This is a genomic window from Candidatus Accumulibacter contiguus (genome assembly GCF_012940005.1).
GTDB classification, from domain to species: domain Bacteria; phylum Pseudomonadota; class Gammaproteobacteria; order Burkholderiales; family Rhodocyclaceae; genus Accumulibacter; species Accumulibacter contiguus.
In genome coordinates this window covers 1-115,343 of record NZ_SPMX01000025.1, presented here as the reverse complement: position 1 = coordinate 115,343, position 115,343 = coordinate 1, and the positions used below count along the sequence as shown (strand labels likewise).

Below are 115,343 nucleotides of genomic sequence, written 5' to 3'. Positions count from 1 at the left end.
AAACCGGGCTCGCCTGCTGTTCGAAGTGATCGCAGCCGTCAGTGGCGTCTGGGGCAGCGACCGGGTCGGCCTGCGCCTTTCGCCGCTCAACAGCTACAACAGCATGATCGACAGCGACCCGATCGGACTCGCCACCTGGCTTGCCGAACGGCTCAACGATTTCGCCCTCGCCTACCTGCACGTGATGCGCGCCGACTTCTTCCGGCAGCAGAGCGGTGACGTACTGACGCCGGTGCGGGCGAACTACCAGGGGGCGCTGATCGGCAACATGGGCTACACCGCCAGCGAAGCGGCGCAGGCCATTGGCGAAGGAAGGCTCGACGCGGTTGCCTTTGGCACCGGCTTCCTCGCCAATCCCGATCTGCCGGCACGAATCCAGGCCGGCGCAGCGCTGAACAAGCCCAATCCGGGGACGTTCTATACGCCGGGACCGGAAGGCTACACCGACTATCCGGCGATGACCGCCTGATCCCTGGCACCATGAACAACCTCTTCGCCAACATCCCTCGCGACCTCCCCGAAGAACTCTGCGAAACCCTGGCCCGGAGTGACGCCGTCCACATCGAACGTATCGTCTCCCGAGGCCATGTCTCGCCGGAACAATTCTGGTATGACCAGGAGCGCAACGAATGGGTGCTGCTTGTGCAAGGTGCCGCTCGCCTGGCTTTCGCCGACGGTCATGAAGTCCGCCTGGGCCCGGGCGACTGGCTGCTGATCCCGGCACACCAGAAGCACCGGGTGGCGTGGACGGATCCGCAGGCGGAGACGGTCTGGCTGGCAGTGCATTACGCTCGCCAGTGACATGCTGCCCGGACAATCGCCGAGTTCCTGAACCGTCACCACATCACCCCAGTGAAGAACGAAAGCGTACCCCGAGCCGGCGCAGCGTTCTTTCTGCGGCCAGCACGCCGCGGTACTGTGCCTCCTCAAACAGCGAAAAGCCGCTGACGTCGGCGTGTGCGAAGCGCAGGCGTTCGCCGTCGATGGCGAATTGCTGGCGCGCCGCACCAGTGATCAGACCGGGCAAGGGGCGGGCCATGGCATGACCATTGCGAAAGACATCCAGGCGAGTCGTCAGTTGCCGGATGTCAGGATGCGGCTGTTCGAGTTCGGCGAGGATCTGTTCGGCCCAGATCTCGCGTGGCGTGTCGCGCAGCGCTTCTCGGCCCTGTTGCGGGCTCATGTCGTCGAAGGCCCGGTAGCAGGTGAACACCGTTGCCCCCGGTCGCAGGCGCATCTGCTGGTGCGTCGCCACCACATAACCCAGGCTGGCAGCGCCGTAGAGGACGTTGTCCCAGGCCGGTGCTGCGCCGGCACGGTCGTCGGGGAAGCGCGACAAGGTCAGGTTGGCGACCAGCCAGGGCGCGTAGCTGTAGCTGCGAGCGGCGGCCTGCAACGCGGGCTGTCCGGCGAAGACCTGGGGAACGAGAAACAAGGGCGCGGCCCAGATCAGTTGTTCGGCGAGCAGGCGCAGCGTTTGGTCTTCGCCTGGCAAGTACAGATCGACGGCGATCGGGCGGCCGCGCGCAGCGGTAGCGACATGGAAGACCAGCGCACGCGTCAGCAAGCGCTCGCCAACGCGCGCCCGGATCGAGCGCAGCATGCCGGCCACCAGCCAGGCGTTGCCTGCCGGTGCGGTGAGCACGGTTTCGCTGCCTGCGTTCTGCGCCTCGCCGTCGCGACACGCAAAATAGTGGATGCCGGCCCAGGCCGAAACCGCCGCGCTGCCGGTTCCATAGTCATCGCGGCAGGCGTAGTTGACGTACCAGTGCAGATGCGGTGAATCGAAACCCTGCGCGAGCAGCCAGTCGCGCATGCTGATCCGGTCGAGCGCCAGCAGCTCGGGAGCGCGGCTCGACAGCGCCATCGGCAAGGCGAAGGCACGTCGCCCGAGGCCATCGCGGCGGAGTCTGAAATCCTCCATCAATTCGCCGAACTGCTGATACTGGTGGCGCTCGGCGGCACTGACCCCGGTCTGTGGCAGCAGGCCTTCCTGCCAGCGGCCGTGACGATAGAGTCGCTCCTGCGGCGTCGCACACAGGTAGCGCTCGTCATAGACCGGCTGCACGGCGCGCGGATCGCCCTGCAGCACACCCAGCTCGGCGAGCAACTCGCGCACCGCTGTCGCCTCGCGTGTCGGCAGTGGCAGGTAATGCGCGCCCCAGGGATAAGCGCTGACGGCGTTGCTCCCGGCGCGCGAATTGCCGCCAGCTTCGCTCTCGAGTTCAACGATCAGGAAATCGGCGAAGCCCGATTGGGCAAGTTTCCAGCCGGCGGCGAGTCCGCCGATACCAGCGCCGACGATCAGCACCGGTACCTGCCTGGTCTCGCCGGGCGGAGCGAAGTTCCGCTCACGCAGCCGATGGCCGAGGTCGAGCGAAGCCCCGAGCAGATCGCCAGGCGGCAAGGGAACTGGTGCGCTGCTGCAGCCGGCGAGCGAAACTGCACCAGTTGCGGCAACTGCAGTGAGGAAATCGCGTCGATCCATCAGCGGATCACCTGCCGCCACTCGTGCTCGAAGTAGCGGACCAGCACCTGGTTGTTGAGCCGGTTCACCTCGGCCTCGACGCGCGCCATGTCCTTGGGAAAGAGAAACAGTGCCGGCGTCGTCTCGGGGCTCAGGAAGCGGGTGTCGACGGCATAGGACTGCGGCGGCCGATAGTCGCGGCGACCGGCGAGCACGAAACCCCATTCCCCGAACGACGGCACCAGGGCGTGGTAGGGGGTGGCGATCAGGCCGACGCTCTCCAGCGTCGTGACGACGCACCAGAAGGATTGTCGGGCGTAGAGTGGCGAGGTGGACTGGACAACCATCAAGCCCCCTCCCGCCAGGTGCTTTTCGAGCAGGCGGTAGAAAGCGGCGCTGTAGAGTTTGCCGATCGCAAAGTTCGACGGATCGGGAAAATCGACGACGACGAAATCGAATAGATCGTCGTTTTCCTCGAGCCACTGCAGCCCGTCGGCATTGACTACCTGCACCTTCGGTGAGTGCAGCGCGTCCTGATTGAGTTTGCGCAGGGGCGGCGCGCTGGCGAAGAGGCGCGTCATCGCCGGGTCGAGGTCGACCAGCGTCACCGACTCGATTTGCGGGTACTTGAGGATCTCGCGCAGGGCCAGCCCGTCACCGCCGCCCAGCACCAGCACGCGGCCTGCTGCCGGCAGCGTGGCCAGCCCCGGATGGACCAGTGCCTCGTGATAGCGGTACTCGTCGCGCGAACTGAACTGCAGGTTGTTGTTGAGATGGAGGCGCAAATCATCCTTCCAGCGGGTGACGACGATGCGCTGATACGGCGTGTTCTCGGCATGCACGATTTCATCGGCGTAGAGATGCGCTTCAGCCAGTGAAGTCAGTTCGCCCGCCGCGGCAAATGCCGCGAGCAGCGCCAGCAGCGACACACCGCCCTGCACGCGCAGCCAGCCGGCGTTCTGCAGTTGCTGGCGAAACAGCCAGCACGCCCAGAGCGCCACCGCGACGTTGAGCAGACCGAACAACAGGCCGCTGCGCATCAACCCGAGATGCGGCACCAGCAGACACGGGAAAGAGAATCGAAACGGCAAGCGCGCCGAGGTAATCGAAGGTCAGCACCTGCGAGACGAGATCCTTGAATACCAGGTCGCGCTTGAGGATGCGCATGATCAGCGGAATTTCCAGCCCGACCAGCACGCCGATGGCGACCACCACCAGATACAGCGCCAGCCTGAACGGCGCCGACGACCAGGCGAAGATGAAGAACAGCGCCGCCGCCGAGAAGCCGCCGAGAATGCCGACCAGCAACTCGACCTGAATGAAGCGCGCCACCAGATGTTTTTCGATGTAGCGCGACAGCCACGAACCGATTCCCATGGCGAACAGGTAGGTCCCGATGACCGTCGAGAACTGGGTGATCGAGTCGCCGAGCAGATAACTCGCCAGCGCCCCGGCGATCAACTCGTAAGCCAGCCCACAGGAAGCGACTATGAAAACGGAAAAGAGCAGCGCATGGTTCATCATCGGGACGGGTCAGCGATTCACAGGCAATCGGGCAAGGCGCCCGCGGGCCATTCTATTCCGAAAAGCGCAGCCTGCCGCCAGGCACAGGAGGTCTGCCGACTGGCGAGCAGGCAGCCACTTGCCTGGCCAAGCCGCAGCGTAGCTCGCCAGCCCCGAATTGCGCTACCATGCGCTCGACAGGCAAGCCAGAGAAGTCCTTGCCGGGCGAATCATGGATCACGCTTGCAGCCCCCCCGGAAAACCCTGGATTTGGATGACCATATTGATGAACCCCAACGAACCCGAAATGGCCCGTCCTGTACTGGCGGTGCTTTTCCTCTGTGCGCTGATCGCCGCTTCGGTCTGGATCCTGCGCCCGTTTCTGCCGGCACTGATCTGGGCAACAATGGTCGTCATCGCCACCTGGCCCCTGCTGCTGCGGGTGCAGCAACGTCTTGGCAATCGCCGCGCCCCGGCAGTGATCGCCATGACCCTCCTGGTCCTGCTGGTTCTGGTCGTTCCTCTGTCACTGGCGATTGCCACCCTCGTCGACAATGCCGACCGGATCGTGGAATGGGGAAAAGACCTGACCGAGTTCAAACTTCCGTTGCTACCCGCATGGGTCAGTGATCTGCCGCTGGTCGGCGCACGTGCCGAGGAGGCCTGGGCGCAGCTTGCGGCCGTCGGAACGGCAGAACTCACCGCCAAGGCGGCACCCTACGCGGGCAACCTGACCAAGTGGTTCGTCAGCGAGGTGGGCAACTTCGGACTGGTTTTCGTGCAGTTTCTGCTCACCGTCGCGCTGTCTGCGATCCTCTATGCCTCTGGCGAGAGCTTCGCTGCCGGCGTACGGCGTTTCGGCCACCGTCTCGGCGGTGCGCGCGGCGAGAGCGCGGTGGTGCTAGCCGGTCAGGCGATTCGCGCCGTGGCCCTCGGAGTCGGCATTACCGCATTCGTACAGTCGATCCTTGGCGGCATCGGCCTGGCCATCGCCGGCCTGCCGTTCGTCCCCGTCCTGACCGCACTGATGTTCATGTGCTGCATCGCGCAGCTTGGACCGGGGCTGGTTCTCGCACCCGCCGTTTTCTGGTTGTACTGGAGTGACAGCAGCGGCTGGGGCACTTTTCTTCTCGTCTGGGCGATTTTCGTCGGCACCATGGACAACTTCCTGCGTCCGCTCCTGATCCGGCAAGGCGCCGACCTCCCCTTGCTGCTGATCCTCGCCGGCGTCATCGGCGGCATGCTGGCCTTTGGACTGGTCGGCATCTTCGTCGGCCCGGTCGTTCTGGCCGTCGCCTATACCCTGCTGGAAGCGTGGATCAACGAGCTGCCGACCGAAACGGGAGTGGAAGAGGATTAGAGACTGACCGGTGCCCGCGCAGCGCCCGCCCGCATGCCGGCGCAGGAACGGGGGCAGTGCGACATGTTAAGATCTCCCATCTCTTTTCGGTCCGATCGGTATTTGCCATGTTTTCTGGAATCATTGCCGCTGTTGGCCAGATCACCCACATCACCCCGCGTGATGACGGCGCCGCAACCGTCCGGCTGACGGTCGACGCCGGCCCGCTCGGACTGGATGATGTCGGGATCGGCGATTCGATCGCCTGCAGCGGCGTCTGCCTGACGGTGGTCGACAAACAGGACAACTGTTTTTTTGTCGATGTCTCGCCCGAATCGCTGGCGTGTACCGTTGGTCTCGCGGCACCTGGACCGGTCAACCTGGAAAAGGCGCTGCGTCTGGCTGATCGCCTGGGTGGGCATCTCGTCTCCGGCCACGTCGACGGCGTTGGCGAGGTGCTGCGTTTCGATCCGGTCGGCGACAATCGCCTGCTTGAAATCCGTGCGCCGGAAAATCTCGCCAGATACATTGCACGCAAGGGCTCGATCAGCGTCGATGGGGTCAGCCTGACGACCAACTCGGTCGACGGTGCGGCCTTCAGCATCAACCTGATCCCGCACACGCTTGCATCGACCACCCTTGGATGCCTGCAAACCGGCAGCCGGGTCAATCTCGAAATCGACCTGATCGCGCGCTATTGTGAACGCCTCATTGGCGTGTCCGATACTGTCAAATAGGTGTGCAGTGATTTTAATCTGTATATCGTACAATTGACGGTAAAGTAAAAATCACATAGCAGAGACGTTGTTTTACATAAAAATAATATTTATCTATTGTCATTATGTCATCATCGCCTGAAAAAAATTCCCAAACTCATGGCCGATAAATTCGCTGCCATCACGGCACTCACCGATGAGTTCTGCGCTAGGCAGCTTAACGAAGAATATCGGCAAGTGATCCATCACGTCGTCGGCGCTCTGGCCAGGAAGCGACCCTCGCCATTGTCAAGAGGCACGGAGAATGTCTGGGCGGCCGCTGCGGTCCTGGCGGTCGGGCGCATCAATTTTCTCGATGACTCATCTCAAACGCCGCATTGCAAGTCAAGAGCCATCTGTGAGTTTTTCGGCGTAGCCGGAAGCACCGGGCAGAACAAATCAAAGGAAATCCGGGATCTGCTGAAGATGAGTCCGATGTCTCCTGAATGGAACTTGCCCAGCCGACTCGCTGACAACCCCTTGGTCTGGTTGCTGCAGGTCAACGGGTTCACGGTCGATATACGCGAAATGCCTCTCGAAGTACAGCAGATGGCTTTCGAGAAAGGTCTGATTCCATTTATCCCACCCAGGCGAGAGTCTTCAGGCGAGAAATGACCGAACTTGAGCAAACCCCACACCCATCACCGCTCGCGCAATCAATAACAAGGGATGGATCAAGCGCCAGTCAGTGGCCAGCGCGGTCGCACCGCGAAAGCGCCGGGCGGTTTGCTGGAGATTCCCGCCTGGAGCCGCAAGGCTCCGGCCAGCGCGATCATCGCGCCGTTGTCGGTACAGAATTCCAGTTCCGGGTAGAAAACGGCGATCCTCGCCTTCGCTGCATGGGCGTCGAGCTGGCGCCGCAGTTCGCGGTTGGCACCGACGCCACCAGCGACCACCAGTTGCTGCAGACCGCTGACAGTTACCGCGCGCAGCGCCTTGCTGACCAGGACTTCGACAATCGCATCCTGGAATCCCCGCGCAATATCCGCCCGCTGCTGATCACTGATCGTCGCCAACTCGCGCACCTTCACCAGCACTGCGGTTTTCAGACCGCTGAAACTGAAGTCGAGGTCAGGGGAGTGCAGCATCGGGCGTGGCAGCTTGACCTGACCGGGCCGACCCGTATCGGCCAGTGCAGCCAGTGCCGGGCCGCCAGGGTAGCCGAGACCGAGCAGTTTGGCGGTCTTGTCGAAAGCTTCGCCGGCGGCGTCATCGAGGGTTTCACCCAGCAACTCGTATTCCCCGACGCCGGTCACCCGCATCAACTGGCTATGGCCACCCGAAACGAGCAGGGCAACAAAGGGAAAACGCGGCGGCTTGCTCGACAACAAGGGCGACAGTAGATGGCCTTCGAGGTGATGCACCGGCACGGTCGGGACTCCGAGCGCTGTCGCCAGCGCTTCGGCAAAAGCCGCCCCAACCAGCAGGGCTCCCGCCAGGCCTGGCCCCTGCGTGTAGGCAACGGCGTCGAGCCCCGCCAGCGAACAGCCGCTGTCGGCCAGCACCTGGCGCAGCAGTGGTACGAGTCGTCGGATATGATCGCGCGACGCGAGTTCCGGCACCACCCCGCCGTAGTCGGCGTGCATGCACACCTGCGAGTGCAGGGCGTGCGCAAGCAGAGCGCCGCCAGCATCGGTGCTGTACAGCGCCATACCCGTTTCATCGCAGGAGGATTCGATGCCAAGAACCAGCATTGGCAGCATTCTACTCCAGTCGGTGTGCTATCTTCTCGCCATCGACACCCGCAGGGAAACACCCCATGGCCAACCCCGCTTCTGCGCCAACTGCCACCCACACGGTACGCGGCGCCTGCCCACACGATTGCCCGGATACCTGCGCGCTCGACGTCACGGTCAGCGAGGGCCGCGTGCTCAAGGTCGCCGGTGCTGCCGATCACCCACCGACGGCCGGCGTGTTGTGTACCAAGGTCGCTTTCTACCCCGAACGTATCTACCATCCCGAGCGCCTGCTGCACCCGGCGCGCCGGATCGGTGCCAAGGGTCCGGGAGCAAGATTCGAGCGCATCTCCTGGGATGAGGCGCTGGCCACGATTGCCGATCGCTTCCGCCGCATCGCCGCCGCAGACGGCGCCGAGGCAATCGTTCCCTACAGCTATGCCGGCAACTCCGGCATGCTCGGCTATGCTTCGATGGACCGCCGCTTCTTCCACCGTCTCGGTGCCTCGCAACTCGACCGAACGATCTGCGCCAGCGCCGGCGCGATGGGTTACCGGGCAACGATCGGCGCCAGCGTCGGTTTCGACGCCGAAAACGTTGTCGATGCGCGCCTGATCATTCTTTGGGGAACCAACAGTGTCGTCTCCAACCTGCACTTCTGGCGCCTGGCGCAGGAGGCAAAGCGGCGCGGTGCGCGCCTGATTGCCATCGACCCCTGCCGCACCACCACCGCCGACAAGTGCGACCAGCACATCGCGTTGCTGCCGGGAACCGACAGCGCCCTGGCGCTCGGACTGATGCACGTACTGATTCGCGACGATCTGCTCGACCACGATTACCTTGCTCGCTATACGCTCGGCTTCGAAGCGCTCAAGCAACGCGTGCTGGAATACCCGCCGCAGCGGGTCGCGGCGATCTGCGGCATCAGCACTCAGGAGATTGAAAACCTCGCGCATGCTTACGGCAGCACCCGACCAGCAGCGATTCGGACCAATTACGGCATCAACCGCAGCGCCGGCGGCGGCATGGCGCTGCGCAGCGTCGCCTGCCTGCCGGCGCTCACCGGTGCCTGGCGAGACGCAGCGGGTGGCGTGCTGCTGTCCAGTTCCGGCAATTACCCGGTCGATACCGCCGCCCTCGAACGACCGGACCTGATGCCGACGCCGGCACCGCGAACGGTCAACATGAGCACCATTGGCCATGAGCTGCTGCGCGCGCAACCGCCGATCAAGGCGCTGTTCGTGTACAACAGCAATCCGCTCGCGGTTGCTCCACAGTCGGCCGAGGTGGAACGTGGCCTGGCCCGCAACGACCTGTTCACCGTCGTTCATGACCTTTTCCAGACCGATACCGCCGACTACGCCGACCTCCTGCTGCCGGCCACCAGCCACATGGAACAGCTCGACATCCACAAGTCTTACGGGCACCTGCACCTGCAGGTCAACCTGCCGGCGATCGTGCCGCTCGCTGAAGCGCTGCCGAACACCGAACTGTTCCGCCGCCTGGCCCGGCAAATGGGCTTCAGCGAAGCCTGTTTTGCCGACAGCGACGAAGACCTGTGCCGCCAGGCTTTCGACTGGAGCGATCCGCGCCTTGCCGGGCTTTCCTGGGAAAGGCTGAAGGCCGAAGGTCACGCCCGCCTCAATCTGCCACTTGGCGAAGCTCCGTTCGCAGCGGGCGGGTTCCCGACACCTTCCGGAAAATGCGAATTTTTCAGCGAGATGCTCGCCAGTGCAGGGCTCGACCCGCTGCCGACTTTCATCGAACCGCACGAATGGCGGCAAAGTCCGCTGGCAGCGCAATTTCCGCTGGCGCTGATCACACCGCCGGCGCGCAACTTTCTCAATACCAGCTTTGCCAACTCGCCACGCTTTCTGGCGCAGGAAAAGTCGCCCGCGCTCCACATCCATCCGGTCGACGCCGCGGCACGCGGCATTGCCAACGACAACCCGCTGCGCATCCATAACCAGCGTGGCGAATTCCGCGCCCGCGCCGTCGTCAGCGACCGCATCCGTCCGGGCGTCGCCATGGCCACCTCGATCTGGTGGCGCAAGCTCTCGCCAGACGGACGCAACTGCAACGAAGTCACCAGCCAGGCGCTGACCGAGATGGGCGGCGGGGCGACGTTCTACGACTGCCTGGTCGAAGTCGAACGGGTGGTGTAGCCGCGTGACCGGGAATGATTGACGGCCACCGCTCTGCTCGGAGAAACTCTCGGAAGTGCCCTTCCATCCTCCCGCCGAAACGCGTCGTCGAGGTCATGGAGATCAAGGAAATGGGCAAAACCCTGGCGCTGCGGCGCTGGATACTTGGAGGTGCAACATGCGCGTTTTTCAGATTCAGGATGATTGGGGGATGGCCAACCTCAAACTCGCCGATCGCCCGCAACCCCAGCCCGGAGCGGGACAGGTGCTGCTGCGGATGCTCGCCTCGTCGCTGAATTTCCGCGACCTGGTCGTTCCCGAGCGCGGATATGGCAGCTTTACCGGGACACTGCCGCTGATCCCGCTGTCCGACGGCGTCGGCGAGGTCGTTGCGGTGGGCCCCGGAGTCACCCGCGTGGCGGTCGGCGACCGCGTCTGCCCGACCTTTTTCCAGGGCTGGATCGCCGGCGAACCGGATCTTCCCCGCATGACCGGGTCTCTCGGTGGCCCGATCGATGGCACCATGGCGGAGTTCATGTGCCTGTCCGAGCAGGGTGTGGTCAAGGTGCCCGCATACCTCAGCGACGTCGAAGCCGCGACGCTACCCTGCGCGGCCTTGACTGCCTGGAGTGCGCTGGCCACGCATGGCACGGTCAAGCCCGGCGAACAGGTACTGATCCAGGGCTCCGGCGGTGTGGCGCTGTTCGCTCTGGCGTTTGCCAGGATTGCCGGCGCACGGGTCACCGTGATCTCGTCGAGCGACGAGAAGATCGAGCGGCTCAAGGCGCTCGGTGCCGACGCGACGATCAACTACCGGACGACTCCCGAATGGTCGAAACCGGCGCGTGCGCTCACCGATGGTCGCGGCTTCGACCACATCGTCGAGCTTGGCGGCGAGAAAACCCTACCACAGTCGCTGCGCTGCATTCGTCCCGGCGGCACCCTGTCGATGATCGGTGTGCTCTCGGGCTCCTCATTGGCGACACCGCTCGGCCTGATCATCACCCGGCAGGTGCGGCTGCAGGGCATCACCGTCGGCCATCGCGACGGTTTCGAGGCGATGCTGCGGGCGCTCGAGCAGCACCGCGTGCCGGTGATCGTCGACCGGGTTTTCGAATTTCCGGCGCTCAAGGAAGCGCTGGCGTACCTGAAGAGCGGCGCACAGTTCGGCAAGATCTGCATCCGCCATTGAGCGATCCTCCTACAGCGCGCTCGTTCGCTAGCGGCTACGCTACTCGCCCAGATCATCGAGCTTGATCGGCTTGCTGCGTGGACCGATGTGGCGTGGCAGCAGCAGCGACAACAGGCCGGCAAGCACCACAAAGACTGTCGACGCCCACAGACAGGCAATCAAGCCCTTGCTTGGCCCGCTCTGCAGCCCCCACTGATAGAGCGCGCCTGAAAGAACCGTTCCCGCCAGGCGGCCGGATGCGTTGGCCATGTAGTAGAAACCGACGCTCATCGCCACCTTGTCGCTATCGGTGTACGCCAGAATCAGATAGGAATGCACCGCCGAGTTCAGCGCAAAAACGGCGCCAAAGAGAATCAGGCCGGCAACCACGACGGTGCTCGGCGCCAGCCCGGCGCTCAGTCCCAGAGCGATGCCCGCCGGCAGCGTCGCGAGGACGAAAGCGAGAATGGTTGCCGTCCGTCCATCGGGTTCGTGCTGCTCCTCGACGCGGCTGCGCAGCAGGCCGGGAGTCGCCGCCTGGACGATGCCATAACCGATCACCCAGACCGCAAGAAAGCCGCCGGACTGCCAGAAGGTCCAGCCGAGCACGCTCGACAGAAAGACCGGCAGACCGACAACGAACCAGACGTCGCGCGCGCCGAAGAGGAAGATGCGTGCTGCGGCCAGCTTGTTGACTGCGCTGTTGCGCGAGAACATCTGCCCGAACTTTGCTTTCTTGTTGGCCTGACCGAGGCCACCGCGCATCAGCAACGCGGCCAGGATCAGCGTGCTTCCCACCAGTGCGACGAGCAGCTTGAGTGCGGTCTGGAAATCGAGCAGGGTCAGCAGCAGACCCCCAAGAAAAAAGCCGACCCCTTTCAACGCGTTCTTCGACCCGGTCAGAATCGAGACCCAACGGTAGAGCGTTGCCGATGCACCTTCGGGAACGATCAGCTTGACCGCGCTCTTCGAACTCATCTTGGTCATGTCCTTGGCGATTCCGCTCAAAGCCTGCGAGACCATGACGTATACGACCACCAGCCAGCCCTGTGGCGCGAAGGCGAGCATCGACAGCGCCACGAGTTGCGTGCCCAGCCCGATGAACAAGGTCGTCTTGAGGCCGAAGCGGGCGCCGATGTAGCCACCAAAGAGATTGGTCAGGATGCCGAAGACTTCATAGAAGATGAACAGCGACGCGACGGCAAAAGGCGTGTAACCAAGGCTGTAGAAGTAGAACAGCACCAGCATGCGGGTGGCGCCATCGGTGACGGTGTCGGACCAGTAGGCTGCGGTCACCAGGATGTAGTTGCGCAGGCCGGCACGTGCAGCGGGACTTCTGGCTGCGGATGGATCGTTCATCGTTGTCCTCGAGAGGGGTGACCGTGCTTCGAGACCATCTCCTGCCAGGCGGTGACGGCCCCGATCGGCACGGAATCCATGGGCATGTGCTTACAGCGAAGCGGCCAGCTTGCGTGCCAGCTCGACGTAACGATTGGCGTAGCCCCACTCGTTGTCGTACCAGGCGTAGATCTTGACCATCGTGCCGTTGATCACCAGGGTGTGCGCCGCATCGACAATCGACGAGCGCGGATCGCCGCGGTAGTCCATGGAAACCAGTGGCCTTTCCTCATAGCCGAGAATTCCCTTCAATGCTCCCTCGGCCGCCGCCTTGAGCAGACCATTGACCTCCTCGACGCTCGTCGGGCGTTGCATCTCGAAAACGCAGTCGGTGATCGACGCATTGAGCAGTGGCACGCGCACCGCGTGGCCGTCGAGCTTGCCCTTCAGTTCCGGGAAGATCAGCGCGATCGCGGTCGCCGAGCCGGTCGTCGTCGGCACCAGCGACAGGCTCGAAGCCCGCGCGCGCCGCAGATCCTTGTGCATCTGGTCGTGCACGCTCTGGGTGTTGGTCGAACTGTGAATGGTCGTGATCATGCCGTGCGCAATGCCGATCGCTTCATGCACGACCTTGACCACTGGCGCCAGACAGTTGGTGGTGCACGAGGCCGCGGTAACGATGTGGTCGCGGGCCGGGTCGTAGCGCTGGTCATTGACGCCCATGACGATGTTCAGCGTGTCCCCACCCTTGACCGGTGCGGCGACGATCACTTTCTTCACGCCGGCCGCCAGATAGGGCGACAGTTCCTCGACCGTACGCCACTTGCCGCTGGCTTCGAGAACGATGTCCACCCCGGCGTCGCGCCATGATCCGCCGGCGACATCTCTGGCGGTGCTGTAGGGGATCGATTTTCCATCGATCAGCATCCGCCCGTTGCTGCTCCCGACATCGTGCCGCCAGCGGCCATGGACCGAATCGAATTCAAGAAGGTGCGCTGCCGACTCCACCGGCCCGTTCGCTTCATTGATATGCACGAACTCCAGTTCCGGGTAGTCCCACGCCGCGCGCAGCGCCAACCTGCCGATACGACCGAAACCATTGATGCCGACCTTGACAGTCATTTCTCGTTCCTCCGAAGGGTGAATGGTGCCCGGCTGGAAACCAGCGAGCCGACGATTTGGGCACCGCAAGCGATACCGGCTTGCGAAACATTTTTATATTGATAGAATGCTCGAAATAAGTAAACCCCTTCCCGGTTCTCCCATGCGTGTTGCCACGAAAAAACCCTCTGTTCTTGATCTCTACTATAGCCATGAGCCCCAACCATCCATGACCAATCCCACCATGAACGCCCATCCCCATGATTTCCTGCCGCTGAACTCGCAAGGCGCAGGCCTGATTCTGACCCCTTGCCCAGGAAGCAAGGGGGTGGAGCCAGGCGCTGCGCTCGTGCAGCTGAAAGCGGCCGGAGCGGACGCAGTGATCACACTGATGCCGGACGCCGAAATGACGAGCAATGCGGTGTCGAACATGGCCGACCTCTGTTCACGAATCGGCCTGCAATGGTTTCATCTTCCGATCGAAGATGAGCACGCGCCAGAGGAAGAATTTGCCGTCGCCTGGTCGGCGCTGCGACAGGCCGTGCATCAACTGCTGGACGCCGACAAGAGAGTCGTGATCCATTGCAAGGGAGGTTCCGGTCGTACTGGCCTGATGGCAGCTCAAATCCTGGTCGAACGCGGCTGGTCGGTAGATGAAGCCACGGCGGTTGTCAAAGGAATGCGGCCGAATGCCCTGAGCCTGGTGGTGCATCAGGATTATCTGGCCCGCTTACCGGCCTGCTTGCCAGGCGATTCAGACGCGGTTTGAGCAAGGCGACATGGATCAATCCTTAAGTGACCGTCCAGCCAGTTCGTCGATGTAGGCCAGATGTTGTGGCAGGCAGATTCGCTGGAGGTCATAGCGGTCGATGATCGTCTGCCGGGCGCGTTGCCTTAGCCGAGCAAAATCACCGGGGAACTCAAGAGCCTGGGCCACTTGCTCGGCAATTTGCTGCGGTGAGAAAAAATCGACCAGCAGTCCATTGTCCCCATGCGTGATCACTTCTTCCACCGGTGGCGTCCTGGACCCCAGCACCAGGCAACCGGCGCTCATGGCTTCGAGCATCGACCAGGAGAGAACAAAGGGGTAGGTCAGGTAGACGTGAACCGCCGAGATTTGCAGCAAGCCGATGAACACCGGGTAAGGAATCGTACCGACGAAATCAAGACGCCGGAAGTCTATGTCGCCCCTCACTTCCTCGATAAACTGCTCACGGTAGGTCGTTCCCTGGACTGGCCGACTGCCGTAACTGACTCCATCACCACCGACGATCAGGATATGGGCTTTCGGACGCCGGCGCTGGATTTCAGGGATGGCGCGGATGAAACTGTGACATCCTCGGTAGGGTTCGAGGTTGCGATTGACGAAGGTGATGACTTCATCGTCAGAACGCAGAGTGCGGGCCTTTTCCTGAAGAGTGATCTGGGTGTCGGTCTTTGGGGCGATCGCTGCCGTATCCAGGCCTTCATGGATGACGCGGATTTTGTGTTGAAAGCTCGCGGGGTGGGTGGATTTCTGCCATGCCGTCGGTGAAACTCCGGCATCGCATTGTTCGAGGTTCATCAGGTTGGCGAAGTTCTTTGCCAGCAAGCGTGGCGCCTCGTCCGGATTGTCGGGAAACTCCGGGTCAAAGCCGACATCGGCGCCATGGACGTGGTAGTAGAACTCGAAGTAATTCAGCAGCGGGATCTGCGGCCAGACTTCCTTGATGAACAGCGCTTCTCCCCAGCCCGGGTGGGCACAGATGAGGTCCGGGTGATAGCCTTGCTCGCGCAATCGTTTCGCCGCCTTGAAGCAGGCTTCGCCGCGAATCACCTTGGTTTCCGTTTCCTGCACCCACGCATGAATGTTGGGTGTATTGCCTCGCTTTGGACCGTAACGGATCACACGAACACCGGCGGGAACCGGGTTGGTCTCGATGCACAGCGCCGTAACTTCATCTCCCCTTGCCACCAGAGCTGCGGCAATGTGTTTGTACTGACCCGGAAAGTTCTGATGGATGAGGAGAATCTTCATGGCTTGTACTGATGGGACTGGCCAGCATGGGTATGCAGCGAGCGAATGGTCGATTAGTCGATTGGTTTAGCCGAGTCCACCAAAATTGAGCGTTTCGTGCTTGTTCAAGTAGTCCAGGGTAAGTTCTTTGCCGGCGGAAGGAATTCGGGCGGCAGCGCTGGCATGGGCTTCGGCCAGCTCGCCGAGAACAGGCAACTGCTGCATCGACAGCAACTGGCAATAGGCGATGACCAGGGCACCGGCTTTGGCGACTTCATGAAGGGCTTCGGCGGGCAACTGATTCAGAATGGCCTCGTCAATCTGAAAGAGTCCGCCAATCGGCTGGTCACCAGCCCCTGTCTTGACAGTAATTGGCCAGGCTTTGATCAGGTGGTGTTTCTTCAGTACCGTACAGGCCCTGACGGTGATCTGCCGATTGTTCTCGATCTGGGTCAGAAAGTTGAGGACGCCTTGAATCGCTGGCGAGGGTTTGCCTTCATCATCGAAAAAGGGTTCGCCTTCACTGCCGTCGCCAAGGAGTCCCGAATCTTCATCGATGCACAGTACCTGCTGACCGTCATCCCTGCTGGCGAGGCAGAAGGGATAGCTACGCAAGATGGCCGGGATATATTTTCCTGCCCAACGGCCGTCGGGTGCGGCAAATAGATTCTTGCCTGTTGCCAAACCCAGAACGGCGACAGGAACGAAGGTTTCATTCTGCTCGACAAAGGCAATCGGCAGACTCAACAGCGCACGCGGCAGTTCGCCTGCAGTCAGTGGAACAATTGCCTCATGGGCAGCGAAAGCATAACTCGAAATGCGCTGCCAGCGCTTGCTGGCGTGGCGTTCGGTGGAAATGACGTGGAAGTTGGGCATGGGCATCCTTCGGGTGGCATTTTCTGACCAATGGTATTCTGAAGCAGGGATACTCGCCGACCGCCTGGAGGCTGCGGAAACAGCGGGTCTGAATACGGGAGAACATCAAGAGACCCCCCGCTACAACTGGTCGGCGGCAATCGGTCTGCCGGTCAGATAGCCCTGGATCAGCTGGAAACCCATGTCGCGGCAGACCTGCGCTTCCGCCTCGAGCTCGATGCCTTCGGCCAGCGGCACTGAGCCCAGGTTCAGCACCAGTTTGACGAGATCGCTGATCACCCGGCGTTTGCGTTCGCTGGCCAGGTGAATGTCGTGCAGCAGACCCATGTCGAATTTCACGAAGTGCGCAGGCGCTTCGCCCAGTTCGTTCAGGCGGGCCTGTCCTGCCCCGAAATCGTCGTAGGCAAAACGCACACCGATGTCGCGCAGAAAAGCGCCTAATTCACGTAAACGCAGCGGGTCGGTGACTGCGGTTTCATGGATTTCGACAACCAGTTGCAGTTCCGGCATCTGCTGGCGCAGGACAGTTAGCGAAGCAAAAAACGGCTTGCTGAAAGTCTCCTTGGGGTGGGTGTTGATAAACAGGGGGAATTTGCGCAGGCGCGGAGCCATCGAGGTGATCGCGAATTTGCGAAAGGCCACGCTGAGATCAAGCTCGCGGTTCAGCGCTGTTGCCAATTGGAACAGGCGGATGGGGCTACCGGACAGTTGCGGATGATTTGCTCGCCCGAGCAACTCGTAGGCGAAGATTTTCCCACTGTTCGCATCGACGATGGGCTGGGCGGCGCCGGAAATGCCCTGGCCGTTGAGCAGGTCGAGAAACTCGCCCTCATTGGCGACGAAGAGTTCCGACAGGTTCGTGCCCATCGGCATCAACAGGGTTCGCGAGTCGGTCGAGGGCATGAAGCGCGACTGATCAGGCTGATGCCGGCCGAGACGAAACTCTGCCGTAAAGAAATGAATGATGTCGTTTTCCCGCAGCAGGCACGAGCCATCGATGCGCTGTCGATTGACGAAGGTGCCGTTGGTGCTGTTCAGATCGGTCAGGCGCAGTTGCGCGCTGATGTCGTCGTCGAACATGGCGTGTTTCCGGCTGAGGCCCGGTGTCGCCAGTACCAGATCGTTCTCCTGGCCACGACCGATCCGGAAAGGCAGGTCAACGATGTCGTATTTCAAACGGGATCCATCGGCAGCGATGGATTCCAGAAACCAATGACTGCTCTTCACAGGAAGCTCCAGAGACGATCCGCTTGCAGGCCATGGCCTCTTGCCATGATTCTTGCCATGATATGTGGTCAGTGCGCCGAACTTCTCCCGCAGTTCTCTGGCGGGTAGCGCGCAAGTCGCTGGCCTGCCGCCTGCAGGGGGGACACTTGGATGGCGCACGTACGAGTATGCCCAGCCATCTCAGCTGCTGTCAATCTCGCTGCATCCGGCTATGTGCCGGAAGTCGCACATTGCTGCTCTATTCAGTTATGATGTGTGGACGAGTAAGAATGGCAAACGGGACGAAAGCCCCGGACGCAAAGCTGCAGGCCCTAACCCGAAGTCCGGGAGGGTGGCTGGGTTGCCTGATACCGGGATCTTCGTCTCGGCATGCGATATCCGCAGCCGTCCAAGTCTTGCATCCGAGAGTAACCGCATGCCTGGCCCTTTCGATTCGAGGCCGTGTTTCTCTGCGCCCGATCGACCGCAGCCTGGCGCTGAAGTAGCACGCAGGAGGAACTCATGCAAGACCGATCATCAAGAATACTTCCCCTGGGCACTGGCCCACTGTTTCTTGCCGCCGTCGCCGCTGGCCTGCTGTTCTGGAAGAGTGAGGCATCGCTGGCCGTCGACCTGATCCTGACACTGGCTCTGCTGGTGCTCGCCACTGGCGTCTCTTATTGGGAGCGCCGTTCGATCCGGGCTGCTGTCGATCGCCTGCTTGCCGAGCGCGCAGAGACCGGCGCGGCGCCGCCGGCCATCGCCCCCTATACCACCAGCCTGCATCAGGTAGCCGCCGCTTCACTGACCCGCTGGGCCACGCATGTCGCCATCGCACGCCAACAAACCGAGAATGCGGGCAACGCATTGACCAGTGACTTCGCGGCCATTCTGAACCAGTTGGGCGTTATGCTCGATACCCGCGACCGTGAAGCAGCGGAAGGTGTGGTCGCGGTGATCGAACGTTCGCGCAGTGAACTGGCAGCGATGCTGGGCTACCTCAAGGACGCTTTCGACGCCCAGAAACCAATGCTCCGTGAATTCGAGAGCCTGGCGGAAGTGAGCGCCGATCTCAAGCGCATGGCCGGCGGGGTCGCCGAGATCGCCAAACAGACCAATCTGCTGGCACTCAACGCGGCGATCGAAGCGGCGCGGGCCGGCGAGACCGGGCGGGGTTTTGCCGTCGTTGCCGATGAAGTACGCAAGCTCTCGGACCAGTCGGGATCGCTTGCCAAGCAGATCCGGGACAAAGTCGAGACGGTCAACGTGGCGACCGGGTCAGCGCTGCTTTCCGCCGGTCAAATGTCACGCCAGAACGAATCGCTGATGGCCAGTTCGGAAGTGACCATGGCCGCCGTACTGGAACGTTTCAGCAGCGTCGTGCAAGGACTCAGCGATTCGTCGCAGCACATGGCCGAAGGCAGCCAGAGCGTCCGCGAGAAGGTCGAAGCGGTACTCGTGCATCTGCAATTCCAGGATCGCATGAGCCAGATTCTGAGCGCGGTCTGCCAGGATATCGAGCGTCTTCTGGCGCGCACACGTGCAGAAGAGGCGCGCATCGCAGGCGGCGAGACGCCGGAACCTTTCGACGTGCAGAAGTGGATTGCTCAACTCGAACAAACTTACACCACGCTCGAACAGCACGATGCGCAGCACCCGGCTGCACAGGGGCAGGTGGCGGCGAGCGAAATCACCTTTTTCTAACCTGGACAATGGGAGATTGACATGGGCAAGACCATCCTGGTCGTCGACGATTCCGCTTCGATGCGGCAGGTCGTCAGCATGGCGCTCAAGGGCGGCGGCTTTGAGGTGATCGAGGCCTGCGACGGCAAGGACGCGCTGGCCAAACTGATGGGGCAGAAAGTGCATCTGGTGATCAGCGATGTCAATATGCCCAACATGGATGGCATCACCTTTGTCCGGGAAATGAAAAAGAACGCCGCCTACCGCTTCGTTCCGGTGATCATGCTGACCACCGAAGGCAATGAGGAAAAGAAGAAGGCCGGCCAGGAGGCCGGCGCCAAGGCCTGGGTGGTCAAGCCTTTCCAGCCCCAGCAGATGCTGGCGGCGGTTTCCAGACTGTTGATGATGTGAGGCGACGATGAGCATCGTCATCGAGAGCAGCGGGCAGACGGCGCGGCTGACTCTGGACGGGGAGTTGACCATCTATGAGGTCGCCGAAATCAAGGCCGGGCTGGCGGACGTCATGCGCGCTGCCGACGAAATCGAGATCGACCTGGGCGGCATCGCCGAGATCGATACGGCCGGTCTGCAACTGATGCTGATCGCCAAACGCAATCCGGGCAAGCGTGTGCGCTTCGTCAATCATCCGCCGTGCGTTCTGCGCCTGATCGATCTGGCCAATCTCGGTGGCCTGCTGGGAGATCCCTTGTTCATTTCGGCGACGGAATCGGCAAGGAAGGTGCCGTGAACGACGCCGCCCAGGACCTTGCGCAGGCACTCGGAACCTTCATGGAAGAGGCCAGGGAACTCCTCGCCGAAATGGAGGCGATCCTGCTGCGTGCAGAGGACGGCAGCGGCCAGGAAGACGACATGAACGCCCTTTTTCGCTGCGCACATACCATCAAGGGTTCCGGCGGCCTGTTCGGTCTTGACGAGGTGGTGCGTTTCGCGCACGTCGTCGAGAACGTCCTCGATCGCCTGCGCAACGGCAAACTGCAATTCGACAGCGATCTGATCAGTCTGCTGCTCGCATGCCAGGACCACATCGCCAACCTGATTGCCGCGATCGCCGAGAACACCGAGGTTCCGGTCGCGCGTAGCGACCAATTGCTGTCACGCCTGCAGGCCGTTCTCGGAACTGGCGGCGGCGCTGTCGTGGCGCCGCCCGCGGCCGAACCGCATTCCTCCGAAGCCGGGATCGGTGCCGGCGACGGTGGCGCGATGGGCTCTGACCACTGGCATATCTCGCTGCGCCCGGGCAGACAGGTGTTGCAGGACGGCATGGATCCGCTGGCCTTCATCAATTACCTCTCCCAGTACGGCAAGCTGCTGCATGTTGAAACGATCGTCGACGCCGTACCGGAGTTTGCCGCCGCAGACCCCGAGATCTGCTATCTGGGCTTCGAAGTGGCCCTGGCGAGCCGTGCCAGCAAGGCAGAGATCGAAGGCGTCTTCGATTTCATCCGGGAGGGCTCGCAGATCGTCATCGTGCCGCCGCAGAGCCAGATTTCTGCCTACCTCGCGCTGATCGAATCCCACCATCAGGATGCCGAGCGCATCGGCGAGATGCTCGTGGCCTGTGGTTCGGTGACCGCCAACGAACTGGCAGAGGCGCTGGCGGTGCAGAAACAGCAGGAGCCACATGCCCGTATCGGCGAGATCCTGGTCGAACAGGGAGCGGTGCCGCCGCAGGTCGTCGAGGCCGCCGCGGACCAGCAGAAGCGCGTCGAGGAAAAGCGCAGCGGCGAAGCCCGGATCGTCAAGGTTCCTTCCGATCGGCTCGACGCACTGATCGACCGGGTCGGCGAATTGGTCATCGCCGGCGTCGGGACACATCTGCAGATCAGCCGTATCCAGCGGCCCGATATTCAGGAATCGGCGGAAGTGCTGCTATCTCTCGTCCAGGACATTCGTGACATGACCCTGCGCTTGCGCATGGTCGCCATCGGCGAGGTTTTCTCCCGCTTTCCGCGTGTCGTTCGCGACGTTTCCAGGGAACTGGGCAAGGATATCGAGTTGCGTGTCCGGGGTGCCGAATCCGAACTCGACAAGTCGATGGTCGACAAGATCGGCGACCCCTTGATGCATCTGGTGCGCAACTCGATCGACCATGGCATCGAGCCGGCCGAAACGCGCATGGCGCGTGGCAAGCCCGCACGCGGCACGGTCGAACTGCGTGCCTATCACGAGTCCGGCAGCATCAATATCGAAGTCAGTGACGATGGCGGCGGCCTCGATCGTGATCGCATCCTGAGGAAGGCGATCGAGAATGGCATGGTCGCTCCGGACGCCCATCTTTCCGATCAGGAGGTCTATCGGCTGATTCTCGCACCCGGGTTTTCGACGGCAGCAAAAGTGACCAGCCTCTCCGGCCGCGGGGTCGGGATGGATGTCGTGCGCAGCAATATCGAGGCCTTGCGCGGCACGCTCGACATCGAATCGGTGCCAGGACAAGGCACGACCATGCGCCTTTGTCTGCCGCTGACGCTGGCGATCATCGACGGCTTTCACGTCGGCGTCGGCAGTTCGCACTTCATCATCCCGCTCGACATGGTCGTCGAGTGCATCGAACTACCGCCGGATGTCGGCGATCGGGGATACCTCGAACTGCGTGAGCAGGCGCTGCCCTTCGTTCGCCTGCGCGAGCTTTTCGATGAACAGGGGCCACGGCACCCTCGACCGCGCGTCATTGTCGTCCGTTACGGCAGCCGACAGGCGGGTCTGGTCGTCGATCGCATCCATGGCAAGTGCCAGACGGTGATCAAGCCGCTCGGTCCCTTGTTTGCCGAAACACCGGCGGTGTCGGGCTGCACGATCATCGGCAACGGCGAGGTCGGCATGATCCTCGACGTGCAGGCACTGGTACGGCTTTGCGCAGGCGCTGGCCACGGCAAGCATGCGAAGAATTGATCGACGGCACCGGCACGGCTCGTTTCCGGCGGCAGCAAACGCCTGCGGGCATCATTTCTTGTCCAATTATTCAGAATGTCGAGGTGAAAGATGAACTGGTTACGGTCGATGAAGGTGAGCACACGCAACCTGCTCTGGGGAGGTCTCACGGCGATTGGCCTGTTGCTCTTCTGCACGGTGTCGCTGGTTTCGATTCGCGACAACATGCTCGAAGACCGCAAGCAGCGAATCAAGAGCCTGATCGAGGCTGGGAGCGGGGTTCTCGAGCACTATCATCAACTGTCGGCTACCGGCAAGCTCACCGACAAGGAGGCCAGGGACACCGCACTTGATGCCCTGCGCTACATGCGCTACGAAGGAGGTAACTATCTGTTCGTCTTCGATCCTGAAGGACTCTTCTACCTGATGCCGGCCACCCGCGACTTCGAGGGAACCAACAAGATCGATCTCAAGGATGCCAATGGCAAATACCTGATCCGGGAACTGATCAGCGTCGCCAAGGCTGGAGGCGGTTATGTCGCATACGACTTCCCCAAACCGGGCACGCAGGCCGCTTCGCCCAAGATCGGTCATGCGGTGCTGTTTGCGCCATGGAATCTGGTGATCGGCACCGGCATCTACATTGACGATGTCGATGTCGTCTTCCGCCGCGTCCTGATCCAGTTGGTATCGATTTCACTGGCCTTGCTGGCGCTATTGACGGCCATGGGTTGGGCGATCTCGCGTTCGATTTCGGGCCCGCTGAATACGGTCGTCGAAGTATCCGGCCGCATGGCAGCAGGCGATTTCGACTTCAAGCTCGACACCACCGGGCGAGATGAAGCCGGGGCCGTGTTTCGTGCCGTGATGATGGTCAAGGATGCAGTGCACGCGATGATCGGCGATGCCGGCGCGCTGTCGACCGCAGCGGCGAAAGGCCGGCTGGAGACGCGTGTCGATGCAGCCAGGCACCAGGGCGAATATCGCAACATCATCGAAGGACTCAACCGCACGATGGACGCAGTGGTGGATCCGATCAACGACGTCAAGCGGGTCATGGCGGCGGTTGAACGGGGCGATCTCGGCCAGAGCATCGACGCCGAATATCAGGGTGACTTTGGCGCCCTGCAGGCCAGCGTGAATAACACGCTGGCCAAACTGTCGGCGACGATCGCGCAGGTGAACACCTCGGCTGGCGAACTCTCGAACGCCTCGACGCAGGTATCGGCCACCTCGCAGCTTCTTTCGCAAGCCACCTCGGAGCAGGCGGCAAGCCTCGAACAGACGACCTCGGCGATGGAGCAGATGTCGGCGTCGATTGCGCAGAACACCGACAACGCCAAGACCACCGACGCGATCGCGCGCCAATCGGCGGCAGACGCGCTGGCTGGCGGCGAAGCCGTTCGTTCGACGGTCGCGGCGATGAAATCGATCGCCGGCAAGATCTCGATCATCGACGACATTGCCTACCGCACCGATCTGCTGGCGCTGAATGCGGCGATCGAAGCGGCACGAGCCGGCGAACATGGCAAGGGTTTTGCCGTCGTCGCGGCCGAGGTCAGGAAACTGGCCGAACGCAGCCAGATCGCCGCGCAGGAGATTGGCGAACTGGCAAGCAGCAGCGTCGAAACCGCCGAACGTGCCGGCAGCCTGTTCGAGACCATGCTGCCGTCGATTCGCAAGACGGCTGATCTGGTGGGCGAGATCACCGCCGCATCGGAAGAACAGACGACCGGCGCCGACCAGATCAGTCAGGCGATGGCGCAGTTGAACACCGTCACGCAGCAGAACGCCGCGACCGCCGAAGAACTCTCGGCCACGGCCGAAGAGATGAACGCCCAGGCCGAAAACCTCAACGAGTTGATGGCGCAGTTCACGCTTGCCGGCAACGACCAGGCCATGCCGGCGCGCCCCGGCCGGACCGCCAAACCGGGCAAGGCGAAACGCGAGTCTGCGGCAAATCACCCGCTGAAAGACTACGAACGATTCTGAGGGATGCGCCATGAGCACAGAACTGTTGGCAGCCAGCCGGCACGTGGCCGGCAGAGCGGCCGGTCCGGATGTCGGCGACACCTCGCTGTATCTCGCCTTCCGCCTGGCTGATGACGTATATGCCATCGATATCCTGCGCATCCGGGAAATCATTGAGTACAGCGTGCCCACCGGCGTGCCGATGATGCCGCGCTCGGTCCGTGGCGTCATCAACCTGCGCGGCGCGGTGGTGCCGGTGATCGACCTCGCGGTTCGCTTCGGTCGCACGGCCACCGGCGTGGGTAAACGCACTTGCATCGTCATCGTCGAAACGGAACATGCGGGAGCGCTGTACACCCTGGGATTGATCGTCGATGGCGTCAACGCGGTGATGGAGATTGCTGCCGGGAGCATCGAACCCGCCCCGGCTTTCGGTACACGCGTCAACGCCGACTTCATCGCCGGAATGGCACGCGTCAATGGCCGCTTCGTGATCATTCTCGACATCGCGCGTGTCCTGTCGATCGACGAAATGGTGTCGATCACCCCGCCGATGATTGAAACTTAATGTCTATCTGAAACGTGAGGCGCTGATGGCACGAGAAATCAAGGTCATGGTCGTCGACGACTCGGCCGTGGTACGCCGGGTCATGAGCACCATCCTCGACCGCGATCCCGGGATCCGCGTCATCGCCACGGCCCACGATCCGATCTTCGCGATCGAAAAAAATGCGCCGCGACTGGCCTGACGTGCTGACGCTCGACATCGAAATGCCGCGCATGGACGGCATCACCTTTCTCGGCCAACTGATGGCGGAACGACCGACGCCGGTGCTGATCTGCTCATCGCTGACCACCGTCGGGGCGGAAACGACCCTGCAGGCCCTGGCAGCCGGGGCCGTTGCGATCATCAGCAAGCCCGGCCTCGGCGTCGGGAGTTTTCTTGAGGATTCGAGCGACAACCTGATCGCTGCCGTCAAAGCTGCCGCGCGTGCCAATATGGGAGCCGTGCAGCGTGGCGTCCGCACGGCGGTACGCAGTCCGGCAAGGCCGCGTCTGGCGATGGCACAGACAACCGAGCGCCTGGTCGCCATCGGCACGTCCACCGGCGGAACGGTCGCCCTGGAAGCCCTGCTGACCGAACTGCCGCGCGTCTCGCCGGGAATCGTCATCGTTCAGCACATGCCGGAGATGTTTACCGCCGCTTTTGCCGCACGCCTTGATGGCCTCTGTGAAATCTCGGTGCAGGAAGCGAGGAATGGGCAGCGAGTCCTGCCCGGTCTGGCACTGATTGCACCCGGCGGCAAGCACATGCAACTGACGCGCAGCGGCGCGCAATACCTGGTCGAGGTGAAGGATGGACCACCGGTCAATCGCCATCGCCCGTCGGTCGATGTGCTGTTTCGATCGGTTGCCAAGTATGCCGGCAACAATGCCATGGGTGTGATCATGACCGGCATGGGCGATGACGGCGCGCGCGGACTCAAGGAGATGCACGATGCCGGCGCTTATACGCTGGCACAGGACGAGGCGACTTGTATCGTTTACGGCATGCCGAGGGAAGCGGTCAAACGGGGCGCGGTCGATCGCAGCTTGCCGCTTGCTGCGCTGGCAACGGCGATCATGAGCGGTCCTCCCGCTTCGCGATCTGGAATGGCTGGGTTGTAGGAGGTGATCCACTTCTGACGTAAACTAAGCGGTCGAACCAACGGAAAGCCACGCCATGCCCCGCACCACTCTGAAGCTGCCCAACAAAAAGCCTGCTGCTGCCGTCGGCGACACCCGGGCAGCCACCCGCAAACCGATTCGCGGTAGCTCCCAGACAGCAAAGCACACCAGCGCGCGGCGTGCCGACAGCCAATCGCCAGTACCGGCTGCGCCAAGCGGCAAGCCCGGTCAGAGAAACACCAGCCCGGCACGTTTCCGCAACGAACTCCCGAGGGAAGCGGCCAGCCCGGTCGAGCAATTCACAGCCGCGTTTCCGACGAGGCAGGAAAGCACAGTGCCAGCCCCGGAACCTCGCGGCACAACCACCGATAGCCAGGCAGCCAGCCCGGCCCGGCCCAGCCAACAGGCGAAGAAGACCTATCCGCAACGCGGCATAGCCCGCAGCACTGGCGCGCGCGCCTTTCCCCCGGCGCCGCAGCGCGCCAGCCGTGACGCACCGGCACTCGGCGAGAGAGTCTCCCCGGCAGTCGCAGCAGAAGCGCAGGTGCAACGACCGGCAGAAGCGCCGGCTGCCACGCCGGCAGTGACCTCCAGCACGCCACGCGGCTTGGCAAAGGAATCGCCGCGGCTGGCAAAACTGGTCAGCGAAATCGCCGCGTGCTCCCGCCGCGAAGCTGACGAATGGATCGAGAACGGCTGGGTCAGCGTAGACGGCGAGGTCATCACCCGCCTCGGCGCACGCGTCAACCCGAAGGCAAAGATCAGGATCCAGGACGCAGCGAAAAAGCACCCCAGCGAAAGTGTCACGATCCTGTTCAACAAGCCGTGCCACCCGGTCGCTGCCGAGGACGATCATGCCGTCGCACTGATCCGTCCCGACAAGCACTGGGCAGAAGACAGCAGCACCTTCCGTTTCCAGGCCACGCATCTGCGCGGCCTGGCGCTGGCCGGCAAACTCGATGCCGACGAGGGCGGCATGCTGGTGTTCACTCAGGAAGGCAGTGTCGCACGCCGCCTGACAGGAGGTGATGCAAGACTCGAGAAGGAATACCACGTCCGCGTCGAGGGCGAGTTGTCGGCGGATGGTCTGGAGCGGCTCAGACATGGCCTGTCGCTGGACAAGGTCAAACTGCTGCGCGCACAGGTCTCGTGGCTGAGCGAGCAACAACTGCGTTTCGTTCTGCACGAAAACAGAAAGCGGCAGATTCAGGGCATGTGCGAACAGGTCGGTTTGCGCGTCACCGAAATCAAACGCGTGCGTATCGGCAGCGTCTCACTCGGCAAGCTGGCTGCCGGACAATGGCGTTATCTGCGCGCCGACGAGCGTTTCTGAAAAAAGGCCCAGCCCATGCTTGAGCCCTTGCCACAAGACCTTGCAGGCTGGCTGGCCTTTGTCAGCAGAACGGAATTGCCGATTCTGCGCCAGACGGCGCGCCGTCTCGACCAGGCACGGCAACAGATCGACCAGGTCAGCGGTCGCGACATCACCAACATCGTTTTGCAGGATCCGCTGTTGGCCATCCGTGTGCTGGCCTATATTCAGGACGTTGGTCACGGCCACCTGCACAGTGACATCACGAACATTGCCAGCGCAGTGATGATGCTTGGCGTCGACCCTTTCTTCCGGATGTTCGAGCAAGCACTCACCCTCGAAACGATGTTGCAAGGTCAGCGGCAAGCCCTGCTGGGCGTCCTGCAGGTGATCCTGCGGATGCAGCGTGCAGCGCACTATGCACACGACTGGGCATTCGCGCGGCACGACATGAACGTCGAGGAAGTCGCTCTCGCCGCGCTGCTGCACGACCTGGCGGAGATTCTGCTGTGGTGTTTTGCTCCGGATCTGGCGATCGAGATTCGCTCCCGACTGCAGGCCGACCGCAGGCTGCACAGCGCCAATGTCCAACAGGAAGTGCTCGGAGTCAAGCTGGCCGATCTGCAGCTGGCCCTCTGCCGCGCCTGGCACCTGCCCGTGCTGCTGACCACCCTGATGGGCGGCGACAGCGCCCATCTGCCAAGGGTCCAGAACGTGCAGCTGGCGGTCAAGCTTGCCCGCCACTCGACTGATGGCTGGAATAATCCAGCGATCCCGGATGACCTCACTGCCATCCAGAGTCTGCTGCACATCAGCCGCGACACCTTGCTCGACCGCCTGCAGCTACCGCCGGAAGTCCTGCCCAGGTTTCTCCTTGCAGGTGGTGAGCGGGAAGATCACCAAACTAACGGTCATGACTTCTCCAGGCACCCCCGATGATGAAAATCATGATTCCGACGAGCTACTAGGAGGGGTTGTTCTGGCCGACAGCCGTCGCGGCGACGTCCTGGATCAGTTGCAGATCGTTGTCTTGTGCGAAGTGCAGGACGAAGCGATAGGCCATGGGCTCCACTTCGTACAATCGGCCATTTACGAAAACGGCTTTCTCGCCTTTGTAGTTTATTGGAGAAACGTAGGGCGAATAGCGCATCTTCTTTTCGGCGCCAAAAGCCGAGAGAACACCGCAAAGTCTTTCGGCCCAGTCGCTGGGGCGGAACCGCTTGCCTGCGATGGTAAGACCGACGATGATGAAAGAGGAGTGTGACGAAGTGGTCATATCTCGATGGTAGGGTGGCGAGGTGAACCGCGAATTACTCTCTTGGATGGTCGTTTTGCGCCTGCCGACAGAGTCGACGCCACGATTCTAACAGAAAGACGCTAGCCTTGCCGGGTCTTGCCGGCCGTTCAACCGGCAAACCGCTGATTTCTTGCGGCGGACGGGGCAAAATGCGTATCATCGCGCACCGGTGAAAACGACCGGTTTTGATCCCCGATTCTCCAGCCTGAACTCACGGCGGTTTTCTACGCTCACTGGTCCGAGTAAGCAATGATTGCTGATTTTCCCTTCCGCCTGCTCGCCATACTGGTTCTTGCCGTTCTCTCCGCCGGTTCGACGCCGGCAGGGGCAGTGGCGTCGGCTCAAGTGACCATTGACCTCGGGGCCGGCCCCGTCAACACCTTCACTCCGGCTGTCGCTCTCGGCGCCGGTGTGGACGGGCACGCGCGCGGCGACGCGAGCGCCATTTATCGCCCCGCCACCTTGCGCGCCATGCGCTCGGTCGGTCTGCGTCCGCTGACTTACCGCCTGCGCACCGAACTCGGTATCGAGGCCTGGCACTGGAATCCGCGCGGCCACTGGAGTGACCGCAAGAACGCCCAAGGTTACTGGACCTCCAACGATCACCCTGGCGCTCCGATCCTGACCTCCTTTGGTTACCGGCTGCCACGGCGAGGAAATACCATCGACCAGGCCGAAGACAATGGTTATTCGCGACTGGCTGACGGCGACCCCGATACCTTCTGGAAGAGCAACCCCTATCTGGATCGCCGCTACACGGGAGAGGACCGGCACCCGCAATGGCTGATCGCTGATCTGGGACAGAAAATACCGGTGAATGCGATCCGTATCTCCTGGGGGATACCGTATGCCGTGCGCTATTCGGTGCAGTACTGGGATGGCGAAGACCAGGACCTTCCGGATGGGTATCCCGAGGGTCAATGGCGAACCTTTCCCGAAGGTATGGTGACCGCAGGTGGTGGCGGTGACGGAATTCTGCGCCTGGCACCCGATGCACGGCCGGCACGTTACCTGCGGGTGTTGCTCGAAGCATCATCGGCGTCGGCCCCACCGGGAGCCAGCGACCCGCGCGATGCTCTCGGCTACGCGGTCCGCGAGGTGTCCATCGGCACCTTGGGTGCCGATGGCGAGTTGCGGGATGCCGTCCGCCATGCCGCCAGCCGCAAGCAGCAGACCCACTTTTTCGTTTCATCCACCGACCCATGGCACCGTGCGACCGACCTGGACCCCGACGTCGAGCAGGCCGGCATTGACCGGGTGTTCGCCAGCGGGCTGACGCATGGCTTGCCGATGCTGGTTCCCGTCGGGGTGCTCTACGATACGCCGGACAACGCCGCCGCCCTGCTGCGCTATCTGAAGCGGCGCGGCTATCCGCTGCGCGGCATCGAACTCGGCGAGGAACCGGATGGCCAGTACATTGCTCCGGAGGACTATGGGGCCTTGTATCTGCAAGCGGTGGACGCGCTGCGTGCGGTCGATGCGGCAGTACCGCTCGGTGGGCCATCCTTCCAGTCCTTGTGGGATGAGCCAATGATGGCCTGGGCCGGCACTTCGGTTGCTCCCGACCGGCCGTGGCTGGCCCGCTTGCTGAGCTATCTGCAGGCGCGTGGGCGAGCGGACGATCTGGGATTCCTGTCGTTCGAGTGGTACCCGTTCGACGACGTCTGCGCGCCGGTGGCGCCGTACTTGCAGCAGGCGCCGGCGCGGCTCGCCGAGGCCATGGCGAACCTCTACCAGCAGGGTCTGCCGCGCTCGACGCCGCTGTTGATCACCGAGTACGGCTACTCGGCCTTTGCCACGCAGGCGGAAGTCGACCTGGCCGGCGCCCTGTTCAACGCCGACGTGGTCGGCACCTTCCTGACCCAGGGTGGCAGTGCTGCCTATCTGTACGGTTACGAACCCAGCCCCCTCGATCGGGAACCGCAGGTTGATTGTGAGACCTGGGGCAACAATACCCTGTTCGTCTCCGACCAGAAGCGAAACATCCTGGCGCGTACCGCCACCTATCACGGTGCCAGGCTGCTGGCACGGCAATGGGCCGGGAACCCGACCCAGGCGCACTGGCTCTATCCCGCACGAGTGGATGGCGAAAGCACCGATACGCCACCCTTGAGCGCTTATGCACTGCAGCGCCCCGACGGGCTCTGGGCGGTGCTGCTGGTCAACAAGGACCCGACGCAACCGTGGTCGGTCGCGCTGCGCTTCGCCGGACCGGAGCCGGATGCGGTCGCGTGGCTGCAAGGCCCGGCCGACCTGTTCCAGTTTTCCGCTGCCCAGTACCAATGGCGGGCGCAAGGCAAGCACGGTCGCCCGCGCCGCAGTCGGCCTCCCGAGCACCGCGTGCTGCGCGCGCATGCCCCACTAGAACTGCAATTGCCGCCCTGGTCCCTGACGGTGATCCGCAGTGGGGGGCCGCCCGCCCGGCCAGATACGCCCGTGCGCGTGCGTTGATGTGAAACCAGGCCAACCTTTCCAGAAAGCGACCATTCCAGAATGTCTCTGCCATTACCCGGTGATTCTCCAGCAACTGCAGTGACCAACGGCGTGTCCGGCAAGCCGGTCTTCTTCGATCCCGCCCACAAGCGCTGGCCGCGTTTGCGGGCGGGAGTGACGCTGCTCGGCCTGACGCTGTCTTTGTTGCTGGTCATGCTCGTCCTGAGCATTCTCGCCAGTCCGGTACTGCCGTCGCTGCATCTGCCAAGCGTCAGTTTTCTGCCGCAAGGCGCCCACGCCCTGCCGGCCGTACCCACGCTCTCCCCCGAGCGTCCCTTGACCCGCCGTGAGCGCACCTTGCGTAGTGAGCAGATCAGGCTGGAGCGCGCGCGCGCGGCCAGCCTGCAACAATGGCTGGTGCAGCCCCACAAGCCGGGCCTGCTGCCGAACCGGCAAACGCTGGCCATCGGCTTTTTCGTCAACTGGGACGACGCCAGCATGAGTTCGCTCAAGCAGAACCTCGACAGCCTGGACACGGTGATCGCCGAATGGCTGCACCTGGCGGACGAGGACGGTTCGCTGCGCGAAAATGATCCGACGCGCACGGCGCAAGTGGCTGCGTACATCCGCAGCCGTCGTCCCGAGGCGTCGATCGTGCCGCTGGTCAACAACTGGAACGGTCATGAATGGGAGGGCGTCAAACTGGCGCGGATGCTGGCCAAACCGGCGGCACGGGCGCGCACCATCGCACAACTGACCGCCTATGTCGAGAGTCATCACTTTGACGGGATCAGCATCGACTTCGAGAATATTCCGCCCAGGGCGCAGCCCGATTTTCAGCGCTTCATGGCCGAACTGTACGCCGCAATGCACCCAAGAAACCTGTCGGTTTCGGTGAATGTGCCGGCCAACGACGCCGCTTTCGATTACCGCAGATTGGTGCCGCACGCGGACCACCTGATTCTCATGGCCTACGACGAGCACTGGAATGACAGTGGGCCGGGTCCGATTTCCAGCCTGCCCTGGTTCGCCTCGGTGCTGCGTCAGCGACAGCGCGACATTCCCCTCGACAAGATGATCGTGGCCATCGGCAATTACGCTTACGACTGGCAGAAGGGTCGCCCCACCGAGGAACGGACCTTCGAGGAGGCGGTCCTGGTCGCCAAGGAATCCGAAGGCAGGATCCGGCTCGATCCGGTCTCGCTCAACCCGACCTTCGAGTACGCCGACGACAACGACCGCATTCACCAGGTGTGGATGCTCGATGCAGTAACCGCGTTCAACCAGTTGGTCGTCATCCGTTCGGTACAGCCGCGCGGCGTCGCCCTGTGGCGGCTGGGCAGCGAAGACCCGGCGCTGTGGCAGGTGTTCGGCAAACCGGGCGCACTGGATGCGGCGCACGCCGCCCAACTGGGCGACATTCGCTTTCCCTACGGGGTGGACTACGAGGGCAAGGGCGAGGTGCTCGAAATCACCGCCCAACCACAGGCGGGCAGTCGGGAAATCGTCTTCGACCCGAAACGCGGACTGATCAGCGCCGAGCACTTCACGGCCTTTCCTTCCCCCTACGTCATCACCCGCCATGGCGGTGCCGAACGCAAGGTCGCGCTGACCTTCGACGATGGCCCCGACCCCCTGTACACGCCGCAAATCCTCGATGCCCTGCGGCAGGCGGGGGTACCGGGGACCTTCTTCATCATCGGCATCAATGGTCAGATGCATCCGGAATTGCTGCGCCGGGAAGTCGATGAAGGCCACGAAATTGGCAATCACACCTTCACCCATCCCAATATCTCGGCCATCTCTGCCACCCAGTTTCAGCTTGAACTGTCGGCAACCAAGCATCTGCTGGCCAGCACGGTGGGCCGGCATTCGCTGTTGTTTCGCCCCCCTTATGCGGTCGACGCCGAGCCGGAAACCATCGAGCAGGTGCGCCCGATCGAACTTGCGGCTGCCCAGGGTTATCTCGTGGTGGGCATGCAGATCGATCCGGACGACTGGAAGCGGCCAGGGGTGGACGAGATCGTCCGGAGAACGGTCGAGGAAGCCGAGCGTGGCGAAGGCAACATGATCCTGCTGCACGATTCCGGCGGCGACCGCAGCCAGACGATCCAGGCCATCCCCCGAATCGTCGAGGAATTGCAGAAACGGGGTTTCCGCTTTGTCAGCGTCTCCGAACTGCTCGGACGCAGCCGCGACGAAGTGATGCCGCTGCTACCACCCGACAGCGAGTGGCGGACCTGGTTGGACGGATTAGCCTTCGGTGTACTCAACTGGTCCGCGGCGACCATCCACTGGCTGTTCCTGCTGGGTATCGTGCTGGGTATCGCGCGCTTGCTGTTCGTTGGCGCGCTCGCCCTGTATCAGCGCTGGCAGCAGCGCCACGAAGTCTTCGATCCGGCGTATTCGCCGACGGTCGCGGTGGTGATCCCGGCGTACAACGAGGAAAGGGTGATCGTGCAGACGATCGCCTCATTGCTGGCTTGCGATCATTCCCGGCAATTCGAGGTCATCGTCGTCGATGACGGTTCCAGCGACGCCACTTATCCTGTGGCGCGCGCGGCTTTTGCCGACGATCCGCGCGTACGGGTGATCACCAAAGCCAATGGTGGCAAGCCGGCGGCGCTTACCCTGGGCATGGCGCAGACCGATGCGGAGATCGTGGTGGCCCTCGATGCCGACACCTTGTTCACCCGCGACACGATTGCCAAACTGGTCCGCCATTTCGTCGATCCAGCAGTCGGTGCAGTCGCCGGTAACACCAAGGTCGGCAACCGGATCAATCTGCTGACCCGCTGGCAGGCGCTGGAGTACATCACCAGCCAGAATCTCGACCGGCGCGCCTTCGATGTCCTCAACTGCATCACCGTAGTGCCTGGCGCGGTAGGGGCCTGGCGGCGCGAACTGGTCGAACGGGTGGGTGGCTTTACCGATGTGACCCTGGCGGAAGACGCCGACCTGACGCTGGCGATTCGCAAGCTCGGTTATGCCATCGTTTATGAGGACGAGGCGGTAGCGCTGACCGAGGCCCCCGATACGGTGCGCGGCTTCATCCGCCAGCGCTACCGCTGGATGTACGGCACCATGCAGGCGACATGGAAACACCGCGATGTGTTGTTCCGTCGGCGCTACGGCGCGCTGGGTTTTATCGCCCTGCCGAATGTGATCCTCTTTCAGGTCCTCTTCCCGCTGATCTCGCCGATCATGGACCTGCAGTTGATCGGCTCGCTCGGGGTGGCAACGTTCAATCACTGGCAGCACCCGGATGAGTATTCTCCCGACGCCTTGTGGCGGGTACTGTTCTACTACGCGCTGTTCGTGACGGTAGATTATCTGGCGGCGATTCTGGCTTTCGCGATGGAGCGCAAAGAGAGCTGGTGGCTGCTGATCTGGCTGTTCTGGCAGCGATTTTTTTACCGTCAGTTGATGTACTACGTGGCCATCAAGAGCACCCTGACCTCACTGCGCGGCGTACTCGTGGGCTGGGGCAAGATCGACCGCAAGGCGACGGTGCAGGCGGCGACTTGATCGGCTGCATGTTCAGGGTGCAGGCGAACGTTCCGGCCTGGCGGGCAAGAGACGCGTGGCCGCGAGACCGGACAATACGATCAAGCCGATCGCCAGCCAGGACCATGCATCGTGCGCCTCATGCCAGAGGAGCATGCCGAACAGACTGGCAAAAATGACCGTACTATAAGCCAGGGTGGCTGCCAGCAATGGCTTCGCGCCAGCATAGGCGCGGGTCATCGCCAACTGGGCAGCAGTGGCGAAAGCCGCCACGCCGAACAGCAGCGATCCGCTTTGCAGCTCGATCGGATGAATCTCGGAAAATAGCAGCCCGAAACTGCTGCACACCGACGAGACCAATGAAAAATAGAACACCGTGCGGCTCTCCGGCTCGCCACGCGCACCGAGTTCGCGGACACTGAAATAGGCCATGCCGGCGAGCCCCCCTGAGCCCAGGCCAATCAGGCCGCCGAGCAGTTGGTCGGCGTGCAGGCTGGGTTTGAGCAGCAGGCCGACACCCACCAGCCCGAGTAGCAGGGCGCCGAAGATGCCGGCGCTCAGGCGCTGGCCGGCGAGCGCCAGGTAGATGGCGAGAAAGATCGCCGAAGTGTAGTTGAGCGTCACCGCGGTCGCCAGTGGTAGCAGAGTGATCGCCCAGAAGTAGGCGAGCAGCGCCGAGAAGCCGACGAGGCCGCGGCTGATCTGCCAGCGCCAGTGCGGCGTCGCCAGCGACACACCGCGCAGACGAACCAGCGCATACATCAGGATCAGCGAGAGGAGGCTGCGGTAGAAAACGATCTCCACGGCAGAATGGGTGGCCGCAGCCAGCTTGACGCATACTCCCATGCAGGCGAAGAAAAGGCTGGCCAGGATCATCCAGAGGGATTGCATGCCAAGGCTTCGCAAGACAGGAAGCCACGGATTCTACCCCAAGCTTGCCGCAGCGGGCGTTTTCGCCAGAATGGAGCACGCTTTCGATCTTGACCACGCTTGACTGGACTGCATATACTGCCTGTCGGCGGCATCGGATTTCCCATTGGTTCCAGGGGGTAATGGTGGTCAAGACGATCTTGGTGCGTTGGGCACTGCTCTCGTTGCTGTGGACGCTGATCCTGACGTCGCTTCCTGCGGGCGTCGCGGCGACAAAAGGGCCGGTCCTGATTGGTCTCGATGCAGAGTTTTCCTGGCCAGGAAGTACCTCGGCGCAGGCGATCGAACAGGGCATCCTGATCGCCATCGACGAAATCAACCGCAGCGGCGGCGTTCTCGGGGGGCGACCGCTCGAGCTGATCAAGAAGGATAACGGGACAGTCCCCGCGCGCAGTATCCGCAACCTCAGGGAACTCGCCCAGGTATCGGACCTGGTGGCCGTGTTCTGTGGTCGATTCAGCCCGACCGTGATCGAGGCGCTGGAGACCGTGCACGCCTTGCCGCTGCTTCTTCTGGACCCCTGGGCCGCCGCCGACCTCATCACCGACAACGGCTTTTCGCCCAACTATGTTTTCCGGCTGTCCCTTCGCGACAGCCATGCCATGCCCGCCTTGCTCCAGTACGGCAGCAGCAAGGGGATCAAAACTTTCGGAATGATGGCCCTCAACACGACCTGGGGGCGAAGCAATCTGGCTGCGGCGGAACATTATGCGGCGAAGGCTCGACCACAGCTCAAACTGGTCGGCGTCCGTTGGTTCAACTGGCAGGATCAGAGCCTGCTGGACAAGTACCTCGACCTCAAGCGCCTGGGAGCCAAGGCCATCCTGCTGGTGGCGAACGACCGCGAAGCGACGATCCTGCTGAAGGAAATGGCGAGCCTGCCGAAAGCCGATCGGCTTCCCGTCTTGTCCCATTGGGGGGTGTCGGGTGGGCAGATGTCCGAGACTGCGGGCTCGGTGTTGCCCGAGGTGGACTTCGTCATGGTTCAGACCTACAGTTTCATCGGCGATGAGCGGCCGCGCACGCGCCAGGTTCTGGCTGCTGCAAACCGTCTTTTCGGCTTTGCCGATGCGCGTGCCATTGCTTCACCGACGGGGCTCGCCCATGCCTACGATCTGACCCACATTCTGGCTCGAGCGATCAACCAGGCCGGGACGACCGATCGGCTGGCGGTAAGGCAGGCGCTCGAAGAGGTGCGCGACTACGATGGACTGATCAAGCCTTATCGTCGCCCCTTTGCTGCCGGGCGCCACGATGCGCTGAGCGAATCCGACGTGATCATGACCCGTTATGCACCGGATGGTGCCATCGTCCCGGTTGCGCGCGGGCGTCGTTAGCCGGCGAATGCGGCAACCGTGAACTTCCTGTCGAGGCTGCGCGAACGCGCCCAGGCAAGCCTCGCTGTGCGCCTGGCGCTGTTGATGGGGGCGCTGGCATCGGCGGCTGCGATCTTTCTGGCCGCACTGTCCTTCCTGGTTTCCCAGCGCCTGATCGCCGAAAACGCCCGGATTGCCTTTGACTTCCAGACTGAAGTCGTCGCGCGGCAGATTGAATCCGAGGTGCGCGCGCTCGATCGAATGCTCAAGGCGATGGCCGCCAACGCGTTCATCAGCAACGGCCTGGTCGATTCTCTGGGCCGCGATCAATACCTGATTCCTTACTTGCGCGATCAGACCGTTCCAGGCGCTTGGGATGGCGAGCTGTGGCTCGTTGATTTCGAGGGCAAGCCGATCGCCGCCAATGCCCCTGACTTGCACTTCGATCATCAGGACTCTGGCGCCCTGGGGGCCGCGCTGGCGGGGGGGCATGCCCAGGTAGAGCTGGCTCATCAGGAGCAGCTGTTGTATGTCGCGCCCGTCGTGTTTCCGCCGACGGGAAGCATCGAAGGCGCCGTGGTCGCCGTACTCAAGTACGGATCGCTCCTCAGCGATGCCGGCGTGCTCATGGGACAAGGGGGCTGCCTGATGCTGCGGATGGGGGAACGCGAGATACCGATTCCCGCGGGATGTCGCAGTGGTACGGACTCGCCCATGCCCTCCAGGCGTCTGGATCTCCCCGAGAGTTTTCGGCCTCTGCATGCCGAACTGCAGCTCTACACCGATTCCGCGACGGTTTCTGTCGCCACGCGTTACCTGATTGCCGGCTACTTGCTGGTCGGCGGAGCGTCGTGCTACTGGTTCTACTGGTCAGCAAGCGGGTGTCGGGACGCATCGTCGAGCCGCTGGCAAGCCTGAGCGAAACGGCGGACAGCATCGTCAGTCTGCAGCGGCTCGATCTGCGGGCGCCGGAGGTTGGCGCTGACGAGCCCGCACGCCTGGCCAAGTCGTTCAACAAGATGCTCGATAGTCTCCAGCTCGCGCAGGCGCACCTGATCGACGATATCGCTCGTCGAGAACAGATCGAAGAAGCGCTGCGCCGGAGCAACCGGCAATTGCGGATGATCAGCGACTGCAATCAGGTACTGATCCGCAGCTCTGACGAAAGCGAATTGGTCAACACGGTCTGCCGGATCATCGTTGAAGTCGGCGGCTACCATATGGCCCATGTGGTTTACTCCGAGGGTGACAAGGCCCGTACGCTTCCTCCGGTGGTAGCACACTCCAGTCGCAAAGAGGGTCTTCTCGACGAGTGGAACATCGATTCGGCGGACAGTGAGCGTGCGGGCGGAGTTCATGAGAAAGTCATTTACAGCGGCCAACCCTGCGTGATCCAGGATATTGGCAGTGATCCGAGCTTCGCGCCCGGATCTGTGGCCGTTGGCGAACGCGGCTATGCCGCGCTGTGTGCGTTACCGCTGCTGGCCCAATCCAGAACACTCGGCGCCTTGAGCATCTACTCGGCAACAGCGCATGCCTTCGATCGCGATGAAGTCGTTCTGTTGAGTGAACTGGCCGGCGATCTGGCTTTTGGCATCGCGGTGCTGCGCGTGCGGGTCGAGCGTGACCAGGCCGACAAGGCACTTCGCGAGAGCGAGTTTGTTCTCAGACGATCGCAGGAAGTCGGTGGCCTGGGTTCCTATTATTTCGACGTACACACAGGTACCTGGATCAGTTCGGAGAAGCTCGACCAGATCTTCGGCATTGACGGTTCCTTCCCGAAGACCGTCGCAGGCTGGATCGACCTGGTACACCCGGAAGACAGAAAGGAGATGCTCGAGCATCTCGGCGACCACGTCCTCGCCAAGGGCAATCGCTTCGACCGGCAATACCGTATCCTCCGCCACAGCGACGGCCAGGAGCGCTGGATGCATGGGCTCGGGGAACTCGAATTCGATGAGCACGGTGTGGCGATCAAGATGATCGGTACGATCCAGGACATTACCGCGAGCAAGCAGGTGGATCAGGCACTGCTGGAGAGCGAGCACAAATACCGCGAACTCGTCGAGAACGCCAACATCATCATCGTGCGCCTGAATGCGCAGGGGGTGATCACCTTCATCAACGAGTTCGGCCTGAAGTTCTTTGGCTACCCGGAGGAAGAACTGCTGGGCCAGCATGTGGTCGGGACGATCGTCCCGCCGTGCACCGAAGACGGGACCGATCTGCGGGCGATCGTCCAGGAACTCGTTCGTGACCCTGGGCAGTTCGCACATCACAGCAACCAGAACATGTGCCGCAACGGCGAGCGGGTGTGGATTGCCTGGACCAACAAGGCGATCTGCGATGCTCAAGGCCAGGTGCAGGAAATCTTCAGTGTCGGATTGGACATCACCGAGCGTAGACGCGCCGAGGCTGCATTGCGGGAAAGCGAAGAACGCTTTGCCAAGGCCTTCCACCTGAGTCCGGCGCCGATGTGCATTTCGGAAATCGGAAGCAGCCGCTTCATCGACGTCAACGTGAAATTCGAGCGCATGCTGGACTATGGTCGCGAAGAATTGATCGGGCATACTGCCAAGGAACTCGGGGTCTGGGTCGATCCGGGAGCGCGCGAACGGATGATCGAGAAACTTCGCAGGGATGGCTTTTTCCCGGAAACACCCATGCGTTTCCGGAACAGGACGGGTGATATCCGAGAGGCACTCTATGCAGCGGAAACCTTGCGTCTTGGCGAGGAAAAGGTATTGTTGTCACTGATCTTCGATGTCACCGAGCGCAAGCGTGCCGAGGAGGAGTTGCAGCGGCACCGTGATCATCTCGAGGAACTGGTCGCAGAGCGAACGGCCGAGTTGCGACGGGCGATGATGCAACTCGTCCAGTCGGAAAAGCTGGCAGCACTCGGCCATCTGGTCGCCGGCGTTGCGCACGAACTGAACACTCCCCTGGGCAACACGCGCCTCATCGCCAGTCTGCTCGCCACGCAATTGCGCGAATTCGCCGCCGCTTTCGCCACCAGCACGCTGCGCCGATCGCAAATGGACGAGTTTCTATCCCGGGGTCGCGAAGCCGTCGACCTCCTGGAGCGCAACAGCGCTCGTGCCGCTGATCTGATCGGGCACTTCAAGCAGGTTGCAGTAGACCAGAGCAGCACCCGTCGGCGCTCGTTCGATCTGCACCAGATCATCGAGGAGATGCTGGTCACCCTGCGGTTGACCTTCAAGCACACACAGCACCGGATCGAAGTGGACATCCCGGACGGGCTGGCAATGGACAGTTACCCTGGGCCACTCGAGCAAGTCATTGCCAACCTGGTTGCCAACTCGCTGACACACGGCTTTGTGGGCATCGATCAGGGGCGTATCGAACTGCATGCACAGGCCCTGGGCGAGAAGCAGGTGCTCTTTCGCTATCTCGACAATGGCGTGGGGATCACCACCGACACGCTCAACCGCATCTTCGAACCGTTTTTTACCACTCGCCTGGGGCAGGGTGGCAGCGGCCTGGGCTTATATATCGTCTACAACCTGGTGACCGGCGTTCTCGGCGGGACGATCGAGGTCGCCAGTTCGCCCGCTTGCGGGGCAAGCTTTACGCTGACCCTGCCCCTGACCGCCCCGGAGCGTACGACGCCTGCGTGACCGGCGATGGCGCTACGCTCATTGCGGCAACTTCACCTGCAAATCCTGTGGCCAGGGTAGCGTGGCTTCGAGACGAACGTAGGCCACTCCAGGGAGCCCGGTCTTGACCTGCGTCCGGTATTTCCGGAGCAGTTCGGGATCAATCTGCGCCTTGCTCCGGAACACCAACTTCCGACGCTCGCTCGTGGTCTCGACCGCCTTGGGGGTGAATTGCGCCGTGCTGTCGACAAACGACACCTTCGCGGGGATCACATATTGCGGCACGGCATCGAGAACCAGTCTGACCTCGGAGCCAATCGCCAGCTTGCCGGCGACGCTCTCGGGCAGGAAGAAAGTCATACCGACATCGCTCAAGTCGACGATGGTCAGCAGTTTTCCGCCAGCAGGCAGCACTTCTCCCGGCTCTGCCGTTCGGTACTGGACCCGGCCAGCGCGTGGCGACCTGAGGGTGGCATCGGCCATGTCGGCCTTGATTTTCTCTGTGGCCGCGATGGCCGCTTCGATCGATGACTCGGACTCGCTCACCTGCGATTCGTAAGCTGCAATCGCCGGCTGTGTCTCCAGCGCTGGCGATTGAGCGGCGGCGATCGCTGCCTGTGCTTCGGCCACTTTCGATCGGGCTGCGTCCAGGCTGGCCCTGGCGATCTCCAGTTTGGTCTTGTCGCCTTGCAGCCGCTGGGCGGTAATGAAACCCTTGGCCACCAGTTCTTCGGAGCGCTGCAACTCGCTCTCGGCAAAGGCGACTTCACTCTCGGACTGGGCAACTGCAGCCAGAGCAGTGGTTTTTGCCTGACGTCTTTGTTCGACCAGCGCGATCGCACCGGCCTTGGCATCGAGCTTTTGCGAGGCGATTGATGCGGAACTTGCACTCTCTGCCTGCTTCACCTTCGCCTGCAACTGATGGAGTTCAGCTTCCAGCGTCTGCGTGTCCATGCGGGCGACGATCTGCCCTGCCTCGACAAAGTCGCCTTCCCTGCACAGGATCTCCTTGACACGCCCGGCAGACCTGGTCGCGATGTCGATTTCGGTGGACTCGATGCGCCCGTTTCCGGCCACGAAACCTGCGGGCAACGCCGCCGGCCTGGATTGCTGCCAGGCATAGAGTCCCGAGAGAATGGCGAGAACAGCAATGACAAGGAAAAAAACGATGCGACGTGTATTGGTACTCATGACCCGATATTCCTGATACGGTCGAGGCTTGCACCCTGGCATGGCGGTCGGAACAAGCGCCATTGTAACTCGCTGGCGATCGACGACCCCGGCCGTCCGCCTGTCGAGCCCAGCAGACGAGAGGCTGGTTCCAGAGATTCTCGGCGCCGGCGGGATACAATTCGTGCGTCGCTGACGCGACCTGCGCTGTGAACGAGCGGGCTGCGTTTGTACGGTGGATTGATCGAGGACGGATTTTCGGCATGCAGAGCAGCGGACAGGCGGATCTCGGAGACATGGTGCTGGTCGGCGGCGGGCATAGCCATGTCGGGGTGCTCAAGCGATTCGGCATGCAGGGGCTGCCCGGCTTGCGCCTGACGGTGATCTGTACCGATACGCACACGCCCTATTCCGGAATGTTGCCGGGCTATGTCGCCGGCCACTACCGCTACGAAGAGGTGCATATCGACCTGCGTCGTCTGGCCGCGTTTGCCGGCGCCCGCTATTACCAAGACGAGGTGATCGGCATCGATCGGGAAAACCGCCGGGTGTTGTGCCGCAATCACCCACCGCTTGGCTATGACCGCCTGTCGATCAACATCGGCTCCGCGCCAGCCATGGACCGTGTCGCCGGCGCCGACGAGTACGCCATCCCGGTCAAGCCGATCCGGCGTTTCAACGAGCGCTGGCTGGCCATGCTGGAGCGGGTTTGCCGACAACCGGGGCCAAGCACCATCGCTGTCGTCGGCGCTGGCGCCGGCGGCGTCGAACTGACCCTGGCGATGCAGTATCGCCTGCGCCGTGAACTCCAGCTGCGCGGGCGCGACCCCGACGATCTGCACTTTCATCTCCTGTCCGCCGATCACGACATCCTGCGCACCCACAATGCCCGCGTGCGGCAGCGTTTCGAGGCAGTCCTGGCCGAGCGGGGCGTTGTCGTGCATCGCGCGGCCGAAGTCGGTTCGGTGTCGCGCGGGCAGATCAGCACCCGCAGCGGCGAGACGCTGGCGACCGACGAAGTGTTCTGGGTGACGCAAGCCGGCGCCGCCGCCTGGCTGCGGGACACCGGGCTGGCGCTCGACAGCGGCGGTTTCATCCAGGTTGCCGACACCTTGCAGACGCTCAGCGATCCGCTGATCTTTGCGGCCGGCGATTGCGCGGCGATGATCGATCACCCGCTCGAGAAGGCCGGCGTCTTCGCGGTTCGCCAGGGTCGGCCGCTCGCCGAGAATCTGCGCCGTTCGCTTCTGCAGCAGCCCTTGCTCGCCTACCGACCGCAACGCCACTGGCTTGCACTGATCAGCACCGGGGACCGCTACGCGATCGCCTCGCGCGGCGCGGCGTCTGCGCAAGGTGCCTGGGTATGGCGCTGGAAAGACTGGATCGACCGTCGCTTCATGGCCAGTTTTGCCGATCTGCCGGCGAAGACCTGGCCAGCTTGATGCGCGCGCCTGGACTCTTTGTTCTTGTCGGCGGTGCTTTCTGCTAAGCTCGCGAGCCTCGTGGCGAAGCGGAGGCTTGCTCCCGCACCGCCCTCTACAGTGACCCGTTGATCGCCGCCGATGTTCGACAACTTGCGAAGATATGCCGCTACCTATGCCGTGGCGATTGGTGGCATCCTGATGACCTGCCTGTCATCGTGGAATGTCCGCCAGGAGTTGCAGACCAGCCATCTCAAGGAATTCCAGTGGGCGGCCGGCGACCGCATTCAGGCCGTGCGCTCGGTGGTCGACCAGGGGCTGGACGCGTTGCTGGAGATTCGCGGACTGTTCTATGCTGCGCAGGGAATCGACGAGCAGGAGTTCCTGGTATTCACCGATTCCATCCTTAAACGCCGCCCCTATATCCATAGCCTGCTGTGGGCACCGCTGCTGCACTCGCCACAGCAGGCGCTGCCAGGATCAGCACCAGGCACGCCGCCGGCAAGCTCCGCCACGGCGAATGCCGATGATCTGGCGATCGCCGGGCCGCAGCGCGTGCCAGTGCTTCTTGCCGCTGCCCGTAGCGAACCTGCGGCTGCCCAGGGGGTCGATCTGAACACGACGCCTGAACTTGCGGCATTGCTGCAGCGGGCAAGGGAAAGCGGCAACATCGCGGTCAGCGGTCGCATCGACCTCGTGCGGCCGGGCAGGGAAACGGTACGGGTGATCTACGCTGCCCTGCCGGTCTATGCGCCAGGCCACTCCCGTCATCCTGGTGCCCTACCCTTTGCTCGCAAGCAGGCCGATCCGCTCGGATTCGTGGTGGGCGTCTACGACATCGAGGAACTCGTGCATGTCGCGATCAACCTCCTCGAGCCGCGTGGTGTCGAGGTGCTGGTACGTGACGACTCGGCTGGTGGAGACGCGCAGTTCCTGCATTTTTATGCCAGCCGCCTGGAGCCGCGTGCGGCAGTCAAGGCGAGTGGTCTGATGCCGGCGTACGACGAGGACCAGCCAAGCATGGTGGTCGGGATTCCCGTCGGCGACCGTAGCTGGTCGATCATCTGCGTCGCCACCCATACCTTTCGTAGTGCCGAGGCATTCACCGAGGCGCACTGGTCGGTTCTCGTCGGTGGCTTCCTGTTCACCGCGCTACTCGCTTTCTACCTGGTGCGCAGCCGTCGTGAACTGGAGAATCGCATCCAGTTGACGCTGACCATCTACGAACGCGAGGAGCTGTTTCGCCAGTTGGCCGAAACCGTCGATGTTGTATTCTGGGCGACCAATGCCGATGTGACGCGGCTCGAGTATATCGGCCCGGCTTTCAGACAGCTCGCGGGTCGTGAGGCGATGCTCGATAGCCTCGATGGTGCGGCGCCATCGCTGCTGCTCGACGTCTTCGAAGCCGACGCTCGGCGCACGCTGGTCGAGGCGATCGGCCAGTTGCAGGCCGAAGGTGGGCGTTTTACCGTCGTTCTGCCCGTCTTGCGTGGAGAGCGGGACCTGCGCTGGTTGCGGGTCTGTGGCTTCCCGGTACGCGAAGCGGGCAGCCCGCTGAGCCGCATCGTCGGCTTTCTCGAAGACATTACCGAGCACAAGCTGGCCGAGGATGCGCTACGTGACTCGGAAGCGAAGTTGCGCACGTTGTTCAATCATTCGCCCGACCTGATCTTTACGGTCGATGGCGAGGCCAGGATCCTGCTCACCAATCGGCCATTGCCGTATCCGGTCGGCGGTGCCGGCGAGAAACGATCGGAGCTGATCCTGCCGCCGGAGGTCCGGGAGGGCTACCTGCAGAAACTGCAGCAGGTTTTTGCGAGCGGACGCATCGAGCATTTCCAGTACAACTCCAGTGACGCCACCTGGTGGGAAATCCGCATGGTGCCGATCAGCTCGGCGACTGTAGCGACTACGGTGATGGCGGCAATGGTGGTGATTACCGACATTACCGAGAACCGCAAGCTGCAGTGGCAGGCCATCCGCAGCGCGCGTCTGGCTTCCCTCGGAGTGCTCTCGGCAGGTATCGCCCATGAAATCAACAATCCCAATCATGCCATTCTGGCGAATGCTCCGCTATTGGCCCGCATCTGGCAGGATGCCTTGCCGATCCTCAACGAGTATGAACAGGAGCAGGGCAGCTTCCTGCTCGCCGGCTTGAGTTTCGAGCAGGCGCGACAGACCATCTCGCGCGGTATGCGCGACATTGGCGAGAACGCCAAACGGATTCAGAAGATCGTCGACAACCTGAAGCACCTCGGCAAACAGGATCGCGGGCACATGAACGAACTCGCCGACATCGGGAAAATCCTCCCTGCCGTGGTGACCCTGCTCGATACCCGTATCCGCAAGCATACCGATGCCTTTACGCTGGACTTGCCGGCAGCGCTGCCGACGGTCAGAGGCAATGTGCAGCAACTCGAGCAGGTGTTCATCAATGTGATCGTCAACGCCCTTGAATCCTTGCCCGATCGCAGCCGCTCGGTCAAGGTTTCGGCACGGGCGGATCATGCCGGAAATCGGGTGATCATCCAGGTCGAGGATCAGGGAAAAGGCATCGCCGAAGAGGTGATGGCGCAGATCGGCGAGCCCTTCTTCACCACCAAGGCCGAAAGCGGCGGTACCGGACTGGGCCTGTCGATTTCGTCGTCGATCGTCGAAAAACACGGCGGCATACTGCGTTTCGAAGCCAACCACAATCCTGGCACCACGGTCAGCATCGACCTGCCGGTCAGCACGGAGGAGTGAATGAAGGAAAAGTCATTTGCCAGTCTGCCCGTTTTTCTCGTCGATGACGAGGAGTCGGTTCTGCACGCCAGCGCAGCCGTGCTGCACAGCGCCGGCGTCGCCAACATCCAGATGGTCAGCGACAGCCGGGAACTGCTGTCGATGCTCGGGCAGCAGCCGGCAAGCGCCGTGCTGCTCGACCTGATGATGCCGCATATCAGTGGTACCAAGCTGCTGCCGGACATCGTCCACCTCTACCCGGAAGTGCCGGTGATCGTCATGACCGCTGCTCAGGATGTCGAAACCGCCGTGCGCAGCATGAAGGAAGGGGCGTTCGACTACCTCGTCAAACCGGTCGAGGAAAGTCGTCTGGTGGCGAGCGTCCGCCATGCCCTCGAAGTGCACTCGCTGCGGCGGCAGATGGGGGTGCTGAAGCGTTACCTCCTGTCGGACTGCCTGCAGAACAACGAGGCCTTTGCCGGCATCATCACCAACAGCCGCAAGATGCGGTCGCTCTTTCAGTACCTCGAAGCAGTTGCCGTTTCTGCCGAGCCGGTGCTGATCTCCGGCGAGACGGGTGCCGGCAAGGAGATGTTCGCGCAGGCCTTGCACAAACTCAGCGGCCTGAGCGGGCAGTTCGTGCAGGTCAATGTCGCCGGCCTCGACGACACGCTCTTTTCGGATACCCTGTTCGGTCACAAGAAAGGCGCTTTCACCGGCGCCGACCAGTCACGTGCCGGGCTGATCGCCCAGGCTGCCGGTGGCACGCTGTTCCTCGACGAGATCGGCGATCTGTCGATGGCTTCGCAGGTCAAACTGTTGCGTCTGTTGCAGGAGCACATGTACTTCCCGCTGGGATCGGATGTGGCCCGCCCCAGTGACGCACGCGTCGTCTGTGCGACCAACTGCAAACTGGCGCAGATGATGCGCCAGAATCACTTTCGTTCGGATCTCTATTTCCGCCTGTCGGTGCACCAGGTCGAGGTGCCGCCGCTGCGCCAGCACAAGGAAGACATCCCGCTGTTGCTGCAGCACTTTCTCGACGAGGCTGCGGCGGCCATCCACAAGCCAGCCCCGGAGCCATCGAACGAACTCCTGACCCTGCTTGCCAACTATCACTTTCCCGGCAACGTGCGCGAATTACGGGCGATGGTATTCAATGCCATGGCCTTGCATCGTGGTGGTGCGGTGCTGGCCATGGACAGCTTCCGACAGGCGATCCAGAAACAGCAGAAGACGGGCGCCGACGATGCCGTGGCGGATCCGTCCGATGGCCTGCCGATCCTGATTCCGGGACGCTTTCCCACCCTCGACGAAGTGGAAGAGGCGATGGTCCGGGAAGCGCTCAAACGCGCCAAGGGCAATCAGGGCGTCGCCGCGACGCTACTCGGGCTATCCCGACCGGCGCTCAACCGACGCCTGGCACGGCGAGCACTGCCACCCGAATCCTGAAGCGGCGAAAGCTGTTCCTTTCCCCCGGCGCTCTTCCGCTTGCGAGAGAGGAAGCCCTTCGACAAGGCTCAGGGCAGGATTCGTGAGTCGCTGACGCGATTTTCACATGGACTCCAGCAGCCTGCGGCTGACTCGGCCGGGTGTCGTTTCGTTCTTCCTTCCTGGGTGTTACGTCTCGACATTTTGACAATGCCTGTTGAAGTGTAATTAATCGATTGTAATCAATCGTTTAATGTTCCTAAAAAGAACCTTCACGGAATTCTCGGTGCGTTTTGTTACACCCCCAAGAGATCCCGGGACAGGACCGAAAGCATCCAGCAAGCCTCTGTTTTTCTGGATTCTGGTCAGAACAGGTCCGTTTTGGCATGAATAATGCTTACGACAGCAGGATGAGCGCTCACTGGGCGCGACCACGGCTGCTTCTCGGTGATCACAGAAGCACTTCATTCATGCAAGGGGAATCAATCGCACGCGAACACGCATACAGACACCTCACCAGTCGGATCCCACTACAGCGCACGTTGCACACCCGGATGTCTGACCGCCGCGCATCAACCCACGACCACCACCACAGGGCCGCTTCATGAGCACATTACTGATTCTGACGATTCTGACTGTAGCCATCGTCCTCTTTTTCGACTATACCAACGGCTTTCATGACGCTGCCAACATCGTGGCGACGATCATCGCGTCGCGCGCGATGACCCCCGTGCAGGCAGTGATCATCGTCGGCACTTTCGAGTTCCTCGGGCCTCTGCTGGGTGGAACGGCGGTCGCCAACACCATCGGCAAGTTCGTCACCCTCGGTGACGTGCAGGCCGTTCTTTCGCTGGCCATCCTGATCAGCGGTCTGGTTGGCGCCATCGTCTGGAATCTCGCCACCTGGTATTTCGGCATCCCGTCGTCCTCTTCGCACGCACTGGTCGGCGGGCTGATCGGCGCGGTCGTCGTTTCCGCCGGCGTGGACAATGTCGTCTGGGGTTTCTCGCAATTGATGCACGGGCAGGTGACCGGCATCGTCAAGGTGCTGGCCAGCCTGATCGTGTCACCGCTGCTCGGTTTCTGGGTCGGTTTCCTGATCCTGCGACTGATGAACATCCTCCTGTTCGCCGCCAAGCCTTCAGCCAATACCGGCCTGCGTTATGCACAGTTCGTCACCGCCGCCGGTCTCGCTTTTTCGCACGGCGCCAACGACGCGCAGAAAAGCATGGGCATGCTGACGCTGGCGTTGCTGCTGGGAGGTTTCATTCCAACCTTTGAAGTACCCTTCTGGGTCATGCTGGCCTGCGCCATCGCGATTACCCTGGGGATTCTCTCTGGCGGCTGGCGGATCGTCCGCACCCTTGGTTTCGCGATTTACCGCGTTCGCCCGATCCACGCGCTCAGCTCACAACTGACCTCGGCCCTGGTGATCCTGACCGCGTCGGCGATCGGTGCGCCGGTCTCGACCACCCACGTCGTCGGCACCTCGATCATGGGCATCGGTTCCTCGGAGCGGCCGAAAGCCGTGCGCTGGAAGAAGGCCAAGGACATCGCCATTACCTGGGTCATCACCATCCCCGGCTCGGCACTGGTTGCCATTCAGACATTCGCTCTTGTCAATCTCTTTCTCGGAAAGGTCTAATCATGTCGAACGCAAGTACTGCATCACCCTCCTTCACTCGCCGCATCCTGCATCGGGTCTTTCCCAGAGTACCGAATTTCTTCGCCCTGCTGGCCGAGCAAAGCGCGCAGGTCGGCCTTAGCGCCGGTCTGCTGGTCGAATACATGGGCTCCGGCACGCCGGAAGTCGCCAAAAGGGTGATCGATGCCGAACACGAGGGAGATCGCCTCAAGATTCGCAATCTGACGCTGCTCAACGAAGCGTTCTCGACACCGATCGACCGCGAGGACCTGCACCGGGCGATCATCAACCTCGATGAAATCATCAATAGCTGCAAGACCGTCGTTGCCGAGATGGACACGAATGTCCTGGCCTTGAAGGCCGACAAATACTGCCTGGAAATGGCCGTGTACCTCAAGGAAGGGGCCGAGGCGGTGGCTGCAGGCTATGGCCGTCTGGGCAGCGATCCCAAACTGGGCCGCGCCGACGCGGACAAATCCGACCAGGCGGTCCGGAAATTGACCCGCACCCACCGGCGCGCCCTCGCCGAGTTGTTCAACGACAACGATTTTCACCACATCTTCCGCCGCAAGGAAATCTACAATCAACTGCTGGGTGCAGCAGACCGCCTGAACGTCTGCAACAGCACACTGCTGGACATCGTCGTCAAGCTCTGCTGAAACTTCCTTCCCGCGCAGTCGGGTAAGCAAGCACGGGGAATCGGCCGCAAGGCCCTTTCCCCGTCTGTATCTCCGGCTACGCATTCCACTCGGGCGCTTTGCCCGCCGCGCAGCATGCCGCGGCCACTTGCGATTTGCCGCCGATCCTCCTGACGCACGATTCATCCCCAAGGCACCCTGGCTACGCTGCCGACGCCAACAGAATGTGTACAATTTCTGATTTTCGTGAATAATCCGCGCACTTTTTACAAGAAGAGGGCCGCGAGGGCCTTTACCAGAAAGGGGGCGTATGGAATCTCTATATTGGCTGGCCGTGGCGACCGTGGCAATCGTGTTGTTCTTCGATTACACCAACGGCTTTCATGATGCTGCGAACATCGTCGCGACGATCATCGCATCGCGGGCAATGACGCCGGCGCAGGCGGTCGTCGTCGTCGGGGTTTTCGAGTTTCTCGGACCCCTGCTCGGTGGAACGGCGGTGGCCAACACTATCGGCAAGTTCGTCGACTTGTCGACCGTGGACGCCCATCTGGCGGTATTGATTCTGTTCTGCGGTCTGCTTGGCGCCATCGTCTGGAATCTCGCGACCTGGTGGTTCGGCATTCCCTCATCGTCGTCGCATGCGCTGGTCGGTGGACTCGCCGGCGCGGTGGTCGCCGCCGTCGGCTCGGAATACGTGATCTGGGGCTGGTCGCCGCTGATGCACGAAGGCAAGCTGCTCGGCGTGATGAAGGTGCTGGTCTCGTTGTTCCTCTCGCCGGTGCTGGGTTTCTGCGTAGGTTTTCTGATTTTCCGCCTCGGCCGGAAGGTCATGGCCAGCGCCAGGCCGACCGCCAATCAGACCCTGAGGAAGCTGCAGTTCGTCACTGCTGCGTGTCTCGCGTTCTCGCACGGTGCCAACGACGCGCAGAAGAGCATGGGCATGCTGACGCTGGTGCTGCTGCTCGGGGGCTTCATCCCGAAGTTCGAGGTGCCTTTCTGGGTGATCCTGGCCTGCGCCACGGCGATCACCCTCGGCATCCTGTCCGGCGGCTGGCGCATCGTGCGCACGCTCGGTTTTGCGATTTATCGGGTCCGCCCACTGCACGCGTTTTCGTCGCAACTCACCTCGGGCTTCCTGATTCTGACCGCTTCGTATCTGGGTGCACCGGTATCGACCACGCACGTGGTCGCCACCTCGATCATGGGTATCGGCTATTCCGAGCACCCGCGTGCCGTGCGCTGGAAAAAGGCGGTTGACATCGCCAAGACCTGGGTGATCACCATCCCTGCTTCGGCACTCACTTCCATTGTCTGCTACGCCATTGCCAGGATCATTCTTGGCCACACTAACTGAGGAGATGAACCATGGACGAAAATCAAAGCCAAACCGAAGAGAACAAGCCCATTTTCCGCCGTCTGTATGAGCGGGTATTCCCGACCGTTGCCGATTTCTTTGGCATGCTTGCCGAGCAAAGCGCGAACGCTGCCGAAACGACTCGCCTGCTCGTCGAATTCATGGAAACCGGCGATACGGCCATCAGCCAGAAGGTCCGTGACGACGAGCACGAAGCCGACCGCATCAAGGCCGTCAACCTCAGCGTCTTGAGCGATGCTTTCTCGACGCCGGTCGATCGCGAAGACCTGTTCCGCGCGATCACGACGCTCGACGACATCGTCAACTACTGCAAATCGACGGTCGTCGAAATGGACATGCTGGGTCTGCAACCCGACAAGCACAGCCTCGAAATGGCGCTGCACATCCGCGAAGGTGCCGACGCGCTGGCCAAAGGTTTTGGGCGTCTGGCGACTGATCCGGCCGGTGCCGGCGTCGATGCCAACGCCGCCAGGAAAGCCGAACGCACGGTTGAAAAATCGTATCGGCGAGCGATTACCGCGCTCTTCCAGGGTGATGACTATCTGAATATGTTCAAGCGCCGCGAAACCTATCGCCACCTCTCCAATGCCGCTGACCGCGTCTCTGATGCAGCGCGCGCGCTGAACAACATCGTCGTCAAGCTGGTCTGAACGCTGCCGCAGCACAAGATTCCGCGGCTCCTTACGGATAGCGTCCGGAGGAGCCCGGAATCCTCGAATCTTCTCCGGTGGGCAAATCCGTCTTCAACCGATGCCCCCTCTCCTGCTTGCAGGTGAGGGGCGATTCGTGAGTCATTGACGCGATCCACAAAAGTTGCACGGGATTCAAGCAGCCGGCGTCCTCCACGGTGCCGCCTGCTGGTGAAAATCGTCCAGCAGGCGGCCCAGTTCGGGCAATAGCTGTTCAGTTTGCCCTTCGAGCCAGCAGCGTATGCCCTCCCCCTGCTCACCGGGCAGCGCTTCATGGATCAGTTCGCTGGCCACAGCCAGATCGTTGAGTCGGCCGAGCATTTCCTGCAGGCCGCTGGCCGACAGGTGGTAGTTGCGCAGCCGTTCGCCGGGGAAGAGTGACGCGAAAAATTCGATCGCGTAGCGCAGTCGCTTGTAGGCCACACGCAGACGATGGCGGGCCGTCGCGTCGCCGCACAGTGCCTGTGCCGCGAGTTGCCTGACCTGTTTGGCGCGCTTGTCGAGGCAGCGCGGCACAAAGGCTTCGAGTGGGCGCGCTTCGCCCTCGGGAAGCGCCAGAATGGCGGCAGTGAATTCGAGCAACAGCCGCGAGTAATCATCCGTTTTGAGTGCGCTGCGCGCTGCCTGGCGATTGATGGCGCAGCGACGCTGCGCGTAGTTCGACAGGCGAGCGATCGCGACGCCTTCCGGGAGAGGGAAAGCAGCAACGATCGATGGCAAGGTCTCGGCAAGAAACACATCCCAGTTTCGCGTTTCGCCGAGTTGCCTGGCCAGAGCCTGCCAGAGCGGGTCGAAGCTGCTCACGAAGTCCTGCGGGAGCAGTGGCTTCCAGACCCGAATCGCCGAACGCAGACGGCGGATCGCGACGCGAGCCTGATGGACAAACTCGGGATTGTCGCTTTCCCGCAGTCCCTGCTCATTGCTCTGCAGGTGTTTGAGGCAGGCCAGCCCGATCGTCCGGAATGCGGCAATCGCCGACATCCCGGTGTTGATCTCGATGGGAAGCGCCTTGACCACCGGCCATTGTTCCGCTGCCAGAATCCGGTAGCCACGCAGGAGCTTGCTGGCGGCTTCCGGGTGCAGGGAAAGATCGGCCTGCAGTTCGCTGGCGGTGGAAAACAGGTCAGCGACACCTCCCGACAACAACTCTAGCCGGATCTCGCAGATTGCCTGGCGCCGTCCTTCGGCCTCGATCCAGCCGCGATCGAGTGCCAGTTCGATGCGTACGTCTTCGCGCGGTGCCAGCAGCCAGGCGCTGCGCGTGAAACTGGCGATAAATGCCGGCCGCAGTTCTGCGCGCACGGATTCGAGCAGATGACGCAGCGTACCGTCCTTGACCTGCGAGAAATCGATTTCTCCGGGCGCACCCACCAATTCCCACTCGTCATGTCCCGCCTGCCTGTCCTGCGGCGGGGCCTCCCGCCGAATCGACGACAGTGAGGTCGCCCCCTGTCTGCCATGGCGAACGATCACCCGCTCGCGCCGCAAGCGTTGGTCTGCGGTGTCGTAATAGGTATTGACGACGCGTTGGCGAATCGGTTTGGCGGCGGTCAGCAGCGGATGCTTGGCCAGCCTGCTGGCCACTCCGGGCGTTAGGGAGAGATTCAGTTCGGTTTCAATAGCCATATGACAAGCTCCTGAGAATTGGGGTGACCTGGCCAGGAGCATCCAATTCCCACTGAGCAAGCCACTTGCATATGAAAACGGTGATCGGAATATCCGTTACCGCAGTTCAAGCACAAGCCATGCCAGCCCTCTGCCGCCATCAATATTCACCAAAGATCAAGTCGCTAGGCGCGCAGCCAGAGGCGCCACTAAAACTTTTACGGGTGCAACAAATCGGACGATGCGCCGCCATCCGATCTGCTGACAATTGGTATTACCCATACATAACAGCCAGTTACGGTCGGCCAGCGGAATCTGTCGCAATGCAGGAACGTTACACCTGTGACCAGTGAGCGATCGGCTTTCGACCGGTTCAGCACGAACGGGATTTTTCCATCATTCATCGGGTGCCCCCCTTCGCCCTCAGCGGCCCGCATGGCTGCGGTGTCGAATGGCTCGCTCATCTTGTATCGGGTACGGTGTTTAGCTGGGGTCATGGTGTAACACCGCATTCTCCGGCAGCCTCCTGCATTTTCCATCAAGTATCTGAATTAAAGTGGAGATGACTGTCTTGCCAGCCCGGCAGCGGGTTTCTGATGGCGTTTTGTTGCACCCCCAAGGGTTTCGCGCAGACCCGGTCGATCGATTGCATGGCGCTGATTTTACGCGAGAATGAAATTTCTGTTTAAGCTGGTACGATATATGCTTTATCCAACTCTATGAGAGCAGAGCGACCGCGATCGTTCTTGCCGAGCAAGCAAATCAACATTTCAACATTCCACTGATGACCATTTCTCCAGCCGCCATTGCCGCAGAACACAGGTGAACGCCATGACCCCCATCGCCGTTTCACAAGTTGTGCGTAGAGTCCGTCCGCTCGTGAGTGCTGCCGAAGCGCCGGATTTCTTCGTCATGATCGACCAACAGGCCAGGATGGTGGTGAATCTGGCAAGGGTGCTTGCCGAGGTGCTGCAGGGGAAAGAGTCGGCACATTCGCTGCGCCTGCTCGAAATGGAGCAGCGTCGTGAAGAACTGCAGCGGCGAAATCAGGCAGTGGTTGATTCGCTCCCGCAAGCCGGGATGGGCGAGATGCACTCGACGATGGACGCTCTGGATCGGGCCGCAGTGCTTCTGATCCGGGCCGCTCGCGACTGCCATCCGGGGTGGTCGGCCCCGGATGCCGCCGCTTTCCAGATGTTGGCGGTGATCCAGAAAGCGATCGAGAGCCTGCAGAATGGCTATGCCCGGCTGGCAAATGGCTCACCAGCAGCCGAGTACGATGCCGACGCCGCCATCGTCAGCCAGAGTGCGCTGGCTAGCGGGAAAACCCTCGTGCGGGGAGTACCGGCTACTGAGGAGCGATTCCTCGCACCGTCGCAGGGGATGTCTCCAGCGCACGCGTGCTGGCCGTACGGTCTGCATGAAAATCTGAACAAAATCGCTCATGAACTTTCTGGTGCCGGTGTCATTCTCAAAAGTTGGTCCCGGCAACTGTCTGCCGGAAGCCGCGGCTTTGCCCTCTTCCCCCAACAGTTCGTGGCCAGCTGACATGCAAGCCATTTCCAGTATTTCAAGAAGCACTGGCAGCCAGAGGCAGCTTGCCCCAGGCGGGTCAGTCTCCAGTTTTTTACTTCCAGCAGGAGAAATCATTGTGGAAACTCAAGTGCAAGCGGCACCAAGGTCCGCCATTTCGCGGTCGATCGAAAGCGATCTCGACAGCTATCTGGATGCCATAGCTGATGCTACGGCGATCTTCAGGGAAGCGGTAGACGCTTATCTGCAAGGTGGGTCTGAAGGGTCATGCTGGCGGCAAGCCGGAAAAATCTCGGAGCACCTGCGCACGCTCGACGACATGCAACAGAGACTCGAGACCGGCGTGCGTCCGCAGTCGGCATTGGGGGATCTGGTTGCCGAAATGATCGACCCGCTGACCGGTGTGAGCCGGCTGCTCAAGGACATGAAACGGCAGATCACCGGTTTTGCCATCGAATCGGGTTTTTCGAGCCCTCGCCGCTGCGTTCCTGCGTACCTGGTTCCGGACTTGCAGGAACTGAGTGACGAGGTCTGCGCCGCGGTCGACGCGCTGGTCGAGAGCTATCGCCCATCGCTGCTGTGGTGGGAACAGCCGTTTTCGGGCGAGGCAGAGCATGGCGTCAGTTGGTATGAAAACCAGGCAGACCGTCTCTCGATGCAGATTCTCAAGAAAATCTTTGCCGACGACAGCATCGACCTCGAAGTGAAACTGCCGCTGGCGCAACTCGTGGAAGAGATCGACCGCGTGGCTGACCAGGCCGAAGGAATCGACAGAGAACTCCGGGCCCGCCGCATGGCTGGCCTGCCCACTGCCGCCGGCAGGGATTCGCACTGAGTCTTCTGCATCCGCTTCCAATGGCGCAGCCGGTCTTGCCCGATAGTGTTCGGGCAAGACCGTTTTGCGTTCACTGCTTGCCCGGCGACCAGCAGCCGGTCTTTTCACCTTCCGCTAAAAAAGAACCAATCGTGTTAACATCGCACGCGGCCCAGGCTGGGTAGCCTGGGCCGCATTGCTTTGCGTCGCTTGGGCTCAAGCGGGCCGTCTGGTCTGCAGCGGCATTTTTCATGAGGGATTGAAGGGAGCCTGAGATGGAACTGGCAATCAAGTTCAAGAACGACAAGCTGGTCGGCGATTTCTGGGGCGGTCTTGCGGCAATGCTGGTCGCCCTGCCGTCGGCGATCGCTTTTGGCGTGACCATCTATGCGGCCATCGGGCCGTCGTATGCCGGCCTGGGCGCTCTGGCCGGGATTCTCGGTGCCACCGCTCTCGGACTCGTGGCCCCGGCGCTGGGCGGTACCAATCGTCTGATTACCGCTCCCTGCGCGCCGGCCGCAGCGGTTCTCTCGGCCTTTGCGATTGAACTCGTGCAGCACGGGGTAGCCGCGCCGTCGATCGTGCTGATGTTGACGGCCCTTGGCCTGGTGTCCGGGCTGGTGCAGATCCTCCTGGGTTTCATGGGGATCGGCAGCCTGATCAAATACATTCCGTTTCCGGTGGTCAGCGGCTATCTGACCGGTGTCGGCCTGATCATCATCGGCAGTCAGATCCCGAAATTCCTGGGTGTTCCCGGCGGTACGGCGTGGTGGCGGGCACTGATCTCACCGGAACTGTGGCAGTGGCAGAGCGCGCTCATCGGTGCCGTCACGGCCGGCGTGATGATCACCGCACCGATGCTCACGCGCGTTGTGCCGGCGGCCATTCTCGGCCTGCTGGCCGGGGTGCTGAGCTATTTCGGACTCGCCACGGTCGATGAGTCGCTGTGGGTCATTGCCGATAACAAGCTGATCATCGGTCCGCTTGGGGGAACGGCGTCCAGCATGTTCGAGGCGATCACCGGTCGCTGGCAGGAAATCGGCGAACTGAAGCTGAGCCAGATCGGCAGTCTGCTCGGAACGGCCTTCACGCTCGCCGTTCTGCTGTCGATCGACACGCTGAAGACCGCCGTCGTTCTCGATGCCCTGACCCGCAGTCGCCACGATTCCAACCGCGAGCTGATCGCGCAGGGCCTCGGCAATGTCGCTTCCGCATGTGCCGGTGGCATGCCAGGCGCCGGCCAGATGGGGGCGACGCTGGTCAATCTGGCGAGTGGTGGCCAGACCCGCGTCTCCGGGGTCGTCGAAGGCGTGCTGTCGCTGATCGCTTTTCTGGCTCTGGGAGCATTCATCGCCTGGATTCCGGTCGGCGCGCTGGCCGGCATCCTGATCGTCGTCGGCATCCGCATGATCGACCGGCACAGCCTGCATCTGCTCGAGTCGCCGTGGACCCTGATGGATTTCATCGTCATCGTGGTGGTGGTCGCCGTGGCGGTCGGTTACAGCCTGATCGCAGCCTCCGGCGTCGGTGTCGCGCTGGCGATGTTCCTGTTCATTCGCGAACAACTGAGCAGCACGGTGATCCGTCGCAAAATGGACGGTGGCAGCCGTTTTTCGAAGCGTGTCCGCCTGCGCAAGGACATGGCCATCCTCGAGAAGGAGGGTTACCAGTCGGTCATTCTCGAGCTGCAGGGCGGCCTCTTTTTCGGGACCAAGGATCAGTTGTACACGGCACTGGAACCGGAACTCGGCAAACGCAAGTACATCGTTCTCGATATGCGCCGCGTGCAGTCGGTCGATGTCACGGCAGTGCATCTGCTGAGCCAGATCCGCGATTCGCTGATCGAACGCGATGCTTTCCTGATCTTCAGCAGCCTCTCGCATACCCTGCCAAATGGCCGGAATATTGCCGAGTTCTTCGACCAGATGGAACTGACCAGCATGACCGACCATGTCAAGGTCTTCGGTCAACTCGATGATGCCGTCGAGTGGGTTGAAGACCAGATCCTGGACCAGGGCCAGGGTATGGCACCGACGGCCGAGATCACGGCACTGGAACTGAAGGATCTCGAACTTTTCAAGGATCACAAGGAGGAGACACTGATCGACCTGGAAGCGGCCTTGCAACGACGCTCGCTGGTCAAGGACGAGAAGGTCTACTCTTTTGGCGATCCCGGCAACGAGCTCTACCTGATTCGCAAGGGCGCGGTCCGCATCACTCTGCCGAGCCCGGTCGAAGAGGGCGGCCACCACTCGCTGACCTACGGGCGCGGCGACTTCTTCGGCGGCATGGCATTTCTGTCGCAGATGACCCGCCTCAACGATGCGACGGCGCTCGAAGACACCGAACTCTTCGTGCTGCAGCGCGAGCAGTTCGAAGTACTCCGGGAAGAGCACAAACGCCTGGCGTGCACCCTGGTCGAGGAGCTTGCCAAGGTCTTGGCCTTGCGCCTGCGCTACGCCGACAAGGAGCTCATGGCCATGCAGGAATAGGGTAGTAGGGCCAGCCCACATGCAGCAGGCAGCCTGTAGGCCGGACTCCGCCATATTCCTCGCGAAGTGCCGGCTCGGCGCATTCGCTGCGGACTACTTTTTTCAGACGGATTTGTAGTTGTTGGGTGGAATTGGGCTATCATCACGCGCGTCGATGGCTACTGAATGGCGCTAACCCGAGGGAGAACGAGGATGTTTCAGCATATCTTGCTGCCGACCGATGGCAGCCAACTATCCCGAGATACCGCACAACGCGCGGTTGACTTTGCCAAGGCAGCCAATGCCACCATCACCGCCCTGTACGCAAAGCCGACCGAGCAGGAATCGGAGAGTTATGGCAATATGGTGGAGCCTGCCGTGCTCGCGCAGATGGTTTCGGGTTGCGAAGGGAAAGCCAAGGAGTACCTCGGTTTCATCAAGAAACTGTGCAAGGATGCCGGGGTCGCGTGCACGGCGCTCGCGGTGGTGAGTGAGAGCCCGTGGGAGGCGATCGTGAACGCCGCCGAGGACCACAACTGCGATCTCATCTTCATGTCCAAACATGGCCGCGGTGGTCTGTCCTCGCTACTGCTCGGCAGTGAAACCTACCGGGTACTGACCCACTCCAGCGTCCCGGTTCTCGTCTATCGCCCGCCCGAGGTCGATGCGAACCGTCGCAAGGCCAAAGAAAGAGCCCGCGAAAAAGACCGGAAAAGAGCCTGACCCAGACCCGCTCAGCGGCACTCCACGTTTAATGTGGAAGTCGCATCAGCGACTCACGAATTTACCCTGAGCCTTGTCGATGGGCTCCCCTCTCTACCCGCGGGAGGAGGCTTGGGGAGAGGGGAAACGGTCATGACTCCCAGCTACTGGCAGCAGGCTTCTGCCGATCTCGCGCAGCTTGACCCGGTGCTGTCCGCTCTCGTGAAGCGTTTTGCCGGTAAGACGCTGGTTTCGCGTGGCGACCCCTTCGTGACCCTGCTGCGGTCGATCATCGGACAACAGATTTCCGTGAAAGCCGCCGACAGTGTCTGGGCGCGCTTCCTGGCAGCCCTGCCGGCGGTGACTCCGGTCGCGCTGCTCGCGATGGAAGCCGAGACGCTGCGTGGCTGCGGGCTGTCGGTGCGTAAAGTCGAGTATGTGGTGGATCTGGCTCGGCATTTCGTCAGCGGGCAGATTCACACCAATCGCTGGTCGACGATGAGTGACGCCGAGATCACTGCCGAGTTGACCGCGGTGCGCGGCATCGGTGTGTGGACTGCCGAGATGTTCCTGATCTTCAATCAGTTGCGTCCCGATGTTTTCCCCCTCGACGACCTCGGCCTGCAGAAAGCCGTGGCCATTCACTATTATGCCGGAGAGCGTCCGGGGCGGCGTCTGCTTGCCGAGCATGGCGAGCGCTGGCGGCCGTGGCGTTCGGTGGCGACCTGGTATCTCTGGCGCAGCCTCGATCCGGTCCCCGTTGAATACTGAACCGAGCTGGCGCGCTGGGCAGGCGAGCGGCAGGCCTTTCAGGTTAGAATAGGGCGCTTTCAGATCCGTACGCTTGCAGACTGCCCTTGATGAAAACCAGTTTTCTCGACTTTGAACAACCGGTCGCCGAGATCGAAGGCAAGATTGAAATGCTGCGTTCTGCGCAGGATGTTTCTGCCGTCGATATTTCCGACGCCATCACGCGTCTCGAGCAGAAAGGCCAGACCCTAACCCGTGAGATCTATGCAAGGCTCTCGGCCTGGCAGATCTGCCAGGTGGCACGACATCCACAACGACCTTCCACGCTCGATTACCTGCGTCTGATTTTCACCGACTTCGAGGAACTGCACGGCGACCGGGCTTTTGCCGACGATCACGCGATTGTCGGTGGCCTGGCGCGCCTGAACGGCGATCCGGTGATGGTGATCGGCCACCAGAAGGGGCGCGACACCAGGGAGAAGATCTTCCGCAATTTCGGCATGCCGCGCCCGGAGGGTTACCGGAAGGCGATGCGCCTGATGCACTTGGCCGAGAAGTTCGGCATTCCGGTGCTGACCTTCATCGACACCCCGGGCGCTTATCCCGGCATCGACGCCGAAGAGCGTGGCCAGTCCGAGGCGATTGGGCGCAATCTCTATGTGATGGCGGAATTGCAGGTGCCGATCATCGTTACCATCATTGGTGAGGGGGGATCGGGAGGGGCGCTGGCGATCGGCGTCGGCGACCTGGTGCAGATGCTGCAGTACTCGACCTATGCGGTGATTTCCCCCGAAGGCTGTGCCTCGATTCTCTGGAAGAGTGCCGAAAAAGCGAGCGAAGCTGCCGAAATCATGGGCATCACCGCGCCCCGCCTGCAATCACTGGGTTTGATCGACCGCATCGTCAATGAACCGACCGGTGGCGCCCATCGGGATCATCAGGCGATGGCGCAGAACCTCAAGCAGGCGCTGCAGGAAGCGCTGCAGAAACTGGCTGCACTACCCGCTGCCGATCTGCTCAAGGCACGCCTGGACCGCCTGATGGCCTATGGTCGGGTCAAAGCGCCGGCACTGCGCTGAGTATTCCGCGTCGGCAGCAGTCCGGCAGATCCAGCAGACGCTCTCGGCATTCCTCGCAGTGCGCGTGGTGCCCGCTGCCCGCCTGTGTGTCGCTCTTTCCGGTGGTCGCGACTCGCTGGTCCTGCTGCACGCGCTTGCTGAGCTGCGCTCGTCGAACCCGGCTTTCGAGCTGTCGGCAGTGCATGTCCATCATGGTCTGAGTACCAACGCCGACGCCTGGGCTGGATTCTGTACCGACTTCTGCGCGCGTTGCGGCGTTCCTCTCGAAATCGTTCGCATCGAGGTGCCGCGCGCTGGCGTCGAGGGGCTGGAAGCCGCGGCACGGCGCCTGCGCCATGCGGTGTTTGCGAACTGTTCTGCAGACTGGCTGGCGCTGGCACATCATCGCGACGATCAGGTCGAGACGGTACTGTTCCGGATGTTGCGCGGTGCCGGCGTCAGCGGAGCTGCCGGGATGCCTGCGGAACGGCATCAGCGCGACGGTCCGCGTCTGATTCGTCCGTTGCTCGAGGTGCCGTCTGCGGTGATCGCGCTTTACGCACAAGAGCACTCGCTGACCTGGGTGGAAGACGAGAGCAACAGCGATTTGCGCTACCGCCGGAACTACTTGCGGCACGAGCTGATGCCGCGCATCGAGGGGCAGTTTCCCGGTGCTGCCAATGCGCTGGCACGTGCCGGGCACCATTTCGCCGAAGCCGCACTGCTGCTCGAAGAACTGGCGCAGGCCGATCGGGCGGCCGCAGCAATGCCATCAGGGCGCATTGATCTTGCCTATTTCAATTCGCTGAGCACGCCAAGAGCGCGCAACCTGTTGCGCTTCGAGTTGCTGTCGGCGGGCTTTCGCGGCCCCGATGCACGCTGGCTCGACGAGGCATTACGCCAGTTGTCTACGGTCGATACGGCTTCGGAAACCTGCATCCGCTCAGCCGATGGAGAAATCCATGCCTACCGGGGAGAATTGCATGTCCTTCGCCAGTGTCCAGCCGTTCCCGCAGGCGACGTGCCCTGGTGTGGTGAAGAGGAACTGCCGTGGGGTGCTGACCGCGTCACATTTACGCCGACCACTGGCGCCGGCATCAACCGCCACAGGCTGGCCGGCGCGCCGCTCCGGCTGACTTCCCGGCAAGGCGGTGAACGTCTGCAACCGGACCCGCAGCGACCCTTGAGAACCCTCAAGAAACTGCTGCAGGAGGCCGCCGTGCCACCCTGGGAACGGCTCCGCCTGCCGCTGCTGTGGTGTGGTGAGCGCCTGGTCTGGGTGGCCGGGATCGGCGCCGATGCGGCCTTTGCCTGTCCTCCGGGTGAGCCTGGACTGCTGCTCGCCTGGCAGAGGGCAGTGCCGCCGCCCGCCGGTCATCTGTTCTCGCAGCGCTGAGCGCAGGGTGCCCGCGCAGCCTGGTCAACGCTTTCCGGCCAGGAGTTGTGCCAGTTCGACAGCAGTCCTGACGCCCATTTTTTCGAAGAGATTGGCACGGTGTACTTCAACGGTACGCATGCTGATCTGCAGTTCGTCGGCAATCACCTTGTTGAGCTTGCCGGCGAGAATCCTTTCCATGACCTGTCGCTCGCGTGTCGTCAGGCGGCTGCAGAGGGTGTTGACCGAATCGGCACCCGATGCCGCGGCGCGCTGGTTCTTGTCGAGCTGCAGGGCTTCGATGACGCGATTGACCAGTTCGTTGTCGTTGCAGGGCTTTTCGACAAAATCGAAAGCGCCTTTCTTGAGCGCCGAGACGGCCATCGGCACATCTCCGTGACCGGTCAGGAAGATCACCGGCAGGCGGTTGCCGCGCTCGTTCAACAGGTCAAACAGTTCCGGACCGCTCATCCCCTCCATACGGATGTCGAGCAGCAGGCAACCGGCAAGCGAAGGCTGCCAAATCTCCAGGAAGTCTTCGGCCGATGGATAGCTCAGGCAGGCGACGCCGCGTGACTCGAGCAGCCAACCGAGGGAGTCACGGATGGCTTCGTCGTCGTCGACGAGATAGGCGTGCGAGCTCATTGCCGGCCAATCGGAAGCGTCATCACAAAAATCGAGCCGCCCTCGGGATTGCTCTCGACCCAGAGGCGGCCGTGGTGAAACTCGATGATCGAACGACAGATGTTCAGTCCCATGCCCATGCCGTCCGCCTTGGTCGAGAACAGGGGAGTAAACAGTTTTTCTTCCATCTCCGGCGGGATGCCGGGGCCACGATCGATAACCCGGATTTCCATATGATTTTCCAGCTGGCCAAGCTTGATCGTCAGGCGCCGTCGATGGGCCGGGGTTTCAGCCATTGCCTCGATACCGTTGCGCATCAGGTTGAGCAGAACCTGCTCGATCATCACCTGATCGGCCAGCAATTCCGGGCGCATGCCCTGGATCTCGCGGACGATACGCACGCCGCGGCTCTTGGCTGCCCCCTCGATGAAGCCGATGCTGTCATCAATTGCTTCGGCGAGATCGCAGGCGGCGAGCTTGGGTTCGCTCTTGCGCACGAAGTCGTGCACGCGGCGGATGATGTGGCCTGCCCGCTGCGCCTGCACAGCCAGTTTTCCGAGCGCCTCCTTGAGCTGTGCGGTAGTGAAATTGCCGGACTCGAGCTTGTTCAGACAGCCCGCATTGTAGCTGGTGATCGCCGCCAGGGGCTGGTTCAGCTCGTGCGCCAGCGTCGACGCCATCTCACCCATGGTCACCAGGCGTGCGGTGACCTGCAGCTTTTCCTGTTGCTGGCGGGCAAGCTCCTCGGCGTGCTTGCGCTCGGTAACGTCGATGATCGATCCCATCCAGCCCGTCTGCCGGCCATCCGCGTCGATCAGCGGAGCTTCGTAGATGAGGGCGTCGAAACGGCTGCCGTCCTTGTGCATCAGACGAATCTCGAAGCCCTCGTGCGGCGCCTTGCCTTGCAGTACGCGGTTGTTGAGCAGCAGGGTCCGCTCCATTTCCTCCGGCGCCCAATAGGGCATCGGCGGCTCCCTGCCGATCAGTTCTTCGGCGCTGAAGCCGACCATCTGCAGGAAAGCGGGATTGGCGTAGGTCACCCGGCCGTCGAGGTCGCGCGCGCGCATGCCGATCACCAGAGAATCTTCCATCGCCTTGCGGAAAGCGTATTCCGAGCGCAGCGCCTGTTCGGCGAACAGGCGCCTCTGGATCAGCCCGCGTACCGCCCACAGGCTCCAGAAAACCGCTGCGGCGAGAATGATGATCAGCGTCGCAATCAGGGTTTGCGCCAGGTTGTCTGCACCACGATAGGCCGTCACCTGGAGCACCATGCCATAGCCGGGTGGATCAAGGCTGACCGGGTAGCTGAGCGTTGTCGACGAGGCGTCGATCTTTGACTTGCTGGCCAGCAGACTGCCGTTGCCGTCGACGATGCGCACCTGGTATTTCTCGGCGAACCACCAGGGAACCTGCTGCTTGAGCATGCCATTGAGCGAATAGACACCGAGCAGGGTACCGTGGTAGTGGCCATCATCAAAGATCGGCACATACACCTCGAACTGGCTGGCCTCGGCCGTCCGGTAGGCATCGCTGTAGATCGGTTTGCCTAGGCGGGCCAGTTCGATCGATCGTTTGAGGGGGTCTTCGCCAGGCGCTTCCTGCCTCGCCCGCGGCAGGCCTTGCGTCGGCATCCCGTGAATGGCTCTGGCGGCTGCGTCGAGCCACAGCAACTGCCGAAGTTCGGGGTTGTTCTTGAGGATGTGGCGAGCCCGCAGAGCGAAGATTTCCCCTTGATTTCTTGCCCGTGCCAGGTCGAGTGCGAGTTGCTGCAGCTGTTCGGAATTGCCCTCGAGGTGAAAACGCATGCTTTGCTCAAGCCAGAGCACATCGGCAATCAACGTCGAGCGCTGCTCATCGATTTCATTGCGGTGCAGCAGCCACAGCAGTGCGATCAACAGTACCAGCAGCAGACCCACCGCCAGCTTGAGGATCGATAAATACCAGTTCGACCACTTCAGGGAAGAGGAGCGCCGGCGTTCATACTGGTAGGTGAGAGAGAGTTCTTTCATGGCAGTTCATCTTACACCGCCAAACCCTTTGACGATAAAGTGAACAACACGTAAAATATGCGGTTCTTCGCTTCGTTATTTGGAGTCCAACATGTACGCGGTCATAAAAAACCGGTGGCAAGCAGTATCGAGTTGTCAGCGGCGAAAAAATTGAAAATAGAACAGATACCGGCAGAAGTTGGCGCAGAACTCACCCTTGATCAGGTTCTCATGGTTGGCGAAGGCGAAACCGTGCAGGTCGGCACGCCGACCGTCAGCGGCGCCACGGTCAGGGTCACTGTGCTTTCGCATGGTCGTCACGACAAGATCCGGATTTTCAAGATGCGCCGTCGCAAGCATTCGATGAAGCATCAGGGGCATCGCCAGAATTACACCGAAATTCGCGTTGACGCCATTGCCAATGGCTCTGCGCCCGAAGCTTCGGCCTGACTTGAGAGGAATCTGACTCATGGCACACAAGAAAGCAGGCGGCAGCGTACGTAACGGCCGCGACTCGGAAGCAAAACGTCTGGGCGTCAAGCGCTACGGCGGTCAACTGGTACGCGCCGGCAACATCATCGTTCGCCAGCGTGGCACTGCCTACCACCCTGGAGAAAACATGGGCATTGGCAAGGATCACACCCTCTTCGCGCTGATAGACGGCCACGTGCAGTTCGCGATCAAGGGAGCGCTGAACCGGCGCACGGTCAGCATCATCCCGGTGACCGTCTGAAGAGCGCTAGCGGTCAAGGCCAGGCAGCCCTGCACGAAGCCCTATCCTTGCCGGTAGGGCTTTTTGCTTTGCAATCTCGCGATAGGGAGCGCGCATGAAATTCATCGACGAGGCGAAAATTCTGGTTGGTGCCGGCGACGGAGGCAACGGCATTGCCTCGTTCCGGCGCGAGAAATACGAACCCGAAGGTGGCCCGGATGGCGGCGATGGCGGACACGGCGGCAATGTGCACGTGCTTGCCGACCGCAACGTCAATACCCTGATCGAGTACCGCTATGCCCGCAGGTTTCGTGCCAAGCGCGGCGAGAACGGCGGTTCCAGCGACTGCTACGGCAAACGCGGCCAGGACCTGACCTTGCGGGTGCCGGTCGGCACGCTCATCGCCGATGTCAATACCAACGAAATACTTGCCGACCTCGACGAGGACGGCAAGAAAGTGCTGCTGGCCAAAGGTGGCCGTGGCGGCCTCGGCAACATCCACTTCAAGTCGAGCGTCAATCGCACACCGCGCGAATGCACGCGCGGCGAGCCCGGCGAACAGCGTGACCTGCGGCTCGAGCTGCGCCTGCTGGCCGATGTCGGCCTGCTGGGCCTGCCCAACGCCGGCAAAAGCACCTTCCTGCGGGCCGTTTCGGCAGCCCGTCCAAAGGTGGCAGATTACCCGTTCACGACCATCGAACCGCATCTTGGCGTGGTACGCGTGGACCAGGACAAGAGCTTCGTGATCGCCGACATTCCCGGCTTGATCGACGGCGCCGCTGCCGGCGCCGGCCTGGGCATCCGCTTTCTCAAACACCTGATGCGCACGCGCTTGCTGCTGCACATTGTCGATCTGGCGCCGCTCGACCCGGAGGCTGACCCCGTCCGAGATGCAATGACCATTGTTCGTGAACTGGAAAAATACGACCCGGAGCTTGCCAGCAAGCCGCGCTGGCTGGTTCTCAACAAGCTTGACCTGATTCCGGAGGACGAGCGCGAGCAGCGTATTGCCGAATTTCTGCAGGCCTTACAGGCCGACATGACCGCCACCCCGAGCTTCCGCATCAGCGCCATCAGCGGCGACGGTTGTCGCCTGCTGACGCAAAAACTCCAGGAGGCGCTGGACCGATTGCCACGCGTTTCCCCCGCAGCCGTCCCGACAGCTGCCGCCGCGCAGTTTCCGGACGATCTCTTCGAAGACCGGCAAACCTCCTGAAATGGCCACCACCCGTACCGCCTCTGCCCGCCGAATGGTCATCAAGGTCGGCTCGGCGCTGGTCACCAACAACGGAGAAGGCCTCGATCTGGCTGCCATCGACGAGTGGGCCAGGCAGATCGCCGAGCTATGCCAAACCGGCAGGCAGGTCATTCTCGTCTCTTCCGGAGCGATTGCCTGCGGCCTGCAACGTCTGGGCTGGAACAGACGCCCGCGCGCCGTGCATGAACTGCAGGCGGCGGCGGCTGTCGGCCAGATGGGACTGGCACAGGTGTATGAACGCGCCTTTGCCCGCTACGACCTGCATACCGCGCAGATCCTGCTCACCCATGACGACCTCGCCGACCGCAAGCGCTACCTCAATGCCCGTTCAACGCTGAGCACCCTCCTGCAGTTCGGCGTCGTGCCCATCATCAACGAGAACGACACTGTCGTTACCGACGAAATCAAGTTCGGTGATAACGACACGCTCGGCGCGCTGGTGGCCAACCTCGTTGAAGCCGATTGCCTGATCATCCTCACGGATCAGCAAGGCCTGTTCACCGCCGATCCCCGCAAGGACGCAAGCGCCACGCTGATCAGGGAAGGACTTGCCGGAACTCCCGCCCTGGAAGCGATGGCCGGCGGCGTCGGCAGCGAACTCGGCAAGGGCGGTATGATCACCAAGGTGATCGCCGCCAAACGCGCAGCACGCAGTGGCGCGCACACCGTCATCGCCAGCGGGCGAGAGACTGACGTGATTGTTCGACTGGCACGTGGAGAGCCGCTCGGAACGTTGCTGGTCTCGGAAACCCAGCCGCTCACGGCACGCAAGCAATGGCTCGCGGACCATCTGCAGCTCAATGGCAAACTGGTTCTCGACTGCGGCGCCATCGATGCGCTCCGGGACGGGAAAAGTCTCCTGCCGATTGGCGTGCTTACGGTCCAGGGCGATTTTGAACGTGGTGCAGCGGTTGCCTGTGTCTCCAGCGAAGGCCAAGAGGTGGCACGCGGCCTGGTCAACTACGGCAGCAGCGATGGCCGGCGTATCGCGCGCCGTGCCAGCCAGGAGATCGAAGACATTCTCGGCTACATCGACGAGCCCGAGATCATCCATCGCGACAACCTGATTCTCACCTGACCGCAGCCCTCTGAAGGCGTCAGCGCGAGGAGTCGGCGGTGCCGACGGCCAGCTCTATGGTATGCTTGATACCCCACCGCACACCAGCCGCACCACGGCGCCCACTCCAAGCGAAGACATGAGCGACCAGCAGAAACCGGCCATTCACCTGTCCTTTTCGGACAAGTATACCGACACCCATTCGCAGGAGTACTTTCAGAAGCACAACGAGAAAAAGCTCTCTGACCGCATGGAGCACCGCATGGCCGCCCGCGCCCTGGCCCTGGCCGGCAACCCGGCGTCGGTGCTTGACCTGCCCTGTGGCACGGGACGCTTCTGGTCGATGCTGGCCGAAAACCCGCAACGCGAGCTGCTGGCTGCCGATTACAGCGAAGCCATGCTCGAAGTCGCCAGAAAAGTGCGCGACCCGGCCGTAGTGCGGCGTTTTCGCCTGCTGCAGTGTTCCGCCTTCGAGATCACACTGCCCGATGACAGTGTCGACTGCATCTTCTCGATTCGCCTCATGCACCACATTGGCGAATCGGCCAACCGCCTTGCGATGCTGCAGGAATTCCGTCGTGTGACCCGCGATACGGTGGTGCTGTCGCTGTGGGTCGACGGCAACTACAAGGCCTGGCGCCGCCGCAGACTCGAACAGAAGCGCCAGCAAAATGGCGAGAAGAGCGACAACCGTTTCATCGTGCAGCGTGCCCAGTTCGAACGTGAGTGCCGTGATGCCGGCTTCGAGATCGTCGGCCACCTTGATTTCCTGCCGCGCCTGTTCATGTGGCGCACCTATGTTCTGCGCAAGAAAGCCGTCTAGCCTGCGCATGGCACGGCATTCTCGGTAAAATCGTGCCCGGTGAAAGCTCGTGATCTATTTCCGGACCAGTTGGCGCGCGAGCAACTGGGCGCCAGCCAGCTCGCTGACTTCGAAGCTTTGTGGTCACTCAGCACGGACTGGCATGAAGCGCCGAATGAACGCCGTGGCGGCTGGAGTGGTGTCAGCCGGCATGTGCTCGATGATGGCAGCGCCATTTTCCTGAAACGACAGGAAAACCACCTGTGCCGAACGTTGCGTCACCCCTGGCGCGGCATCCCGACTTTCTACCGCGAGTACCGGAACATCCTGCGCCTCAGCGCGCACCAAGTCGGCGCGGTCGAGGCGCTCTATTACGGCGACCGGCTGGAGCCCGGCCGCTGGCGCGCGATTCTGGTGACGCGCGCGCTCGACAGCTTCATCAGCCTCGATGAGTGGAATGCCGTGGCTGCATATGACGAGCAGTCGCAGCGCCAATCCCTGATCACGGCCACTGCCCTTGCCTGCGCTCGCCTCCATCATCATCGCCTGCAACACAGTTGCCTGTACGGCAAGCATGTATTCGTCCGGCGCACACCGGCGATGGGCAACACCTATCAGGAAAGTGACGTGCGTTTCATCGATCTGGAAAAGCTGCGCAAGGGCATCCGCCGTGAGCGCGTGAGCAAGCATGATCTCGATCAGTTGCTGCGCCATACCGACGGCTGGAATGATGGCGACTGGAACATTTTTCATGCCGTTTACCGGCAACAGCGTGCGGCCTTGCAGGACCATCAGGTCACGCTTCGCTGAAAATGCGTATCCTCATCAACTCCGCAGTGCCCACAGGTGCAGCAGAAGCGCCGCCAACGAAGCACAGGCCGCAGAGAAGGCAAAAGCCACGAGCGGACAAACGGATTGCCACAACCAGCCGAAGATTACCGAGGCAGGCAGCAGCAGAAGACCCACAGTCAGGTTGAACCAGCCGTAAGCGGTGCCCAGCATTTCCTTGCCGACCAGGTCGGCGACCAGGGCTTTCTCTGCCCCTTCGGTCGCCGCCAGGAACAGGCCGTAGAATGCGAACAGTGGCCACAGTAGCAGCGGCTGCGGATTCACCCCCAGCAACAAATAGAACACGCAAGGATGTTCGCCAATGGCACTCGTTCGGCGAGCAGCCAGGCTGCCAGCAGTGGCCCGACGACGGCCCCGGCGTTGTCCAGGCTACGATGAAAACCGAAAGCCAGTCCGCGCCTGGCCGGATCCACCGTCAGCGCCAGCAGCGCATCGCGCGGCGAAGTTCGCAGGCCTTTGCCGACCCGGTCGGCAAAGCGCAGCAACAGGAGCATCGGCCAGGAAGTGGCGAAGGCCAGCAGCGGGCGCGCGATCGCAGCCAACGCATAGCCGCCGACCACCCAGGGCTTGGCCGAACGTCGACGATCCGAGAGCACTCCGGAAAAGAGTTTGAGCAGACTACCCGTTGCTTCAGCAATTCCCTCGATGATGCCCAGCGCCTTCGGGCCGGCCATCAGTGCCGAGGCGAGGTAGATCGGCAGCAGCGGGTAGATCAGTTCGCTGGTGGAATCGTTGAAAAAACTCACCAGGCCGAGCAGCCAGACGGTTCGTGGCAATTCGCGCAAGCTTCCGAACATGTTCAGGGCCGCCGCGTCAATCGTCAGTCGTCATCCCAGGCGGGTCTTTGGCGTCCGGATTGATGATGGCGAAGTGGGCCGGGATGCGTGTGTAAAAGATACGGAATTTTTCCTGGCGAATCAGATCGAGCAGACGTTGCCCTTCTTCCTCGGTGACCACGAACTCGACCTCGATACCGCCGCTTCCCGCCAATTCGAAGAAATGATCTTCATGCAGGGCATGGCGTCGTCCGAAACCGCCAATCGACCGAAACGCCGAACCGCCCCGGATTCCGAGTTGATTGCCTCGCTCGAGCAGCCACTCCCAGAGCCGAACGCCGTGAAGTTCCTCCCTTTCGCTGACATAGAATCTCAGAAATGAGCCTTCCATCCTTGTCTCCTTCTCCTTGAATCCTCTTCGTCACGCCATTTCCACTGCGGACTGGCAGCATTCATGTGAAAGTCGCATCAGCGACTCACGAATCCTGCCCTCGCCCGCAAGCAGAAGAGGGGTCGGGGGCGAGATGGGGAATTCGCGGAGCCTGCCCCGTGCCCATCAAGCGATTCCGGCGTGCAAACCGGAATGCGCCCTGCAAGGGAGGAAAACGGTCATGACTTTCATGATCGGGGGTGCCTGGAGAAGTCATGACCGTTAGGCCGAATTCCTCGCCCAGACGATGGTGGCAATGCCGGCAAAAGTCATCAGCACTGAGCCCACGACGTGCGCCGCGACAATACCGAGGGCCCACAACACACGCCCCTGCTGCAACAGCGTCGCCAGTTCGGCGGAAAAAGTCGAAAATGTGGTCAACCCGCCGCAGAAACCGGTAATCACCAACAAGCGCCATTCCGGGGAAAGCGCCGAGAACGAGGCGAAGAAGGCGATCGCCAGGCCGATCACGTAGGCACCGATCAGATTCGCAGCCAGCGTTCCGGGTGGAATGGTCGGAAAAAGAGCATTGAGCTTGATCCCGAGTTGCCAGCGCAATAATGCGCCGAGCGCAGATCCAACGGCGATGGCGAGGATTGATTTCCACATACAACGGCCCTGGTAACAGTCATGGCCGTCAGGGTATCGAACCGCCCTACGCCGAGCGGCGCCGCCGCAAAGCGATCAGCCCTGCAATACCTGCACCGACCAGGGCGCTCGTCAGTGGCTCAGGCACCGCCTGCGGCTCTGCATAGATGAAGTCATCCATGACCACCGCATCATCGAGGCCAACATAGTTGCCGTCAATGCCGTGCGCACCCGAGACTATGCGCACACGCGCGACTCTCTCGCCTGCGTCGAACGAGACGCCCAGGAACGAGAATGAGCCCTGGCTGTTGCGCCCGTCTGCAGTCGGGAAGACACCTTCCACCGGGAATAGCCCGAGCGACACGTCGCTGGTGTCAAAGAACTCCAGCGACGCGCTTCCCGTGTAATCCACGTCGGAGAAGACGACGCCCATGCCGCGCACCGTCGCTGCCAGCCCCGGACTTCCCGGTACGGAGAAGGTCACATCGGTGATATTGCTCCCCATGCTGGCGAACATCCTCGCCGGGCTGAATGCATCGAACTCGGCAGGGCCGAAGCTCGCTTCGTCGGAGAACTCGGTGGCGCTCACACGAAAGCCGGTCCCTGGCGTGGAGAATGTAGCCCCGCGAATCCGGCCAGCTGGCTGGACACCGGTCGTACCATTGAAGAAATTACCCGGAAACGCATTCGGCGAACTAGCCCCCGCTGGTACCGCATCCCAGTTGATCTCCCGTCTGCCTGTCGTACAGGGCCCTGGCGCACAGGCTCCGGGGGGATTGAGCACACCGCCCAGATCGCTCCGGAATGAGCTGATGAGCGCGTTGAAGGTGGGATCTGCGGCGCCACCGGTGGTCACTGCCGAGCGAATGACCACCGCTTCGGCGAGAGGCGCCATTGAAAGCGCCATCCCGGCCAGCAATATTCCTGTTTTAGTCATCTGTAACCTCCGTGTACGTGTACCGCAATTTCGACGGGTTCCCCCCAATCGGGATGAGAATTACGTGAACGTGATACCCCTGGTTTCGCCGGCACCAATGCAGCAATGGTCGGACGGTGAAAAAGCAAGCACATAGTGTGCCAAAAAAAATTTTTCACATAAAACCAATGACTTGAAGTCCACAAGCCCGCATCTATTGTGTGCAGTGTAAAAATTCCCGACAGTTTTACTACACAATGAACGAGTTCGCGGCCCTTCGCATCGGAGCATCCAGTCCAAGTGTGGATGTTTGCCATCAAACGCTGATGTATAGGTGCATACTTTTTCGTGATTTCATCAGAACTCGAAAACCTGATTGTTCTGCAACATCCTCGGTTTGAAGTCACCGGCGCAGGCCTGGATTTCAGCCATTGTCAGCTCGATCTGACTGGGTTTCAAATGACTGATATAGATTTCTGCAGGGATTGACAGCTTCTTCAGTTCATTCGCCAGCATCTTCGGACAGAGGTGCTTGGAGATTTCGGCAAGCATCTGATCGCGGTTCGGAAAAGCCGTTTCAATCAGCAAATAGCGCAGGTTGGCAATACGATTGACCACCGGCCAGAAGGCATCATTGGCGGTCGTATCGCCGGTAAAGACCAGGCTGCCCAGCCCCGAGTCGAGCTGATAGCCCACTGCGGGAACCGTGTGCTCTGCAGGAAGCGCCGTAATCGTTCTCTCACCAAGCCGCACCGACTGCCCGAGGCAGATGGACTGGAAGCGCATAATGGCTTTCTCGCGGCTCGGGATCACGCTGAAATCTGGCCAGATTGCCCAGTTGAAGATATGCCTGCCGATGATGTCGAGTGTCGCAGCCGTCGCGTAGACCGTTAGCGGCTTGTCGCGCAAGTCGCTGACCGAATCGATCAGCAGCGGCAGCGAGGCGATGTGATCGAGGTGCGAGTGAGTCAGGAAAACATGGTCGATGAGCGCCAGTTCAGCAAGCGACAAATCAGCGACGCCCGTCCCTGCATCGATGAGCAGATCATTGTCGACGAGCATCGCCGTGGTGCGCCGAAGATGTCCGCCAATGCCTCCGCTACAGCCGAGAACCCTGACTCTCATGGTGGAGTCACCGGATTCATCTGCTTACCGAATCTGCCCGTTATGGTAGGAAAGAAAGCCGTGCTGCTTGGCCCGAAGAGAACACGATTGCCCATCACTGCTTGAGGAAGAATTCCATCTTCACCCCGGCAATCTCGATCAGGTCATGGTCCTTCAGATGACGAGCCTGGGCGTCAACAGCACGGCCGTTCAACATCGGGAATGCCCCCTCGACGTGGGTCAGGAAGTAGCCGTTCGGTCGTCTGGCAATCACCGCCACCTGACCAGGTTTGCCGAGAGTCGTCAAAGTCTTGGTCAGTTGCAATTGATGGCCGGCATTCGAACCACTGAGCAACTGAATGACCGCCGAGGCGGCGGCGGGTGCCGACGGAGCAGGCTGCGATGCACTGGCAGAAGTCGTCGCATCAGCGACCCTCGAAACATTTTGCACAGGTGCCGACCGCGGCGGCTGTGTGGTCTGGTCATAGGGTGAAACCTCGTTCGGTGCGAGCGGATCGACGATGTACTTCATCTTGTACTTGCCAAGCTCGATGACATCGTTATCCTTCAGGAAATGCTTCTTGACCGGCTGACCGTTGACCAACGTTCCGTTGGTGCTGTTGAGATCCTCAAGAAAAGAATCGTTGAGAATGGTCACCACCGCCGCATGTTCACCGCTGATCGCCATATTGTCGATCTGAATGTCATTATGTGCCTTGCGGCCGATGCTCACCCGCTCCTTGAGCAGCGGGATTTCCTTCAGAACCAGACCATCCATGCTGAGTATGAGCTTTGCCATCGCCTTCATCGTCCTTAATTGCGCCATGACCAGAGTCTGGACCAACCCCTTTTGGCGGCCGGAAACGCATGCAAAACCTTGATCACAACCACCGAGATATTGTCGCTCCCACCATTGTCGTTGGCCATCTGGATCAGTTGCGCGGCAGAAAGATCAAGATTGACGGAGAACATCTCCAGGGCATAATGAATTTCCACATCTTCGACCAGGTCGTAGAGACCATCGGAACATAACAGGTACACATCCCCTGGCCGCACCGGGTGAACATGGATCTCGGCTTCGACCTCTGAATCGACGCCGACAGCACGCGTCACCAGGTTCCGTTGCAACGAATAACGTGCGTCTGCAGCCGAAATCAGGCCACTATCAATTTGCTCCTGCAGGACGGAGTGGTCATGGGTCATGGCCATGAATTCTTCGCCCCGCAGACGATACAGTCGCGAGTCGCCAATATGTGCGACGACCACCTGATCATCGCAAAATACGGCAGCGACAAGCGTGGTGCCCATCCCGCCGAACTTCGACTGACTTTCCGACGCCTGATAGATCGCAAAGTTCACCGCCTCGATCTGTTCCTTGAGGCAACGATGTGCAAACATCTGTCCGCTGCGGCTGTCAGTCTGGTACGCGGCAGTCGCCTTGAAAGCCGCTGCCAGCCTGGCCGACAGGAGCTTCGTCGCCATGCTGCTGGCGACTTCTCCGGCATTGTACCCCCCCCATCCCATCGGCCAGGATCACCAACCCTTGATCGGCATCGGCAAACACTGAATCTTCATTTGTCCCCCTGACCAATCCGGGGTCGGTACGGAAGGCGATTTCCAGCGCCCCCAAAAGAGTGTTTGTCACATCCTCTCCCATCACTGATCAGCAAGCCCGGAGGCAATCTGCAGGCCATCCTCAAGCATGGCGACAGGGGTCCATACTACCCGCCATAAGGCAATTCGACACCGAGACCGCGCTCACGTGCCAGCGCCTCAAGGCGTACGGCAAGCGCCAGATCCTGGACAGCCATGCCCTGCGACTCGAACAGGGTAATTTCTTCAGGCGTCGAACGCCCTGTCTGCCGACCGCAAATGACGTCGCCGAGTTCGATGAGCTGACGAGCCTGCAGGCGCCCTTTTTCCAGCAGTGGCAGTAGATCACCCGCCTCACACAGCGCCGTTGCAAGGCTATCGACGACGATCGGCGAGCAACGTTTGAGGACGTCCTCGCCAAGCTCCCGGCGGATCAGTGAATTCGATCCGGCAGCATTGATGTGCGTTCCCGGCGCAAGCCATTCGCCATTGAACAACGGTGTCGCCGAAGTGGTCACCGTGCTCACGATATCACTGCCACGCACCACCTCTTCCGGTGAAGCCGCCGCGATCACCTCGAGCGCAAGACGTTCGGACATCTTGGTACAAAAGGCCGCCAGGCGTCCGGCATGGCGTGCATAGACCTTCACCCGTTGCAGCGGACGCACCGCCGCGATCGCCTCGATCTGCCCTTCCGCCTGCCAGCCGGCACCAAACACGCCCGCCACACGGGCATCGGGTCTGGCCAGCCAGCGCGTCGCGACGCCGGATGCCGCGCCAGTACGCATCATGCCCAGACGATCGGCTTCCAGTACAGCCCGCAGGCTGCCGTCTGACGCACGATACAGGTGGACCAGGAAGCGCACACCTGAGCGGTTGCTGGTGTAGGCCTTGTACCCGATGGCGTCGAGCTGCGGCAATGCCCCTTGCAGGATATGCAGCGTCGTCTGTGGCAGACGCGTTCGCTGCCGGGGCACATCGCAGGCCTGCATCGACGCGAGATCCAGGTGTGCAGCCTCGACTGCCGCAAGCGCCAGCGGCATGGTCAGCAGTTTTTCAACATCTTCTTCACTCAGAAACAGTGGCATCGTTGCCTCCAATCCGGAACCTCGGATCAAACGATCAGTGCGGGCTCTCCGCCGCAAGCAGCTTACAGCTTGCAGTGGCGATTTTACCGACAAATATCACAGTCCCAGTACAAACAAAAAAAGGCAGACCGGAGTCTGCCCTTTTTGCCGGAACTTCAGGCAAGCACAGGCGCCCTAAATCAGCGACTGGATCAGTTTGCCCATTACCGATGGATCACGCGTCACCTTGAAGCCACACTCTTCCATGATCGCGAGTTTGGCATCAGCGGTATCCGCACCGCCCGAAATCAGCGCACCTGCGTGGCCCATGCGCTTGCCCGCCGGAGCGGTCACGCCGGCAATGAAGCCGACGATCGGTTTCTTCATGTTCGCCTTACACCATACGGCGGCGTCGGCTTCATCAGGACCGCCGATTTCACCGATCATGATCACCGCGTCGGTATCCGGATCGTCGTTGAACAGGCGCATGATGTCGATGTGCTTGAGGCCATTGATCGGGTCACCACCGGTACCCACCGCGGACGACTGGCCGAGACCGATTTCGGTCAACTGCCCAACCGCTTCGTAGGTCAGCGTGCCTGAGCGTGAAACCACGCCGATGCGCCCCTTGCGATGAATGTGACCAGGCATGATGCCGATCTTGACTTCATCCGGAGTGATCAGTCCGGGGCAGTTCGGCCCGAGCAGCAGCGTCTTCTTGCCGCCGGCGGCTTCCTTTTTGAGCATCTTGTTGCGCACGATCAGCATGTCGCGCACCGGGATACCTTCGGTAATACAGACGACCAGATCGAGGTCCGCTTCGACCGCTTCCCAGATCGCTGCGGCAGCGCCTGGCGGCGGCACGTAGATTACCGAGACGGTCGCGCCGGTCTGGGCAGCAGCTTCCTTGACCGAGCCATAGATCGGAATGCCGAAAATACTCTCGCCGGCTTTCTTGGGGTTCACGCCGGCGACGAAGCAGTTCTTGCCGTTGGCGTATTCCTGGCACTTCTCGGTATGGAACTGCCCGGTCTTGCCGGTAATGCCCTGGGTGATGATCTTGGTATCTTTGTTAATCAGAATCGACATGGTGGCTCCTTAACTGACCGCAGCAACGATCTTGGTGGCGGCATCAGCCATTGAATCCGCAGTGATGATCGGCAGACCCGAATCGCTGAGGATCTTCTTGCCGATGTCCTCGTTGGTCCCCTTCATGCGGACCACCAGCGGCACCGAGAGATGCGTTTCCCTGGCTGCTGCCACGACGCCGGTGGCGATCGTGTCGCAGCGCATGATGCCGCCGAAGATGTTCACCAGAATTCCCTTGACCTTGGGATTTCGGAGCATGATCTGGAAGGCTTCGGTCACTTTCTCGGTGGTTGCACCGCCGCCGACGTCGAGGAAGTTGGCCGGCTCGGCGCCGAACAGCTTGATGGTATCCATGGTCGCCATGGCGAGGCCAGCGCCATTGACCAGGCAGCCGATATTGCCGTCGAGCGAGATATACGAGAGGTCGAACTTGGATGCTTCGACTTCGTCGGGATCCTCTTCGTCCAGGTCGCGGTAAGCGACGATCTCGGCTTGTCGATAGAGGGCGTTGGAGTCGAAGTTGAACTTGGCGTCAAGGGCCTTTATGTCGCCGTTACCTTCGAGGATCAGCGGGTTGATTTCGGCCAGCGAGGCGTCGGTTTCCATGTAGCACTGGTAGAGGCCCTTGAGCGTCGCCACCGCCTTGCCAACGGACTCGGCCGGAACGCCAATGCCGGTGGCCAGTTCGGTCGCCTGCGCGTCGGTCAGCCCGTCCGCCGGGTCAATGAAGACCTTGAGGATTTTTTCGGGCGTCTTGTGGGCCACTTCCTCGATATCCATGCCCCCTTCCGAGGATGCCATCATCGCCACCTTCTGCGACGCACGGTCGGTCAGCGCAGCGACGTAATACTCCTTACGGATATCTGCGCCTTCTTCGATCAGCAGCCTGCGCACTTTCTGGCCTTCCGGACCGGTCTGGTGCGTGACGAGCTGCATGCCCAGGATCTGGCTGGCATACTGGCGAACCTCGTCCAGCGACTTGGCCACCTTGACGCCACCGCCCTTGCCACGACCACCCGCATGGATCTGGGCCTTCACCACCCAGACCTTGCCCCCCAGGGTTTCGGCTGCCTTGACCGCATCATCGACGGACGGACAGAACACCCCGCGCGGAACCACGACGCCGAATTTCTTCAGGAGTTCCTTGCCCTGATATTCGTGAATTTTCATGCGCTTTCCTTGCTTGAGTTAAGGTTGCGAAACGTAACGAACCACAGGCAGGACGTCCTACCCGGGCTTCTGGCCACGGTACCAGCGCGGGTAATAGCGCCGTACTGCGTCCGAATGCGATTCCAGTGCGTGGCAACGGTCGAGTTGATAGGGCTTGTGCGCGCTATCGTCGTTATCGAGTACGTCACTGGCAAAAGTCTGCAGCGCTGCGGTCGGCAGGAACATCAACAGCTCGCTGAGATGCGAGCAACCGCGCGTGCCACGGAACAGATTCTTGACTGCCGTGCGAAAACCATGAAAGAGATTGAGACCGACCAGTTGCGCGTAATCCGGGGTGATCCGATCACAGTAGCCCATGTAAGGCATGGCATCGGTGCAGGCCACGGCGTCGAGAACATTCATCTGATGGTCGATGGTCACCCGCACCCACATGTCGTGCACCGCTTCGCCACGCTGCCGCAAACCCGACGAGAGCGGATAGTCGTGGTCCTTGGTGTCGATCAGTCGCGCCTCGATATCCCAGCGAGCATCATCCCGCTTGTAACCATCGAGTTGAATGTTGCGGACATGCATGCGGGTGCGTTGGGCAGAGGATGGAGGCAGCGGCATCAATGGTCCTGGGGGGATTTGCGAGCATGGCAAGGCTTCGTAGCTGGCAAGGAATTCTACACCAGAACGCCTTGGCTTTTTTGGCGAAATACATAATTATGAGTGCTGGCTACCCGGGACCGGACGCCGGTCACGTTCCCGAACTCACCGGTCTGCCCGCTCAACAATGCAGACCGTCGATTCCGACGTTAATGTGAAAATCGCGTCAGCGACTCGCGAACCTCCCCCCCCCACCTCGCGTAGGAGGGGTCGGGGGGTGAGATGGGGAATTCGCAGAGCATGCTCTGCGCCCATCGAACGATTCCGGCGGGCAAGCCGGAATGCGCCCTGCAAGGGAGGGAAACGGTCATGACTTTCATGATCAGGGGTGTCTGGAAAAGTCATGACCGTTAGCCCGGCCAGTCTCGACTACGGAAAGTACGAGCAGAACTTCAGGAAGAACGGACCAAAGTCCTCGTCCACACAGTAAAAGTAGTAGTCACGGAGCAAGAACCGACGCCTCAGGCAGACCACATCATCGTTCGTTGGTGATCAACTGTAAACCCAGGAAAAGCGCCCGGTCGAGCCGCTGAAAAGCCGTTTGGTCGCCGCATCGGTTTTCCGCAGGCGCGCTTTCAAATCCTTGTGTGGCAGATCGGTGAGCGGCGGATCAGCCAATCGGACCAACATGGCACGGATGCGCGTCTCCCCTTCGATACGCTCGACGGTACAGGCCAGACCGTTGCAGGACTGATCTCGGGCAGCGACGACCTCGTTGATTTGTGCTTCCAGCGCATGCCACTCCGCATCCTTTTCCTTGACCAGATCAGACAGTTGCGAGAGTGTCCGCAGGGCCGGTGCGACCAGTTCCGAGAGTCGGCGCCAGCTCAACTGCTGTTCCGCGTTCAGCGTCAGTTCATGGCGACGCAACTTGCCGCCGACCAGCAGGTATCTGGCCACATCTTTCTCGCCACGCAAGGCATCGATCCTGGTACGAGATTCGGTAATCACCTTCTCGAGCAAGGCACGCTGCAGTTGCAGGGCGGCGATCCTTGCCTCATAAGACGACAGGTCGGGCAGTAACACCAGCAATACGTTTTCAAGTTCCCGGCGCGAACGGGCGACGCCGAGGTGCATGCTCCTGCCGGCAAGGGCACAGGCTTCCGCAACCTCGACAGTCAATTCTTCGGCAACGATATCGCAGTTGGTCGCCTGCCCGACGACCACCTTGCGACCCAGGATCAAGCAGTTGTCTGCGCGTTGCACATTGATGCAGCCGTGTTGCGCAATCAGCGTCGATCCGGAAGCCCGTCCTTCGACGAAGATGTCCCCTTGATCGTTGCTGGCGCTCCCGCCGACCAGATTGTGTTTCAGGCAGACGAGCCCACCGCTGGAAAGGATGTTGCCGAAAACATCGGCGTAAGCGGTAATGCTGCGGCAGCGGACGATGCGCTTCTCCTGGATCTCGCCGTACTGCTCATACTCCTCGCCGGTCAACAGGAGGTCGCCGGTCGTGCGTACGCTCACCCCTTCATGACTGACGATTTTATCGGTCACGGAGAACTGATTGCTGCGCAGATCGATATTGAGAAAGCCGCATACCGACGCCAGCAGGAATTCGCCATCCTTTTCCCGGCTGACATGGGTGCCGGGGCCAGCCAGCTTCTGCAGATCGAAATCCTTGGGTTGCGATGCCGGCAGCGCAATGCCGGAAATGTCACGCCCGTCCACGCCGGCCTGGCGCGGGATTTTTTTTTATCAGACGGAGACCGGCGGCGACCTGAGGGTAACGCGTCTCGAACTGACACAGATCGACCCGGTCGCCAAGCAGCCGCCGCGGTGCGTTATTGCGGTGCAACCCGGGAGCCAGCTCGACGATTTCGGCATCCTTGCCGGGGACGTATGGCCGGTCACGAGCGACCACCCGCAGTTCCGGCTTTTCGAGCTCGATGCCTTCGCGCACCGCCGCGACGTCGATCCCGAAACGCACTCCCTTCGCCCACGCAGCGGCGATGAATTCGTCGATGTCGAGGAAAATGCGTGTCTCGAAGCGCTGCTGCCCCTTGGCAGAACGCGCAGGATGGTCGCCCTGATCGAGCAGTTCCGGATCACTCTGCGCTTCGCAATACAGCGGTTCGAACAGATAGGCCGCCTCGCCAGGCGTGATCCGGCAAGCCTTGTAGAGCGCCTGACGTTCCGGTCGGAAACTCGTGATGTCGGCAGCCAGAAAAACTTCCTTGCCAGCATCGTCGCGACTACCGATGGGATTGTCGAAAAGCAGGGCAAGGAACTGCGGGTAATCAAGCCCCCGGAAGTACAGGCCTGTCGCGATCACGCGATTGACGAAGTCGGCAAAAGCCGTCGCCGATTCGAGTCGCGAGAGCCGAACATACAAGCCTTTGTCATGTTGAACGACAAAACCCGAGAGCGCGATCTGCCCTTCCTCCAGTTCGGCCAGGTTGCCAATGGCGCTTCGTGGAAATTGTGGCATGATCGCACCCTGATTCAGGTTGGTTATTGACGCCTCCGGTTCTTTCGCCAGAAGCGTACCAGAAACTGCCGGCGGCAACACAGTGTCTGATGTCGATCCTGTCCCACAGTTCCCAGTCATTCGTGGCGCGTGAGCCTTTGAACGGTGGGTGCGCCAATCGACACCGCCACCGCTTGGCACTCCGCCGCCCCCACCGCTGCGTTGATCTGCCCTGCGCCTTGATACCCATCAGTTTTCTTGCAACCACGGATCAGGATGCCAAGCGCGCTGTTCACGGCGTGGCGAATACCCGCTCCCAGAGTGCGCGAACGGCTTCGATGCGGCGACTGACCGAACTGCGTTCGACGCGCGCCCGACGCTTGGCATTGAGCCGCAAGGCGTGCTGCATGCGGCGAAACTCGCGGTAAGCACTCTGCACCGGTGCGGCGAGTTCGACCGGGATCAGCTCGAGTTCGGCGGCAATTCCGAGCAGTGCGATGTTGCCCAGGTTGCCGCAAAGTCGGGCGTGCTTGTGCGCATGGCCGAGAACCAGATACTGGACGACGAACTCCACATCGATCAGACCGCCGCGATCATGTTTGATGTCGAAGTCTTCTTCACTGCGCGAGGCGTGTTGATCGAGCATGCGCTTGCGCATGCCCAGGACTTCGTCACGCAGGGTGGCGAGATCGCGCGGCTGCCGCAGGATCTCTATCCGGATGGCTTCGAACTGTGCGCCGACCGCCGGGTCACCGGCGCAGAAGCGGGCGCGCGTCAGTGCCTGGTGTTCCCAGGGCCAGGCATGCTGCAACTGATAGTCGCGAAAGGCTTCGATCGGACAGACGAGCATTCCCGAATCGCCGTTGGGGCGCAGACGCAGATCAACTTCGAAGAGCATGCCGGCCGGCGTCTGGGTTGACATCCACGTACTCATGCGCTGCCCCAGACGCGCGTAAAGTTCGCCGATGTCGGGTTCCGGATCGTCGTGCAGATAGACCAGGTCGAGATCCGAAGCGAAGCCAAGTTCCTTGCCACCGAGCTTGCCGTAGGCGATGACCGCGAAGCGCGGTCGCCGCTCGGGATGCGGATGTCGCTGCCGCAGCGTTTGCCAGCAGAGCTCCAGCGTCGTCTGTACCATGATGTCGGCAAGCTCGCTGAGCCGGTCGGCGAGGTGTTCGACGCTGTGCAGACCAGCGATGTCCTGGGCCAGGAAGTGAAAGACCTGTGCGTGATGGGCTTCGCGCAGGATGTCCATTTCGCGCTCGACGTCGCCGACGTGCTGCGTTAGGCGCGCCTGCAGATCCTGCCGGAAGCGCTGCCAGTCGGTGCTGACATCGAAAATGCGCGAATCGAGCAGTTCGTCGAGCAGGATCGGGTGACGGGTCAGGTAATCGGCAGCCCATGCTGAACTGCCGATCAGTTCGGCGAGTTTCCTCAGCGCCTGTGGATACTGCTGCAGGAGAGCCAGGTAAGCGCCGCGACGGCTGATCGTATCCAGGAAATCGAGGCCGCGCTGCCAGGTGGCGTCAGGCGTCGTCGTCGCTGCAGCGGCATCGAGCAAGCGTGGGCCGAGGGCGTCGAGGCGATCGCGATTGCTCGCCGGCAGTTGCAGGTAGCGGCCGCTCTGACGAAAGCTCTGCAGACGTTGCAGCAGCGCCTGCGGCGCGCGAAACCCCAGATTTGACAGACATTCGATGGACTCGTCGCCAGCCATTGCCTCCTCCCAGATTCCGGCCAGCGGGTGTCGGCCCTCTTCAGGTTCCGAAAAGACCAGCTCGAAGTGCCGGCCAACGGTTGCGCGATGGGCGTCGAGAGTCGCCATGAAGGCCGGCCAGTCGGCAAACCCCATCGACTCGGCGATCTGCAGGCGATCTGCTTCGGTACTCGGCAGCCGGTGCGTCTGGGCGTCACGCACATACTGCAGACGGTGCTCGAGACGGCGCAGAAACATGTAGGCAGCCGCCAGTTCCCGCTCGGTCTCGACCGGTAATAACTGACGTTCGGCGAGCAGCGCGAGGACCTGCAAGGTCGGCCGGATCTGCAGGGCCGGCTCGCGGCCGCCGCGAATCAGTTGAAAGACCTGCGCCATGAATTCGATCTCGCGGATGCCGCCAGGACCCAGTTTGATGTGCTCGGCCATGTCCTTTCTGGCCACCTCGCGACGAATCTGTGCGTGCAGATCGCGCATCGCGTTGATGGCGCCGAAATCGAGGTACTTGCGAAAGACGAAGGGGCGTACGCTGTCCTGCAACGCCTGGCGCCATTCTTGCTGCAGATTGACGCCTTCATTCATGACCCTGGCCTTGATCCAGGCGTAGCGTTCCCATTCGCGGCCTTGCGTAATGAAATAGTTTTCGAGCGAACCGAGCGAGCCGACCAGCGGCCCGGAGTCGCCGTTGGGGCGCAGGCGCATGTCGACGCGGAATACCTGACCGTCTCCGGTGAGATCTCCGAGGGTGCCGATCAGTCGCTTGCCGAGGCGCAGGAAAAAATCGTAGTTGTCAATGCGTCGCTGACCGCCCGCGGTCTGTCCTTCCTCGGGGTAGACGAAGATGTAATCGACGTCGGACGAGACGTTGAGTTCACGTCCGCCGAGTTTCCCCATGCCGACAACCAGCAGCCGCTGAGCCTCACCATGGCTGTCGAGCGGTTCGCCGAACAGCTCGCACAATTGCCGATGCACGAAGCCGAGCGCGAAGTTGGTGGTGACATCGGCGAGCTGGGTCATGCTTTCGACGACTTCGCTCAAGGGTGCCACACCGCCGATGTCGCGGACGATCAGCGTCGCCATCACGCGCTGGCGCAACTGGCGCAGGGCGCGTTTGAGGCTCTCGTCGCTGTTCGGTGCGGCGGAGGCAAGAAAGTCGGTCATTTGCCGGGCGGTGAGTGGCGAGGTGGCGTGTTCCTTGAGCCAGTTGGCGATCTCCGGGCGGACGGCGAGCAGATCGCGCAGGTAGCGGCTGTGCGTCTGCGCCGCCTGCCAGGGTGGTGCCAGTACGCTGGCGCCGGTGGGATGATTGCTGATGGTGTCCATTCTTCTCTCGCAGGGGGTTGCCGGCCGGTCCGGCACTACCGGCACTGATCAGGCACGGCAAAGCCGTTACAATCACGGGTTGTCTGACCAGGTACCCCGACATTCTAGTGACGCCCACCGACTGTATGCAAAAGTCTCGCTGCGCCGGCTGCATCTGATGCATCAGGACGAACTGCGCCCGGCGGTCTACCATCGCCTGCATTTTCTGCTGCCAGTGATCTCGCACCCGAAGCTGCGTTTGCTGGGGCGTATCACGGTGCGTGCCTTGTGGCTGCTGTATTTTGCTTTTGTGCTGCTGGTTCTGGCGCTGCGCTATCTGATCCTGCCGAACATCGAGAGTTATCGGCCGGCAATCGAGCGCCAGCTCAGCCAGGTGCTTGGCCTGTCGGTCGGCATTGGACGCATCGAGGCCAGCTGGCAGGGAATCAACCCCGACCTGATCCTCTCCGATGTGCGCATTGCCGATGCGCTGGGACAACCGGCACTGAGCTTTACTCGCGTCGAGAGCATTCTCTCGTGGTCGTCGCTGCCACGTCGGCAGTTGCGGCTGCGCCTGTTGCGGATCACCGAGCCGAAGCTGCATCTGCGGCGCGATGGCGACGGGCGTTTGTTTGTCGCGGGAATTGCGATCGCCGAACCGGACAGCGACAGCGGTTTCGCAGACTGGGTGCTGGCCCAGAAGCGAATTCGCATCAACGGCGCAACAGTGCTCTGGGAGGACGCGCAGCGCGATGCGCCACCGCTGATTCTCGAAGACGTGAACCTCTCTCTCGACAACAATGGGCGCCAGCACCGCTTCGGCCTGACTGCCCTGCCAGCAGCCGAACTGGCGTCAAGGATCGACCTGCGCGGCGATTTTCAAGGCAAGGATAGCGCGCACCTGGCTTCCTGGAAAGGTCAGCTCTTCGCCCAGATCGACTATGCTGATCTGGCCGTCTGGCGAACCTGGATCGATTATCCACTGGCCTTGCCATATGGCCGCGGCGCCGTGCGCGCCTGGGCAGGCTTTGCTGCGGGTAGTCTGCAGGAACTGACGGCGGACCTTTCGCTCGACGCGGTCAATCTGCGCCTGGCAACGGATCTGCCGGCACTCGAACTCGAGCACATGTCCGGTCGCATTGGCGCGCGCTTTGCAGCGACCGGGATCAGCTTGGATGGGCGTCGCATCGAACTGCTGACGCGCGCTATCGAAGGCGATTCCCCGGCAGCGGCCATTCATATCGAACCGACCGATTTTCACGTCGAGTGGCAGCGCCCAGCCGCCACCGGCAGCGCGCTGCGTGGTAGTGCCACGGCCGGCACACTGGAACTGGGTCCGCTCGCCAAACTGGCGGCCTATCTGCCGCTCGACGCAGGGTCAAGGAAGTTGCTGAACGATTTCGCACCACGCGGCCGCCTCAGTGATCTGCGTGCCAGTTGGCAGGGTGACGCCGAGGGCCTGCGGACTTATTCGCTGAAAAGCCGTTTTGATGGTCTGGCACTCAAACCCGCTGGCCATTTCCTCGGCGTCACAGGCTTGTCCGGCTCGTTCGAGGCCAGCGAGCAGGGTGGTGCCGTGCAGTTGCGTTCGCAGCAGGTGAGCATCGAACTGCCCGATGTTTTTCCCGAATCATCGATCGCACTCGACACCTTGAATGCACAGGCCAAATGGAAAATCAGCAAGGGCAGGCTCGATGCCGAGTTGGCGCGCGCCGAGTTTGCCGGACCCGACGCAGCCGGTATTGCACAGGGGAGCTACCGCAAGCACGCTGAAGGGCCCGGCAGCATCGACCTGACGGCAACACTCAGCCGCGCCGACGCGCGCGCCGTCTGGCGCTACCTGCCAGCGGCGATCAATGTCGATGCACGTCACTGGCTGCGTGATGCCCTCAAGGCCGGGGCAGCAAGCGAAGCCAAGCTCATCCTGAAGGGCGATCTGGCGAATTTTCCGTTTCTCGACCGCAAGCAGGGCCAGTTTCTGGTCACCGTCAAGGCGCAGGGAGTGACGCTGGATTACGGTACCGGCTGGCCGGTGATCAGCGGAATCGATGCTGATCTTCGCTTCGAGGGGACCGGAATGCTGGTGATGGCGCGGCGCGGCACGATTCTCGGTGCCCGATTGACCGAGACACGTGCCGAGATTCCCGACTTCGATGCGCCGGTATCGACCCTCAAGGTGAAGGGGCGCGCCGACGGAGAGACTTCGGAATTTCTCAAGTTCATCAGGCAGAGTCCGGTGGCGAACCAGATCGACCACTTCACCGACTCCATGAGTGCCAGTGGCAAGGGTCACCTGAATATTGCGCTGGAGATTCCTCTGGCGGAGGCACGGCTCGCGGAATCCCGGATCGACGGGACCTACACCCTGCTGGCCAACGAGGTGAATGTCGACCCGGCGCTGCCACCTCTGCGGCAGGTAAATGGTAGCCTGCAGTTCTCCGAAAAAACCCTGCGCGTACCGGAGATCAACGCCCAGCTGTTCGGTGGCCAGGTCAGGATTACCGGAGGATCGCAGGACGGCAAGGTGCTGGTAATTGCCGAAGGCACGCTGGCCGTGGACGACTTGCGGCGACGCGCGGAATTAGCGATGCTCGACAAGCTGTCCGGAAGCACCACCTACCGTGCCGAACTGCGGGTCCGCAAGCGCGAAGTCGAGCTGCTGCTGGACTCAAATCTGGTCGGCGTCGCATCCACGCTGCCAGCGCCACTCGGCAAGAGCGCCGGCGAAAATCTGGCCCTGCATTTCGAGACGACACCGCTGCCGACAGGCACCATGCGTGCTACCGAAGCGATACGCCGCGAGCAGTTGCGCGCAAGCATCGGCAATGTGTTCGGTATGCAAATGGTCCGCCGCAAGCAGGGCGACGAGGCTATTCCGGAACGAGCGGCGATCATGATTGGGCGGCCATTGGCGTCTTTGCCGGAACGTGGATTCAACGTCGGGATCAGCGTCCCGACGCTCGATGTCGGCTACTGGCAAGAGCTGCTGCAGAGCAGCGGCAAGGAGCCGGGTTCCGCTTCCGGCTTGCCGGTCTCGGTCGATCTCAAGGCGGACGAAGTGATCCTGCTCGGCGCCTCCTACACCCGGGTCAGCGTGGGGGTGTCGGGAGCGACTTCACAATGGCGGGGTACGGTACAGTCGGATCAGGCAGTGGGCAGTTTTGTCTGGGACGGATCGGGCACCGGCAAGTTGAAGGCGCAGTTCAAGAAATGGCGCCGTCCGGAGAAGGTGAGCAAGGACGCAGAACCCGGCGAGGCGCTCAAGAATCTGCCCGCCCTAGACATCGTGGTCGATGACTTCACCGTCGGCGATCATCGCTTCGGGCGCCTCGATGTGCAGGCACACAATGATGGCGGGATCTGGCGGCTCGACAAGATCGAATTACTCAACCCCCATGCCAGGCTGTCCGGCAGCGGACAGTGGCAGATCAGCGCGGCCAACCGCACGCAACTCGATTTCACACTGGAGTGCAGCGATGTCGGCAAGTTGCTCGACCGGCTGGGCTACGCCGGTGCCGTGCGTGCCGGTAGCGCGACCATGCAGGGAAAAATCGGCTGGAACGGTGCCCCGGATCGACTGGACTACGCGACGCTGAGCGGCGACATGCAGCTCGATGCCAGCAAGGGTCAGTTTCTGAAGCTCGACCCCGGCGCCGGCAAGCTGCTCGGCCTGATCAGTCTGCAAGGCCTGCCGCGTCGTCTGAGCTTTGATTTTGGTGATATCTTCAGCGACGGTTTCGCTTTCGACAGCATTCACGGCAAAATGACGGTCAGCAGCGGGCTGATGCACACCCAGCGCCTGCAAATCGATGGCCCGGCGGCGCACGTGGTGATGCGTGGCGATGCCGACCTGAAAAATGAAACGCAACATCTCAAGGTAACCGTCCAGCCCGAACTTGGCAGCAGCGCCGCCCTGGGGGTTGCGGTGATCAATCCGCTGGCCGGCATTGCCACGCTGCTGGCAGATAAAATCCTGCAGGGGCCTCTCAACAAGGTCTTTGCTTTCGACTATCTGGTAACCGGCAAATGGGACGACCCCAAGGTGCAGAAGATCTCCCGTTCGGCGACCCCGGTGCCTACCCCTGATCTGCCATTCCCCGCCAACCCCGACCGGAGTACGCAATGAACCCACGCATCAGTGATCTGCCAGCCGACCCAGCAGCGGTCCCGACACTGCGGGCCGCTGCGCTGCAAATGGTTTCGACGCCGCGCGTCGACGAGAACCTGCGCACTGCCACTGGCCTCATCGACGAGGCCGTTGCGCAGGGCGCCGAATTGCTCGCGCTGCCCGAGTACTTCGCGATCATGGGCATGCGTGACGACGACAAAGTCAGGCTGCGGGAAGTCGATGGGCATGGGCCAATCCAGGACTTTCTTGCGGCAAAAGCCCGCGAACACGGGGTCTGGTTGATCGGCGGCTCGCTGCCGCTGTGGACCGAGCATCCCGACAAGGTCCTCAATTCGAGTCTGGTCTACAATCCGCGAGGCCAGCGCGCCGCGCGCTACGACAAGATCCACCTGTTCGGCTTTCGGCAGGGTACCGAGCACTACGACGAACGGGCGACGATCGAAGCCGGTCGTCAGCCGGTGTCCTTCAGCATACCTTTTGGTCGGGTCGGCCTGTCGATCTGCTACGACCTCAGATTTCCGGAGCTTTATCGTGCTTTTGGTGTCACAGAATTGCTGGTGATTCCGGCAGCCTTTACCGAGACCACCGGGCGAGCGCATTGGGAGATTCTGCTACGGGCGCGGGCGATCGAGAATCAGTGTTATGTGCTGGCCGTGGCACAGGGTGGTCGTCATGAGAACGGGCGCGAGACGCACGGCAACAGCATGCTCATCGATCCCTGGGGGAATATCCTCGACCGCAAGCTGAAAGGACCAGGAATCGTCATCGCGGACCTTGAACGAGCCCGCCTCGCCGAAGTCCGCACCAGTCTGCCGGCGCTCGGGCACCGTGTCATGTAAGCGGCACCCAAACGGCAGCAACCATGGAAAATCAATGAACGAAAACGCTCAAACCCTGCTCGCGCAGGCCAAAAAAACCCTGCTCACACCCTATGGTCTTGACGTCGCAGACCTGACAAGGGTATTCGGCAAAATCATGGCGCACCGGGTCGATTATGCCGACCTCTATTTCCAGTACAGCCGCTCCGAGGCCTGGAGCCTCGAGGAAGGAATCGTCAAGGCCGGCAGTTTCAGCATCGACGAGGGCGTCGGCGTACGCGCCCTGTCGGGTGAGAAAACGGCTTTTGCCTACTCGGACGATATCAGCGTCCAGGCCCTCGGCGATGCGGCTGCGGCGGTTCGGGCGATTGCCACGGCCGGGCAGGAACGGCGAGTACCAGCGCTCAAGAGGAGCAGCGGGCATCGCCTGTACGTGCCGCAGGATCCGCTCGCTTCGCTCGACGCGGCCAGCAAGGTCAAGTTGCTCGAACGCCTGGAGGCACTGGCGCGCGCCGAGGACCCGCGAGTGACGCAGGTGATGGCGCATCTCGCCGGCGAATACGAGGTGGTCCTGGTTGCCGGTAGCGACGGCCGGCTGGCGGCCGACATTCGACCGCTGGTACGGGTCTCGCTGACGGTCATCGTCGAAGCAGCCGGCCAGCGCGAACAGGGATCGGCGGGTGGCGGCGGACGCACCGATTACGGCTTTTTCAGTGATGCCCTATTGCAGGGTTATGCACGCGAAGCCGTGCATCAGGCGGTGACCAATCTCGTCGCTCGCCCGGCGCCGGCGGGTACGATGACCGTTGTCCTGGGCTCCGGCTGGCCTGGCATCCTCCTGCACGAGGCAGTGGGGCATGGTCTGGAGGGTGATTTCAACCGCAAGGGCAGTTCGACCTTTGCCGGCCGCATCGGCAGCCGCGTTGCCTCTCCGGGAGTCACCGTCATCGATGACGGCACGATTGCCGAACGGCGTGGTTCGCTGAACATCGACGACGAAGGCAATCCAACGCAGCGTACGGTATTGATCGAAGACGGCATCCTCAAGGGCTACATGCAGGATAGTCTCAACGCCCGGCTGATGGGAGTTTCCCCGACGGGCAATGGTCGCCGCGAGTCGTTTGCGCACCTGCCACTGCCACGCATGACCAACACCACGATGTTGAATGGCGACAAGAGCGTCGAAGAAATCATCCAATCGGTCAAGAAGGGCATTTATGCGGTCAATTTCGGTGGTGGGCAGGTGGATATCACCAACGGCAAGTTTGTTTTCTCGATGTCCGAGGCCTACCTGATCGAAGACGGCAAGTTGGGCTCGCCGATCAAAGGGGCGACCCTGATCGGCAGCGGTCCGGAAGCGATGCATCAGGTGTCGATGATCGGCAACGACATGCGTCTCGATCCCGGCGTCGGAACTTGCGGCAAGGATGGGCAGAGCGTACCGGTGGGCGTCGGCCAGCCGACCCTGCGCATCGACGGCTTGACGGTCGGCGGGACAGCCTAGCCGAGGTTTAACCTGCCTAACCTTGCGCAGTGACCGGATCACTTCTGCTGCGCGAAAAAGGGTCAGGTTTCGTGAGCGTCAAGGGACTTTCACATTATTTTTTCCAGAGACATGTTTTCATATAGGAGATTGTGATAACATCTCCTATATGAATTCCCCGCTGCATATTCTCCTCACCACCACGCCCGAGCAAACGGCACGCCTGCAGGCTTTGCAGGTGGCGTTCGCCGAACTGTGCAATGCGCTGGCGCCGGTGGTGCAGCAGACCCGATGCTGGAACCGGGTGGCCCTGCACCACATCACCTACCACGACCTGCGTCAGCGTTTTCCTCAGGTGGGGTCGCAGATGGTCTGCAACGCGATCTATTCGGTCTCGCGTACATGCCGTCTGATCCTGCAACATCCCAATAGCCCGTTCAACGCCGCCGCTCATCCGGATCGCCCCTTGCCTCTACTGCAGTTTCTGCCGAGTGCCCCCGTCTATTTCGACCGGCATACCCTCAGCCTCAAGGATGGCCTGCTCTCCATGTACACCCTCGATGGTCGCATGCGTTTCCAGCTGACGCTGCAAGCGGAGGATGAGTTGCGTTTCCAGCGCGAGAAGCTGCGGGAGATCGTCCTGGCACGCACCCCGCAGGGATATCAGCTTTCCTTCTGGTTGGCGGCGCTTGACGCCGACGCGGAAAGACCGCTCGGCCTCGAAGCCGAGATGCCGGAATATGTGGTGGTGCACGCAAGCCAGTCGGAAGAAACTCCGGCGATCCAGCAAGCCACGGCGGTACTGCCGTGAGCACCGTTTCCTACCCAACAGTCATGACTTTTCCAGACCCCCCCGAACATGAAAGTCATGACCGTTTCCCTCACCCCCGGCCCCTCTCCCGCTTGCGGAGAGGGGAGATTCGAGGGTCGCCAAGGCGACTTTTTCATTCACTGCTGATGAACCGGCCATTCGGCAGTTCCTGGCACTCCGAGAGAATCCTCATGACCCCTGCTGAAAGCCGCTCTGAACTCCGTGCAGCGATCCTCGAACTGCAGCCCTTTTTCAAGAAGGCTGCTTTTTTCAGCGTCTTCTGCACCTTGCTGATTCTGGCGCCCACTGGCTACATGCTCGAGGTGTACGACCGCGTCATCAACAGCCGCAATTCCAGTACCTTGCTGATGTTGACCCTGCTCGTGCTGTGGTTCTATGTGGTCATGGAGTTGCTCGAATGGGCGCGCGGCGGGGTCATGCATCAGGCCGGCCAGGCTCTCGACCGTAAGCTCCGGGAACGGGTGTTCAGCGCGATTTTCGAAGCCAACCTGCGCCGGATTCCCGGTGGCACCAGTCAGGCCTTGAACGACCTGCGCAGCATCCGCGAGTTCCTGACGACGCCAGCGCTCACGGCTCTCATGGACGCACCGGTTTCCCTGCTGTTCCTGATTCTGATCTATATGATCAGTCCGCTGCTCGGTTGGATCTCGGTGCTTGCTGCCCTCCTCCAGGTCTTTCTGACCTATCTCACCGAAAAAAAACACCCAGCCTCCCCTGGTCGCAGCCCAAAAGGACGCCATCGCCGCCCAGAACTATGCAAATGGCACGCTGCGCAACGCGCAGGTGATCGAGGCGATGGGAATGCTGCGCAGCATCCATCAGCGCTGGATGAGCAAGCAGCGCAGCTTCCTGTGCCTGCAGGCAGAAGCCTCCGATCATGCGGGCGCCAATGCCGCGCTCTCCAAGATGCTGCAGACCACCCTTTCGGCCGCACTCCTCGGTCTTGGTGCCTGGCTGTCGGTCAGGGGAGAGCTGGCGGGTGGCAGCGGCATGATGATCGTCGCCTGGGTGCTGGGGCCGCGGGTACTGGCACCGCTGGTGCAGGTGGTCATGCTCTGGAAGAGCGTCGTCACTGCGCGGGACGCCTATCAACGGCTGGACAAGCTCCTGCAGGCCTTGCCCGAGCGCCAGAAAGGCATGCCCCTGCCAGCACCCAAGGGCCAGCTCGCGGTGGAAGGTTTGATCGCCTCGGCCCCTGGTGGTCAGGTGGCGATCATCCGCGGGGTTTCCTTCAGCGTCCCTGCTGGACAGATTCTGGCCATCGTCGGCCCTTCGGCGTCCGGAAAATCGACTCTGGCACGCCTGATGGTGGGCATCTGGCCGGCAGCGAACGGCAAGGTACGGCTCGATGGCGTCGATGTCCATCCCTGGAACAAGGAGGAGTTGGGGCCTCACATCGGTTACCTGCCGCAGGGCATCGAGCTTTTCGGTGGCTCTCTTGCCGAGAACATCGCGCGCTTCGGGGAGGTGGACATGGATCAGGTAGTGGCCGCAGCGCGAGCAGTGGGACTGCACGAGGCGATTCTGGCGCTGCCGGACGCTTACGAAACGCTCATCGGCGACGATGGTTGTTTTCTTTCCGGCGGCCAGCGTCAGCGCGTGGGGCTGGCACGCGCCATTTATGGCAACCCCAAATTCGTCGTGCTCGATGAACCGAATTCCAGCCTCGACGAGGCCGGCGAAGCGGCCCTGGTGAATACCTTGCTGGGGCTCAAGGCACAAGGCACCACCCTGATCGTCATCACCCATCGCACCAGTGTCCTGGCTGCTGCAGACCTGATGCTGGTGTTGCGCGATGGACAGGTACAGATCGCCGGGCCGCGTGACGAGGTGCTGGCGGCTCTGCACAAGGCGGCAGCGGCGCCGGCTGCCACACCTTCGGCTGGTCTTGCTGCCGCCCCCGCCGCGTAACGGTCCGCAAGCGACTTCCAGATTCATCTACGATCTACGGCTCACCATGAAAACACCTTCCTTTTTTCAGCGAAGCGAACTGACGGCCACCCTCTGGTCGTTCCGGCGAGAATTCCTGGTCGTCGGGATCTTCAGCCTGGTGATCAATCTGCTGATGCTGACTCCGACCATCTACATGCTGCAGGTCTATGACCGGTTCATGACCGGCCGCAACGAATCGACCTTGATTGTGGTCTCCCTGATTGTCCTGTTTCTGTTCGCCGTGATCGCCTTTGCCGAATGGTCGCGTTCTCGCCTGCTGGTTCGCCTGGGCGTGCGCCTGGACGAACGACTCAACAGCCGGGTGTTCAATGCCTGCTTCGAATCGCATCTCAATCAGAGTCGGGACAACCCGGTAGAGGCTTTTTCCAATCTCACCAACGTTCGCCAGTTCATTACCGGTAATGGCATCTTCGCCTTCTTCGACGCACCCTGGAGTCCGATTTACCTGCTGGTGCTGTTCCTGCTGCACCCCTCACTGGGCTTCCTTGCCCTGGTATTTGCCGGCATCCTGACCGGGGTGGCGGTCTTCAGCCACCGGGTGACCCAGGGCCCGACGCAGAAGACCTCGGAAGCCGGGGTCAAGGTGGCGGTGTATCTGCACAGCAAGTTGCGCAACGCCGAGGTCATCGAATCTCTGGGCATGCTGGGCAACCTGCGGCAACGCTGGCTGGGCCACCATCAACGGCATATGTCTCTGTATTCGGCATCACAGGATCGGCAGCGGCGCATCCAGGCCTTGAGCAAGTTCATCCGCTACAGCCAGCAATCCTTGATGCTGGGCGCTGGTGCCCTGCTGGTGATCAAGGGCGAACTGACCACCGGCGGCATGATTGCGGCGAATGTACTGATGAGCCGCTGCCTGCAACCGATCGATGGCATTGTCGGTAGCTGGACAGGCTGGCAATCGGCCCGCAAGGCCTTCGAAGCGCTGGAGTCCTTGCTGCGCGATCATCCCGAGCGGCCGGCCGGCCTGATCCACGAGGCGCTACGCGGCTCAGTGCGCATCGAGAACCTCGTGGCGACAGCGTCGAATCGTGCACAACCCATCCTCGCGGGGCTCACTGCCGAGTTTCCCGCGGGGGAAGTGATTGCCATCGTCGGCCCGTCCGGCTCCGGAAAATCCACCCTGGCACGTTGCCTGGTGGGTATCTGGCCGGAACTCCAGGGCCGGGTTCTGCTCGATGACAAAAACATCGAAAGCCTCGACCGGGAAGAACTGGGACCATTCCTTGGCTACCTTCCACAGGACGTCGAGCTTTTCGAAGGCAGCGTTGCGGAAAACATCGCCCGCTTCGGCGATATTGACTCGACCAAGGTCATCGAAGCCGCGCAAAGAACCGGCATTCATGACATGATCCTGCGCTTCCCGCGGGGCTACGACACGCCAATGGGTGAGGCCGGCAGCTTCCTTTCCGGAGGGCAGCGGCAACGCATCGGTCTGGCACGAGCGCTGTATGGCAATCCCAGCCTGATCGTACTCGACGAACCGAACGCCAATCTGGACGACGTAGGTGAAGCGGCGCTGATCCACGCGATACTGGATCTGAAGGCCCAGGGCAAGACGGTGATCTTCATTTCCCATCGCATGAACATTCTCGCCGTCGCCGACCGGATACTGGTTCTGGACAATGGTGTGATCCAGACGTATGGCACACGCCAGCAGGTGATGGCTGCTACGCAGCCGCGGACAGCCGTCCAGAGTGCTGGCGTTCTCACTCCTCAACCCGCTTAATTACTGATTCAGGACCATCGTTATGGCTATTCGCAATATGTTGAATCGTCTCCAGGGGCCCAAGGCCTTGCCCATGACCCTTGAAGGGGGAGCTGATCTGCCGATGGATACCGGCCATCCGATGCGTGTCGGTCTGTGGGTGCTCGGACTGGGCTTCGGTGGCTTCCTGCTGTGGGCTGCCCTGGCACCGCTGGACCAGGGTGTGCCGACCAGCGGGCAGGTGGTGGTGACCGGCAATCGCAAGACGGTGCAAAACCTCGCTCCAGGAATGGTCGACGCCATCCTGATCAAGGACGGTGACGAGGTCAAAGAGGGCGACGTTCTGCTTCGACTTGACCCGACACAGGCACGCTCGCAGTATGAGGTGGCGCGCGCCCAATGGTTGGTGGCGAAAGCCGTCGAAGCGCGACTGCTGGCCGATGTTCAGGGCCGTTCGGAGATCACTTTCCCCGAAGATCTGTTGAAGTACAAGGACGATCCGCGAGCGGCCAGTGCGATGGCCATTCAGACGCAGTTGCTGCGTTCCCGCCGCGCTGCCCTGCAGGCTGAACTTGGCGCCATGGAGAATACGCTGGCGGGCCTGCAGTCCTCTGCCACCGGCCTGGAGGCCACCCGGCGTGCCAAGGAACAGCAATCGAAGCTGCTGCTCGAGGAACTGAAGGGCCTGCGGGAGATGGCGGCAGAGGGCTACCTGCCACGCAACCGCCTGTCCGAGCAGGAACGGCTGCTGGCACAACTCGGTGGTGCGATCTCCGAGGATCTGGGAAATCTGGGGCGTACCCAGCGGAGTATCGGCGAAATCCGGATGCGCATGCTGGCGCGCCAGCAGGATTACCACAAGGAGGTCGAAAACGGACTGGCCGAGATCCAGAAAGAGGTCAGCGCGCTCGACAGCCGCCTCAAGGGACTTGCCTTCGACCTGGCCAATACGGAGGTCCGCGCCCCCAAGGAAGGCGTCATCGTTGGTCTGAAAGTGCATACCATCGGCGGTGTGCTGGCCTCGGGCACCCCTTTGATGGATGTAGTGCCAAAAAACGAACCATTGCGTATCGATGTCATGATTCCCACCACCTTGATCGACAAGGTCAAGCCGGGTTTACCGGTGGACATCATTTTCCCGGCTTTCAATCAGAAGGTGACGCCCAATATTCCGGGCAAGCTTGACCAGGTGGCCGCCGATGCGACGAACGATCCGCAGGGCAGAATGCCACCATACTACCTCGGGCAGGTGGTGGTGACCCCGGAAGGGATGAAGAAGCTGACGACGCACGAGATCAAGGCGGGAATGCCTGCCGAGGTGATCATCAAGACTGGTGAGAGGACACTGCTCAACTATATCGTCAAGCCGCTGCTGGATCGGGCGAAGCCCGCATTGACCGAGGAATGAGCATGAAAAAATGGACTGTCACGCTGACCGGCTGCGCGCTGGCGATGATGACTTCGGGGGTACTCGGCGCAGGCCTGCTGGACGCGTATCAGGCGGCTCGGCAAAACGATCCGACCTTCCGGGCGGCCCGCTACGAGCGGGACGCCGGCCAGTACAATTATGACATAGGTCTGGCAGGCCTGTTGCCGAATGTTTCGATTGCAGGCTCTTACTCGAAGACCACCGGAGATCGGTCGTCGACAGTGGTCAATGTGACCCAGCAGCTGGATTACCACTACACGTATACCACCATCGCTCTGCGGCAGCCACTGTTCAATTATGAGAGCTTCGTACGCTACCAGCAGGGCAGTGTCCAGGTCGCCTACAGCGATGCGGTGTTTGACCGGAAAGCGGCGGAAATGGCCGTCAAGGTCTCGGCCGCCTATTTTGATGCTTTGCTGGCCCTCGACAAACTGGCACTGGCTGATGCGGAAATCACGGCTTATGGTGCGCAGCGCCAGCTTGCCGAGCGCCGTCGGAAGGGTGGCGAAGGTACCGTGACCGAGGTTGCCGAAGCGGATGCCAGGCTTCAGCTTGCGCGCGCGAATCGCGCCGACGCACTCGATGGGGTCGCGGTGACGATGCGTAAACTCGAAGGCATGACCGGTACGCCAATGGGAGAACTCTGGATTCTGCGGCCGGATTTCATGCCGAATGGCGTACAGCCGAGCCAGCTTGACGAATGGAACGTGCTGGCACAGGAAAACAATCCGGAGATTCGCGCTCAGCGCAAGGCGTACGAGATGGCCAGCCTGGAAGTGAATCGCAATCGCGCCGGCCATCTACCGCAGGTCGACTTCGTTGCGCGTAACGTACGAACGGAGAATCAGACGGTCGACACGCTCAATCAGAAAATCAACACTAATTCTTTTGGCATAGAGCTCAATATTCCGCTGTTTGCGGGAGGCCGGGTCAATGCCCTGACCGGGCAGGCGGTGGCCAACCGCGAGCGTGCCCTGGCTGAACTGGATGCTACCGTGGACAATGTTCTGGTCGAGGTCAAGCGCCAGTTCATGGCGGTCGAGACGGGTGCCAGCAAGGTCAGAGCCTATCAGGAGGCGGTCAATTCCAGCGTGGTGGCAGCCGAGGGAACGAAGCGTGGAATGGCGGCCGGCATTCGGACCAATACCGATGTTCTCGACGCCGAACGTCAGATGTTCGTTGCCAAACGGGATCTCGCACAGGCCAGGTACCAGCTCCTGGTCAGTACGCTACAGTTGAAAACGTCAGCGGGTGTCCTGTCGGAAAAGGATATCGTCGAGATTGCGGGCTTGCTCCTGCCGCGCTAGCGACAGACCGATGCGCGCCGAACCTCTTGCCTCGGGGCCTGTGTCCGCTCCGACAGAGGGCGAATATTGCGCCGATGTCGTCGCTGTCGTGGTCACCCATAATCCGACGCAAAATACCCTGCTGACTGCGCTCGAGTCCGTGGCACGCCAGGTTTCCACCGTTGTCGTCGTCGACAACGCCTCGAAACCATCCCCCCCAGGACTGGATCGGCAAGGCCAGTGTGAACTTCCGGGCCGATGTCGAAGTGCTGGTCCAGGCGGACAATCTCGGTTTGGGTGCTGGCTACAATGTCGGCCTGGATAAGGCACGCTCGCTTGGAGCAGCATTTGTGCTCCTGCTCGACCAGGACAGTGAGCTGGAATTCGGGACGGTCATGAAGCTTCGCGCCGCTCATTTCGACCTTGCCCAACGTGGCCTGATGGCGGCTGCGGTCGGGCCACGCTATCGCGACGCCAGCGATGCTTCGCTATCGCAATTTGTCCGAGCCCGTTGCTTCCGGTTCCAGCGCGTCGACTGCGGAGAGGACGGGGGGACTGTGGAAACGGATTTTCTGATTTCATCCGGCTCCCTGCTGCCCTTGGTAGCCGTCGAAGCCGTCGGGAAAATGGACGAGGAACTGTATATCGACCACGTCGATACCGAATGGTGTTTCCGAGCCCGCTCCCTGGGCTTCGGGATTTTCGGGGTGTGTGACGCCATCATGCGGCACTCGCTCGGCGAGCGAAGAGTGGCGATCTGGTTCCTGCGCTGGCGCAAGGTTCCGCTACATTCTCCGTTCCGCTATTACTATATCATTCGCAACAGCATTCTGCTTCGTCGTAGACCCTACATGCCGAAAAGATGGAGGCAAGCGGATCTGTCGCGATTATTCCAGATGCTCTTCTTCTTCGGCCTCTTGGCACCCAACCGCCTGGCAAATCTGCGCATGATGTGGTGCGGGCTGCGAGACGGCATGAAAGGTGTGGCGGGCAAGCTGAACTAACGGTCATGACTTTTCCACGCATCCCCGATCATGAAAGTCATGACCTTGTTCCACAACGCCTCTGGCGTTGATCACCATGAAGAAGTCCACCCACTCGCTTTCGCCGGCAATGCCCTGCAAGCGACGGAGGTTGCGCACGCGCTGGTGCTTGCCCAGGCGACTGCTGCCGATCCGCGCATCTGCAATGTCGATCAGGCCAAAACGCCGATCAGGCATGCACACCACGTTACCCAGGTGTAGCGAACGAAAATACACACCACTCTCATGCAAGCGAATCACGAAACGGGTGAAGGCGGTCTTCAGCTCTTGTTCGGTATCCGGATCCAGCCCTTCACGGCACATCTCACGCAGCGTCTTCCCGGGCAATGGTTGGTAGTGCACGGCATCGCGAGCAATCGAGGGGATTCGCAAGACATCGATGATCTCCGGCACGGGTACGTCCCGTTTGCGGAGCGCGGCGGCGTTGTCAGCAAAACGCTGGGCATACGGATACCAGGCCGCAGAGGACAACCACCGCTTTCGCCGAAAGAGCTTGAGCATCGTTCCGTCGGCCAGTCGCAGGACCTTTTCGCCAAATCCATCGGCTTCAATGACCGATGCCCCTGCACGCATTGCCAGATAGTCTTGCTGCTCGATTATTTTCAAGGCGCTGTCCTCATTCATGACTTTCATGATCGGGGGTGTCTGGAAAAGTCATGACCGTTAATGTGAAAGTCGCGTATGCGACTCACGAATCTCCCCTCCCCCCGCGCGGGGGAGGGGTCGGGGGGAGAGGGAAACGGTCATGACTTTCATGATCGGGGGTGTCTGGAAAAGTCATGACCGTTAGAATGACGGCTTTGCGACAAGTGATCAGCCCATGAACTTCATCAAAGCCCTCAACTCGGCATGGCACGAAAACAATAGCCTGCTTTGCGTCGGTCTCGATCCCGACCCGGCGAGGTTCCCTGCACATTTGCAAAACCGGCCGGATGCCATTTTCGAGTTTTGTCGAGCCATCGTCGACGCTACCGCAGACCTGGTCTGCAGCTTCAAACCGCAGATCGCTTACTTTGCCGCGCGCCGGGCAGAAGAGCAACTCGAAGCACTGATCGATCACATTCATGTTCGGCATCCGAAGACCCCCGTGATCCTTGATGCTAAACGTGGCGATATCGGCAGCACCGCCGAGCAATACGCCATCGAGGCTTTCGAGCGCTTTCGGGCCGATGCCGTTACCATCAATCCGTACCTGGGGCGTGATTCGGTTGATCCTTATCTGGCGTATTGCGACAAGGGCATCATTCTCCTGTGTCGCACGTCCAATCCCGGCGGCAGTGATCTCCAGTTCCTCGATGTCGGCGGTGAAAAACTCTACGAAAGGGTTGCCCGTCTGGTCAGCAAGGAATGGAATACAAACGGCCAGTGCGCTCTGGTGGTCGGCGCCACCTTTCCCGGCGAAATCGCTCGGGTGCGAACCCTGACCGGTGACATGCCGCTGCTTGTTCCTGGCATTGGCGCGCAAGGCGGTGATATCGAAGCCACCGTACGCGCCGGCTGTACTGCCAGCGGCGGCCTGATCATCAATTCCTCGCGTGCCATCCTCTACGCCGGAAAAGGGGAAGACTACGCCAACGCAGCCCGCAGTGTCGCCGTGGCGACCCGCGACGCCATCAACCTTCACCGCTGATTACACGTCGATGTTTCGTGCGGCCAAGGCATTGGTTTCAATGAAGCTGCGGCGCGGCTCCACCAGCTCGCCCATCAAGGTACTGAAGATCTCATCGGCGCCGATCGCATCTTCAATCTGAACCTTGAGCAGACGGCGTACCTTCGGGTCCATGGTCGTCTCCCAGAGCTGCGCGGGATTCATTTCACCGAGACCCTTGTAACGCTGCTTGGTCACACTGCGTTCGACCTCGTTGAGCAACCACTGCATCGTTTCAGCGAAACTGCTGACCGTCTTCCGCTTTTCACCGCGGGCCACAAAACCACCGGCAGCAAAGAGCCCAGCGAGAATCTCTGCGGTTTTGCGAAGTTGTGCATAGTCACCGCTGACCAGCAGATCCTCGTCAATGACTCCGAGCTTGAGATTGCCGTGCAGTATTTTCTCGAGTCGTAGCTGCCAGCGTTCGTGGACAGTATCGTAACGCGCCACGATATTGATCCCCAACTTGCTGCCGACAGCTTTCATCAAGGCATTGGCGCTGGCCACAGCAGCGCTCTCGTCAGTCAGTTCGATCTTGAGATTGCCGTCGATCAGCGCATGCAGCACTTCCGGGTTGATCAGATGCGAGAGACGGTTGATGACGGCTTCGGCCAAGAGATATTCTCTTGCCAGCAGTTCCAGCGCGGCCCCGGAAATTTCCGGAGCACCCGCCTGTGGCGTCAGCACCGAACCCTCAAGGGCCAGGGTCAGCAGAAACTGCTTCAAGGCCTGATCGTCCTTGATATAGCGCTCGGTCTTGCCGTGCTTGACCTTGTATAGCGGTGGCTGGGCGATATAAATGTGACCACCTTCAACCAGTTCACGCATCTGTCGGTAGAAAAAGGTGAGCAGCAGCGTACGAATGTGCGCACCGTCGACGTCGGCATCGGTCATGATGATCAATCGGTGGTAACGCAATTTCTCCGGTTTGTATTCATCCTTGCCGATACCCGTACCAAGGGCGGTGATCAGGGTAACAATTTCCTGCGAGGAAATCAGCTTGTCGAAACGCGCTTTCTCGACATTCAGAATTTTTCCCTTGAGCGGTAGAATCGCCTGAAACTTGCGGTCCCGACCCTGTTTTGCGGAACCTCCGGCGGAATCCCCCTCGACCAGGTATAGCTCGCAAAGCGCCGGGTCTTTTTCCTGGCAATCCGCAAGCTTGCCAGGCAATCCAACGCCATCGAGCAGGCCCTTGCGGCGAGTCATCTCCCTGGCCCTGCGCGCCGCGTCGCGGGCGCGTGCCGCTTCAACGATCTTGCTGGTGATGACCTTCGCGTCGACCGGCCGCTCCTGCAGAAACTCGGCGAGTTTCGCCGTGACGACCTCTTCAACGGCTGGACGCGCTTCCGAGGAGACCAGCTTCATTTTTGTCTGCGAAGCAAACTTCGGGTCAGGCATTTTCACCGAAAGGACGCAGGCCAGCCCCTCGCGCATGTCATCCCCGCTGATGTCCACCTTGGCTTTCTTGGCGATTTCGTGCTCTTCGATATAACGGTTGATGACCCGCGTCATGGCGGCGCGCAGACCAGTCAAATGAGCGCCACCATCGGCCTGGGGAATGTTGTTGGTAAAGCAAAGCACCTGTTCAACATAGCTGTCGTTCCACTGCATGGCCACTTCGACGCTGATCAGGCCGTTGACGCTGAGCGAGTCGCCGCCAGCATGAAAAATATTCGGGTGCAGAACCGATTTCGTGCGATTGATGTACTCTACGAAGCCTTTGACGCCGCCCAGGAAGGCAAAATTCTCTTCCTTGCCGGTGCGCTGGTCGTTCAGACGAATCTTCACGCCATTATTCAGAAACGAAAGCTCGCGCAAGCGTTTGGCAATGATCTCGTAATGAAATTCGACCTGTCCAAAAATCTCCTCGTCGGCCATGAAGTGCAATTCCGTGCCGCGCTTCTCGGTATTGCCGACCACCTTGAGCGGCGATACCTCGACTCCCTTCTGGACTTCGATCAGACGATCGACGAGCGCTCCCCGATTGAATTCCAAAAAGTACTTCTTGTGCTCACGGCGGATAGTCAGGCGGAGCCATCGGGAAAGCGCGTTGACGCAGGAAACACCGACCCCATGCAGACCGCCGGACACCTTGTAAGAATTCTGGTTGAACTTGCCGCCGGCGTGCAGCACGCACATCACGATTTCGGCTGCTGACCGTTTCGGCTCATGCTTGTCGTCGAACTTGATGCCGGTCGGAATACCGCGGCCATTGTCGCTGACGGATATCGAATTGTCGGCGTGAATGGTGATCACAATATCGTCACAATGACCTGCCAAGGCCTCGTCGATGGCGTTATCGACCACTTCAAACACCATATGGTGCAAACCGGTGCCGTCGGAAGTATCACCGATATACATCCCGGGGCGCTTGCGAACCGCCTCCAGACCTTCGAGTTGCTGAATGCTCGATTCGTCGTAGGCAAACTGCTCGTTCTCTTCAATCATTCTGAATCCAGTATCTCTTTCCTGTTAAACCTTTTAACCCGCGGTGGCTGCCAAGGTGCTCGAATTGCACTCAGATTCGCATGGGCATGACCACATACTTGAAGGACTCGTTGCCGGGGATGGTCAGTAAGGCACTTGAATTGGCGTCGTTGAAACCCCACTCGATGGTCTCGTCCGAACTGTTGTTCAGGACATCGAGGAGATAGGAAACATTGAAACCGACATCGAGCGGCTCACCGTTGTAATCGACTTCGATCTCTTCCTGCGCTTCTTCCTGCTCGGCATTGGCAGCCATGATCTTCAGGCTGCCCTCCGACAGGATGAGGCGAACACCGCGAAATTTTTCGTTGGTCAGAATGGCTGCCCTGATCATCGACTGCAACAGCGCCATGCGATTCACCGCCACGACGTTGCGCTGGGTCGCTGGAATGACCCGCTGATAGTCCGGGAATTTGCCATCAATCAGTTTCGACACCAGATTGATCTGGCCGAACTGGAAGCGAATCTGCGTCGCCATGATATCGATCGATACCGGCTCGTCGGAATCCGCCAGCAGACGACTGAGTTCAATCACCGTCTTGCGTGGCAGGATCAGTTCCTGCCGCGTTGCACCCTCCTCGACCAGAGCGCCCGCCGTGTCTTCGAGAGGCATGCTGGCGTAGGCAAGCCGATGGCCATCGGTAGCCACCGCACGCATTTCACTGGCTTCAACGAGCAGCAGTAGCCCGTTCAGATAGTAGCGGACATCCTGGCTTGCCATCGAATACTGGGTCTGCGCGAGCAAATGGCGAAACTGCTTCTGACTCACGGAAAATTTCTTGATCTCCCCCGCCGACAGAGCCATGCAGGGAAAATCCTCGGCAGGCAGGGTCTGCAGATTGAAACGGCTCTTTCCCGCTCTCACCTGCATCCGCCGGCCCTCAAGAATGAGGCTGACTTCCGCGCTTTCCGGCAAGGAGCGCAGGATCTCCTGCAACTTTCTCGCCGCAACGGTGACTGCCCCATCACCGTCACCACTGAGGTCAGCAGTGGAAGTGGTGATCTGGATCTCGATGTCCGTCGCCAGAAGTGTCAACACCCCTCCCTTTTTTTTCGAGCAGTACGTTCGAAAGAATCGGCAACGTGTGACGTCTTTCCACAATCCCGGAAACAGCCTGCAGGGGTGCCAGCAGGACGTCTCGCCGTGTTTTGGTAAGAAGCATATATATAGATCCTATAAAGACTATGGTCCGGACAAGTCTGTTGATACGTACTTATTTTTTATGTAATTCAATATATTAGCTACTAATTAACGGCTGTAGAAAGTCGGTATGTGCTTGTGGGTACAATGGGGTAACTTATCCACAGGCCCGTTTCGGGCATCTTGTCCACTCTTTGTCAGCCACTTTTCCACGGACTTTTCCTGGCGGCCCATCAGCCCTTCAGCACCTGCAGGAGAACATGCACATCATGGTTGAGCTCGTTGTCCTTGGTGCGCAGATCATCGATGGTCCGTACGGCATGCAGGACGGTCGTGTGATCACGGCCACCGAAGGCATCCCCGATGGACGGATAGCTCTGAGAAGTCAGATTCTTGGCCAGCCACATGGCGATCTGACGTGGACGAACGATCACCCGCGTCCTCTTCTTCGAGAACAGGTCGGCCACTTTCAACTTGAAATACTCTGCTACCGTCTTCTGGATGCTGTCGACAGTGATCTGGCGGTTCACCGAACCAATCACATCCTTCAGCGCCTCCTTGGCCAGATCCAGAGTAATTCCCTGCCCGTGAAACGCGGAGTAAGCGAGCACCTTCTTCAGGGCACCCTCAAGTTCCCGAACATTGGAGCGCAAGTGTTTGGCCACATAGAAGGCCACCTCGTCATCCAGCACCACTCCTTCCGCTTCCGCTTTCTTCTTCAGAATGGCCACCCGCATTTCCGTTTCCGGGGGTTCTATCTGGACCGTCAGGCCCCAGTCGAAACGGGTGATCAGCCGATCCTCGAGCCCGGAAATATTCTTCGGGTAGGTATCGGAACTGATCACGATCTGCTTTCTGGCTTCACTCAGGGCATTGAATACGTAGAAAAATTCTTCCTGTGTCCGGTTTTTGCCATTGAAGAAATGGACATCATCGAGCAGCAGGACGTCCAGCGAACGATAGTAGCGTTTGAATACATCGAAGGACTTCTGCTGGTAGGCGCGAACGACATCTGAATAGTAATCCTCGGCATGGACATAACGCACCACCTTTTCCGGATCGAGTTCCACAATCCGATTGCCGATTGCGTGGATGAGGTGTGTCTTGCCCAGACCGGCACCGCCATAGATGAACAGCGGGTTATATGTGGCTTCCCCAGGACTGATGGAGACTTGTCGGGCAGCCGCCCGAGCGAGGTCGTTGGCCTTGCCGACGACCAGGTTGTCAAAGGTGAAGGTGGCGATCAGCCGGGTTTTCTCGTAACCCGATCGGTCCTTTTCCACCGGCGAGGTTTTCCTGGACGTTGTCGTTACCGCAGCCGCAGTTCCCGCCGGCGGTGTCTTGCCTGTCGGTCCGGAACTGTCATTCCCTGTGACTGCAGTACGTTCTCCCAGGTTCAGGGTGATGTTCACTGGCGTGGAATAGTACTCACTTGCCAGTGCTTCGATGCGCGCCAGATAACGCTCCTTGACCCACTTGAGGATGAAACCATTCGGTGCCAGCAGACGCAAGCCACGTGCGATGTCGTCGTCACCTTCAAGACGAAGGGGGCGGATCCAGGTATTGAATTGCTGAGGAGGAAGTTCCTGTTCGAACTGGCTCAGACAGGAAGACCAGAAACTACTCATTGAGGCTCATGCAGCGTAATCCTGAAGTGATGCGGTAGCAGCAACCGCTCCCGATGATTGGCGTCTTTTTAGAATCAACAAGATGGATGGTGTCTCTGCCGGGAAGTTGCGGCAGGGGCGGGCCTGACTGGTGAGACCTGATGCTGCCCGGCCAGACGTGGCAGTTCTTGCCCAACTCGCTGAAGGCTAAATTCTAACCGGTTGGATGGAAGTTATCCACAGCTCCAGTAAAAATATGGTCTTGACAATCCTCTATGGGAAGCTGTCTAATGTTATGTTTTTCTTGCTTTGACTTCAAAGGTTTAACCATGAAACGTACCTATCAACCGTCGGTCGTTCGCCGCAAGCGTACACACGGCTTCCTCGTTCGTATGTCTACCCGTGGTGGTCGTGCCGTAATCAAGGCTCGTCGTGCCAAAGGTCGCCACCGCCTGGCAGTTTGAGCGGCAGGCCCTCTACCGCTGGTAATCCTGCAGTATCCGCCGCCGCTTTTCCGAAGCACTATCGCTTGATCAAAACGGATGAGTATTCATCCGTTTTTGGTTTCAGAAAGGCGCTGAAGAGCCGGCATTTCCTGCTACATTACCGCCCGCGTAGCGCTGAAGAATCCCCCGGAGCGCGGCTTGGCCTGGTCGTCGCCAAGCGCTTCCTGCGCCGCTCGGTGGATCGAAACCTTGTCCGAAGACTGGCCAGAGAGCAGTTCCGCCTGATGCGTTCCCGGCTTCGCTCAAACGATTTCGTGCTTCGCCTGGCGGCCAAACCATCAGCTCTTGACCGGCAAGCCATGGCGCAGGAAATCCAGGGTTTGTTGAGCAAGGCCACTTCATCTCGACCATGATCCGATGAAACCAATGCTGCTTGCGCTGATACGCTTCTACCGATATGCGGTCAGCCCGATGCTCGGCCGCCGTTGCCGCTTTTTTCCAAGCTGTTCCGAGTACGCAACCGAAGCTGTGGAAAGATACGGCGCCAGCCAGGGGGGGCGCCTCGCCCTGCACCGACTCTGCCGCTGTCATCCGTGGAATCCTGGTGGATTTGACCCCGTACCCTGAACAACATTCGAATCGTATAGGGCCTTCATGGATAACCGACGCCTGCTCCTCCTCATCATCTTCTCGTTTTCCTTGGTCATGCTCTGGGATGCCTGGCAGAAGTACAGCCAGCCGAAGGCTGTATCTCCAGCCGCTGTCAGTTCAGCCGAAGCGCCCGCGCCACAGCCTTCGGTGAACCTGCATGCGCCCCTTCCGGCGGCACCCGCCGCCGTGGCAAGCGCTGACAAGTCGGAAACCGTCATGGTCCGAACCGACCTGTTTGTCGCCGAGGTTGCCAAGCAGGGGGGCGATCTCGTTCGCCTCGAGTTCAACGCCTACAAGGACAGCCAGAACAAGACCAAGGACTTCGCCCTTCTTGAGGCCAAGCACCAGTATCTTGCCCAGAGTGGTTTGATCGGCGAGAGCCTGCCGAACCACAAAACGCTCTTCTCGACTGCTTCCGGCAACAGGGAACTCGCCGGTGACGCAAAGACCGTCGAGCTGCGCCTCGAAGCACCGGTGAGCAACGGTGTCAAGGTCACAAAAATCTATACGTTTACACGCGGCAGCTATCTGATCAACGTCACCCATGAGATCGAGAATGGTGGCGAGAAGGAAATCGCCGCGCACGCGTATTACCAGTTGCAGCGTGACATCAATGCACCCGAAGGCGAGAGTTCGATGGTCTCGACTTTTACCGGTCCGGCGGTGTATACCGAGCAGGAAAAATACCAGAAGGTCGCTTTTGCCGACATCGAAAAAGGCAAGGCCAAGTTCATCAGCAAGGCCGACAATGGCTGGATTGCGATGGTTCAGCACTATTTTGTCGCCGCCTGGATTCCTGAAGCAGGTCTGCCGCGCGAATTCTACATGCGCAAGCTCGAAAACAGCATCCATCCGGCGGTGTCGGCAGGGGTCATCGTACCGGCACCGGTCGCTGCGCCTGGCGCCAAGGTCGCCATTTCAGTGCCCATCTATGCCGGACCGCAGATTCAGGTCATACTTGATCAGTTGGCCAAGCCCAAGGACGAAGGCGGCATCGGAGCGCAGGGTCTGCCACTGGTGGTCGATTACGGTTGGTTGACCGTCATTGCTGCACCGATCTTCTGGTGTCTGGAAGCCATCCACAAAGTGGTTGGCAACTGGGGTTGGGCGATCGTCCTGCTGACCGTCGCCATCAAACTCCTGTTTTTTCCGCTCTCGGCGGCCAGTTACAAGTCAATGGCCAAAATGCGAACGGTCACACCGCGCCTGACCGCCCTCAAGGAACGTTATGGGGACGATCGGCAGAAGCTCAACCAGGAGATGATGGCACTCTACAAGCGTGAAAAAATCAATCCTCTGGGAGGATGCCTGCCGATCGCGGTGCAGATTCCCGTGTTCATCGCGCTGTACTGGGCCTTGCTTGGTGCCGTTGAAATCCGGGACGCGCCGTGGATCCTGTGGATCAGTGATTTGTCCGCGGCCGACCCCTACTATGTGCTGCCAGTGATCATGGTGGTCACGATGCTGATCCAGACCAAGCTCAATCCTACACCGCCCGATCCCATCCAGGCCAAGGTGATGATGATGATGCCGTTCATCTTTGGTGCGATGTTCTTCTTCTTTCCGGCAGGTCTGGTGCTTTACTGGGTGGTCAATAACCTCCTGTCTATCGCCCAGCAATGGCAGATCACAAGGATGATCGAGAGTGGCGGAAAAGCCGCCAACGACAGCAAGGTCTGAGTCGGGCAAGGCTCCGATAGCCGCCATCGCGACTGCTGCCGGTCGTGGTGGTATCGGTATCATCCGCGTCTCGGGCGCAAGCCTCATCGATTTCGCCGAAGCATTGAGCGGCAAACGACCAGCCGCCCGGTTTGCCACTCTCGGCGACTTCAAGGCTGCTGATGGCTGCGTCATCGACAGCGGGCTGCTTCTGTATTTTCCTGCACCGCATTCGTTTACCGGCGAGGATGTTCTCGAAGTGCATGCTCATGGTGGTCCGGTGGTCATGCAGATGTTGCTCATGCGCTGCCTGGAACTCGGAGCACGTCTGGCGGAACCAGGCGAGTTCACCCGCCTTGCCTACCTCAACGGCAAACTCGATCTGGCACAGGCCGAGGCGGTCATCGACCTGATCGACGCCGCGACAAGCGCTGCCGCACGCAGCGCCGTACGTTCGCTGCAGGGCGAGTTTTCGAAGGAAGTGAATCAGCTCCTCGGGCAGTTGATCGAACTGCGCTCACTGGTTGAAGCCACCCTCGATTTCCCTGATGAAGAAGTCGACTTTCTCGAAGCAGCCGATGCCTTTGGGCGCCTTGATCGCTTGCAACAGTGCCTCGGCAAGATCTTCGACCGCGCACGACAAGGCTGTCTGTTGCAGGGGGGGTTGCACGTAGTACTCGTTGGCCAGCCGAATGTAGGCAAGTCCAGCCTCCTGAATCGCCTTGTCGGCGACGAGCTGGCGATCGTCACCCCACTTCCCGGTACCACCCGTGACCTGGTCCGCAGCACCCTGCAGCTTGAAGGGATTCCGCTGCATGTGATCGACACAGCAGGCCTGCGCGAGACCGAAGACCAGATCGAGAAGATCGGCATTGAACGTACCTGGCGCGAGATCGAGCGTGCCGATGTCGTCGTCTTGCTGGTGGATGCCCGTACCGGTGCTGGCGAAGCCGAACGATCGATTGTCGCGCAACTCCCTGTTCACCTTGCCCGACTGACCGTGTACAACAAGATCGATCTCGCGTCGCGTGCGGCTGCACGTCATGAAGAAGCCGATGCCGTGGCGATCGCGCTGTGCGCCAAAACCGGCGAGGGCGTCGAGCTGTTACGCCAGGAGTTGTTGCGCATCGTCGGCTGGCACCCTGCCGAAGATGTCTTCATCGCCCGCGAACGCCATTTGCATGCACTCTCCGAAACTTGCTGCCATATGGACGCGGCACGCGAGCAATTGCCAAGGCTGGAACTTTTCGCCGAAGAACTCAGGCTGGCGCAGTTGGCGCTGAGCACGATCACTGGCGAGTTCAGCACCGATGATCTGCTGGGGGAGATCTTCGGGCGCTTCTGTATTGGAAAATAGCGAGACTGCCGGAGCGTTCCGCAACATACCACTAACCAATTGAAAGACCGTGTAAAATCGGGTTTTTTGTTCTGCTATTGGCTTGCCTGTTCCGCACCAATCCGCTTAAAATTGTTCCCATATTTGTGCCCATGGTGGCGCTGCTTCATGGGCACAAAAAGGGGGTGAGACATGGCGCTGACCGATACCAGGCTGAAGAATCTCAAGCCGGGCGACAAGGCGTATCAGGAATCGGACGGCGGCGGGCTGTTCGTCGAAGTCATGCCCGGCGGTTCAAAAGTTTGGCGTATCCGCTACCGCCTTGCCGGGAAGCAGGAGAAGCTGACCCTTGGCGAGTACCCCGCCTATTCGCTGGCCAATACCCGGCAATGGCGCGAGGCTTGTACGACGCTGGCGCAACGTGGGCTATCGTCGATGGCTTTGAAGCGTGGCGATCAGATCCCCGACGACACGCTGCCGGAAGTCACAGCACTGGCAAGCGCCTTCCTCGAGAAATGGTGTTCGCAAACGGTGGCGAGGGTGAAGGCCCAAGAGATCGAAGCCAAGGAAGCCAACACGGTGGAAGCCTTCGCCTGGCGATGGTTCGCCGAAGTTGCCGAACCTGCCAACAGCACCCCACGCAACATCAAGCGCGTCCTGGAAAAGGATGTGCTGCCGGCGATTGGCACGAAGCAGATCGTCGACGTGACCGTCGATGACGTGCTGAAGATTACCGACGCCATCAAGGCGCGCGGCGCTGATCAGATGGCGCTGCAAACCCGCAACGTGCTGAAGCGCCTGTTTGCCTATGCCATCGCAAGGCAGAAGGTGACGTTCAACCCGGCGGCGGTGGAAGCGAAATTCATCGCCAGTGCCAGAAGCCGAGATGTGGCGCTGTCGTCGGATGAAATCGGCCGGCTGCTGCGGTCGATCTACCAATCGTCCATGAAGCGGGCGCTGCACCTTCTCATTCTGTGCATGGTCAGGAAGGGCGAACTGATTGAAGCGCGGTGGGAAGAAATCGACTTCGCCAAGGCGGAATGGTCGATCCCTGGCGAACGGATGAAAAAGGACAAGCCGCACTTGGTGTCGTTGTCTCGCCAAGCCATGGCGATGTTCGAGGAACTGAAGGCGCTGGCAAGCGGTTCAGAGTGGATTTTTCCGAGTCGCGGCGACCTGCATCAACCAATTGCCCACAGTACGCTGAATGTGGCCGTGCGGGCATTGGAAATCGACGTGCGGGACTTCGTGATTCATGACTTCCGCCGGACTGCCTCAACGCACTTGCACGAGGCCGGCTTCAATTCGGACTGGATAGAGAAGGCCCTGGCCCACGAAACCAAGGGCATCCGAGGCGTCTACAACCGGGCGCAGTACGCCGACCAACGGCGGGAAATGCTGCAATGGTGGGCTGACTTCGTGGACAGCCAGATCGAGGAAGGGCGGAAAGTGATCATTGGCCGCTTCGGGAAGGCATACCGGGCGGCATGAAAGCCGGGTGCCGTGCGTGGCGGAATGCAGCCCTGACGCATGACCAGCAAAGCCCAGCCGTAGCAAGGCTTGGCGGCGAGAGGTAAAAATAACTTTCGCAAAGGGGGGCTAGACAGGCACGCGGGTTTCTGGCAGGATAAGTGGAGGACAACAGGTCTGAGCTTGAGCCGGAGGATCCGTGATGGAGGTCATGAGTACGAGGAGTTGGGTGCACTGTGGTCGCGAGTTCAGCGCCGCGGAGATTGCTGATCTGTGTGCGACAGTGGCATGGCTGCCGGGATTGCCGCGGCAGGAGTTGGCGGCAACGCTGTGCGAACATCTGGCTTGGTTCACCCTATCGGGAACACCGAAGATCCACGCCTGCCTGGAGTTCCTGGAGCGCTTGCAGACGGCCGGGTTGCTGGTACTGCCGCCCTTGCGGGCGGCGCGGCCCGTCCGTCCGGCCGCCCTCGCGCCAGCGGTGGAGGCGATTGACGAAGCACCGATTGACGGTCCGTTGCTGGCGCTCGGCCCGGTGCGCCTGGAGATCGTACGCGAGACGACCGGGGTGGCGCAGTGGGATGCGCTGGTGGCGCGCTGGCACCCGCTGGGTTTCCAGGGGGCGTTCGGTTACCGGCTGCGCTACTTCATCACGGCGGGCGACCGGCGGCTGGGCTGCGTCCTGCTGTCGGGCGCTGCCCGGGCGGTGGCCGTGCGCGACCGCTGGATCGGCTGGACGGCGCCGGCCCGCCGCGAGAACGTGGCGCGGGTGGTGAACAACAGCCGCTTCCTGATCTTTCCGCACGTCCGCGTACCGCATCTGGCCAGCCATGTGCTCGGGCAACTCGCGCGCCGCACACGCGCGGACTGGCTCGATCACTGGGGCTTCGAGCCTTGGTTGCTGGAGACCTTCGTCGATCCGCGTCACCATGCCGGCACCTGCTACCGTGCCGCCGGCTGGCAGTGGCTTGGGGAGACCAGCGGGCGCGGGCTGGCCCGCCCCGGCCAGTCGTATCACAGCACACCCCGCCAGGTGTGGGTCAAACCGCTGACCTCGGATTATTGCGACCGACTGTGCGCCGTGCCGGGGAGCACAAGGTCATGAGCAAACCCTGCCGTCGCCCGGCACGCGCCGCCATCCAGGAGCTGCGCTCAGAAAAGAAACGGCAGGAGAAAGCGCTGAACGCGAAACTGCGCGCGACGGGACAAGTTCCCCACTCCGCCGCTTCTTTGCCCAACCGAGGCTCGGCCTTGGCGACCGTCGACGAGGAACAGGAGGCCCGCGAGGACGCCGTGAGCAAACAGATGCGTCTTCTGCGCAAAGAGCTGCCCACCTTGCTCGCCCGACGGGAACCAATTCCCGACCCGAGAGACCCCAGGAAGCGCCGGCACAAGCTGACCTCGCTGCTGCTTTACGGCTTGCTGATGTTCGTCTTTCCGTTCTCCTCCCGGCGCGAGACCCACCGCGAACTATCCCGTCCGCAGTTCATGGCCAACCTCCAACTGCTATTCCCGGAGATTGATACCCTGCCACACACCGACACCCTGTTTCGGCTGCTGCGCGACATCGACCTGGAGCACCTCGAACAGGCCCACATCGATCTGGTCAAGCCGATCCGGCTACTGCTCGACGGACTCTACGCCAACGGGCCGGTGATGCAGTGCTGCCGTGACTACCACTGGCCGTTCATGATCGTGCTCCAGGACCAGGATTTGTCCACCGTCTGGCAGGAGTTCAACGCCCTGCATGCCCTGAAGCCGCAGATCCGCCAGCAACCCTGGGGAAAACGCCGACAGCACTTCACCTGGGTCAACGACATCGACTATGCCTTCGGTTCGAACGGACGTCCGCATCTCAAGCTGCACGTCGTGGTCTGTGAGGAAAGCTGGGCGCGGATCGACGAACAGGCCAGGACAGTCACCGAGACATCGCGCCACGCCTGGCTCTCCCGCCAGCCGCTCAGCCAAGACCATGTCCATGAGCGCTGCAACCTCGGTGCCCGCCATCGCTGGGGCATCGAAGCGGGCTTCCTTGTCGAGAAGCACCAGGGCTACCACTACGAGCATGCTTTTGCCCTCGACTGGAATGCCATGCAGGGCGATCACCTCCTCATGCGCCTGGCGCATGGGTTCAATACCCTGGCACGGTTCACCCGGCAGTTACGCCGCCTGTATCAAGAACTCGGTGTGCGCGGCGCCATTGCCTTCATCCGCAACTCCTGCGCCGCCCCCTGGCTCGATCCTGTGCGGATGCGTGTGCTCCTCGCCGAGCCGTTCCTGCTGCAACTCGAATAACCTTGTCCGGGCCTGCCCAAGACCGCTTCCCAAGCGCGGCGCACACCGCGCCGGGGAAGGCTCGCCTGGTGATCCTACCGGAGATCCCACACCCTCTTGCATCCCACTGACTAAGGTGATTTCCGCAAATTGCCGTACCAAGAGTCATGGTGTTAGGCCGGGCTCATGGCCAGAAAAACAAGCCGCTGCGGTAGTTGTTCGGGATCTTGATTCCCGGAAATAACCTAAACCCCCACCCACTGCGCCGCAAGCGCTCCCTGACCGCTAGCCAACCGCCATCTGACCGCCTCAGCGGCGAAAGCGGGCGTTACCGGCAAACGGGCTCGATTCGGCCGGGTCATGCATCAGGGCTGTTGTTCGGGCGTGATGGTATCGCCAATGTGACATTGTCCCTATAATTTCCCCATACGCGATCCGTTGCTTCAGCGGGTTTCTGCTTCTCGGAACAACTGACCCATGACCAACCCTGATGGAAAAGCCTCGTTTAGCCTGCATATCGAGGGCGGCATCCAGAATGGTGATGCTGTCCCGGCCGCCGTGTTGGCGCAGATTCTCAGTGGTTCTCAGCGCGCGTTCGAGCTTATCGGAACGTACGTCGAGGGGCGAACGATCCGTGAGCGTGCAAGGATTTCTGCTGCGACCCGGAGCCGTTTTCAATTGGTATGCCGCCTACCGGAGCCAGGTTGCTACGCCGTTCCGGTCGAATTAGGCGGCAAAGACCTTCTGGCCGAGCATATCGCGGCGGCCCTTGATGCTTTCCGCAAGATGATCGAGGGGATTACACGACGCGATACGGCGCGAATCAGCGCCGCATTGCCAGACCAAGGGCTACGTCACCGCGTACTGGAAGCGATAAGAGGTATGACCCCCCGCGCTGATGACAAGTGGAGCCTCACGCTATGGGATGCAGCGGGTGTCGAGTTCGGGGATCTGAACATTGAAAGCGAAGCAGTCATTCGAGAGGCGATTGTGCCGATCGAGGAACGAGAAGCTTCGCAGGTCGTAACCGGTCAGCTCACCAATATCAATTTCACCCATCGGATCGTCACGATCATTTACCCCCCGACCAAGCGCGAGATGGAGTGCGTCTACGACGATGCAGTTGAGGAGTTGTTGATCGAAAACCGGCGCGGACTGATTCAGGTCACGGGCCGAGTCGTCTTGGATGATGCAGGCGCACCGAAAAAAATCATCGACGTCAACGATATCCGGGACTTGGACTTGTCGCCGCTGGGAGTCGATACGGTCAGAGTGGGCGATCTGATGCTCAAAGCAACACGGGGCATTACGCTGGAGCCGGCGACCGACGAGACGCAGCAACTCATTTGCGTGTCTAATCGCGAATTGGGTATCGACGCCTTTGCGCGCACCCGCGAGGTGCTGGTCGGCGAACTGAATGAGCAGATCGGCATGCTATGGCAGGAATACGCGCTGGCTGCCGACGATACGCTCGACGGCGAGGCAATCAAGATGAAACAAGCGTTGCTCGCCGCGTTCAGCGAGGTGGCCCATGGCGCGTAAGCCAAACGATGTGGAAAGAAGCCTGGAGAAAAAAGGCTTTCAACGCAAAGAAGGTGATCACCATTATTTCAACTACTACACCAAGGCGGGCAAGAAAACGCAGGTGTTCACCAAGACCAGCCACGGTGTCAAGGAACTCGACGACAGCTTGCTGGGCATGATGTCCCGCCAATGCAAGCTCAGCCGGCAAGACTTTGACCGGCTCATCGACTGCCCGCTGGATCGCGATAGCTACGAGCGCAAGCTGATCGAGGTCGGAGTCGTGGAGGCTCCTCCGGTCGCCTGAGTTGCTCCGCAACCCCCTGATCGTTCTTCCCCGACGGATCTTCCCCCAGCCAGCAAGCGCAGTTATGCTGTAACTATCGGTTTTTGTTAAAAAAATAGCCGATGCCGCAAAAGCGGCGCCTGCCTACGCGGCGAGCTTGTCGGCTTTGGCCTTGAGCGGGAAGGACAGACCGATGGCGCTGAGGATTTTGGCCTGTTGATCGTCCGGGCGTGGCAGATGCGTGTGACGCTGACCGTTGCGGTCGGTGGTGTAGAGATAGGTCAATCGTCCGAGGGCCACCAGGGCGTCGTCCGGGGTGATGGCGGCGGGGTCGTCTTCGGTGCTGCCGAAGGTCTGCCGCAGAGCCGCTTCAAACCGCCGCGTGATTTTTAAGGCCAGCATCGCCACGAAGACATGCGCCTTGGTCCGCTCGGCCT

At 61.1% G+C, this 115,343-nt stretch carries 91 protein-coding genes, 7 pseudogenes and 1 riboswitch (1 of these 99 running past the window's edge); of the genes and pseudogenes, 65 read left to right on the top strand and 33 right to left on the bottom strand.

All coding sequences use genetic code 11. The features are described 5' to 3' along the window. Both E4Q08_RS10660 and E4Q08_RS10655 read left to right on the top strand, forming a co-directional pair. Positions 1–469, top strand: the 3' end of a protein-coding gene (locus E4Q08_RS10660) for an alkene reductase (protein WP_308240106.1). 599 nt of this gene lie to the left of the window's left edge; only the last 469 of its 1,068 coding nucleotides appear in the window; its start codon lies off the left edge, out of view; its stop codon occupies positions 467–469. Between the two features lie 11 nt (positions 470–480). Continuing rightward, positions 481–801 carry a cupin domain-containing protein gene (locus E4Q08_RS10655; RefSeq protein WP_034917892.1) on the top strand — a complete coding sequence of 107 codons (321 nt, stop codon included), beginning with the start codon at positions 481–483 and terminating at the stop codon, positions 799–801. A gap of 43 nt (positions 802–844) precedes the next feature. On the opposite strand, the gene E4Q08_RS10650 is transcribed toward E4Q08_RS10655, so the two are convergent. Beyond that, the gene (locus tag E4Q08_RS10650; RefSeq protein WP_169070372.1) at positions 845–2,488 is read right to left on the bottom strand and encodes an NAD(P)-binding protein; all 1,644 of its coding nucleotides are present in this window, start codon (positions 2,486–2,488) and stop codon (positions 845–847) included. Then, a pseudogene (locus E4Q08_RS10645) lies at positions 2,488–3,991 on the bottom strand (polyamine aminopropyltransferase). Before E4Q08_RS10645 ends, E4Q08_RS10650 begins: the two are co-directional and overlap by 1 nt. Before the next feature lie 265 nt (positions 3,992–4,256). On the opposite strand from E4Q08_RS10645, the gene ydiK reads away from it, so the two are divergent. The 3 genes from ydiK (at position 4,257) to E4Q08_RS10630 (ending at position 6,679) form a co-directional block, all read left to right on the top strand. After that, entirely contained in the window at positions 4,257–5,330 is a 1,074-nt protein-coding gene (gene ydiK / locus E4Q08_RS10640) for an AI-2E family transporter YdiK (RefSeq protein ID WP_169070371.1), read from the top strand. A 107-nt stretch (positions 5,331–5,437) separates the two neighbouring features. Next, a complete protein-coding gene (locus tag E4Q08_RS10635; protein WP_169070370.1) occupies positions 5,438–6,046 on the top strand; it encodes a riboflavin synthase in 609 nt (202 codons plus the stop codon). A 138-nt stretch (positions 6,047–6,184) separates the two neighbouring features. Next, positions 6,185–6,679, top strand: coding sequence for a DUF6398 domain-containing protein (locus E4Q08_RS10630; RefSeq protein ID WP_169070369.1), 495 nt, complete (start codon positions 6,185–6,187; stop codon positions 6,677–6,679). Positions 6,680–6,738: 59 nt separating this feature from the next. Here E4Q08_RS10630 and tsaD read toward each other — a convergent pair whose 3' ends face one another. Further along, positions 6,739–7,758: a tRNA (adenosine(37)-N6)-threonylcarbamoyltransferase complex transferase subunit TsaD gene (tsaD, locus tag E4Q08_RS10625; RefSeq protein ID WP_034908344.1), complete on the bottom strand. Its 1,020-nt coding sequence runs from the start codon at positions 7,756–7,758 to the stop codon at positions 6,739–6,741. 65 nt (positions 7,759–7,823) lie between these two features. Here tsaD and E4Q08_RS10620 point away from each other — a divergent pair, with 65 nt between their 5' ends. Then, entirely contained in the window at positions 7,824–9,905 is a 2,082-nt protein-coding gene (locus E4Q08_RS10620) for a molybdopterin-containing oxidoreductase family protein (protein ID WP_169070368.1), read from the top strand. Positions 9,906–10,062: 157 nt separating this feature from the next. Beyond that, positions 10,063–11,076, top strand: coding sequence for a zinc-dependent alcohol dehydrogenase family protein (locus tag E4Q08_RS10615; protein WP_169070367.1), 1,014 nt, complete (start codon positions 10,063–10,065; stop codon positions 11,074–11,076). A gap of 39 nt (positions 11,077–11,115) precedes the next feature. Here E4Q08_RS10615 and arsJ read toward each other — a convergent pair whose 3' ends face one another. Beyond that, positions 11,116–12,414 (bottom strand): organoarsenical effux MFS transporter ArsJ, encoded by a 1,299-nt coding sequence (gene arsJ / locus E4Q08_RS10610; protein ID WP_169070366.1) that lies wholly within the window; start codon positions 12,412–12,414, stop codon positions 11,116–11,118. A 90-nt stretch (positions 12,415–12,504) separates the two neighbouring features. Then, complete coding sequence (locus tag E4Q08_RS10605; RefSeq protein WP_169070365.1) at positions 12,505–13,515, bottom strand: ArsJ-associated glyceraldehyde-3-phosphate dehydrogenase; 1,011 nt, start codon at positions 13,513–13,515, stop codon at positions 12,505–12,507. Between the two features lie 22 nt (positions 13,516–13,537). On the opposite strand from E4Q08_RS10605, the gene E4Q08_RS10600 reads away from it, so the two are divergent. After that, positions 13,538–14,263 carry a phosphatase domain-containing putative toxin gene (locus E4Q08_RS10600; RefSeq protein ID WP_248594828.1) on the top strand — a complete coding sequence of 242 codons (726 nt, stop codon included), beginning with the start codon at positions 13,538–13,540 and terminating at the stop codon, positions 14,261–14,263. Positions 14,264–14,278: 15 nt separating this feature from the next. Here the strand turns inward: E4Q08_RS10600 and E4Q08_RS10595 are convergent, their stop codons facing one another. The 3 genes from E4Q08_RS10595 to E4Q08_RS10585 form a co-directional block, all read right to left on the bottom strand. Further along, positions 14,279–15,511: a glycosyltransferase family 4 protein gene (locus tag E4Q08_RS10595; RefSeq protein WP_169070364.1), complete on the bottom strand. Its 1,233-nt coding sequence runs from the start codon at positions 15,509–15,511 to the stop codon at positions 14,279–14,281. A 66-nt stretch (positions 15,512–15,577) separates the two neighbouring features. Next, positions 15,578–16,366, bottom strand: coding sequence for a SapC family protein (locus tag E4Q08_RS10590; RefSeq protein ID WP_169070363.1), 789 nt, complete (start codon positions 16,364–16,366; stop codon positions 15,578–15,580). Between the two features lie 120 nt (positions 16,367–16,486). Next, positions 16,487–17,593: an EAL domain-containing protein gene (locus E4Q08_RS10585; RefSeq protein WP_169070362.1), complete on the bottom strand. Its 1,107-nt coding sequence runs from the start codon at positions 17,591–17,593 to the stop codon at positions 16,487–16,489. Between the two features lie 261 nt (positions 17,594–17,854). Further along, positions 17,855–17,941: riboswitch (cyclic di-GMP riboswitch) on the top strand. A gap of 153 nt (positions 17,942–18,094) precedes the next feature. On the opposite strand from E4Q08_RS10585, the gene E4Q08_RS10580 reads away from it, so the two are divergent. From E4Q08_RS10580 to E4Q08_RS10540, 10 genes are all read left to right on the top strand, one after another. Continuing rightward, positions 18,095–19,276: a methyl-accepting chemotaxis protein gene (locus E4Q08_RS10580; RefSeq protein WP_169070361.1), complete on the top strand. Its 1,182-nt coding sequence runs from the start codon at positions 18,095–18,097 to the stop codon at positions 19,274–19,276. A gap of 21 nt (positions 19,277–19,297) precedes the next feature. Continuing rightward, entirely contained in the window at positions 19,298–19,666 is a 369-nt protein-coding gene (locus E4Q08_RS10575; RefSeq protein WP_034951132.1) for a response regulator, read from the top strand. Between the two features lie 7 nt (positions 19,667–19,673). Then, positions 19,674–20,003: an STAS domain-containing protein gene (locus tag E4Q08_RS10570; protein ID WP_034914195.1), complete on the top strand. Its 330-nt coding sequence runs from the start codon at positions 19,674–19,676 to the stop codon at positions 20,001–20,003. A 41-nt stretch (positions 20,004–20,044) separates the two neighbouring features. Beyond that, positions 20,045–22,165 (top strand): chemotaxis protein CheA, encoded by a 2,121-nt coding sequence (locus E4Q08_RS10565; RefSeq protein ID WP_169070377.1) that lies wholly within the window; start codon positions 20,045–20,047, stop codon positions 22,163–22,165. A gap of 90 nt (positions 22,166–22,255) precedes the next feature. Then, positions 22,256–24,136 (top strand): methyl-accepting chemotaxis protein, encoded by a 1,881-nt coding sequence (locus E4Q08_RS10560; protein WP_169070360.1) that lies wholly within the window; start codon positions 22,256–22,258, stop codon positions 24,134–24,136. 10 nt (positions 24,137–24,146) lie between these two features. Next, the gene (locus E4Q08_RS10555; RefSeq protein ID WP_169070359.1) at positions 24,147–24,683 is read left to right on the top strand and encodes a chemotaxis protein CheW; all 537 of its coding nucleotides are present in this window, start codon (positions 24,147–24,149) and stop codon (positions 24,681–24,683) included. Between the two features lie 25 nt (positions 24,684–24,708). Then, a complete protein-coding gene (locus E4Q08_RS26100; RefSeq protein WP_372703626.1) occupies positions 24,709–24,864 on the top strand; it encodes a hypothetical protein in 156 nt (51 codons plus the stop codon). Then, positions 24,845–25,783: a protein-glutamate methylesterase/protein-glutamine glutaminase gene (locus E4Q08_RS10550; RefSeq protein ID WP_372703625.1), complete on the top strand. Its 939-nt coding sequence runs from the start codon at positions 24,845–24,847 to the stop codon at positions 25,781–25,783. Before E4Q08_RS26100 ends, E4Q08_RS10550 begins: the two co-directional genes overlap by 20 nt. Before the next feature lie 55 nt (positions 25,784–25,838). Further along, a complete protein-coding gene (locus tag E4Q08_RS10545) occupies positions 25,839–27,116 on the top strand; it encodes a pseudouridine synthase (protein WP_169070358.1) in 1,278 nt (425 codons plus the stop codon). A 15-nt stretch (positions 27,117–27,131) separates the two neighbouring features. Beyond that, positions 27,132–28,034: an HDOD domain-containing protein gene (locus E4Q08_RS10540; protein WP_169070357.1), complete on the top strand. Its 903-nt coding sequence runs from the start codon at positions 27,132–27,134 to the stop codon at positions 28,032–28,034. Positions 28,035–28,059: 25 nt separating this feature from the next. Here E4Q08_RS10540 and E4Q08_RS10535 read toward each other — a convergent pair whose 3' ends face one another. Continuing rightward, on the bottom strand, positions 28,060–28,371 hold the full coding sequence (locus tag E4Q08_RS10535; protein WP_034914206.1) for a DUF3579 domain-containing protein: 312 nt from the start codon (positions 28,369–28,371) through the stop codon (positions 28,060–28,062). 270 nt (positions 28,372–28,641) lie between these two features. On the opposite strand from E4Q08_RS10535, the gene E4Q08_RS10530 reads away from it, so the two are divergent. Both E4Q08_RS10530 and E4Q08_RS10525 read left to right on the top strand, forming a co-directional pair. Further along, a complete protein-coding gene (locus tag E4Q08_RS10530; protein WP_169070356.1) occupies positions 28,642–30,843 on the top strand; it encodes a discoidin domain-containing protein in 2,202 nt (733 codons plus the stop codon). Positions 30,844–30,924: 81 nt separating this feature from the next. Then, the gene (locus E4Q08_RS10525; protein WP_308240104.1) at positions 30,925–34,353 is read left to right on the top strand and encodes a trifunctional glycoside hydrolase family 18/polysaccharide deacetylase/glycosyltransferase family 2 protein; all 3,429 of its coding nucleotides are present in this window, start codon (positions 30,925–30,927) and stop codon (positions 34,351–34,353) included. A 12-nt stretch (positions 34,354–34,365) separates the two neighbouring features. On the opposite strand, the gene E4Q08_RS10520 is transcribed toward E4Q08_RS10525, so the two are convergent. After that, positions 34,366–35,223: a DMT family transporter gene (locus E4Q08_RS10520; RefSeq protein ID WP_169070354.1), complete on the bottom strand. Its 858-nt coding sequence runs from the start codon at positions 35,221–35,223 to the stop codon at positions 34,366–34,368. Positions 35,224–35,405: 182 nt separating this feature from the next. Here E4Q08_RS10520 and E4Q08_RS10515 point away from each other — a divergent pair, with 182 nt between their 5' ends. The 3 genes from E4Q08_RS10515 to E4Q08_RS10505 are packed head-to-tail and all read left to right on the top strand — an operon-like array spanning position 35,406 to position 40,216. Then, a complete protein-coding gene (locus tag E4Q08_RS10515; protein WP_308240103.1) occupies positions 35,406–36,599 on the top strand; it encodes an ABC transporter substrate-binding protein in 1,194 nt (397 codons plus the stop codon). Positions 36,600–36,617: 18 nt separating this feature from the next. Next, positions 36,618–37,496 carry a hypothetical protein gene (locus E4Q08_RS10510; RefSeq protein WP_169070352.1) on the top strand — a complete coding sequence of 293 codons (879 nt, stop codon included), beginning with the start codon at positions 36,618–36,620 and terminating at the stop codon, positions 37,494–37,496. Next, positions 37,430–40,216: a PAS domain S-box protein gene (locus tag E4Q08_RS10505; RefSeq protein ID WP_169070351.1), complete on the top strand. Its 2,787-nt coding sequence runs from the start codon at positions 37,430–37,432 to the stop codon at positions 40,214–40,216. The genes E4Q08_RS10510 and E4Q08_RS10505 overlap by 67 nt, the downstream gene beginning before the upstream one ends. An 18-nt stretch (positions 40,217–40,234) precedes the next feature. Here E4Q08_RS10505 and E4Q08_RS10500 read toward each other — a convergent pair whose 3' ends face one another. Then, positions 40,235–41,386 (bottom strand): HlyD family secretion protein, encoded by a 1,152-nt coding sequence (locus E4Q08_RS10500; protein ID WP_169070350.1) that lies wholly within the window; start codon positions 41,384–41,386, stop codon positions 40,235–40,237. 242 nt (positions 41,387–41,628) lie between these two features. Here E4Q08_RS10500 and E4Q08_RS10495 point away from each other — a divergent pair. The 7 genes and pseudogenes from E4Q08_RS10495 to E4Q08_RS10465 all read left to right on the top strand — a co-directional run. Beyond that, positions 41,629–42,786: pseudogene (locus E4Q08_RS10495) on the top strand (slr1591 family oxidoreductase); the annotation flags it as partial. A gap of 141 nt (positions 42,787–42,927) precedes the next feature. Continuing rightward, entirely contained in the window at positions 42,928–45,531 is a 2,604-nt protein-coding gene (locus E4Q08_RS10490; RefSeq protein ID WP_169070348.1) for an ATP-binding protein, read from the top strand. Further along, a complete protein-coding gene (locus tag E4Q08_RS10485) occupies positions 45,532–46,962 on the top strand; it encodes a sigma-54-dependent transcriptional regulator (protein WP_169070347.1) in 1,431 nt (476 codons plus the stop codon). Between the two features lie 583 nt (positions 46,963–47,545). Then, positions 47,546–48,586, top strand: coding sequence for an inorganic phosphate transporter (locus tag E4Q08_RS10480; protein WP_169070346.1), 1,041 nt, complete (start codon positions 47,546–47,548; stop codon positions 48,584–48,586). A gap of 2 nt (positions 48,587–48,588) precedes the next feature. Then, complete coding sequence (locus tag E4Q08_RS10475; protein WP_169070345.1) at positions 48,589–49,245, top strand: DUF47 domain-containing protein; 657 nt, start codon at positions 48,589–48,591, stop codon at positions 49,243–49,245. A gap of 289 nt (positions 49,246–49,534) precedes the next feature. Beyond that, positions 49,535–50,581, top strand: coding sequence for an inorganic phosphate transporter (locus E4Q08_RS10470; protein WP_169070344.1), 1,047 nt, complete (start codon positions 49,535–49,537; stop codon positions 50,579–50,581). Between the two features lie 11 nt (positions 50,582–50,592). Then, a complete protein-coding gene (locus E4Q08_RS10465; RefSeq protein WP_169070343.1) occupies positions 50,593–51,252 on the top strand; it encodes a DUF47 domain-containing protein in 660 nt (219 codons plus the stop codon). 174 nt (positions 51,253–51,426) lie between these two features. On the opposite strand, the gene E4Q08_RS10460 is transcribed toward E4Q08_RS10465, so the two are convergent. Then, entirely contained in the window at positions 51,427–52,917 is a 1,491-nt protein-coding gene (locus tag E4Q08_RS10460; RefSeq protein WP_169070342.1) for a CYTH and CHAD domain-containing protein, read from the bottom strand. A gap of 810 nt (positions 52,918–53,727) precedes the next feature. On the opposite strand from E4Q08_RS10460, the gene E4Q08_RS10455 reads away from it, so the two are divergent. The 7 genes from E4Q08_RS10455 to tilS all read left to right on the top strand — a co-directional run bounded on the left by E4Q08_RS10455 (position 53,728) and on the right by tilS (position 61,620). After that, positions 53,728–54,444 carry a hypothetical protein gene (locus E4Q08_RS10455; RefSeq protein ID WP_169070341.1) on the top strand — a complete coding sequence of 239 codons (717 nt, stop codon included), beginning with the start codon at positions 53,728–53,730 and terminating at the stop codon, positions 54,442–54,444. Between the two features lie 103 nt (positions 54,445–54,547). After that, complete coding sequence (locus E4Q08_RS10450; RefSeq protein WP_308240102.1) at positions 54,548–55,264, top strand: hypothetical protein; 717 nt, start codon at positions 54,548–54,550, stop codon at positions 55,262–55,264. A gap of 254 nt (positions 55,265–55,518) precedes the next feature. After that, on the top strand, positions 55,519–57,735 hold the full coding sequence (locus tag E4Q08_RS10445; protein WP_211203379.1) for a SulP family inorganic anion transporter: 2,217 nt from the start codon (positions 55,519–55,521) through the stop codon (positions 57,733–57,735). A gap of 192 nt (positions 57,736–57,927) precedes the next feature. Further along, positions 57,928–58,437, top strand: a complete 510-nt coding sequence (locus E4Q08_RS10440) for a universal stress protein (protein ID WP_169070340.1) — start codon at positions 57,928–57,930, stop codon at positions 58,435–58,437. A gap of 132 nt (positions 58,438–58,569) precedes the next feature. After that, the gene (locus E4Q08_RS10435) at positions 58,570–59,187 is read left to right on the top strand and encodes a DNA-3-methyladenine glycosylase family protein (RefSeq protein ID WP_169070339.1); all 618 of its coding nucleotides are present in this window, start codon (positions 58,570–58,572) and stop codon (positions 59,185–59,187) included. A gap of 89 nt (positions 59,188–59,276) precedes the next feature. Next, positions 59,277–60,245 carry an acetyl-CoA carboxylase carboxyltransferase subunit alpha gene (locus tag E4Q08_RS10430; protein WP_169070338.1) on the top strand — a complete coding sequence of 323 codons (969 nt, stop codon included), beginning with the start codon at positions 59,277–59,279 and terminating at the stop codon, positions 60,243–60,245. Continuing rightward, positions 60,214–61,620, top strand: a complete 1,407-nt coding sequence (gene tilS / locus E4Q08_RS10425; RefSeq protein ID WP_169070337.1) for a tRNA lysidine(34) synthetase TilS — start codon at positions 60,214–60,216, stop codon at positions 61,618–61,620. Before E4Q08_RS10430 ends, tilS begins: the two co-directional genes overlap by 32 nt. Positions 61,621–61,644: 24 nt before the next feature. Here the strand turns inward: tilS and E4Q08_RS10420 are convergent, their stop codons facing one another. Both E4Q08_RS10420 and E4Q08_RS10415 read right to left on the bottom strand, forming a co-directional pair. Continuing rightward, positions 61,645–62,244 (bottom strand): response regulator transcription factor, encoded by a 600-nt coding sequence (locus E4Q08_RS10420; RefSeq protein WP_169070336.1) that lies wholly within the window; start codon positions 62,242–62,244, stop codon positions 61,645–61,647. Then, on the bottom strand, positions 62,241–64,232 hold the full coding sequence (locus E4Q08_RS10415) for a sensor histidine kinase (RefSeq protein WP_169070335.1): 1,992 nt from the start codon (positions 64,230–64,232) through the stop codon (positions 62,241–62,243). Before E4Q08_RS10415 ends, E4Q08_RS10420 begins: the two co-directional genes overlap by 4 nt. 91 nt (positions 64,233–64,323) lie before the next feature. Here E4Q08_RS10415 and rplU point away from each other — a divergent pair. The 6 genes and pseudogenes from rplU to E4Q08_RS10385 all read left to right on the top strand — a co-directional run bounded on the left by rplU (position 64,324) and on the right by E4Q08_RS10385 (position 68,850). Further along, positions 64,324–64,661, top strand: a pseudogene (gene rplU / locus E4Q08_RS10410) (50S ribosomal protein L21). Positions 64,662–64,680: 19 nt separating this feature from the next. Then, a complete protein-coding gene (gene rpmA, locus E4Q08_RS10405; RefSeq protein ID WP_169070334.1) occupies positions 64,681–64,944 on the top strand; it encodes a 50S ribosomal protein L27 in 264 nt (87 codons plus the stop codon). Positions 64,945–65,038: 94 nt separating this feature from the next. Then, complete coding sequence (gene cgtA / locus E4Q08_RS10400; protein WP_034909231.1) at positions 65,039–66,139, top strand: Obg family GTPase CgtA; 1,101 nt, start codon at positions 65,039–65,041, stop codon at positions 66,137–66,139. A 1-nt stretch (position 66,140) separates the two neighbouring features. Next, positions 66,141–67,259 carry a glutamate 5-kinase gene (gene proB, locus E4Q08_RS10395; RefSeq protein ID WP_169070333.1) on the top strand — a complete coding sequence of 373 codons (1,119 nt, stop codon included), beginning with the start codon at positions 66,141–66,143 and terminating at the stop codon, positions 67,257–67,259. A 118-nt stretch (positions 67,260–67,377) separates the two neighbouring features. Further along, complete coding sequence (locus E4Q08_RS10390) at positions 67,378–68,061, top strand: class I SAM-dependent methyltransferase (RefSeq protein WP_169070374.1); 684 nt, start codon at positions 67,378–67,380, stop codon at positions 68,059–68,061. Positions 68,062–68,100: 39 nt separating this feature from the next. After that, the gene (locus E4Q08_RS10385; protein WP_169070332.1) at positions 68,101–68,850 is read left to right on the top strand and encodes a lipopolysaccharide kinase InaA family protein; all 750 of its coding nucleotides are present in this window, start codon (positions 68,101–68,103) and stop codon (positions 68,848–68,850) included. Between the two features lie 15 nt (positions 68,851–68,865). On the opposite strand, the pseudogene E4Q08_RS10380 reads toward E4Q08_RS10385, so the two are convergent. The 7 genes and pseudogenes from E4Q08_RS10380 to E4Q08_RS10350 all read right to left on the bottom strand — a co-directional run bounded on the left by E4Q08_RS10380 (position 68,866) and on the right by E4Q08_RS10350 (position 74,185). Next, positions 68,866–69,686: pseudogene (locus E4Q08_RS10380) on the bottom strand (MFS transporter). Positions 69,687–69,702: 16 nt separating this feature from the next. Then, a complete protein-coding gene (locus E4Q08_RS10375) occupies positions 69,703–70,056 on the bottom strand; it encodes a DUF190 domain-containing protein (RefSeq protein WP_034919762.1) in 354 nt (117 codons plus the stop codon). Between the two features lie 261 nt (positions 70,057–70,317). Next, positions 70,318–70,704: a fluoride efflux transporter CrcB gene (gene crcB, locus E4Q08_RS10370; protein ID WP_169070331.1), complete on the bottom strand. Its 387-nt coding sequence runs from the start codon at positions 70,702–70,704 to the stop codon at positions 70,318–70,320. A 46-nt stretch (positions 70,705–70,750) separates the two neighbouring features. Further along, positions 70,751–71,620, bottom strand: coding sequence for a PEP-CTERM sorting domain-containing protein (locus E4Q08_RS10365; RefSeq protein ID WP_169070330.1), 870 nt, complete (start codon positions 71,618–71,620; stop codon positions 70,751–70,753). 336 nt (positions 71,621–71,956) lie between these two features. After that, positions 71,957–72,724, bottom strand: a complete 768-nt coding sequence (locus tag E4Q08_RS10360) for a 3',5'-cyclic-nucleotide phosphodiesterase (RefSeq protein ID WP_169070329.1) — start codon at positions 72,722–72,724, stop codon at positions 71,957–71,959. A gap of 94 nt (positions 72,725–72,818) precedes the next feature. After that, the gene (locus E4Q08_RS10355; RefSeq protein WP_034915265.1) at positions 72,819–73,502 is read right to left on the bottom strand and encodes an FHA domain-containing protein; all 684 of its coding nucleotides are present in this window, start codon (positions 73,500–73,502) and stop codon (positions 72,819–72,821) included. A 14-nt stretch (positions 73,503–73,516) separates the two neighbouring features. Beyond that, positions 73,517–74,185, bottom strand: a complete 669-nt coding sequence (locus E4Q08_RS10350) for a PP2C family protein-serine/threonine phosphatase (protein WP_308240101.1) — start codon at positions 74,183–74,185, stop codon at positions 73,517–73,519. On the opposite strand from E4Q08_RS10350, the gene E4Q08_RS25730 reads away from it, so the two are divergent. Next, complete coding sequence (locus tag E4Q08_RS25730) at positions 74,142–74,270, top strand: hypothetical protein (protein WP_308240107.1); 129 nt, start codon at positions 74,142–74,144, stop codon at positions 74,268–74,270. The two genes, E4Q08_RS10350 and E4Q08_RS25730, sit on opposite strands and share 44 nt — an antisense overlap. Positions 74,271–74,424: 154 nt before the next feature. On the opposite strand, the gene E4Q08_RS10345 is transcribed toward E4Q08_RS25730, so the two are convergent. The 7 genes from E4Q08_RS10345 to glnE all read right to left on the bottom strand — a co-directional run bounded on the left by E4Q08_RS10345 (position 74,425) and on the right by glnE (position 83,714). Continuing rightward, positions 74,425–75,384: an ornithine cyclodeaminase family protein gene (locus E4Q08_RS10345; RefSeq protein WP_034915263.1), complete on the bottom strand. Its 960-nt coding sequence runs from the start codon at positions 75,382–75,384 to the stop codon at positions 74,425–74,427. Between the two features lie 174 nt (positions 75,385–75,558). Further along, on the bottom strand, positions 75,559–76,452 hold the full coding sequence (gene sucD / locus E4Q08_RS10340) for a succinate--CoA ligase subunit alpha (protein ID WP_169070328.1): 894 nt from the start codon (positions 76,450–76,452) through the stop codon (positions 75,559–75,561). Between the two features lie 9 nt (positions 76,453–76,461). Continuing rightward, a complete protein-coding gene (sucC, locus tag E4Q08_RS10335; protein ID WP_169070327.1) occupies positions 76,462–77,622 on the bottom strand; it encodes an ADP-forming succinate--CoA ligase subunit beta in 1,161 nt (386 codons plus the stop codon). 57 nt (positions 77,623–77,679) lie between these two features. Continuing rightward, positions 77,680–78,231, bottom strand: coding sequence for a DUF2889 domain-containing protein (locus E4Q08_RS10330; RefSeq protein WP_169070326.1), 552 nt, complete (start codon positions 78,229–78,231; stop codon positions 77,680–77,682). 531 nt (positions 78,232–78,762) lie between these two features. Continuing rightward, positions 78,763–79,941, bottom strand: coding sequence for a FapA family protein (locus tag E4Q08_RS10325; protein WP_169070325.1), 1,179 nt, complete (start codon positions 79,939–79,941; stop codon positions 78,763–78,765). Beyond that, the gene (locus tag E4Q08_RS10320) at positions 79,928–80,701 is read right to left on the bottom strand and encodes a hypothetical protein (RefSeq protein ID WP_169070324.1); all 774 of its coding nucleotides are present in this window, start codon (positions 80,699–80,701) and stop codon (positions 79,928–79,930) included. The genes E4Q08_RS10325 and E4Q08_RS10320 overlap by 14 nt, the downstream gene beginning before the upstream one ends. A gap of 271 nt (positions 80,702–80,972) precedes the next feature. Further along, positions 80,973–83,714, bottom strand: a complete 2,742-nt coding sequence (gene glnE, locus E4Q08_RS10315; protein WP_169070323.1) for a bifunctional [glutamate--ammonia ligase]-adenylyl-L-tyrosine phosphorylase/[glutamate--ammonia-ligase] adenylyltransferase — start codon at positions 83,712–83,714, stop codon at positions 80,973–80,975. Here glnE and E4Q08_RS10310 point away from each other — a divergent pair. From E4Q08_RS10310 to E4Q08_RS10270, 10 genes and pseudogenes are all read left to right on the top strand, one after another. Next, positions 83,704–87,819 (top strand): YhdP family protein, encoded by a 4,116-nt coding sequence (locus tag E4Q08_RS10310; protein WP_169070322.1) that lies wholly within the window; start codon positions 83,704–83,706, stop codon positions 87,817–87,819. The two genes, glnE and E4Q08_RS10310, sit on opposite strands and share 11 nt — an antisense overlap. Then, on the top strand, positions 87,816–88,661 hold the full coding sequence (locus E4Q08_RS10305; protein WP_211203378.1) for a carbon-nitrogen hydrolase family protein: 846 nt from the start codon (positions 87,816–87,818) through the stop codon (positions 88,659–88,661). Before E4Q08_RS10310 ends, E4Q08_RS10305 begins: the two co-directional genes overlap by 4 nt. 34 nt (positions 88,662–88,695) lie before the next feature. Further along, positions 88,696–90,144, top strand: coding sequence for a metalloprotease TldD (gene tldD / locus E4Q08_RS10300; protein ID WP_169070321.1), 1,449 nt, complete (start codon positions 88,696–88,698; stop codon positions 90,142–90,144). Positions 90,145–90,292: 148 nt separating this feature from the next. Beyond that, positions 90,293–90,934 (top strand): hypothetical protein, encoded by a 642-nt coding sequence (locus E4Q08_RS10295; RefSeq protein ID WP_169070320.1) that lies wholly within the window; start codon positions 90,293–90,295, stop codon positions 90,932–90,934. Positions 90,935–90,957: 23 nt separating this feature from the next. Then, positions 90,958–91,596 (top strand): annotated as a pseudogene (locus E4Q08_RS25725) (ABC transporter transmembrane domain-containing protein); the annotation flags it as partial. Between the two features lie 160 nt (positions 91,597–91,756). Continuing rightward, positions 91,757–92,866, top strand: a complete 1,110-nt coding sequence (locus tag E4Q08_RS25720) for a type I secretion system permease/ATPase (RefSeq protein ID WP_308240100.1) — start codon at positions 91,757–91,759, stop codon at positions 92,864–92,866. Between the two features lie 46 nt (positions 92,867–92,912). Further along, positions 92,913–94,640 carry a type I secretion system permease/ATPase gene (locus tag E4Q08_RS10285; protein ID WP_034919930.1) on the top strand — a complete coding sequence of 576 codons (1,728 nt, stop codon included), beginning with the start codon at positions 92,913–92,915 and terminating at the stop codon, positions 94,638–94,640. A gap of 37 nt (positions 94,641–94,677) precedes the next feature. Continuing rightward, a complete protein-coding gene (locus tag E4Q08_RS10280) occupies positions 94,678–96,027 on the top strand; it encodes an HlyD family type I secretion periplasmic adaptor subunit (RefSeq protein WP_034919932.1) in 1,350 nt (449 codons plus the stop codon). Between the two features lie 2 nt (positions 96,028–96,029). Beyond that, a complete protein-coding gene (locus tag E4Q08_RS10275) occupies positions 96,030–97,355 on the top strand; it encodes a TolC family outer membrane protein (protein WP_169070318.1) in 1,326 nt (441 codons plus the stop codon). A 221-nt stretch (positions 97,356–97,576) separates the two neighbouring features. Beyond that, on the top strand, positions 97,577–98,338 hold the full coding sequence (locus tag E4Q08_RS10270; RefSeq protein ID WP_169070317.1) for a glycosyltransferase family 2 protein: 762 nt from the start codon (positions 97,577–97,579) through the stop codon (positions 98,336–98,338). A 3-nt stretch (positions 98,339–98,341) separates the two neighbouring features. Here the strand turns inward: E4Q08_RS10270 and E4Q08_RS10265 are convergent, their stop codons facing one another. Beyond that, a complete protein-coding gene (locus tag E4Q08_RS10265; RefSeq protein WP_169070316.1) occupies positions 98,342–99,001 on the bottom strand; it encodes a BUD32 family EKC/KEOPS complex subunit in 660 nt (219 codons plus the stop codon). A gap of 196 nt (positions 99,002–99,197) precedes the next feature. Here E4Q08_RS10265 and pyrF point away from each other — a divergent pair, with 196 nt between their 5' ends. Beyond that, the gene (gene pyrF / locus E4Q08_RS10260) at positions 99,198–100,007 is read left to right on the top strand and encodes an orotidine-5'-phosphate decarboxylase (protein ID WP_034919915.1); all 810 of its coding nucleotides are present in this window, start codon (positions 99,198–99,200) and stop codon (positions 100,005–100,007) included. Here the strand turns inward: pyrF and gyrB are convergent, their stop codons facing one another. The 3 genes and pseudogenes from gyrB to dnaA form a co-directional block, all read right to left on the bottom strand. Next, positions 100,008–102,476: a DNA topoisomerase (ATP-hydrolyzing) subunit B gene (gene gyrB / locus E4Q08_RS10255; protein ID WP_034919917.1), complete on the bottom strand. Its 2,469-nt coding sequence runs from the start codon at positions 102,474–102,476 to the stop codon at positions 100,008–100,010. It abuts the gene before it with no gap. Positions 102,477–102,546: 70 nt separating this feature from the next. Next, positions 102,547–103,678: pseudogene (gene dnaN / locus E4Q08_RS10250) on the bottom strand (DNA polymerase III subunit beta). 211 nt (positions 103,679–103,889) lie between these two features. Continuing rightward, the gene (gene dnaA / locus E4Q08_RS10245) at positions 103,890–105,284 is read right to left on the bottom strand and encodes a chromosomal replication initiator protein DnaA (protein ID WP_034919920.1); all 1,395 of its coding nucleotides are present in this window, start codon (positions 105,282–105,284) and stop codon (positions 103,890–103,892) included. 308 nt (positions 105,285–105,592) lie between these two features. Here dnaA and rpmH point away from each other — a divergent pair, with 308 nt between their 5' ends. From rpmH to E4Q08_RS10195, 10 genes are all read left to right on the top strand, one after another. Next, positions 105,593–105,727: a 50S ribosomal protein L34 gene (rpmH, locus tag E4Q08_RS10240; RefSeq protein ID WP_169070315.1), complete on the top strand. Its 135-nt coding sequence runs from the start codon at positions 105,593–105,595 to the stop codon at positions 105,725–105,727. Beyond that, positions 105,724–106,122 (top strand): ribonuclease P protein component, encoded by a 399-nt coding sequence (gene rnpA, locus E4Q08_RS10235; RefSeq protein ID WP_034919922.1) that lies wholly within the window; start codon positions 105,724–105,726, stop codon positions 106,120–106,122. The genes rpmH and rnpA overlap by 4 nt, the downstream gene beginning before the upstream one ends. Before the next feature lie 4 nt (positions 106,123–106,126). Further along, on the top strand, positions 106,127–106,336 hold the full coding sequence (yidD, locus tag E4Q08_RS10230; RefSeq protein ID WP_169070314.1) for a membrane protein insertion efficiency factor YidD: 210 nt from the start codon (positions 106,127–106,129) through the stop codon (positions 106,334–106,336). 27 nt (positions 106,337–106,363) lie between these two features. Next, on the top strand, positions 106,364–108,040 hold the full coding sequence (yidC, locus tag E4Q08_RS10225) for a membrane protein insertase YidC (RefSeq protein WP_034919925.1): 1,677 nt from the start codon (positions 106,364–106,366) through the stop codon (positions 108,038–108,040). Beyond that, positions 108,006–109,376, top strand: coding sequence for a tRNA uridine-5-carboxymethylaminomethyl(34) synthesis GTPase MnmE (gene mnmE, locus E4Q08_RS10220; protein ID WP_169070313.1), 1,371 nt, complete (start codon positions 108,006–108,008; stop codon positions 109,374–109,376). Before yidC ends, mnmE begins: the two co-directional genes overlap by 35 nt. A gap of 171 nt (positions 109,377–109,547) precedes the next feature. After that, a complete protein-coding gene (locus E4Q08_RS10215) occupies positions 109,548–110,846 on the top strand; it encodes a tyrosine-type recombinase/integrase (RefSeq protein ID WP_169070312.1) in 1,299 nt (432 codons plus the stop codon). Positions 110,847–111,036: 190 nt separating this feature from the next. Continuing rightward, positions 111,037–111,930: a DUF4338 domain-containing protein gene (locus tag E4Q08_RS10210; protein WP_169070311.1), complete on the top strand. Its 894-nt coding sequence runs from the start codon at positions 111,037–111,039 to the stop codon at positions 111,928–111,930. After that, a complete protein-coding gene (locus E4Q08_RS10205) occupies positions 111,927–113,120 on the top strand; it encodes a transposase family protein (protein WP_169070310.1) in 1,194 nt (397 codons plus the stop codon). Before E4Q08_RS10210 ends, E4Q08_RS10205 begins: the two co-directional genes overlap by 4 nt. Before the next feature lie 456 nt (positions 113,121–113,576). Further along, positions 113,577–114,641, top strand: coding sequence for a hypothetical protein (locus E4Q08_RS10200; RefSeq protein ID WP_034917929.1), 1,065 nt, complete (start codon positions 113,577–113,579; stop codon positions 114,639–114,641). After that, entirely contained in the window at positions 114,631–114,927 is a 297-nt protein-coding gene (locus tag E4Q08_RS10195; RefSeq protein WP_034917925.1) for a type II toxin-antitoxin system HicA family toxin, read from the top strand. Before E4Q08_RS10200 ends, E4Q08_RS10195 begins: the two co-directional genes overlap by 11 nt. A 123-nt stretch (positions 114,928–115,050) precedes the next feature. Here the strand turns inward: E4Q08_RS10195 and E4Q08_RS10190 are convergent. Beyond that, a pseudogene (locus E4Q08_RS10190) lies at positions 115,051–115,343 on the bottom strand (IS1634 family transposase); the annotation flags it as partial.

Bases quoted from the DNA above. Each gene is read 5' to 3' on its own strand.
- E4Q08_RS10460 (WP_169070342.1), bottom strand. From the start codon at position 52,917: ATGGCTATTGAAACCGAACTGAATCTCTCCCTAACGCCCGGAGTGGCC.
- E4Q08_RS10550 (WP_372703625.1), top strand. From the start codon at position 24,845: ATGCGCCGCGACTGGCCTGACGTGCTGACGCTCGACATCGAAATGCCG.
- tsaD (WP_034908344.1), bottom strand. From the start codon at position 7,758: ATGCTGGTTCTTGGCATCGAATCCTCCTGCGATGAAACGGGTATGGCG.
- E4Q08_RS10430 (WP_169070338.1), top strand. From the start codon at position 59,277: ATGAAAACCAGTTTTCTCGACTTTGAACAACCGGTCGCCGAGATCGAA.
- E4Q08_RS10210 (WP_169070311.1), top strand. From the start codon at position 111,037: ATGAGTACGAGGAGTTGGGTGCACTGTGGTCGCGAGTTCAGCGCCGCG.
- yidD (WP_169070314.1), top strand. From the start codon at position 106,127: ATGAAACCAATGCTGCTTGCGCTGATACGCTTCTACCGATATGCGGTC.
- E4Q08_RS10530 (WP_169070356.1), top strand. From the start codon at position 28,642: ATGATTGCTGATTTTCCCTTCCGCCTGCTCGCCATACTGGTTCTTGCC.
- E4Q08_RS10560 (WP_169070360.1), top strand. From the start codon at position 22,256: ATGAACTGGTTACGGTCGATGAAGGTGAGCACACGCAACCTGCTCTGG.
- tldD (WP_169070321.1), top strand. From the start codon at position 88,696: ATGAACGAAAACGCTCAAACCCTGCTCGCGCAGGCCAAAAAAACCCTG.
- E4Q08_RS10355 (WP_034915265.1), bottom strand. From the start codon at position 73,502: ATGGCAAAGCTCATACTCAGCATGGATGGTCTGGTTCTGAAGGAAATC.
- yidC (WP_034919925.1), top strand. From the start codon at position 106,364: ATGGATAACCGACGCCTGCTCCTCCTCATCATCTTCTCGTTTTCCTTG.
- E4Q08_RS10330 (WP_169070326.1), bottom strand. From the start codon at position 78,231: ATGCCGCTGCCTCCATCCTCTGCCCAACGCACCCGCATGCATGTCCGC.
- E4Q08_RS10375 (WP_034919762.1), bottom strand. From the start codon at position 70,056: ATGGAAGGCTCATTTCTGAGATTCTATGTCAGCGAAAGGGAGGAACTT.
- E4Q08_RS10265 (WP_169070316.1), bottom strand. From the start codon at position 99,001: ATGAATGAGGACAGCGCCTTGAAAATAATCGAGCAGCAAGACTATCTG.
- E4Q08_RS10605 (WP_169070365.1), bottom strand. From the start codon at position 13,515: ATGACTGTCAAGGTCGGCATCAATGGTTTCGGTCGTATCGGCAGGTTG.
- dnaA (WP_034919920.1), bottom strand. From the start codon at position 105,284: ATGAGTAGTTTCTGGTCTTCCTGTCTGAGCCAGTTCGAACAGGAACTT.
- glnE (WP_169070323.1), bottom strand. From the start codon at position 83,714: ATGGACACCATCAGCAATCATCCCACCGGCGCCAGCGTACTGGCACCA.
- E4Q08_RS10635 (WP_169070370.1), top strand. From the start codon at position 5,438: ATGTTTTCTGGAATCATTGCCGCTGTTGGCCAGATCACCCACATCACC.
- E4Q08_RS10590 (WP_169070363.1), bottom strand. From the start codon at position 16,366: ATGCCCAACTTCCACGTCATTTCCACCGAACGCCACGCCAGCAAGCGC.
- E4Q08_RS10480 (WP_169070346.1), top strand. From the start codon at position 47,546: ATGAGCACATTACTGATTCTGACGATTCTGACTGTAGCCATCGTCCTC.
- E4Q08_RS10360 (WP_169070329.1), bottom strand. From the start codon at position 72,724: ATGAGAGTCAGGGTTCTCGGCTGTAGCGGAGGCATTGGCGGACATCTT.
- E4Q08_RS10420 (WP_169070336.1), bottom strand. From the start codon at position 62,244: ATGAGCTCGCACGCCTATCTCGTCGACGACGACGAAGCCATCCGTGAC.
- E4Q08_RS10320 (WP_169070324.1), bottom strand. From the start codon at position 80,701: ATGCCACAATTTCCACGAAGCGCCATTGGCAACCTGGCCGAACTGGAG.
- E4Q08_RS10485 (WP_169070347.1), top strand. From the start codon at position 45,532: ATGAAGGAAAAGTCATTTGCCAGTCTGCCCGTTTTTCTCGTCGATGAC.
- arsJ (WP_169070366.1), bottom strand. From the start codon at position 12,414: ATGAACGATCCATCCGCAGCCAGAAGTCCCGCTGCACGTGCCGGCCTG.
- gyrB (WP_034919917.1), bottom strand. From the start codon at position 102,476: ATGATTGAAGAGAACGAGCAGTTTGCCTACGACGAATCGAGCATTCAG.
- E4Q08_RS10470 (WP_169070344.1), top strand. From the start codon at position 49,535: ATGGAATCTCTATATTGGCTGGCCGTGGCGACCGTGGCAATCGTGTTG.
- E4Q08_RS10465 (WP_169070343.1), top strand. From the start codon at position 50,593: ATGGACGAAAATCAAAGCCAAACCGAAGAGAACAAGCCCATTTTCCGC.
- E4Q08_RS10565 (WP_169070377.1), top strand. From the start codon at position 20,045: ATGGAAGAGGCCAGGGAACTCCTCGCCGAAATGGAGGCGATCCTGCTG.
- E4Q08_RS10310 (WP_169070322.1), top strand. From the start codon at position 83,704: ATGGTGTCCATTCTTCTCTCGCAGGGGGTTGCCGGCCGGTCCGGCACT.
- E4Q08_RS10365 (WP_169070330.1), bottom strand. From the start codon at position 71,620: ATGACTAAAACAGGAATATTGCTGGCCGGGATGGCGCTTTCAATGGCG.
- crcB (WP_169070331.1), bottom strand. From the start codon at position 70,704: ATGTGGAAATCAATCCTCGCCATCGCCGTTGGATCTGCGCTCGGCGCA.
- E4Q08_RS10195 (WP_034917925.1), top strand. From the start codon at position 114,631: ATGGCGCGTAAGCCAAACGATGTGGAAAGAAGCCTGGAGAAAAAAGGC.
- pyrF (WP_034919915.1), top strand. From the start codon at position 99,198: ATGAACTTCATCAAAGCCCTCAACTCGGCATGGCACGAAAACAATAGC.
- E4Q08_RS10305 (WP_211203378.1), top strand. From the start codon at position 87,816: ATGAACCCACGCATCAGTGATCTGCCAGCCGACCCAGCAGCGGTCCCG.
- E4Q08_RS10630 (WP_169070369.1), top strand. From the start codon at position 6,185: ATGGCCGATAAATTCGCTGCCATCACGGCACTCACCGATGAGTTCTGC.
- E4Q08_RS10650 (WP_169070372.1), bottom strand. From the start codon at position 2,488: ATGGATCGACGCGATTTCCTCACTGCAGTTGCCGCAACTGGTGCAGTT.
- E4Q08_RS10275 (WP_169070318.1), top strand. From the start codon at position 96,030: ATGAAAAAATGGACTGTCACGCTGACCGGCTGCGCGCTGGCGATGATG.
- E4Q08_RS10655 (WP_034917892.1), top strand. From the start codon at position 481: ATGAACAACCTCTTCGCCAACATCCCTCGCGACCTCCCCGAAGAACTC.
- E4Q08_RS10535 (WP_034914206.1), bottom strand. From the start codon at position 28,371: ATGACCACTTCGTCACACTCCTCTTTCATCATCGTCGGTCTTACCATC.
- E4Q08_RS10575 (WP_034951132.1), top strand. From the start codon at position 19,298: ATGGGCAAGACCATCCTGGTCGTCGACGATTCCGCTTCGATGCGGCAG.
- E4Q08_RS10500 (WP_169070350.1), bottom strand. From the start codon at position 41,386: ATGAGTACCAATACACGTCGCATCGTTTTTTTCCTTGTCATTGCTGTT.
- proB (WP_169070333.1), top strand. From the start codon at position 66,141: ATGGCCACCACCCGTACCGCCTCTGCCCGCCGAATGGTCATCAAGGTC.
- E4Q08_RS10295 (WP_169070320.1), top strand. From the start codon at position 90,293: ATGAATTCCCCGCTGCATATTCTCCTCACCACCACGCCCGAGCAAACG.
- E4Q08_RS10620 (WP_169070368.1), top strand. From the start codon at position 7,824: ATGGCCAACCCCGCTTCTGCGCCAACTGCCACCCACACGGTACGCGGC.
- cgtA (WP_034909231.1), top strand. From the start codon at position 65,039: ATGAAATTCATCGACGAGGCGAAAATTCTGGTTGGTGCCGGCGACGGA.
- E4Q08_RS10435 (WP_169070339.1), top strand. From the start codon at position 58,570: ATGACTCCCAGCTACTGGCAGCAGGCTTCTGCCGATCTCGCGCAGCTT.
- E4Q08_RS10345 (WP_034915263.1), bottom strand. From the start codon at position 75,384: ATGCCACTGTTTCTGAGTGAAGAAGATGTTGAAAAACTGCTGACCATG.
- E4Q08_RS10595 (WP_169070364.1), bottom strand. From the start codon at position 15,511: ATGAAGATTCTCCTCATCCATCAGAACTTTCCGGGTCAGTACAAACAC.
- E4Q08_RS10440 (WP_169070340.1), top strand. From the start codon at position 57,928: ATGTTTCAGCATATCTTGCTGCCGACCGATGGCAGCCAACTATCCCGA.
- E4Q08_RS10615 (WP_169070367.1), top strand. From the start codon at position 10,063: ATGCGCGTTTTTCAGATTCAGGATGATTGGGGGATGGCCAACCTCAAA.
- tilS (WP_169070337.1), top strand. From the start codon at position 60,214: ATGGTCGGGTCAAAGCGCCGGCACTGCGCTGAGTATTCCGCGTCGGCA.
- E4Q08_RS10350 (WP_308240101.1), bottom strand. From the start codon at position 74,185: ATGGCGACGAAGCTCCTGTCGGCCAGGCTGGCAGCGGCTTTCAAGGCG.
- E4Q08_RS10455 (WP_169070341.1), top strand. From the start codon at position 53,728: ATGACCCCCATCGCCGTTTCACAAGTTGTGCGTAGAGTCCGTCCGCTC.
- E4Q08_RS10215 (WP_169070312.1), top strand. From the start codon at position 109,548: ATGGCGCTGACCGATACCAGGCTGAAGAATCTCAAGCCGGGCGACAAG.
- E4Q08_RS10415 (WP_169070335.1), bottom strand. From the start codon at position 64,232: ATGAAAGAACTCTCTCTCACCTACCAGTATGAACGCCGGCGCTCCTCT.
- E4Q08_RS26100 (WP_372703626.1), top strand. From the start codon at position 24,709: ATGGCACGAGAAATCAAGGTCATGGTCGTCGACGACTCGGCCGTGGTA.
- E4Q08_RS10445 (WP_211203379.1), top strand. From the start codon at position 55,519: ATGGAACTGGCAATCAAGTTCAAGAACGACAAGCTGGTCGGCGATTTC.
- E4Q08_RS10540 (WP_169070357.1), top strand. From the start codon at position 27,132: ATGCTTGAGCCCTTGCCACAAGACCTTGCAGGCTGGCTGGCCTTTGTC.
- E4Q08_RS10490 (WP_169070348.1), top strand. From the start codon at position 42,928: ATGTTCGACAACTTGCGAAGATATGCCGCTACCTATGCCGTGGCGATT.
- rpmH (WP_169070315.1), top strand. From the start codon at position 105,593: ATGAAACGTACCTATCAACCGTCGGTCGTTCGCCGCAAGCGTACACAC.
- sucC (WP_169070327.1), bottom strand. From the start codon at position 77,622: ATGAAAATTCACGAATATCAGGGCAAGGAACTCCTGAAGAAATTCGGC.
- E4Q08_RS10520 (WP_169070354.1), bottom strand. From the start codon at position 35,223: ATGCAATCCCTCTGGATGATCCTGGCCAGCCTTTTCTTCGCCTGCATG.
- E4Q08_RS10285 (WP_034919930.1), top strand. From the start codon at position 92,913: ATGAAAACACCTTCCTTTTTTCAGCGAAGCGAACTGACGGCCACCCTC.
- rpmA (WP_169070334.1), top strand. From the start codon at position 64,681: ATGGCACACAAGAAAGCAGGCGGCAGCGTACGTAACGGCCGCGACTCG.
- E4Q08_RS10280 (WP_034919932.1), top strand. From the start codon at position 94,678: ATGTTGAATCGTCTCCAGGGGCCCAAGGCCTTGCCCATGACCCTTGAA.
- E4Q08_RS10555 (WP_169070359.1), top strand. From the start codon at position 24,147: ATGAGCACAGAACTGTTGGCAGCCAGCCGGCACGTGGCCGGCAGAGCG.
- E4Q08_RS10545 (WP_169070358.1), top strand. From the start codon at position 25,839: ATGCCCCGCACCACTCTGAAGCTGCCCAACAAAAAGCCTGCTGCTGCC.
- E4Q08_RS10580 (WP_169070361.1), top strand. From the start codon at position 18,095: ATGCAAGACCGATCATCAAGAATACTTCCCCTGGGCACTGGCCCACTG.
- sucD (WP_169070328.1), bottom strand. From the start codon at position 76,452: ATGTCGATTCTGATTAACAAAGATACCAAGATCATCACCCAGGGCATT.
- E4Q08_RS25720 (WP_308240100.1), top strand. From the start codon at position 91,757: ATGCTGCGCAGCATCCATCAGCGCTGGATGAGCAAGCAGCGCAGCTTC.
- E4Q08_RS10200 (WP_034917929.1), top strand. From the start codon at position 113,577: ATGACCAACCCTGATGGAAAAGCCTCGTTTAGCCTGCATATCGAGGGC.
- E4Q08_RS10600 (WP_248594828.1), top strand. From the start codon at position 13,538: ATGGTGCCCGGCTGGAAACCAGCGAGCCGACGATTTGGGCACCGCAAG.
- E4Q08_RS10205 (WP_169070310.1), top strand. From the start codon at position 111,927: ATGAGCAAACCCTGCCGTCGCCCGGCACGCGCCGCCATCCAGGAGCTG.
- E4Q08_RS10570 (WP_034914195.1), top strand. From the start codon at position 19,674: ATGAGCATCGTCATCGAGAGCAGCGGGCAGACGGCGCGGCTGACTCTG.
- ydiK (WP_169070371.1), top strand. From the start codon at position 4,257: ATGAACCCCAACGAACCCGAAATGGCCCGTCCTGTACTGGCGGTGCTT.
- E4Q08_RS10390 (WP_169070374.1), top strand. From the start codon at position 67,378: ATGAGCGACCAGCAGAAACCGGCCATTCACCTGTCCTTTTCGGACAAG.
- E4Q08_RS10475 (WP_169070345.1), top strand. From the start codon at position 48,589: ATGTCGAACGCAAGTACTGCATCACCCTCCTTCACTCGCCGCATCCTG.